This window comes from Methylobacterium sp. Leaf112, from assembly GCF_001423295.1.
Classification (GTDB): Bacteria; Pseudomonadota; Alphaproteobacteria; order Rhizobiales; family Beijerinckiaceae; genus Methylobacterium.
On record NZ_LMNG01000023.1, the window covers coordinates 173015 to 283903 of the forward strand.

Consider the following 110889-nt stretch of genomic DNA (forward strand, 5'->3'; position numbering starts at 1 on the left):
ATCTCGCGCTGGGCGACCTCGTCGTGCCACCGACGCGCCAGGTCGCCGAGCGTACCCAGGCGCTCCTGTTGCGCCGCGTTGTCGGCGGTGAGCGTGCGGGCCGAGGCCAGGGAAGCCTCGAACGTCCGGGTCCCGGCGGTGAAGGGGGCCAGGAACGCGTCATCGCCCGAGATGAGGAAGCCGCGGACGCCGGTTTCCCGATCGACCATCGCACCGGTGAGGCGGCTGATCTCGCCCAGGACCGCGTGGGTGTGCTCCGCCCAACGGCCCGTTTCCGAGACGACAGCCATGTTGCGCAGCGTCATGACGGATGAGGCGACGGCGACGAGGACGATCAGCGCGAGGGCCGCGCCGATCTTCGTTGCGATTCTGAGGTTACGAATTCGCGCCAACATGACACTTGCCTTGGTGAGGTCCTCCCCGGCACCGAGTCTCGGGCACCGTGGGAGAATGGGAGTTCCTCGGCAATCGCACCCCTGCCTCACCAAACGGTGAACCGTCCTAAAGTTTGTTAGAGAAGCGCAGGCGCGTCGCTGCGCGAACCACCCGCAGGCAAGCGCTTCGGGCCGGCGCCGGTCCGGCACGAGCGTGGGTGCACGAGGGCGCTCTCCGCCGAAGTGGATGCCGGTTCGGCGGAAAAAAGCGCGCCAAAACACAGGCCTCGCGATGTGTCCCGGCCCAACGTGGTCGAGCGCAGCTCTAGCGGAACGGCGGTTCGTCGAAGCTCCGCAGCTTGCGCGAATGCAGGCCGTGACGGTCGGCGCGCAGGATATCGAGGGCCGAGAGACCGATGAGGAGGTGCTCGGCGACGGCACGCTCGTAGAAGGCGTTGGCGGCGCCCGGCAGCTTGATCTCGCCGTGGAGCGGCTTGTCCGACACGCACAGCAGGGTGCCGTAGGGGACCCGCAGGCGGTAGCCCTGGGCCGCGACGGTGCCGCTCTCCATGTCGACGCCGATGGCGCGCGACAGGTTGATCCGCCGCCGCTCCTGGGAGAAGCGCAGTTCCCAGTTCCGGTCGTCGTAGGTCACCACGGTGCCGGTGCGAAGGCGGCGCTTGAGAGCGTCGCTGGCCTCCCCGGTGACGCTGGCGGCCGCGGCCTGGAGGGCGAGTTGCACTTCGGCGAGCGCCGGCACCGGCACATCGGGCGGGACCAGCTCGTCGAGGATCCGGTCACGGCGCAGATAGCCATGAGCGAGCACGTAGTCGCCGATGGTCTGCGACTGGCGCAGACCTCCGCAATGGCCGACCATGAGCCAGCAATGCGGGCGCAGCACCGCGAGGTGATCGGTGATGGTCTTCGCGTTGGACGGACCGACGCCGATATTGACCAGGGTCGTGCCCTGTTGGCTGCCGTCGGGCCCGCGCGCCACGAGGTGATATGCGGGCATCTGGTACTTGTGCCAGGGCGATGCGGCGATGAGCGCCGTCGGATCGACGGACGCCGCCTCCCCCTGCGAAACAGAGATGCCGCCGGGCAGGATCATCCGCTCGAAGCCGTCGTCGCCGCGCGCGAGGCGTTCGAGGCCGTGGCGGATGAAACCGTCGACGTAGCGATGGTAGTTCGTCAACAGGATCCAGGGCTGCACGTCGCCCCAGTCGCTGCCGGTATAGTGAACGAGGCGGCGCAGGGAATAGTCGGTCCGGATCGCATCGAACAGGGCCAGGGGGCGCGGCGCGTCGGGCGCGTCCTTCCACAGGCCGTCGGCGATCTCGTCGCCCACCACGGACAGAAGGGGGACGGGAAAGTAGGTGGCGAGATCGCGGGGCGTGACTCCGCTTCGCCCGAGATCGAGGCCGGGCTCGAGGACGTAGGGATACGGGATTTCCTGCGCGCTCAAGCCGACTTCGAGGCTCGCGCCGTAGTCGCGGACCAGCGGCGTCAGCTGTTCGAGGAGATACCCGCGAAAATGTCCCGGCTGGGTCACGGTCGTGGCGTAGGTGCCCGGTGCCTGGAACTTCGCCGTCGCGCGGGTGACCTGCGGCATCGGCCCCGACGGCTGATAGGTGACGCGCAACTCGGGGTAGCGGAATTGCAGCCGCTCCGTCGCGTCGGGGGCCGGACCGCCGTCGAGGTAACGGGCCAACGCCGATTGCAGCGCATCCGTGGCCCCGGCGTGTAGGGCGGCGAGCCGGTCCACGGCGGTCTCGGGATCGGATACGGATTCCATCGGTCGCAATTCGTCGCGGATCACGGTGTCTCCTCGCTGAATCCCCACACGGGGCTGTACACCGCCGCCGCGCGTGGCGCGACCGGCCGCAGGGTTGCGGTGGGGTGCCAAAGCATCCGACATGCCGGTTCAGCCGGAGCCCTTTCCCTATGACGCAGACCGCCGAACGCCGTCCCGGAGAGGACACCATCCCGCTGCCCGAGGCCTTCGACGCGGGCGTGTACTTCATCGGCCGCATCCGCACGCCGTGGCCCGGACGTCGGGACTGCCCGAAGAACGGCCTCCAGACCGATGCGGTCTGCACCCTGGTGCTCGATCCGGCCTATACCCCCGGCTTGCAGAACCTCTCCGGCGCGAGCCATCTCATCGTGCTTTACTGGATGGACGAGGCCGCCCGCGACATCATCCGCCAGCGCCCGCGCCATGCCGACGGGAGCCGGGGCACGTTCTCGCTTCGCTCGCCGGCCCGGCCCAACCCCATCGCCCTGTCGGTGGTGGAGAACCTCGGGATCGACGGCGTCCATGTCAGGGTCCGCAGCCTCGATTGTCGCGACGGCACGCCGCTCCTCGACATTAAGCCGTATTACGCCTCGACGGATTCGCGCCCCGACGCGACGGTGGCGCGCGCCGGGGCGGACTGATCTGGCCGAAGAATTCAGGCGGCGTGGACCTGCCCGTCGGCGCCATGCGTCTTCCGTGGCGTGCCTCTCGGCGGCGCCTTGATCCGGTACCAGCCGACATAGAGGGCCGGCAGGAAGAACAGGGTCAGGAAGGTGGCGGCGAGGATGCCGCCGATCATGGCGTAGGCCATCGGCCCCCAGAACACCTCGCGGGCGATGGGGACGAGACCGAAGCTCGCCGCCGCCGCCGTCAGCAGGATCGGACGCATGCGGTGGCAGGTGGCGTCGACCACGGCGTCCCAGGGAGCCAGCCCGTCGCGCTCGTACTCGTCGATCTGGGTCACCAGGATCACCGAGTTGCGCACGATGATGCCGATGAGGGCGAGGATTCCGAGGATCGCCACGAACCCCATGGGCTTGTCGAACAGGAGAAGGGCGGCCGCGACGCCGATGATCCCGAGGGGCGCCACGCTCGCGACGAGAAACAGCTTCTGGAAGCTCTGCAGCTGGATCATCAGGAACACCGCCATGGTCAGCAGCATCACGGGGGCCACCGCCGCGATGGGCCCCTGGCCCTTGGCGCTCTCCTCCACGGCGCCGCCCACCGCGAGGGTGTAGCCGTCGGGGAGCGACTTTCCGAAGGCGGTGATGCTGTTGTCGAGCTCGGTCACCACGGTCTGGGGCTGGGTGCCGTCCGCGATGGAGGCGCGGACCGTGATGGTCGGCAAGCGGTCCCGGCGCCAGACGATGGGTTGCTCCAGCTCGTAGCCGATGGTGGCGAAGGCGAGCAGCGGCACCACGCTGCCGTTGGCCAGCGGAATCTGCAGGGTCTGGAGGGTGTCGAGGGAGTTGCGCTCCACTGCCTGGGCACGGCCGACCACGTCGACGAGGTAGATCGAATCGCGCACCTGGGTGATGGCCCGGCCACCGACGATGCCGTTGAGCAGCCCGGCGATATCCTCGGACGTCACCCCGAGCTGGCGCGCCTTGTCCTGGATGATGTCGACCTTCAGCACCTTGCCGGGCTCGTTCCAGTCGAAGGTCGGCACGTTGAGGTGGGCATTGCCGCCGACGATGTTGGCGAGCGCGAGGGCATGCCCGCGCAGGGCCTGGAGATCGGGACCGCTGAGGCGGTACTGCACCGGACGCCCCACGGGCGGGCCGAGGTCGAGGGAGTGGATGAGGAAGTCGGTGCCCACGAACTGGTCTCGGGCCAGCGCCTCGAGCTTCGTCTTCATGCGCTCGCGCGCTTCGATGGATTTCGTCTCGATGACGATCTGGCCGAAGAAGGCATTGCCGAGCTGCTGGTCGAGGGGCAGGTAGAAGCGTACGGCGCCCTGACCGACATAGGAACTCCAGCGCGCGATTTCGGGATCGCCCTTCAGGGTCGCCTCGAAGCGGTCCATCTGGGCCTTGGTCTCGGCGATGCTGGCATTCTGCGGAAGCGTCATGTCGACAAGGAGTTCGGGCCGGTCGGAAGCCGGGAAGAACTGCTGCTGGACGTGGCCCATGCCGACGATGGCGGCGGCCAGGAGGCCGATGCAGGCCGCCACCGTGGTCCAGCGCCAGCGCATGGCAGCGAGCAGCGCCGCCGTGAACATCCGCATCAGGCGACCGGGCCTGTCGTGGTCCTTGTGCTTCATGGTCGCCGGCAGGAGCTTCACGCCGATGAGGGGCGCGAACAGCACCGCCACCACCCAGGAGACGAGGAGCGACGCGGCTATGACGACGAACAGGCTGTAGGTGTACTCGCCCGCAGAGGACCCGTTGAAACCGATGGGCAGGAAGCCCGCCACGGTCACGAGGGTGCCGGTGAGCATCGGAAAAGCCGTGGAGGTGTAGGCGAAGGTCGCGGCTTTCTTGAGGTTGTCGCCGACTTCCAGGCGCGCCACCATCATCTCGACGGTGATCATCGCGTCGTCCACGAGCAATCCGAGGGCGATGATGAGGGCGCCGAGGGAGATGCGCTGGAGGGTCACCCCCATCACCTGCATCACCACGAACACGATGGCGAGCACCAAGGGGATCGACAGGGAGACCACGAGGCCGGCGCGCCAGCCGAGGCTGACGAAGCTGACGGCGAGCACGATGACCACCGCCTCCACCAGGGCCTTGGTGAAGCCGCCCACAGCCTCCTCCACGATCTTGGGCTGATCCGACACGAGATGGATGCCGACGCCTACGGGCAACTCGCCTTCGAGCTTGCGCATGCGAGCCTTGAGGTCGTGGCCGAAGGTGAGGAGATTACCCGATGGCTGCATGGCGATGGCGAGACCGATGGCCGGCTCGCCGTTGAAGCGGAACAGGGCGGTCGGTGGATCGGTGAAGCCGCGTGAGATCTCCGCGACGTCCGACAGGCGGAAGAAACGGTCGTTGACCCGCAGATTGATGGCCCTGAGACTGTCCTCGGAGATGAATTGCCCGCCGACCCTTACGGAGACCCGCTCGGGCCCGGCCTGGATCACACCGGACGGCGTGATGGCGTTCTGGGATTGCAGGGTTCTGATCACGGAATTCATGTCGAGGCCGAGGCCCGCGAGCTTTCGCACGGAGAAGTCGAGGTAGATCACCTCGTCCTGGGCACCGAGGAGGATCATCTTCCCGGCGTTGGGCACCGACTTCACCGCAGCGCGCACCCGTTCCACGTAGTCGCGGAGCTGGCGCATGCTGACGCCGTCCGCCGTGAAGGCGTAGACGTTGCCGAACACGTCACCGAACTCGTCGTTGAAGAACGGGCCCTGCATTCCCTGCGGGAACGTGCCTTGGATGTCGCCGATGCGCTTCCTGACCTGATAAAAGATCGCTGGAATCGTCTTCGGCGGCGTAGTCTCGCGCAATTGCACGAACACCGTGGCCTGGCCGGGCGTGGTGTAGGAGCGGCTGAAATCGACGGCGTCGATCTGCTGCAGTTCCTTCTCGATTCGCTCGGTCACCTGATCGAGGGTGTCGCCGATGGTGGCGCCGGGCCAACGCGCCTGCACGATCATGGTCTTGATGGCGAAGGGCGGGTCCTCCTCGCGGCCGAGCTTCTCGTAGGCCAGCACGCCGGCGATCACCGAGATCAGCATCAGGAACCAGACGAAGGAGCGGTGCTCCAGGGCCCATTCCGACAGGTTGAAGTTCTTCACGGGGTCAGTCTCGCTTCCGACCGGTTACGGCGTGGCGTCGGGCAGGCGCACGGCCTGGCCTTCGCTCAGCGAATGGATGCCGGCGACGACCACGCGGTCGCCGGCGGCCAGGCCTTGTGTGACGGTGGCGCGGCTGCCGTTCCGTCCCGTCACGGTGACGGGACGGCGGGTCACGGCCTTGCCGCTCGCGTCCACGAGCCAGACCGAATCCTGGCCATCCGTATTCAACAGTGCCGTCGCCGGCAGGACGAAGCGGGGCGTGACGTTCCGCGAGAGGGAGACCGTGAGGGTCGAGCCGAGGCGGAAGGCCGGCGAAGGAGCGAGCAGTGTCATGCGGATGCGCCGGGTCCGGGTGACACGGTCGGCGAACGGCGCGGTCTCGCGGACCTTGGCCGTGGCCGTCACGTCGGGTGCGCTCTGGAGGGCGACGGTGAAGACCGCGTCCTTCGGCATGGCGCCGACGAGGTCCTCCGGGATGTCGACCACCGCCTCGCGCTCCTCGGGGCGAGCGAGGGTCAGCACCGCCTGGCCGGCGCTGAGCACCTGACCGACTTCGGCCGACCGCACGGTGACGACGCCGTCGAAATCGGCGTGGAGTTCGGTGTAGCCGATCTGGTCGCGGGCCTTCTGGAGGCTGGACTGGGCCTGGGCGAGACGGGCCTGGGCGGTGTCGCGGCTGGCGACCGCGCTGTCGAGCTGGGCCTGGGTGACGTTTCCGCCGGCGAGCAGCTTGCGGCGGCGGTTCTCCGTCGCGCCGGCATTCTCGGCCTGGGCCTCGGCATCGGCGAGGTCCGCCTCCGCACGTGTCAGGGCGAAGCGCGGCACGACGGGATCGAGGGCGGCGAGGCGCTGCCCTTTCTTCACGACATCGCCCACGGTCACGTCGCGGGCCACCATGCGTCCGGCGATCTGGAAGCCGATCTCCGACTGGTAGCGCGGTGCCACGACCCCCGCGAAGGGGCCGAAAACTTCCGTTGCGACCGATTTGGCCGTGGTGGTCAGCACTGGGCGAACAGGGGCCGGACCGGCCTCCTGCTCCGGCTTGCAGCCCCCCAAGACGAGGACCGCGAGGAAAGCCACGACGGCAGGAGCGGGGTGATGGTTCACGGGGCAACCCCCAGCATCTGGGCGACGGCGACGACCTGGCCCGGTCGGAGCAGTTGGATACCGGCGATGACCACTTCCTCGCCGGGCTCGATCCCGCCCGCCAACGCGATGGTATCGGGGGCGTAGCGCTCCAGGGTGACCTTGCGCGGCGCCACGGTGCCGTCCTTGGGATCACGTACCCACACCGCAGGACCATCCTGCCAGCGGTAGAGGGCCGACCACGGCAGGACGATGGCCTGGCGCGCGTGGAACTTGCCGGTGCCGATCACCACGGCGCCAAGGCTCATGCCCGGCGGGGTCGCTTGGAGCCCGACCTTGACCCTCACGGTGCCGGAAGCGGAATCCACGCTCGGCGAAATTTCGCGCACGCGGCCCACCGCCGTCACCTTGGGGTCGGCCTGGAGGGCGACGGCGACGGTCTCGCTTTCGGGTGGTGCCGCCAGCACCGCCTCGAAGATGTTGAACACCGCGTCGCGCGGGCCGTCCTGCGCCATGACCATCACGGTCTGGCCGGCCTGAACCACTTGGCCGACCTCGAAGGTTCGGCTGAGCACGATTCCGTCGACCCCGGCCTTGAGATCCGTGTAGGAAAATTGCTCCTGGGCCGTGCCGAGGGCCGCCTTGGCGGATTCCACCGCCGCCTGCGTGGTGCGCAACTGCTGCTCGGCGTCGTCGTAGCTCGGCCGCGTGGTGTAGCCGCCGGCCATCAGGCTTTCCTGGCGCTTGAAGCTGACCTTGGCCTGCGTCAGCAGGGCTTCGGCCGACGTCAGCGCCGCCTTCGCGTTGTCGAGGTTGGCCCGCTGCTCCTGCGGATCGAGGCGCGCCAGAACCTGATCGGCCCGGATGTGATCGCCGACCTCGACGAGGCGGCTGGCGATCTTGCCGGCGGTGCGGAACGAGACGTTGACCTGAGACTGCGCCTCGATGTCCCCGGTGAAGATGAGGTCCGAACTGATGGTGGTGCGCTGGGCCACCACCGTGCGAACCAGAGCGAGCTCTTGGCTCCTGTCGGTGCCGGCAATCCTGTCCGCGCCAGAACGAACGCTCTCGTCGGCCGCCGCGGGGACGGGAACTGCGGCAAGGACGGCCACGGTCACGAAAAGGGCCGCGCCGAGGAGAGCCGGCCAGGATCGGATCGGTGAAAAATCCGTCATCGCTTCCCGCTCGTCCCTCTCGCGACCCTATCGGTGGCGATCCTTATCGGCTATCTTACCGACCGTCCAGACGGTTTTTAGAAATAGGAACGTGATGACCAAACCGCGCACGCGGCGCGAAGACCGCCCGGCGATCATCCTCGATGCGGCCGAGCGCCTGATCCGCCGCGTGGGGACACGCACCCTGACCATCGATGCGGTGGCGGCGGAGGCCGGCCTGAGCAAGGGCGGCGTGCTGCATCATTACGGCTCGAAAGACGCGCTGATCCAGGCGCTGGCCGAGCGCAAGCTCGGGATGATCCGCGACAGCATCGCGGCCCACGAGGCGGCTCAGGGACCCGGTCCGGCCGCTCTCCCTCTGGCGCTCATCGCCCATGTCCGGCAGGTCTACGCCGACGAAGAGGGATTTCCCCGCGCCCTCCTGCTGGCATCGGCGGAGAATCCCGAGGCCTTCGCAGGCTTCAACACATTCCTGAAGGACCGCCTCGCCCAGATGGAAGACGTCGCCCGCTGCCCCGGCGCGGGTGCGGTGCTGACCTTCGCGACGCTCGGCCTGCTCCTGACGCGGACGCTCGGCTTCCACACCATCGAGGGTGCGGATCTGGCTCGTTTGTTCGACGCCATGGAGCGATTCGCGCGGGATCTTCCCAAAGGCGACCCGGACCGGGCGTGACGCTCAGGCGGCCTGCGCCGCCATGGCCTCGAACACACCGGCATGGCGGGCCGCGAGGGCATCGATATCGGTTGCGTAGCCGCCGCCGATCACCGCCACGAGGGGAATGTTGCGGGATCGCGCCGCCGCGACGACCAAGCGGTCCCGAGCGGACAGCCCCGCATCCGTGAGGGCGAGGCGACCGAGACGATCGTCGCGGTGGGGATCGACGCCGGCGTTGTAGAAGACGAGATCCGGAGCGAGCGCATCGAGGAGGGGGCCGACATGGGCTTCTAGAGCGGCGAGGTACGCCGCGTCCTCGAGCCCGTCGGGCAGGCCGACATCGCGGTCGCCTGCGATCTTGCGGGCCGGGTAGTTCCTCTCGGCGTGGAGCGAGAACGTGAACAGGTCCGGCGTGCCCGACAGGCAATCGGCGGTGCCATCGCCCTGGTGCACGTCGCAATCGATCACCACGGCGCGGGCGATGGTGCCCTCCCGGTGAAGGGTACGGGCCGCGATGGCGACATCGTTGAAGATGCAGAACCCGGCCCCGCCGCTGCGGCGGGCATGGTGACTCCCCCCGGCGGCGCTTCCCGCGAGGCCATGCGCCAGGGCGAGTCGCGCCGCCAGCAGGGTCCCGGCGACGGAGGCCCGCGAACGCGCGACCACGCTCGCTTCCACGGGCAGCCCGATCTCCCGCGCGACGGCGCGCGGGACGTCGTGGGCGAAGACGGATTCGACGTAGGCCCGGTCGTGCACCCCGGCGATGAGATCCACATCCGCCGGCTCGGGACGCACGAATCCCCCCGGCGCGAGGCCCCGCGCCTGGAGGATCTCGGACAGGCGGCGGTACTTGCCCATGGGGAAGCGGTGCCCGTCCGGCAGGCTCGCCTGATAGTCCGGGTGATAGACGATGGGCGGGACCGTCACGCCCCCGCGGCCTCCGCTCCGTGGACCATCCCCCGCATTCCCGCCCCCACGCCGCCCATCCCGCAGACCTTGTCATACGACTGAAGCCGAGGGGCTGTTAGGGCCGTTCGGACGACCGGGGCGCGGCACGATGTCGGCCTCGGCGCGGGAGACCCGGACATGATGGACGCCTGGACCGGAACGGACCTTGCCCTGATCTTGTGTCTCGCCCTGACGCTGATCAACCTCGCCAGCCTCGGGCTGGCGGGTCTGCGTCTCGGGGGACGGCGCGGCGCCTCGATCTTCCCCACGAAAGCGCCGATCTCCCTGGTGCGCCCGGTCTGCGGCCTCGAGGCCTTCAGCGAGGAGATGCTCACCCGGGGCTTTCGCCTCGAGCATCCTGACTACGAACTCATCTTCTGCGTGGCCGACCGGGCCGACCCCATCGTGCCCCTGCTCCACCGCCTGATGGCCGCTCACCCGGAGATTCCGTCGCGCCTCATCGTCGGCGACGAGCGGATCAGCGACAATCCGAAGCTCAACAATTGCGTCCGCGGCTGGGAGGCGGCGCGTCACGACTGGGTGGTGTTGGCCGATTCCAACGTCCTGATGCCACCGGATTATCTCCAGCGGCTCCAGTCGGCATGGCGTCACGACACCGGCCTCGTCTGCTCGACGCCCATCGGGGCCCGGCCGGACGGCTTCTGCGCCGAGATCGAATGCGCGTTCCTCAACACCCTCCAGGCCCGCTGGCAATATGCCGGCGAGGCCGTGGGCCTCGGCTTCGCCCAGGGCAAGAGCATGCTGTGGCACAAGCCGTTCCTGGAAGCCCGCGGCGGCATCCGCGCCCTCGCGGCCGAGATCGCCGAGGACGCGGCGGCGACGAAGCTCGTGCGGGCGGCCGGCGCCCGGGTCCATCTCGTGGCGAGCCCGTTCGAGCAGCCCCTGGGGCGGCGAAAGCCCGCCGAAGTCTGGGCGCGCCAGTTGCGCTGGGCGCGCCTGCGCCGCGTCACCTTTCCGGCGTTCTTCGCACCCGAGATCGGCACCGGTCCGGTCCTGCCCTTCGGCATCGCCCTCCTGTCGGTTCCATCGACGACCCTCGCGGGTTGGCTGTGCGCTCTGGCCGCCCTCTGGTACAGCGCGGAGTACGGCCTCGCGGTTCGAGCTGGATGGTATCGTGGGCCGCGCCTTCTCCTCGCCTTCCTCGTCCGCGACGCCGTCTTCCCGGTGATCTGGATCGGCGCCTGGATGCGGGGCGCGGTTCTCTGGCGCGGCAACCCCATGGATATTCGACCGAAGGCACCGGCCCGCCTGAGCACCCGGGTGACGGCGGCCTGAGCTTCCGGTGCGGCCGGCGCCCTGGTAAGCCGCCCGTCATGAAGATCGGCATCCTCGAGACCGGCGATCCGCCCGAGCGCCTGAGTGACCGCTACCCGTCCTACGGGCGGATGGTGGCCGATCTCGTCGGGCCCGGCCATGCCTATACGCACTATGCCGTCGCGCGTGGGACCCTTCCGGCGGGCCCCTCGGAGCAGGACGCCTACCTCATCACCGGGTCCCCGGCGGGCGTCTACGAACCGCTGCCCTGGATCGCCGCCCTCATCGGGTTCCTGCGCACGGTGCCGCCCGAAACGCCGCTGGTGGGCATCTGCTTCGGTCATCAGGTCATGGCCGCCGCCTTCGGCGGGCGGGTGGCGAAATCGCCCAAGGGCTGGGGCATCGGCCTGCACACCTACCGGGTCCGGGCTCGTGCCGCTTGGATGGACGACGTCACCGAAATCGCCGTCCCGGCGATCCATCAGGATCAGGTTCTGGAGCCGCCGCCCGGCACCCTGACCCTCGCGGGCAGCAGCTTCACGCCGTACGGCATCCTCAATTACCGCGACCGGCGCGCGATTTCGTTCCAGGTCCACCCGGAATTCGCGTCCGACTACGCCCTGGCCCTCGTCGCCGGCCACAGCCCTGCGGTACCGCACGAGCCGGCGGTGCACGCAGCAGCCCTCGCCTCGCTGGCGCGAGCCAACGACGGACCACGCCTCGGCGGCTGGATCAGGCGATTTCTGGAGACCGGAGCGTGACGATGGTGCGGGCGGTCGGAATCGAACCGACACTCCTTGCGGAACCGGATTTTGAGTCCGGCGCGTCTACCAATTCCACCACGCCCGCGATGAACGCCTCATGGCACACCTTCGTGATTCGAGCCAGTGGCGATTTTCCACGGCCGCGTGCTCGCCACGCCCTTTGGCCTATGCTCAAAGGGCAGTGCTTTTCCACCCCATCCATTCGGATTCCGCCAAGCCCATGATCCGTCCATGATCCGCCGCCTGTACGAATGGATCCTCGCGCTCGCGGGCAAGCCGTCGGCGCCGTGGGCGCTGGGCGCGGTGTCGTTCGCCGAGAGTTCGTTCTTCCCGGTACCGCCCGACGTGATGATGGTGCCCATGGCGGTGAGCAGGCCCGACCGGGTGTGGTTCTACGCCCTCATCACCACCCTGACCTCGGTGGCCGGCGGCGTGCTCGGCTACGCCATCGGCGCCCTGCTGTTCGATTCCGTCGGCCAATGGGTGTTCCGGGTCTATGGCCTGTCCGAGAAGGCCGCGACGTTCCAGGCGTCCTACGCCGAGTACGGCCATTGGGTGATCCTGCTGAAGGGGCTGACCCCGATCCCATTCAAGCTCGTGACCATCACCTCGGGTTTCGCCCATTACGACCTGTTCTGGTTCGTGGTTCTGTCCCTCGTCACCCGGGGCGCGCGCTTCTTCCTCCTGGCGGGACTTCTCGGGCGCTACGGCGTTCAGATCCGCGGGGTGCTCGACCGGCACCTCAACGTCGTCGCAGCCATCGCGGTCGCGGTGATCATCCTCGGCTTCGTCCTGTTCAAGGTGCTTCTGTAAGATGAACTACGCGACCCTGCTGCGCCTGCGCCGGAGCGCCCTGATCCTCGTCGTCGGCGCGGTGGTGACCCTGGCGGCGGCGCTCTATTTCCAGTTCGTGCTTGGCTACGTGCCGTGCAAGCTCTGCCTCGAGGAGCGCATTCCGTACTACGCGGCGATCCCCCTCGGGATCCTCGCCCTCGTGCTTCCGGAACGCCTGAGCCGCGTTGCCCTGGGCCTGGCCGCCCTCGGGCTGCTCTACGGCGCCGGGTTGAGCGTCTATCACGCCGGCGCCGAGTGGGCGCTCTGGGCCGGTCCGACGGATTGCGGCGGGGGTACCGGGGCGGCACCCGCCACGGTCACGGATTTCCGCGCGACCCTCGAGACCACGCGGGTGGCCGATTGCTCCACCGCCGCTTGGCGGTTCCTGGGCGTCTCGCTCGCCGGCTGGAACGCCGTGGTGGCGTTCGTCCTCGCGTCCATTTCGGGCACGGCCGCCGCGAAGCGCTGATGGGGTCAGTGCCGGTCGTCGGGGGCCGGCGGCAGGGGCGCCACCTCGATACCCTCTTCGACGAGGGCTCGAGCTTCCTTGAGGCTGGCTTCGCCGTAGATCGGGCGGGTCGGGCTCTCGCCGTAGTGCATCCGGCGCGCCTCCTCGGGAAACGCCGTGCCGACATCGTCGGCAGTGCTGGTGACGTGCTCGCGCACGGCTCGCATGAGTGCGCGAACGCGCTGTTCGGGCTCCGAGAACACGGGTGTCGGCGCAGGAGCGGGGACTGGCGCCACCTCGGGCACATCGGCAGCGGGACTGCGAGCCACCGCACGATCGGTGCGGGCGATGGCCGGGGCCATCATTCCCTTGGCCACCCGCGCGGATCCGCAGACCGGACACGCCACCAGCCCACGCGCGGCCTGGTCGTCGTAGGATTCGCTCGACGGAAACCAACTCTCGAAGGCGTGGCTGCCATCGCAGACGAGGGTATACCGGATCATGGGCGGACTCGGGTCGGGATCAGGCGGAATGCCCGATCCGCTCCACGGTGAACGGCCGGGCGTGCAGGAGGGCCGGTATCCGCGCACGGGCGTCGGTGACGCGGGACAGGTCGATCTCCGCCAGGATCACCCCGGGCTCGTTTCCGCCGGCATCGGCCAGCACCTTGCCCCAGGGATCGACGATGAGCGAGTGGCCGTAGGTGTCCCGCCCGTCCTCGTGATGGCCGCCCTGCGCCGCCGAGATCATGAACGATCCCGTCTCGATGGCGCGGGCCCGGTGCAGCACGTGCCAATGGGCCTCGCCGGTCTGCTGGGTGAAACACGCCGGCGCCGTGAGGATCGTGGCGCCGGCCTCGGCCAGCGCCCGGAACAGGGCCGGGAAGCGGATGTCGTAGCAGATGGTGACGCCGATGGGTGCCCACGGCGTGTCGGCCACCACCGCACAGGCTCCTCCCGTATACGTGGCGGATTCGCGCCAGCGCTCGCCGTTGGGCAAATCGACGTCGTAGAGATGGACCTTGTCGTAGGACGCGGTGATCGCCCCCTGCCCATCGATGAGGAAGGCACGGTTGGCGATCTTGTCACCGTTGCGCACGGCGAGCGACCCGATCTGGACGACGAGGCCGCGCTCCCGCGCCACCTCGCGCAGGGCCGCCAGCGTCGGGTCTTCGTCCTGGCCGGTGACCTTCTCGAACAGGCTTGCCTTGCTGCGCTCGACCAGGGAGGTCATCTCCGGGGTCTGCACGTAATCGGCACCCGCATCCGCCGCCTCGCGCACCAGGGCGACCGCCGCGTCGCGGTTGGCGAGGGGGTCGCGTCCCGAGCGCATCTGCACGCAGGCGGCGACGAAGCGGGATGCGTCCGTCACGAGGCGGACACCATCGGCTCGAGCTTGCCGGCGCCGTTGAGGGCGTAAAGATCGTCACAGCCGCCCACATGGCTCTCACCGACGAAGATCTGCGGCACGCTGGTGCGTCCCCCGGCCCGCTGAACCATGGCGGCGCGCGAGCCGGCCGTCTTCTCGACGTCGATCTCAGTGAAGACGATGCCCTTCTCTCGAAGCAGGCTCTTGGCCGCCGAGCAGTAAGGGCACCAGGCGGTGGTGTAGATCGTAACCGGCTTCATGTCTCAGGGCCCCAAGGCGTTCCACATCGCTTATAGGCGAGCCTGGAGACTCTTCCTACTGCGGCGTTCCGCGGGGCCTGAGGCGATTTTCAGGCCGCGAGCAGCTTCTCGACTTCGTTGACGAGGTCGCGCAGATGGAACGGCTTCGACAGCACCTTGGCGTCCTTCGGAGCCTTCGAATCCGGGTTGAGGGCCACAGCTGCGAAACCCGTGATGAACATCACCTTGATGTCGGGATCGAGCTCGGTGGCGCGGCGCGCCAGCTCGATGCCGTCCATCTCGGGCATCACGATATCCGTGAGGAGCAGCTCGAACGGCTCCTCGCGCAGCCGGTTGTAGGCCGAGAGGCCGTTGTCGAACGAGAGCACGTCGTAGCCGGCATTCTGCAACGCCTTGGCCAGGAACCGGCGCATGTCGTTGTCGTCTTCCGCGAGGAGGATCTTCATCGAACGTTGCCTTGTGCCCTTGAGTCGCTGTGTTCTTTCCACAAAGCACCAGCTTGGTAAACAGAACGTTGCCAACGGACTCCGGCCGCCCCCCCGGGCTTGGTGTGCGACGGCACCGTGGCCTGCGGGCGACGGGCGCCGTGCCAGTAGACACGGCCCGCACGGCCCCGCACAGTGGCGCCATGCGTTTTCCCGCCCGGACCGAGGCGCCCGCGCCGCGATGACAGAACCGCTCTCCCCTCCGGATTCTCCGGAACATCCCTGGTTCGACCCGCCCTTCCGCGTGGACGAGCCTGAGGCCCACACCCTCCCCTTCGTGTTCAATGCGCCCCATTCCGGGGCCGTGTATCCGCGCGCCTTCGTCGAGGCCTCACGCCTCGACGCCCTGACCCTGCGTCGGTCGGAGGACGCGCATGTCGACCGGCTGTTTGCGCCGGTGGTGGATCTCGGCGCGCCGCTCATGAGCGCGAACTTCCCCCGGGCCTACCTCGACGTGAACCGCGAGCCCTACGAACTCGACCCACGCATGTTCGACGGGCGATTGCCGGCGTTCGCCAACACACGCTCCATGCGGGTGGCCGGCGGCCTCGGCACCGTGCCGCGAGTGGTCGCCGACGGACAGGAAATCTATCGCGGACGCCTGCCGGTGGAGGACGCGGTCACCCGGATCGAGACTCTCTACAAACCGTATCATCGCACCCTGCGCGGACTGATCCAGCGCACCGCCCGCGATTTCGGCCACGCCATTCTCATCGATTGCCATTCGATGCCGTCCTCGAGCCTCGGTCGGGACGAGTCCGCACGGGCCGACTTCATCCTCGGCGACCGGTTCGGCACCGCCTGCGCGCCCGAACTCATCGGGGCGTTCGAGGACCACCTTCGTGCCCGTGGATTCCGCACCCTGCGCAACAAGCCCTATGCGGGCGGCTTCATCACCGAACATTACGGCGAACCGAATCTCGGACGCCATGCCCTTCAGGTGGAGATCAACCGTGCCCTCTACATGAACGAAACGAGCCTCGCCCTCGGGCCGGGCTTCTCGGAACTGGTGTGGCACCTGCGGACCGTCGTCGCGGCGGTGGCAGCCGAAGTCGAGGACTGGGCGCCGCGCCGAATGGCGGCGGAGTGAAGCGAGCCATCGCCCAGCCGCCGGCAAATCCGCCCGATCCCGAGGCAAAATTATTTTAAGGCCAGACACGGCGCGCGAAATTTTCGTGACCTCGAGCCAGCCGTTCGGTGGATAGGAGTAGCCCGGCTCGCGCGCTTACCTATAATGCCGGGCAACACGCCGCCGCACGAGCACGCATCCATGCCCTCCCGCATTCCCGATTTCACCGCCGTCGCCTACGCGGCCGATGCCATTGCCGCCCCGGTGCCGCCGATGGGCGAGCCCTGGATGACCCCCGAGGGCATTCCGGTGAAGGGCGTCTACGGACCCGAGGACCGCGAGGGCATCGAGTTCCTGAACACCTATCCGGGCGTGGCGCCGTTCCTGCGCGGGCCGTACCCGACCATGTACGTCACCCAGCCCTGGACGATCCGGCAGTATGCCGGATTCTCGACGGCGGAGGATTCGAACGCGTTCTACCGGCGCAACCTCGCCGCCGGGCAGAAGGGCCTGTCGGTGGCCTTCGATCTCGCGACCCACCGGGGCTACGATTCCGATCACCCGCGGGTGTCGGGCGATGTCGGCATGGCGGGCGTCGCTATCGACTCGATCTACGACATGCGGACACTGTTCTCCGGCATTCCCCTCGACGAGATGACCGTCTCGATGACCATGAACGGCGCCGTGCTGCCGATCCTGGCCCTGTACATCGTGGCGGCCGAGGAGCAGGGCGTGCCGCCGGAGAAGCTCGCGGGCACGATCCAGAACGACATCCTCAAGGAGTTCATGGTCCGCAACACCTACATCTACCCGCCGGCGGGTTCGATGCGGATCATCGGCGACATCTTCGCCTACACGTCGAAGAACATGCCGAAGTTCAATTCGATCTCGATTTCCGGCTACCACATGCAGGAAGCTGGGGCGACGAACGACCTCGAACTGGCCTACACGCTCGCCGACGGCGTCGAGTACATCAAGGCGGGCCTCGCCGCCGGCCTGACCATCGATCAATTCGCCCCGCGTCTGTCGTTCTTCTGGGCGATCTCGACGAACTTCTTCATGGAGATCGCCAAGATGCGGGCTGCGCGCCTGATCTGGGCCAAGCTCGTCAAGGAATTCGAGCCGAAGACCGACAAGTCCCTGCCGCTGCGCACCCATTCGCAGACGAGCGGCTGGTCGCTGACTGCGCAGGACGTGTTCAACAACGTCACCCGCACATGCATCGAGGCGATGGCGGCGACGCAGGGCGGCACCCAGTCCCTTCACACCAACGCGTTGGACGAGGCGCTGGCGCTGCCGACAGACTTCTCCGCCCGCATCGCCCGCAACACCCAGCTGTTCCTGCAGCAGGAGAGTGGCACGACGCGCGTGGTCGATCCGTGGGGCGGCTCCTACTACGTCGAGAAGCTGACTCAGGACATCGTTGCCCGCGCCTGGGAGCATCTTCGCGAGGTCGAGGAATTGGGTGGCATGGCGAAAGCCATCGAGGCCGGCATCCCGAAGCTGCGCATCGAGGAGGCGGCCGCCCGCGCCCAGGCCCGGATCGATTCCGGCCGGCAGACCATCGTGGGCGTCAACAAGTTCAAGCCGGACGACGACCGCGCCATCGAGCTCATGCGCGTCGACAACGGCAACGTCCGCATGCTGCAGATCGACAAGCTCAAGCGCCTGCGCGCCGAGCGCAGCCAAGCCGATGTCGATGCGGCCCTCGCAGCACTGACCGAGGCGGCGCAGGGCGAAGGCAACCTGTTGGCACTCGGCATCGAAGCGGCGCGGGCCAAGGCCACCGTGGGCGAGATTTCCGATGCCCTGGAGAAGGCCTGGGGTCGGCACCGGGCCGAGATCCGCTCGATTTCGGGCGTCTACAAGCGGGAGGTGGGTGGCATGTCGCCGGCAGTCGAGACGGTCCGTCATCTCGTGGAAGCGTTCGAGGAAAACGACGGGCGCCGTCCGCGCATCCTCGTCGCCAAGATGGGACAGGACGGCCACGACCGCGGCCAGAAGGTAATCGCCTCGGCCTTCGCCGATCTCGGCTTCGACGTCGATATCGGGCCGCTCTTCGCCACCCCGGACGAGGCCGCCCGGCAGGCGGTTGAGAACGACGTCCACATCGTCGGCGTCTCGTCGCTGGCCGCCGGCCACCTCACCCTGGTGCCGGAACTCAAGGCCGCGCTCACCGCGCAGGGGCGCGAGGACGTGATGATCGTCATCGGCGGCGTCATTCCCCCGGGCGATTACCCCGCCCTCCATGCAGCGGGCGCCTCGGCGATCTTCCCGCCCGGCACCGTCATCGCCGAGGCGGCGGTCAAGCTCATCCAGGAGTTGAACGGCCGCCTGGGCTACGCCGCGCGCCAAGCGGCGGAATGATCCACGCGGCCCGGTCCATGCTGGACCTTGGCCCTCCCCTCGCGTGAGTGATCGACCATGGTACAGGCACGTTCCGAACTGATCCACCCCGTGATCCTGTGCGGTGGGTCGGGTACGCGCCTGTGGCCGGCCTCGCGCGAGAGCATGCCGAAGCAGTTCACCCCCCTGGTGAACGCCGACAGCTCGACCTTCCAGGACACGGCGCGCCGTGTGCTGGATCCCGCCGTGTTCGGTCGCCCGACGATCATCAGCAACGCCGAGGCACGGTTCATCGTCGCCGAGCAGCTGCTCCAGGCCGGCGTGCAGGCCGACATCGTGCTGGAGCCCGAGCGCAGGGATTCGGCCGCAGCCGTGGCGGTCGCGGCCCTGCATGCGGCCCGCCGCGATCCGGAAGCCGTCGTTCTGATCCTGGCGGCCGATCACGTCATCGGCGATACGCCGGCCTTCGTCGCCGCCGCGCAGGCGGCCGCCATCGGTGCGCGGGCCGGCCGGATCATGACCCTCGGCATAGAACCGACGGGGCCGGCCACCGCCTATGGCTACATCCGGCGCGGAGCGGGCCTCGATGGGGTGCCGGGCGCCTACGCCGTCGAGCGCTTCGTCGAGAAGCCGGATCGCGACGGGGCCGAGCGCCTCATCGGCGAGGGCGCCCTGTGGAACTCCGGCTACTTCCTGTTCCGCGCCGACGTGATGCTGGCCGAGCTCGAAGCGCGGGCGCCCGAGATCCTGTCGGCGACCCGGGCGGCCCTCGACGCCGCGCAGGTCGACCTCGACTTCCTGCGCCTCGACGGCTCCGCCTTCTCGCGGGCTCCGAAGACCTCCATCGACTACGCCGTGATGGAGCGGACCGAGCGGGCCGGCGTGCTCCCGGTCTCGTTCCCATGGTCGGACGTCGGCACCTGGGACGCCGTGTGGGAAGTCCTGCCCCGCGACGCGTCGGGAAATGCCGTGCGCGGCCGGGTCGAGACCATCGACACCCATGGTAGCCTGATCCACAGCGAGGGCGAACTCCTCACCACCGTGGTCGGCCTCGACGATGTGGTGGTGGTGGCGACTCCGGACGCCGTGCTGGTGACCTCGAAGGCCCGCTCCGGCCAGGTCAAGGACCTCGTCGCCCAGCTTCGCGAGAAGGCCCATCCGGAAGCCGACGCCCATCGGCGGATGTACCGCCCCTGGGGCTGGTACCAGCGCATCGACATCGGCGAACGCTTCCAGGTGAAGCGCATCATGGTGACGCCGGGCGGCCGACTCTCCTTGCAGAAGCACTATCACCGGGCCGAGCACTGGGTGGTGGTGCGGGGCACCGCCGAAGTCACCGTCGACGACCGGGTGGTCCTCGTCCACGAGAACGAAGCGGTCTATCTGCCCATCGGCTCGATGCACCGCCTCACCAACCCGGGCAGGATCGCCCTCGAACTCATCGAGGTCCAGGTCGGCTCGTACACGGGCGAGGACGACATCATCCGGGTCGAGGACATCTACGGGCGCTGAGTCACGCCGCCACCGGCCGATCGGCGCGGCCGCGGTAGGACAGGGCTTCGGCGAGGTGGATGCGACGGACCTGGGCCTCGCCGTCGAGGTCGGCCAGCGTGCGTGCCACCCGCAGGGTGCGGTGGAAGCCGCGGGCCGAGAGGCGCATGGATTCGGCCGCGCTCCGTATCAGGGCGGCCCCTTCCGCATCGGGCGCCGCCACCGCTTCGATCACCGTGGCCGGGCAGGAGGCGTTGGTGACGCTGGGTCCGAGATCCCGGGCAGCGTAACGTGCCGTCTGCAGGGCGCGGGCGGCGGCGACCCGGGCCGCCATCTCGGCCGAGCCTTCCGCCGGCGGCGGCAGGATGAGGTCGGCGGCGGTGACGGCGGCGACTTCGATGCGCAGATCGATGCGATCGAGGAGAGGCCCGGAGATGCGGGCACCGTACTGGGCGACGCAGCGTTCGTTCGGGCCCTTGCGACAGGCGTAGCCCGGCTCCAGGGCTTGACCGCAGCGGCACGGGTTCATGGCCGCCACGAGCTGGAAACGGGCCGGATAAGTCACCCTGTGGTTGGCGCGGGCGATCATGATCTCCCCCGTCTCCATGGGCTGGCGTAGGGAATCGAGCACCTGTGGGGTGAACTCTGGCAATTCGTCGAGGAACAGGACGCCGCCATGGGCGAGCGACGCCTCGCCCGGCCGGGCGTTGATCCCGCCGCCGACCAGAGCCGCCATCGAGGCGGAGTGATGCGGCTGCCGGAAGGGCCGACGGTTCGACAGCGCCCCATCCTTGAGGGCACCGGCGACGGACTGGATCATCGAGACTTCGAGGAGTTCGCGCGGGGAGAGCGGTGGCAGGATCGAGGGCAGGCGGGCGGCCAGCATCGACTTGCCGGCCCCGGGCGGGCCATTGAACACGAGATTGTGCGATCCGGCCGCCGCGATTTCCAGGGCACGCTTGGCACCCTCCTGGCCCTTGATGTCGCGCAGGTCCGGCAGTGGACCGCCCGACGCGGCGATGGCGGGTTCGGGGCGAGCCAACACCTGCGTGCCCTTGAAGTGGTTGGCGAGCTGGATGAGCGAGCGCGGCGCCAGTACGTCCATGTCGCCCGCCGCCCAAGCCGCCTCCGGCCCGGTGGCAGCCGGACAGATAAGGCCGAGGCCGCGGGCATTGGCCGCCATTGCGGCGGGCAGCACGCCGGAGACCGCCGTGATGGTGCCGTCGAGGGCCAGTTCGCCGAGCACGCAGTAGCCGGCCAAGGCATCGGCCGGCAGGGCGCCGATGGCGGCCATCACGGCGAGCGCGATGGGCAGATCGTAATGGGAGCCTTCCTTGGGCAGATCGGCCGGCGCGAGGTTGACGGTGATGCGCTTGGCCGGCAGCGCCAGCCCCGAGGCGATGAGGGCGGAGCGCACCCGCTCGCGGGATTCTCCCACGGCCTTGTCGGCAAGTCCCACCACCGTGAAGGCCACGAGGCCGGGCGCGATCTGGACCTGCACATCGACGGCCCGCGCCTCGATTCCCTCGAAGGCGACGGTGGCGACGCGGGTGACCATGGCTCTTAACCCTTTGGGACGGCTCGACGGATACAAGCGTAGGCGGCAGTTCGATCGGAAACAACCTTAGCGCACGCAGGACTTCGCAGGGACCGGGAACCGGATCATGCGGTGCATCGTTCGCACCCCACCTCGACCGTTTTTAAGGAGTTCACATGTCGTTCAAGACCACCGGCCTCGCCGCACTCGCCCTCGGCCTCGCCCTTACCGGTGCGGCCCGCGCGGACCGCGAGCCCACCGCCGCCGAGCTGACCCGGATCGACGCCGTGCTGAAGGAGGCGGGCTTCACCAAGTGGAAGAAGATCGAAGTCGAGAGCGACGAGATCGAGGTGGACGACGCCATCGACGCCAACGGCAAGCAGTTCGACCTCAAGCTCGACCCGAAGACCTTTGCGATCGTGAAGCGCAAGCCCGAGTAAGGCGAACGGCAGCGGTCGCTCCCGAGAGGATCACCGCTGCCGTTCGAACGCGGTGCCCGCCGTGCCCCGGCGGACGCCGTCCGGACCCAGAGCTTGCCACTCTGTGAGAACCACCGGTCCGGTCCGGCGTAGGGCGAACAGCGTCTTTCCGATCTCGTAGAGCTTCGTGCCGTAGGCGTTCACGAGCCGCCCATCGCCGTAGGTGTGGAATTTCACCGCGACCGAGGTCGCGTCGCCATCGAGTTTGCAGACGATGGTCTCGTCGGTCTGAAACCCTTCGATCCTGAGAAGACAGTCGCGGTTTCCCCGGCCCGACGCGATGTCGAGGCGATACGTGACGACGATGGGAGAACCACCGGCCGTGCGGCCGCCATCGTGTACGAAGGCGTAGTGTCCGGCCCAGGGTTGAGCGGGGGCCTGCCCCGACACCGTGGTCCCCAGCGCAATGAAACTGGCCGATAGGATCAAGGCGGTGTGGAGCGCCCGCGCCCGAAATGAAGCCATGCCTCGCTCTCCCGTGTCACTGCTGCGGTCCGGCCGCTTGCATCCGCCGCCGGCCCCGGCCATATAGCGCACGGGAGGTTGGCGAGGGACGTTTCACTCGCCAACCGGGTCAGGTCCGGAAGGAAGCAGCCCTAACGAGACCGAGCGGGTCTTCGTCCAGCCTCCCACCTTTCGATCTATAGCCCGCGTGGCGGCATCCCTCCGACCAGGGCGGCGCCAACCCACGCGAAGGCGGCATGGACGCGACCTCCGGCACTCCGAGCGACGCCCCCGGCCTTCCGGGTTTTCCCGAGCCGCAAGCGTCCGCGACGCCCTATCGGGTGCTCGCCCGCAAGTATCGCCCCCAGAACTTTGACGACCTCATCGGACAGGGCGCCATGGTGCGGACCCTGGCCAACGCCTTCGCGGCCAACCGCATCCCCCAGGCGTGGATGCTGACGGGCGTGCGCGGCGTCGGCAAGACCACCACGGCCCGCATCCTGGCGCGGGGCCTGAACTACGTCCGCGACGGCCATCCCGACACCGGTCCCACCATCGCGATGCCCGAACTCGGGCGCCACTGCCAGGCGATCATGGAATCCCGGCACATGGACGTGCTGGAGATGGACGCCGCCTCGCACACGGGCATCGACGACGTGCGCGGGATCATCGACGGCATCCGCTATTCACCCGTCTCGGCCCGCTACAAGGTCTACATCGTCGACGAGGTCCACATGCTCTCCGAGAAGGCGTTCAACGCCTTCCTGAAGACCTTGGAGGAGCCACCACCTCACGCAAAGTTCGTGTTCGCCACCACCGAGATCCGCAAGGTCCCGGTGACGATCCTGTCGCGCTGCCAGCGCTTCGATCTCCGCCGTGTCGAGGCCGACACCCTGGTGTCGCATCTGGCCGGGATCTGCGCCGCCGAGCGTGTCGAGGCCGATGCCGAGGCACTGTCCGCGATCACGCGGGCGGCGGAGGGCTCGGTGCGGGACGCCCTCTCGCTCCTCGATCAGGCCATCGCGCACGGCGCCGGACACGTGAGTGCCCAGGGCGTACGGGACATGCTGGGTCTGGCCGACCGGGGCCGTATCGTCGACCTGTTCGAGGCGGTGATGCGCGGCGACATTCCGGCGAGCTTTTCCGAGGTGCGCGGCCAGTACGAGGCGGGCGCCGACCCCGCCGTGATCCTGTCGGATCTCGCGAGCTTCACCCACCTCGTCACCCGCCTGAAGCTGGTACCGGAGGAGGCCGCGGCCGATCCGACCCTGAGCGAGGCGGAGCGGTCGCGCGGCGGCGAATTCGCGGGCAAGCTCTCCGTCCGGGTGCTTTCGCGGGCGTGGCAGATCCTCCTCAAGGCGATTCCGGAAGTACAGACTGCGACGCGGCCGCTGGCCGCCGCCGAGATGGCCCTGGTGCGCCTCGCCTACGCGGCCGATCTGCCGACCCCCGACGAAGCCCTGCGCCAGTTCAAGGGCGAGGCCCTGGCGGCTCCGGCCCGGACACCGGCTGACACCCACGCCAGTTCCGCACCCGTCACGGCGCAGGGGCGCCCGGCCCTGCCGCCGATCCCGACCTTCTCGTCCGAGCCGCCGCCGCGCCCGGCCCTGTCCATGGCGGCCGGCGGCGGTGGCCGTCCGGCCCTATCGATGGTCGCGCCCTCACCCATGCCGAGCCAGGCGCCCGCACCGAGCCAAGCCCCCTCCCCCGAACCAGAAGGCCCACGGCTGACGCGCTTTGCAGACGTCGTCGCGCTGGCCGACACCAAGCGCGACATCGGCCTGAAGATGGCCCTCGAGCGCGAGGTCCATCTCGTGCGCTTCGAGGAGGGGCGCATCGAGTTCCGTCTCGCGGAGGGCGGGCGCCAGACCATCGCCAACGACCTCGCCAAGGCCCTCGACCTGTGGACGGGCCGGCGCTGGATCGTCGCCTTGTCGAAGGAGGCCGGCGAGCCGACCCTCGACGCCACGGCACGGGCCGCGACGGAAACCCGTCATCAGAGCGCCGCCGCCCATCCCCTCGTGCGTGCGGTGATGGCGGGCTTCCCCGGTGCCCAGATCGTCGACGTGCGCGACAAGACCCCTGAGATTGCGGTCGAGGCTCCGCCGACGGGCGAGGCCGAGACCGAAGACACGGACGGCGAGGCATAGCGCCGGCGCCGCTCCGTCCCCAGATCAGGCCGAACGCCTCACCCGATACAGCCGAAGGACATTACGAGCATGCGCGACCTCATGGGCATGATGAAGCAGGCGCAGGCCATGCAGGAGAAGATGGCCGCCCTGCAGGGTGAACTCGACACCGTCGAGGTATCGGGCGCCTCCGGCGGCGGCGCCGTACGGGTGACCATGACGGCCAAGGGACAGGTGAAGGGCGTGCAGCTCGATCCGACCCTGATGAACCCGGATGAGCGCGAGATCCTGGAGGATCTCATCGTCGCCGCCATGAACGACGCCCGGGGCAAGGCCGAGCAGGTCGCCGCCGAGCGCATGGGCGAGCTGACGAAGGGCCTGCCCCTGCCGCCCGGCCTGAAACTCTTTTAGGGGCTCGAAGGGGGCGACCCGCAGGTCGCCCCCTTCGAGAGATCAAGCTGCGATCGCCTGAGCGGACGGCTCGGCCGCCCGCACGTCGGCGTCGACGTGTTCGGCGAAGCGCTTGAAGTTCTCCTGGAACATGGCGACGAGGCGCGTCGCCGTTTCGGCGAAAGCGACCTTGTTGGTCCAGGTTTCCACGGGTGACAGCACCTGGGCCTCGACGCCCGGCACCGAGACCGGCACCTGGAACCCGAAATACGGATCGCGTCGGAATTCGACCTGGGACAGGGATCCGTCCAAGGCTGCCGTGAGCAGGCGGCGCGTCACGCGGATCGGCATGCGTCGGCCCGTGCCGACACCACCCCCGGTCCACCCGGTGTTCACGAGCCAGCAGTCGACCGCGTGCTTCGCGATGAGGTCGCGCAGCAGATTGCCGTAGACGCTCGGGTGACGCGGCATGAACGGCGCCCCGAAGCAAGTCGAGAACGTCGCCTCCGGGGCCGTCAGGCCGCGTTCGGTGCCCGCGACCTTGGCGGTGTAGCCCGAGAGGAAGTGGTACATCGCCTCTGCCCCCGTGAGCCGTGCGATGGGTGGCATCACCCCGAACGCATCGCAGGTGAGCATGACGATGTTCTTCGGGTGCGCAGCGCGTCCCGTGGTGCTCGCATTGGCGATGAAGTCGAGGGGATAGGCGCAACGGGTGTTCTCCGTGCGGGAGGCGTCGTCGAAATCGGGCACCCGGGTTTCGGGATCGATGACCACGTTCTCCATCACCGTGCCGAAGCGCTCGGTGGTGGCGTAGATCTCGGGTTCGGCGTTCCGGGAGAGGCGGATGGTCTTGGCGTAACAGCCGCCCTCGAAGTTGAAGATTCCATCCGGGCTCCAGCCGTGCTCGTCGTCGCCGAGCAGCATGCGCGAGGAGTCGTTGGAGAGGGTCGTCTTGCCCGTGCCCGACAGGCCGAAGAACAGGGCCGACTGGCCGGCCTCGTCGAGGGCCACGTTGGCCGAGCAGTGCATCGGCATCACCCCGACCTTGGGCAGCCGGTAATTGAGGTAGGTGAAGACCGACTTCTTCATCTCGCCGGCGTAGGCCGACCCGCCGATGAGCACGAGGCGGCGCGAGAAATCGATGGCGATGACCGTCTTCGAGCGGCAGCCGTGGCGATGCGGCTGAGCCTCGAAGCTCGGCAGATCGATGATCGTCAGTTCCGGCACGAAATCCGACAGGGTCTCGCGCTCGGGCCGGATCAGCAGGTTGCGGATGAACAGGGAGTGCCAGGCCAGCTCGGTGAACACCCGGGCCTTGACCCTGTGGCACGGGTCGGCGCCGCCATGGAGATCCTGGGCGAACAGTTCGCGACCCTCGGCATGGCTGAGGAAATCCTGATAGAGCGTCTCGAACTGCTCGGGCGTGATCGCGCCGTTGTTCTCCCACCAGACTTCGTTCTCGGTGCCCTCGTCGCGCACCACGAACTTGTCCTTCGGCGAGCGCCCCGTGTGGCTGCCCGTGGTCGCCACCAGGGCGCCGCCCTGCGCGAGTTCCGCCTCGTTGCGGCGCAGCGCCTCTTCGTAGAGCCGCGGAACTTCGAGATTCCAATGCACGGCTTTCAGCTGGCGCAGGCCGCTGGCCTCCGCGCCGTGGCCCGAATTGAAAAGTCCGATGTTGGTCATGCGCGTTCCTCCTCGGGCCCCTGATCGCTCCGCCGGGCCGGACTCGTGTGTGGGGCGTCCGCGCGGTCGTTCAGGTCCGCCGCGCGCAGGTTCGCCGCCCCACGAGTCACCGTTTGTGCTCGGTTCCTCGAATCTTGCCGACAAATCACGTTTGCGACAATGGAAAAAGAAATTTGAATTCTCCGTATCCCGCGCGGGCGTAGGCCTGCGGGGGCGAAACCGGAGCGGCGCGACCCTATGTGTGGAGGATTCCTGCTTTCGCCGGGTACGCCTCACCCGCTATCCCGCTTGAACCATGTGGTGGCCTCGGGCCATCCGCACGAGCCCAGACGGACCGTTCATGCCCCAAGCCGTCGCCGGTCCCGAGATCGAGCGCCTGATCCAGCTCCTCGCCCGCATGCCGGGCCTCGGCCCGCGCTCGGCCCGGCGCGCGGCCCTGCAGCTCATCAAGAAGCGGGAAACCCTGCTCGCTCCCTTGGCCGACGCCATGCGGGTCGCCTCGGAGCGCATCGTCGTGTGCAGCGCCTGCGGCAACGTCGATACCGCCGAGCCCTGCACCATCTGCCGCGACGAGAGCCGCGACCCCTCGACCCTCGTGGTGGTGGAGGACGTCTCAGACCTCTGGGCCCTGGAGCGCTCGGGCGCGGTGACGGCCCGTTACCACGTGCTCGGCGGCGTACTGTCGGCGCTCGACGGCGTGCGGCCGGAGCACCTCAACCTCGACAGCCTCGTGGCGCGCGCCGGCGACCCGGCCATGCGCGAGATCATCCTAGCGCTGAACGCCACGGTCGACGGTCAGACCACGGCGCATTACGTCACCGAATCGCTGAAGGTCCATGGACTGAAGATCACCCGCCTCGCCCACGGTGTGCCGGTGGGCGGCGAACTCGACTACCTCGACGAGGGCACGCTGACGGCCGCCATCCGCAGCCGCACACCCTTCTGACGGGCGGACGCACGGGTCATTTGACCGCTCATCGGCACGACCTTATCTGCTGGGGATCGCGGCGCCGCGATCCCCACAGCCGAACCCCATCACGCCATGACCATCCGTCCGCTCGTCATCCTGCCCGACCCGATCCTGCGCAAGGTCTCCGAGCCCGTCGGCCCCGTGACGGACGAGATCCGTACCCTGGTCGCCGATATGCTGGAGACGATGTACGACGCTCCGGGCGTCGGCCTCGCGGCGATCCAGATCGGGGTGGCGAAGCGCGTCGTCACCATCGACACGTCGAAGGACGAGGACGACCGCCGGCCGCAGGTCTTTCTCGATCCCGAGATCGTCTGGGGCTCGGAGGAGAAGCGGGTCTACGACGAGGGCTGCCTCTCGATCCCGGATTATTATGGCGAGGTCGAACGGCCGGACCGGGTCCGCGTGCGGTTCCGCGGCCTCGATGGCGCGACGCAGGAGATCGAGACCGACGGCTTGCTCGCCACCTGCATCCAGCACGAGATCGACCACCTCGACGGCGTGCTGTTCATCGACCACCTGTCGAAGCTGAAGCGCGACCGGGTGGTGAAGAAGTTCGCCAAGGCGGCCAAGCGCGACGCCGCGTGATCCCACGTTAGGAGAAAGCCCGATGCGCGTCGTGTTCATGGGCACGCCGGATTTCGCCGTGCCGACGCTGGCACGCCTTCATGCTGACGGCCACACCCTCGTCGCCGTCTACACGCGCGCGCCGGCCAAAGCCGGGCGCGGCATGGCCCTGAAGGCATCCCCGGTCCACGTGATGGCCGAAGCCCTCGGCGTGCCCGTGCTGACGCCCACGACCCTGAAGAATGCGGAAGCCGTCGAGACCTTTCGGGCGCACGCGGCCGATGTCGCCGTGGTGGTGGCCTACGGGATGCTGCTGCCCCAGGCGATCCTCGACCTGCCGCGCCACGGCTGCCTCAATCTCCACGGCTCCCTGCTGCCGCGCTGGCGCGGCGCCGCTCCGATCCAACGCGCCGTGATGGCGGGCGACGCGATGAGCGGCGTCGGCGTGATGCGGATGGAAGCCGGCCTCGACACCGGCCCGGTCGGCCTGGAGGCGCGCCTGCCGATCACGCACGGCATGAGCGCCGGTGCCCTGCACGACGCGCTCATGCCGCTCGGCGCCGACCTGATGGCCCGCGCCCTCGCCGAACTGGAGCACGGCGCCCTCACGTTCACACCGCAGGCGACTGAGGGCGTCGTCTACGCCCACAAGATCACCAACGACGAGGCGCGCATCGACTGGACCCGCCCGGCCCCTGAGGTCGCCAACCACGTCAACGGACTGGCCCCCTTCCCAGGCGCCTTCTTCGAGGCCGATCTCGGCAAGGGTCCGGAGCGGGTGAAGGTGCTGGGCGCCCTCGCGACGGAGGCCAAGGGCGACCCCGGCACGATCCTCGACGAAGCCTGCACCCTTGCCTGCGGTACGGGCGCCGTCCGCCTCACGGCCCTGCGCCGCGCCGGCAAGGGCGGCGTCGCGACCGGGCCGGAGTTCATGCGGGGCGCCCGCTTGGTGCCCGGCTCGTCCCTCGGCGCCTGATGCCGCGCTACAAGCTCGTCATCGAGTACGACGGCACGCCGTTCTGCGGCTGGCAGCGCCAGACGGCGCAGCCCTCCGTGCAAGGCGCCATCGAGGCGGCGGTGAAACGCTTTTCCGGCGAGTCCGCCGGCCTCACCTGCGCCGGCCGCACCGATACGGGGGTTCACGCCACGCATCAGGTAGCGCATCTCGACCTCACCAAGGCTTGGCGCACGGAAGTGGTGCGCGACGCCCTGAACGCGCATCTGCGCCCGCATCCGGTCTCGATCCTGAGTGCCGAGCGCGTTGCCCCGGACTTCAACGCCCGCCATTCCGCGTTCCGCCGGCACTATCGCTACCGCATCCTCAACCGCCGCAGCCCGGCGGCCCTGACGCGCGGACAGGTCTGGCAGGTGCCGTGGCCCCTCGATGTCCCGCTGATGCAGGCCGCCGCGCGCCCGCTCCTGGGTTGCCACGACTTCACGGCCTTCCGGGCCGCCGAATGCCAGGCCAAGAGCCCGATCCGCACCCTGGAACAGCTCGACGTCGCGATGGTGAGCATGGGTCACTTCGACGAGATCGTGGTGGCGGCGTCGGCGCGCTCGTTCCTGCACCACCAGGTCCGGGGGCTCGTCGGCACCCTGGTGCTCGCAGGCTCCGGCAAGATCACGGCCGACGATGTCGCAGAGATCCTGGCGAGCCGGGACCGCAGTCGTTGCGGCCCTCTAGCCCCGTCGTGTGGCCTGACGCTGGTGGGGGTGGATTACCTAAATGAACCGCTGATTCACATTAAAGTTTAATCTGAGGTTGAATTTATACCCGGCTCTGCGTCCAAATGCGCAACCTCTCCGATCATCGTGAGGAGCTCGGGATTATCACCATGGAAACACCCCTGCGGGTCATCATCGTCGTTGCCTCCGCCTTCGCGGTCCTTTCACCCCTGATCTTCATTGCGATCCGAGAGGCCATCAAACGCCAGCGGCAGGAGACCATCAAGGATCTCGCCCTGGTTTTCGAGATCGCCGACCGGTCGAGCCCCTCCCTGATCCCATCCTTCGAATTTGTGAAGTACAAGTATTTCGTCGGCGCCAAGCGCCGCTCAGTGCCCGTCGTCACTCCGATGCAGCCTGGCACGGCAGTCCAAGACTTCCCGCGTCGGAAGGAAGACTACGCAACGCTCTCCTGGCTTATCGGCAGCATCCCGTTCAGCGTCCTGTCGGGGCTGGCGATGTTCTACGCTCTGTCGCTCCTCGTTTCGCTTTTGGCGCCTGCGGGAAGCGATGCGGCGGCGTTCCGCTGGCCGGGGGTGACTTACCCTACGCTCGACGGCATCGGGATGGTGTGGCTGCTTGGCCTGTGCGCAGCGTTCGCCGGCAGCTACATCACCGCCCTTCGCAATCTCTACCGAGCGATCAAGAACTTCGATCTCAGCCCCGGAACCCTCGTCGGTGAGACGATCCGGATGCTTTTGAGCGCGGTGCTCGCCCCGGTACTCGTCGTCGGCCTCTTCTGGATCGGCACTGAGGCGGTTCAAGCCCTGGTGACGAACGAGGCGACCCTGACCGCGCCATCCGTCATCGCGCTGGTGGTCGCCGCCAGCTTCATCGCGGGCGTGATGCCGGAGGTCGTCCTGCGGAGCATCATCCAGCGCGACAAACTACGGAACTTCAAGCGGGAGGAGGAGGTGTTCGAGGCGTTCAAGATCACGCCCGTGGAGATCATCGACGGCATCGACAGCGATATCCGCATCCGGCTCGAGGATTATCATATCCACTCCACGCAGAACCTCGCCGCGGCCAACCCGTTGATGCTGTTCGTGGAGACACCCTATGGGGTCTATCAGATCATGGACTGGGTCGCCCAGGCGCAACTCTGTTGCTCGGTCGGGCGTGATCGCGTGATCCGGTTATGGCCCCTGGGCGTTCGGACCCTGTTCGACCTCGAGCGCCTCGCCGCTTCGGGCGAGGGTGCGAGCGAAGCCCTTCTCCTCGAAGTCGGACGGGTCATCCTGGGCGAGGGACTGGTCCCGAGGGAGATTGCCGATCGGCCGGCTGCGGTGGCCATGGTCCGGGCCAGCATCGAATTGCGCCTCGACGATCCCCACGTCCAGCGCCTGCGGCAGATCTACATCGCCGTGGGCGATCGCCTGGGCGCGAGCAGCCGGCGGTTTCGGTCGAGCCGCGTCAACTATCGGTGCCGCTACCGGTCCGGACACGGCTGGCTCTGCCGAAGTCTCAAGCGCCGAGCCGCCTGACGCGAACGGTCAAGCCGACGGCGCCGCGGCGGCGAAATACGCCGCGAGCACCCGCGTGTAGATTGCGGTGAGCCGGTTCAGGTCGGCCACCGCCACGCACTCGTCGGTCTGATGCATGGTCTCGCCGACGAGGCCGAACTCGATGACTGGGCAGGCATCCTTGATGAAACGGGCATCCGAGGTGCCGCCCGTGGTCGAGAGCTTCGGCACTCGACCGGTCTCAGTCTCGATGGCGGCGGAGACGAGGCTGGTGAAGGCGTCGGGCTCCGTGAGGAAGGCGGGGGAATTCGAGGGCTGCAGGTCGAGACTGTAGCGTACGCTGTTCCCGGCCGCCCGCTCCAGGCGTGCACGGATTTCGGCGCCGAGGGTCTCGGCGGTCCAGCCCTCGTTGAAGCGGATGTTGAAGGTCGCCCGCGCCTCCGCCGGGATCACGTTCGTTGCCGGATTGCCGACATCGAGGGTGGTGAATTCGAGGTTCGACGCATCGAAATGCCGGGTGCCGCCGTCGAGGGGCTCGGCCAGGAGCGCATCCGCGAGTCGCAGCATGCCGGGGATGGGATTCTCGGCCCGGTGCGGATAGGCGACGTGGCCTTGGCGGCCATGGACCGTGAGCTTGCCGGTGAGGGAGCCACGCCGTCCGATCTTGATCATGTCGCCGAGACGTTCGGGGTTCGTCGGCTCGCCGAGCAGGCAGTGATCGAAGCGCTCGCCGCGCGCGCGCGCCCATTCGAGCAGCTTCACCGTGCCGTTGACGGCCGGGCCCTCCTCGTCGCCGGTGATGAGGAAACCGAGGGAGCCCGAGAAGCCCGGCCCGACCGCGTCGAGATAATCGAGGGCGGCGGCGAGCATGCAGGCGATGCCGCCCTTCATGTCGACGGCGCCGCGCCCGTAGAGGAGGCCGTCGGCCACCGTTCCGGCGAACGGCCCGTGGCGCCAGGCGGCGACATCGCCCGTCGGCACCACGTCGGTGTGGCCGGCAAACAGCAGATAGGGTGCGCCGGTGCCGATGCGGGCGTAGAGATTGTCGATATCGGGCGTGCCGGGTTCGGAGAAGCGCGGCCGGTGGACCGTGAAGCCGGCCGATTCTAGAACTTCGCCGAGCCAAGCGAGGGCGCCGCCCTCCTCCGGCGTCACCGAGGGGCAGCGGATCAGGGCCTGGGCCAATGTGAGCGGCGAACGGTCGAGGGAATCGGACACGGCCAGAATCTCGCGGGGTCTCGGCGACTATCGCCACGGCCATAGGCGCCCGCCGGTGCCCGTGCAAATCGCGGGGCTTCCGATGCGCCCTCGCGGGCGTTATCTCCCGGTCATGGCCCTGTCATCCGATGAAGTCGAACGCTACGCCCGTCACCTCGTCCTGCGCGAGGTCGGCGGCCCGGGACAGGCCCGCCTCAAGGCGGCGCGCATCCTCGTGGTGGGGGCCGGCGGCCTCGGCGCGCCCCTGATCCAGTACCTCGCGGCCGCCGGCATCGGCACCATCGGGATCGTCGACGACGACATCGTCTCCCTGTCGAACCTGCAGCGGCAGGTGATCCACGGCACGCCCGATATCGGCCGGCCGAAGGTCGAGAGCGCCACGGACGCCGTGGGTCGCCTCAACCCGCACGTCGCCATTGAGGCCCACCCCTTCCGGCTGACGGCGGAGAACGCGGTGGAACTTGTCGCGGACTACGATCTCGTCGCCGACGGCTCGGACAATTTCGCGACGCGCTACGCCGTCTCGGATGCGTGTTTCCACGGCAAGCGCCCCCTGGTGACGGCGGCGCTCGGGCAGTTCGACGGGTCGCTGACCACCATCCGGGCCCACGAGACCGGGTCGGACGGGCGGCCGAATCCGACCTATCGCTGCCTTTTCCCGAGCCCCCCGCCACCCGGCTCCGTGCCGGCCTGCGCCGAGGCAGGGGTGCTCGGGGCGCTCGCCGGCATCATGGGCTCGCTCATGGCCTTGGAGGTCATCCGCGCTGTGACGGATTTCGGCGAGCCCCTGGTCGGGCGCCTGCTCATGGTCGATGCCCGCTCGATGCGGTTCGAAACCCTGGGTTATGCCTGGGACGACGCGAACCCGCTCAGCGGCGCGGCGCGGTGAGCCGTCAGGCTGCCTTGTCGAGGCAGCACTTCTTGAACTTCTTGCCGCTGCCGCACGGGCACGGATCGTTGCGTCCGACATCCTTGAACGGATTGCGCACGGGCTGGCCGGCATCCTCGGCCGTCCAGGCGAGGTCCGCGACGGGATCGTCGATGGTGCCGTAGCGGCGCGGATCGAAGCGGGCGAGGTCGTCCGGCTTGGCCTCGGCTTGGCGCAAGGTGGTGCGGAACCACGGCGCGTCGCTGAATTCATCGGTGAGGCGCCCATCCTTGCGGGCGGCTGCCGAGCGGGGCGCCAGGTCGCGAAACCCCAGCAGCGCGATGGTCTCCTCCCAACCGACCCAGCCGATATCACCCTCGACGGCGACGCGCTTGTCGTCGAAGCGCACGAGGAGGCCGTGGGTCGCCTGACGGTCGACGCGGCCGGTCTGGGTCAGGAAGGTCAGGGCCGCGAGGGCCTCGTTACGGACGAAATCGTCGAGGGTGCTGTCGAGGATGAGGCGGTGCAGCGGCGCCACCTCCCCGTCGAAGACGCTGACGAGGATACGGGCCAGCGTCGTCGTCACCGCGTCGCCCAGCAGGGCGTCGAGGGTATCCCCGTCCTGATGCAGCAGACGCACCAGGGGGGCGAACACACGGGTGTCGCGGGCGGCCGCGAGGACGTGGAGACCGTAGAACAGCAGGTTGGCGTCGGCCTCCGACACCTCGGCACCGTCCGCAGGCCCGGCCAGCACGCGCAGCACCTCGTCGGCGATGGCCTCCGGTGTTTCGACCGCGCGCCGAAGTTCGGCGGCCGGCAGGTACTCGGCCGCCGAGAGGGCATCGACGAGGGCACGGTCGATCATGGCGAGGCTCCGTTCTTCCGGGGTTCAGGCGCGCAGGGTCGCGCCGGTCTTGCGGCCGACCTCGGCGATGATCTTGGCCGTCACCGCCTCGATCTCCGCGTCGGTCAGGGTGCGTTCGACGGGCTGGAGCCGAACGGCGATGGCCACCGACTTCGCCCCCTCGGGAACGCCGACGCCCTCGTAGATGTCGAACACGTCGATGCCGGCGATGAGCTTGCGCTCGGCCCCTTGCGCCGCCTTCACCACGTCGCCCGCCGCCACGTCGCGGGGCACCACGAAGGCGAAGTCGCGCGAGACCGGCTGGAAGTCGGAGAGGGCCAGGGCCGGCTTCACCTTGGTCGGGCGATACTTCGGCAACGGCACGCCATCGAGGGTGATTTCGAAGGCGACGATCTGGCCCTTGAGGTCCAGCGCCTTCATCACGCGCGGGTGGATCTCACCGAAATACCCCACGGGGTTCTTCGGCCCGAACTGGAGGGTACCCGAGCGGCCGGGATGCAGCCAGTTCGGCCCGCCGGCGACCACCTGCAGGCCACCCGTGGGAATGCCGAAGGCGGCGAGCAGCGCCAGGGCATCGGCCTTGGCGTCGAACGCATCCACGGGGGCAGCGGCGCCGTCCCAGTGGCGGCCACCGCCGAGATGGCCGGCGGTGGCACGGCGGATCGCTGTAGCGCGTGCGGTCTGACCTTCCGGCTGATCGTTCTCGAAGCACTGACCGACCTCGAACAGGGCGACGTCGGCGAGCCCCCGGTCGGCATTGCGCTGGGCGGCGCGTAGCAGGCCGGGCACGAGGCTCGGGCGCATATCGGAGAGGTCAGCCGCAATGGGGTTGGCCAGCACCAGATCCGCCCGGCCGCCCCCGAACAGCACGGCGTCGTCATGGGGAATGAACGACCACGTCACGGCCTCGACGAGGCCGCGCGCGGCGAGTGCGCGCTTGGCGAGCCGCGTGCGCTTCTGGATCACCGTGAGCACGGACTTACCGACCTGGGCCTCGATGCGCGCAAGAGGTTTCGGCTCGATACGATCGAGACCGGCGATGCGGATGATCTCCTCGACGAGATCGGCCTTGCCCTCGACGTCGGCGCGCCAGGACGGGGTGAGCACTTTCACCCGGTCGCCGCTGCCGGCGACGTGGAAGCCCAAGGCTTCCAGGGTCACCTTCATCTCGGCGCGCGACAGTTCGAGGCCGGCCAGGCGCCGGGTCTCGGTCCAGGGGAAATCGATGACCCGCTCGGTCTCGGGCGGCTCGCCGACGATCACGGGCTGGCTCGGGGTGCCGCCGCAGATCTCGAGGACGAGGCGGGTGGCGAGATCGAGGCCCGGCAGGGTGAAGGCCGGGTCGACGCCGCGCTCGAAGCGGTAGCGCGCATCGGTGATGATTCCGAGGCGCCGGCCGCTCTGGGCGATGTTCACCGGGTCCCACAGGGCGGATTCGATGAGGACATCGGTGGTGCCGGCGTCGCAACCGGACGCCACCCCGCCGATGATGCCGCCGATGGATTCGACACCGTTGTCGTCGGCGATGACCACCGTGTCGTCCGTCAGCGCGTAGGTCTTGCCGTCGAGCGCCTTCAGGGCCTCGCCATCGCGGGCGCGGCGCACGGTGAGGCCGCCCGCCACCTTGGCGGCGTCGAAGACGTGCAGCGGCCGGCCCCGGTCGAACGTGAGATAGTTGGTGATGTCGACGAGGGCGTTGATCGGGCGCAGGCCGATGGCGCGCAGGCGGGCCTGCATCCAATCCGGCGAGGGGCCATTCGTGATGCCGCTCACGCGGCGCAGGGTGAAGTAGGGGCACAGGCCGCGGTCGGCCGGCTCGAAGTCGAGGGTGACGGGAACCGGACAGGCCCCCTCCCCCCGTACGGGCGGCTGGGGCGTGTGCTTGAGGCCACCGAGGCCGGTGGCGGCGAGATCGCGGGCGATGCCGTGGATCGAGGTGCAGTCGGCGCGGTTCGGCGTCAGGTTGATCTCGATGATCGGATCGTCGAGGCCGGCATAGACCGCGTAGGTCCGCCCCGTGGGCGCGTCCTCCGGCAGATCGAGGATGCCGTCGTGGTCGTCGCCGAGGCCGAGTTCGGCGCCCGAGCACAGCATGCCCCGGCTCTCGACGCCGCGGATGGTGCCCACCGACAGGGTGATGGCCTTGCCGGGCACGTAGGTGCCGGGGGGGGCGAACACGGTCTTCATGCCGGCGCGCGCATTCGGCGCACCGCAGACCACCTGTACCGGCTCCCCGTCGCCCGCATCCACGGAGCAGACGCGCAGGCGGTCGGCGTTGGGGTGCTGCTCGGCCGTGAGCACGTGGGCGATCACGTAGGGTTTCAGGCTCGCGGCCTTGTCCTCGATGCCTTCGACCTCGAGCCCGATGCGCGTGAGCGTCTCGGAGATCGTGTCGAGGGAGGCCTCGGCGTCGAGGTGATCCTTGAGCCAGGAGAGGGTGAATTTCATGACTTGCGTCCGTCGGCGCTCTCCGATCGGCCAGCGACTGGCGATCCGGCACCCATCAGGGTTGAGAAGGACGATCCGGGCAGCGCCCGGACCTTCGCGACATCACATCAGCCGGTCAGCCCGGCGACCAGGCTCGGGATATCCAGCGGCCGGAAACCGTAATGATCGAGCCAACGGACATCCGCCTCGAAGAATGGGCGCAGGTCCGGCATGCCGTATTTGAGCATGGCGATACGATCGATGCCCATGCCGAAAGCGAAGCCCTGGACGCTGTCGGGGTCGAGGCCGCAATTGCGCAGGACGTTGGGATGGACCATCCCGCAGCCGAGGATCTCGAGCCAATCCGTGCCCTCGCCGAAGCGGATCTCGCCGCCTTTGCGCGAGCACTGGATGTCGACCTCGGCCGAGGGCTCGGTGAAGGGAAAGAACGACGGACGGAACCGCATCTTCACGGCGTCGACCTCGAAGAAGGTCCGGCAGAACTCCTCGAGAACCCATTTGAGGTTGGCGATGTTGGCCGCTTTGTCGATGACGAGACCCTCGACCTGATGGAACATCGGCGTGTGGGTCTGGTCGGAATCGTGACGGTAGGTCCGTCCCGGGCAGATCACCCGGATCGGCGGCGCTTTCGACCGCATGGTGCGGATCTGCACCGGCGAGGTGTGGGTGCGCAGCACCTTGCGCTGGCCGTTGCGGTCGGGCGCAAGGAAGAAGGTGTCGTGCATCTCGCGCGCCGGGTGGCCGGGCGGGAAGTTGAGAGCCGTGAAGTTGTAGTCGTCGGTCTCGATGTCGGGCCCTTCGGCGACGGAGAACCCCATATCCGCGAAGATCGCCGCGATCTCGTCCATGACTTGGCTGATGGGATGAATGCGGCCGCGCGCCTCCGGCGCCTCGCGCACGGGCAGGGTCACGTCGATGCGCTCGGCGGCGAGGCGTGCGGTGAGCGCCGCTTCGCCGAGGGCTTCGCGACGAGCGCCCAACGCGCCCTGCACGCGATCGCGCAACCCGTTGATGAGGGGCCCGCGCGCCTTGCGCTCGTCGGGCGTCATGGCGCCCAGAGTCTTGAGCAGTTCGGAGACCGAGCCCTTCTTCCCCAGCGCCGCCACGCGTACGGCGTCGAGGGCGGCCTCATCGGACGCGGCGGCGACTTCTGCGAGGAGGTCACCTTCGAGGGTGTCGAGATCGGTCATCGGTTCAACTCACCGGCTGCGGCTCGACCACAGGATGGTCGGGCGATCATGGCGCGAGGGTTTTGCGGGTCGAGGCCGCCTTGGCAAGCCATCGCGCCCTGGAAAACCCGGCGCGCCCAGTAAAAACGAAAAGGCGCGGCGCCCGTGCGGGGCCGCGCCTTTTCCACAGAGTCCGACGCGAAGGCCGAACGAAGAAGGTTCAAGCCGCCTTGGCGACGTCCTGCAGGGAGGCCTTGGCCTTCTCGACCACGGCGGCGAAAGTGGCCGGCTCATGGATGGCGAGCTCGGACAGGGCCTTGCGGTCCACCTCGATGCCGGACTTGGACAGCGCGTTGATGAAGCGCGAATAGGTCAGGCCATGCTCACGGACGGCGGCGTTGAGACGCTGGATCCAGAGGGCGCGGAACGTGCGCTTCTTGTTCTTACGATCGCGGTAGGCATACTGCATGCCCTTCTCGACCGCCTGCTTGGCGATCCGGATCGTATTCTTGCGGCGACCGTAATAACCACGGGCGGCCTTGAGGACTTTCTTGTGCTTCGCGTGACTGGTCACGCCGCGCTTGACGCGGGCCATATGGAGTCTCCTGGATCAGAAAAAGCAGTTCGGCGGGTGAAAGAAGGCTTACCGGCTGTTCGGCAAAAAATACTTCTTCACGTTGGCGGCATCGCCCTCGAACAGGGTGGTGGTGCCGCGCAGGTTGCGGATCTGCTTCGTCGTCCGCTTGATCATCCCGTGGCGCTTACCGGCCTGGGCGTACATGACCTTGCCGGTGCCGGTGATCTTGAAGCGCTTCTTCGCGCCCGACTTGGTTTTCAGCTTGGGCATTTGGCTCTCCTGAACGCGCATGCACCCCGATCCGGGTTGGGATCGAAGGGATGCGCTCGGTTGATGCTTCTGATGGAGCAGCACGAACCGCCACGGCAGCCCGATCGGCCGGGCGGTTCAACGCGAGGCGGCGTATGACAGAAAAGCGACGCGGTTTCAATCCTGCGCGAGATCGTCAATCCTGCGCGAGGGCCAGGACCACATCGGTTTCCGTTACCGCCGCCATGGGCTTGGTGATCTTCACCGCACGGGTCGGCTGCCCCGGCGGCATGAGCAGGAGGATCGTCTCCGTGCCGGGGCAGGCCGGATCGGCGCAAACGATCTCGTTCACCTTGACGATTCCCGCCGCGTCGAAGCCCGCGGCCTGTCGTGCCCAGGCGAGGATCGCCGCGCGCACCGCCGCATCGGCCTGTGGCTGTTTCCGCCCGAACAGCGCCATGGGCGTCAGCCCGGAAGGGTGAGGAGGCCGGCGGCCCCGTCGCTGCAGCCGAAGCCCAGGCGGGCGCCGCGCGCGTCCCAGGCGAGGGCCGTGACGCCACTGCCCTTCACGGCCGGGCGCACCAACAGTTCGGACCCGTCGGCGAAACGCACGAGCAGGATGCAGCCGTCCTCGTACCCGATGGCGAGCACCAGGGCTTTGGGATGGAACGCCACCCGCGAGACCCGCGCCGGGCGCACGCCGCACTCGCGCGGGGCCTTGCCGGTGGGGCCTTCCTTCGAGTCGAACGGCCAGATGATGGCGGCTTCCGCGCCCCCGGTGGCGAGCCAGTCGCCATCGCCCGACCAGGCCATGGAGCGGACCTTGCCGGGATAGCCCGACATCCGCATGTGGCCGCGGTCGGGCTGGAGACGCCAGCCGTGCAGGGCGTTCTCCTGCATGGTGGTGACGACGAAGCGGCCGTCCGGCGACCAGGTCACGTCGATGTGCGAGCCCTTCCACTCGACGAAGTCGGGCGCGGTCTCGAGGTTCGGGTACCACAGGGTGGCGCCGTTGTAGTGCGAGACGGCCAGGCGGTAGCCCTTCGGCGCGAAGGCGAGGCCGCGCGCGGTGGATGGGGCGGCGAACACCTTCTCGCGGCCCTTGGCGTCGCGGGCCACGACGTTTCGTCCGGCGGCGTACGCGATGGCGCCGTCGGGATGGAGCGCCAGGGCGTCGATCCAGGCCCCGCCCTTGGCGACGGCCACCTCGACGACATCGCCCTCGGGCGATGTCGCCACCACGCGGCCGTCATCGCCCCCGGTCACGATCCGGCGTCCGTCACCGGCGGCGACCAGGATGGCGCCGTCCGGGTGCGATTCGATCCGGCGGACCTCGCCCCGGCCGGCCAGCAGCACGGCGCCGTCGCCCAGCGCCAGGGCCAGGGTGTCCTTCAACCACACGGCGGCGGTGACGTGGGCCCCGGCCGCGATGGGCGTGACGTGGTCGAGGAGGGAAGGTGCAGTCTCGGCCATCCGGCGGGGATCTCTCGTCACTCGGTTGCGATAGGCGCGCGGAGCCCGAGCCTCACAGGGCGGGTGCGCCGGAGACCGCACGCCGCGCCGTCAGGATCGTGGCGACGACGGCCAGGATGCCGGCGATGCCGGCAGGGATGGCGAGGGCATACAACGCCAAACGGCCGTAGGCGACCGTTCCGGCGAGGGATCCGACGAGAAGCGCGAGCCAGACCACACCATCGCCGACCCAGGCGTAACGGGCGCCGCGCCGGGCGAGCGCCAAAGCGAGCTTCTGGCCGAAGCTGAACAGCGCGCCGGTGACGAAAGTGGTCCCGGCGCGAAAGCCCTGGACGTGGGACAGGACCGCGTTCTGCGCCCCCATGGCAAGCGCCAGCATCAGGGAGGCGAGGCCCGAATCCGGGGCGGCGACGGCAGCCTCGAAGGCAGCTGCGACGATTGCGGCCTCGAAGCCGAGGATCACCGGCGTGCTCCAGCGTGCGGGCGTCAGGGCCGAGAGGGCGCCGCCGCAGATTCCGCCGAGGAGAAAAGCGAGGATGAGCAGGGCCGGCAGCCAGGCGAGGTGGGGCTGGCCGTGTCCGAGGGCGACGGCGAACTGGGTCGTGTTGCCGCTCATGAACGAGGTGTAGAGGCCACCGAGCCGAATGAAGCCGAGGGCGTCGACGTAGCCGGCCAGCGCCGTGAGGATGAGGCCGAAGCCGAGATGCCAGGGCCGGGTCACGGGCGCCGCCCCTTCGCGTTCACCACCGGGCCGGCAGGGTTAAAGCTTTGCTCACCAAGTCCGCGCAATTGGAGTGAACGCACTCGAACATCGCGCCGCTGCGGTCCGTTGGTTGGGTGATCCGGTACGGGACCATGCGTCCCCCGCCGGGTGAGTAGGAGTTGCGTCATGATCCCATTCGCCTGCGCCGCCCTCGCCCTGCCCAGCTTCACCCCGTCCGTCTTCGGCTCCTGCGGGATCGCCGAGACCGTGCTCATCGTCGAGGACGAGATCATGGTCTGCGAGCTTGCCGCCGAGGCGCTTCTGGAGGAAGGCTATCGCGTTCTCACCGCGTCCGATGCGGATGAAGCGGAGGGCATCCTGGCCCGTGAGCGGGTCGATCTGCTCTTCACCGATATCGATCTGGCCCGCAACACGAACGGTCTCGCCCTGGCTCAGCGTGCGCGCCGGGTTCGCCCCGACCTGCCCGTCGTCTACACCTCGGGCGGACGCGGCCATCTTGCCCACGGCGACGCCGTGACGGACTCGGTGTTCGTACCGAAGCCCTATCGCCTCAGCGCCCTCGTGGCCCTGGCCAACGACATCCTGCGCTCACCCGCCCACCACGCCTGAGCGCCAGCCCCCGGACCCACCGATGCGCACCATCCTCACCACCCTCGCCTTCGTGATCGCCTCCACGGGCGTCGCTTCCGCCTGCGACGTGAAGGCAGCCAAGCTCGAAGAGGCCATCGCGGCGAAGAGCCAGCTGCGCGAGGCGGCCAACAAGCAGACCGTGCGCGATCTTCGTACCCTGCGCGACGCCGCCATCGTGCTCGAGACCTACCAGTACGGTCCCGAGTGCGAACGCCTCGTCGCGATCGTCAAGGCGCTCGCAGCCAATCCCGCAAAGGCAATCGAGCGCGGCGGCGACACCGACGAGGAGAAGGCCGAGGAGGTTCTGGAAACCCGCGAGCCGAAGGCCCCCCCGGCCGAGGCCGCGCCGGCCGCGCCGAAGGCGAACTGACGACCCGATATCCAGGCCGGCCCACCCCTGGGGGTGCGGTCGGCTTCCCATGCCTTGGGCGCCGCGTTAGGACCGCGGCGCCCGCTCGCGCGTACCGCCATCCACTGAAGCGGATGCCGCGTTGAGGGGGCGACCGCGTATCCAGGGGCAGCGTATCGGCATGGCGACGGACATCCTCACCCGCGAGGCGGGCATCGCACATGCCGCCCATCGACTGCCTTCGGTGATCGTCGACGACTACAACAGCGAATTGAAGGCCGACGACGGGTTCGTCGGCGACAAGGTCTCGAAGAAGGCGTTTCGCGAGATCCTGGAAACGTGGCGGGAAACCCTGCGCAAGGCCGGCCCCGATCCTTTCGGCGACAAGCCCAGTGCCGACCTCAGCAAGAAGGCGCTCGATCGGGCGCTGGACGGCAGCGATCCCTTGAGCTCCGGCCTGATCTTCAGCGCCATCGAGGAGTTCGCCCAGGAACTCGCGCGTGTGGTGCGCCGCTTCCTGCGTCAGAAGGGCTGGCGTGACACGGAGAGCATCGTGGTCGGGGGCGGCTTCAGCGACAGCCGCGTCGGGCACCTCGCCATCGCCCGGGCCGGTGTGCTCCTGCGGGCCGCCGGCCTCGATCTAACCCTGGAGCCGATCCGCCACCACCCCGACGAAGCCGGCCTCATCGGGTCGGTCCACCTCGCACCGGCCTGGATCTTCGCCGGATACGACAGCCTGCTCGCCGTCGATATCGGCGGCACCAACATCCGCGCCGGGGTCGTCGCGACGAACCTCCGCAAGGCGCCCGACCTGTCCCGGAGCGCGGTCTGGCGCTCCGAGATCTGGCGTCACCGCGACGAGGATCCGGCACCGACCCGCGACGCCGCCGTGGATCGGCTCATCGGGATGCTCAACGACCTGATCCGGCGAGCGGGCCGGGCCAATCTCACGTTGGCGCCCTTCATCGGCATCGGCTGCCCCGGCGTTATCGAAGCGGACGGCACCATCGACCGCGGTGGACAGAACCTGCCCGGCAACTGGGAGAGCGACCGCTTCAACCTCGCCGAGCGCCTCGTCGCGGCGATCCCGCGGATCGGCGACCACGCCACCATGGTGGTGATGCACAACGATGCCGTCGTGCAGGGCCTGAGCGAGGTGCCGTACCGACAGGAGGTGACCCGCTGGGGCATCCTCACCATCGGCACCGGCCTGGGCAACGCTCGCTTCACCAACCGGAACGCCGACGATGCGGCTGCCTGAGAGATAGACCTGAGAAGCTGGCTCTGGCGAAGCGAACACTCGGATCCGGCCCAACCAAACCGGGGCCAGTAACCGGTCCTATATCCCTGGCACCCTCGCCTTAACGGCTCCGCCCCGTACGGGCGAGCTTCTGCGCGATCCGCTCGCGCAATTCCTCGGGTAGCTCGATGTCCACGAGGCGCCATGTCCAGCCGCGCAGGCGCAGGCGCAGGCGGAATCGGCGATCCCGCTTCGCGTCGGGCGGGACCGGAATGACCACGGTGCGAAAGCCGCGCATCTCGGAGGACAGGTAGAACGGGACGAGCCGGCGGAAGCCCTCGGCATGCAGCCCGGGCTTGCGCAGGTCGGCGGGTGTGTCTCCTTGGCGGGGCTCCGGGGGGCCGAGGTCGATGGATTGGGGCCAGCCGTCGTCTAGGAGGTCGACCACGGTTTGAGGCGTTACAAGGGATTCGGCGATGGGGATTGCGAGGGCCACCAGGGCATCGGTCACGCGCTGGCGCTCGCGCGGTTCCGCACCGCCCGTTTCGCCACGGGCCTGCGCGGCGGCGGCGGCCTGTCGGATCACCGACAGCCGCAGGGTGCGGAAGTTCACGTGGCGCTCGATATAGGCCACGTCATGCGCCTGCACGGCACGGGCGAGGTCGTAGAGCGCCCAGAACGGCGTCAGGGTGAACACGAACCAGCACAGCGCCAGTACAACGGGGATCGACCACCAGCGCATCGGTGGGCAGCCTTACCGGCGAGCCGGGAGAGTGCTGGAGCTCACGCCGGAACGCACCAGTCGGTCAAACCACCGAACGCCGCGACCACACCCTCGTAGATGGGCCGTTTGAACGGTACGATGAGGTCCGGCAATCCAGCCATGGGTTGCCACCGCCAAGCATCGAACTCGGACGCGTGGGCACCCCCACCGGGTGACGCGACATCGATCTCGCTGTCGTCGCCGAGGAAACCGAAGGCGAACCACCTCTGCGTCTGCCCGCGATAACGCCCCTTCCAGGCCTGCTTCATCACCGCTGGCGGAAGATCGTAGGTCAGCCAGTCGGGCGCTTCGGCCAGCAGCCGGACGGAGCCGGGTGCGACGTTGGTTTCCTCGTAGAGTTCACGCAAGGCCGCATCCTTGGGGGCCTCGCCGGGGTCGATCCCGCCCTGCGGCATCTGCCAGGCACGGCCATCGGCAACGTGTTCCGGACCGGCATCGGCGCGGCGACGACCGATGAATACGAGACCGGTGCGTGCGATCAACGTGATCCCGACGCAGGGGCGGTACGGCAATCCGGTGCCGTCGTCGTTCGGGAGGGCTGTCATCGGCGCGACCATAGGGCACCCCATCCCCGCGCCGCAACGCACGATGGCGGCACGATGCGAAGAATCGTATCGGCCCGACACTCAGGGCGCGGCGCTGCTGAGGCGGGCGCTCCCCGAAGCCGCACGCAGGGCGACGCTCACGGGCACGAGCCGCACGCCGCGTGCTTCGAGGTCCTTCGACCAACGCGCGATCCGGTCGATGGTCATCGGCATCGCGGTGGCGGACACCAGGACGAAGCCCTTGGCACGGGCCTGCGCTTCGGCCCGCGCGAGTTCCCGATCGATGGCCTCGGGCCGGGGCAGGGCGTCGAGGACGAACTCGGCCCGTGCCAGAGGAACCTTCGCCTTGGCACCGAGGGTGGTGGCGATGGAACGCGGCGAGGTGCCGTCGTCGACGTAGCCGAGACCGCGCGCGGCGATCTCGCGCAGCACCGGCTCGAAGGCGGCGGCATCGCTCGTCAGCTTGGCGCCCATGTAGTTGACGATGCCGACGAAGCCTTGGAAGCGGCTCATGGCCCAGGCAAGCCGGTCGAGGTTCTCCGGCGGACGCGCTGCCGTAAGCAGGGTCTGTGGCCCCGGATCGCTGTCGGGATAGTCGAACGGCTCCATGGGTGCCTGAAGAAGCGCCTCGTGGCCGGCTTCCCGGGCGCGCGCCACGGTCCGTTCGAGGTCGCCGCCGTAGGGGGCGAAGGCGAAGCTGACCTCCGGCGGCAGCCGGGTGATGGCACTGGCGGTGGCGGCCTGCCCGATGCCGAGCCCCGACACCAGGATGGCGATGCGTGGGCCGGTGGTCCCGGGATCGGGCCGGGCATAAACGTCGAGGGGGCGGATTCGCCCTTCACCGAGGCGCGGCACGCTGCCGTGGCGTCCGCGCTCGACGAGGCGCGGGTCGGGGGCGGATGCGAGCTTGACCGGTGCCGCATCGGGAACACGGATCACCACGGCGTCGCTCGGCGCATTGCCGCCGCCCGCGCGCACCACGGTGACACCGGAGGCGGTCTCGACGGCATCGGCCGAGCGCTGGGCTGCGACCGGTTTCTCGGGCACCGGGACCGCAGCGGTCGGCACGGGCGGCGGGTCGCGCAGGGCGATGGTGGCGACGGCCACCGGCTCGCCTCCCTGCGGATCGCCGACGGCGCCGAGGATGCTCAGGCCACCGACGAGGCCGAGGACGAGGCCCCCTGTCACCATCCGTGGGGTCAGGTACGTGGCGTTGAGGCTGCGAAGGCGCTCCCGTGGGGTTCGCTTGGCGCCGAGAGGCCGGGTCAGGATGTCGTCGGAGGCCACGCTCAGCCGCTTCCCTCAGGGTCGGGACGAGAACGGCAACCGCCTCCTGAAACGAAAGCGGCCCCCGATATCGGTTCTGAACCGACATTGGGGGCCGCCATGGTTAACGCTTCCCTAAAAAGCGACCGTGTGCCGGGTCAGTTCGGAACCGTCGTCTTGGTGTTGGACGCACCCTTCTGGATGCCGCGCAGGTAGTCGAAGGCGGCCGTGAGTTGCTTGTCCTTGGCCGGGTCGGGCGGAACGTAGGCGGAGGATCCACCGCGCTCCTCGACGTCCTTCTGCTTGAGGTGGCCCTTCAGGCCGGCCTCGCCCTTGGTCTCGTCCTTGCCCTTGAGCTCGTCCGGCACCTCCTGCAGCACCTCCTGATCCGGCTCGATGCCCTTGGCCTGGATCGAGCGACCCGACGGGGTGTAGTAGCGTGCCGTGGTCAGGCGCAGGGCGCCGCTGCCGCCGAGCGGAATGATCGACTGCACCGAGCCCTTGCCGAACGAGCGGGTGCCGAGCACCGTCGCGCGCTTATGATCCTGCAGGGCGCCGGCCACGATCTCGGAGGCCGAGGCCGAGCCGCCGTTGACCAGTACGACGATGGGCTTGCCCTTGGTCAGATCACCGGATTTCGCCGAGAAGCGCTGCGTCTCGTCGGGATTGCGGCCGCGGGTCGAGACGATCTCGCCGCGATCGAGGAACGCGTCGGAGACCATCACGGCCTGATCGAGGAGGCCACCCGGGTTGTTGCGCAGATCGAGGACGTAGCCCTTGAGCTTGTCGGCGCCGATCTCGCCGTTGAGCTTGTCGATGGCCGACCGCAGCCCGTCGAAGGTCTGTTCGTTGAACTGGGTCAGGCGGATGTAGCCGACGTCGCCGCCCTCGGCGCGCGAGCGCACGGGCTTGATCTTGATCACGTCGCGGTTGAGCACGACCTCGATGGGGTCCTTCGACTCCTTGCGGCTGATCTTGAGCTTGACCGGCGAGTTCACCGGGCCACGCATCTTGTCCACGGCCTGATTCAGGGTGAGTCCCTGGACCTGATCCTCGTCGATCTGGGTGATCACGTCATTGGAAAGGATGCCGGCCTTCGACGCGGGCGTATCGTCGATGGGGGTGACGACCTTGATCAGACCGTCTTCCATGGTGACCTCGATACCGAGACCACCGAACTCGCCGCGGGTCTGCACCTGCATGTCGCGGAAGCTCTTCGAGTCCATGTAGCTCGAATGCGGATCGAGCGACGTGAGCATGCCGTTCACCGCCGCCTCGATGATCTTGGCCTCGTCGGGCTTCTCGACGTAGTCGGTGCGGACCTTCTCGAACACATCGCCGAACAGGCTCAGTTGGCGATAGGTCTCGGCCGAGGCCGCCACGGCGCTGGTCCCCGACAGCAGGCGGGTCTGGGTCGCGACCATGGAGGACCCGACGCCGATGAACGCGCCGAGGAGAACGAGGGAAACCTTGCGCATTATCCGCGAACCTTCTCGCTGGGGCTTTTGGCCCACCAAGGCTCCGGATCGATGGAGCCGCCGTCTTTTCTGAACTCGACGTATAACACCGGATCGCCGCCGGCCGGGGTCGTACCCGCACCGCCCTCGCCCATGGCCGCCACGGGCTCGCCCGCCAGGACGAACTGGCCGACCTCGACGTCGATCTGATCCATCCCCGCCAGCAGTAGATAGTAGCCATCGCCGGCATTGATGATCAAGAGTCGGCCATACGACCGAAACTGGCCGGCGAAGGAGACCCAGCCATCGGCCGGTGACGAAACCACGGCTTTGGGTCGGGTGGTGAGCGAAATGCCGCGGGTGGTGCCACCATTGGCGTCGGTTTGGTTGAAGCCGCGCGTCAGCGCTCCGCTCACAGGCCGAGGCAGATCGCCACGTGTGTCCGCGAACCGAACCTTGGGGGCGAGGCGCGCCGGGTCGCGGATACCGGCGGCGGCGAAGCGCTCCTGCGTGGCGCGCGCCTCCCGGGTCTCGGCCGCACGCGCCTCGTCCGCCGCACGGCGTGCGGAGGCCACCTCGCCTTCCATCCGCTCCAGGAGTTCCTTGAGGGTGCGGGCCTGGAGGCCGAGTTCGGCGGTGCGTGAGCGTTCGGTCGCCAAGCCGCTCTCCACCTCGGCCAGCCGCGCCTTTCGGGCAGCCATGAGGCCGTTGAGGCGCTGCTGCTCCCGCGCCCATCCGGCGAGATCGTTCTTCAAACCCTCGCGATCGGCGGCGATGAGACCTTTCAGGCGCACGAGTTCGGTGAGGTCGGCCGCCAAGGTCTCGGCTTCGCCGCGCAGTTCGGGCACCACGGCACCGAGCAGCATCGAAGTTCGGATAACGGCGAGCACGTCCTCGGGACGCACCAGCACCGCGGGAGGCGGCCGACGACCCATGCGCTGGAGAGCTGCGAGGATCTCGGCGATGACGCCGCGCCGCCCGTCCAGCGACCGGCGGATGGCCGCCTCGGAGGCCCCAAGGGTCTTGAGACGCTCTTCCAACCGGGTCATCCGGTCTTCCGTCGCCTGAGCCTGACGGGTCGCATCCAGGAGGGCCGTATTGAATTTGGCCCGGTCGCCGCCGATGGATGTGATTTCGGCCTCGAGTTGCGCACGCGTCCCCGTCGAGGCCGCGAGTGCCTCCTCGATGCGCTTCAAGTTCTCGGCACGTCGGTTCTTTTCCTCGACGGCTTTCTGAACCGCATCCGGTTCGGCTGCCGGTGACTTGGCGCTTGGGTCTTTCGGAGTCATTTCCCTGGCAGACTCTTGCCTGGCAGATTCCTGCGCTGCGGCCGGCGTGGTCACGACGAGGCCGGTCAGGGCGAGCGCGCACATGCTGCGCCCTCCCCTCCGTGCCGCCATCCATGGCCTGGCCGCCGTCATCGTTCGTCGAGGTTTCCGCGATGATAGGGATGGCCGGCGAGGATCGTCAGCGCTCGATACACCTGCTCCAAGGCCAGCACGCGCACAAGGCCATGCGGCAACGTCGCCGCGCCGAAGGACAGGGTGAGATCGGCTCGCGCTCGTACCGCCGGATCGAGTCCGTCGGCTCCGCCGATGGCGATGGCGAGGCTCGGACGCGCGGCGTCGCGCCAGGCCGCCACGCGATCGGCGAAGGTTTCACTGGTGAGATCGGCGCGTCCGCGTTCGTCGTAGACGACGAGGGCGGCTCCCTGCGCGTGCGCGAGGATGGCCGTGCCCTCCTCTGCACAACGATCCTGAGGCCGACGTGCACGGCTCTCGGGAATCTCGACCGTATCGCAGGCTGGAAAGCCGAGACTGCGGCCGAGTTGGGCCGCCCGTTCGCGGTAGCGTGCCGCGAGGTCGCGCTCCGGACCGGCCTTCAGGCGCCCGACCGCCGCGATGAGGAGCCGCATGGAGTCGACGACCCGCGGTCGCTTACTCGGCCAGGGCGTTGCTGGGCAGGTCGACGGCGGGACGGTCGGCGCCCCACATCTTCTCGAGATTGTAGAAGCCGCGCACTTCCGGGCGGAAGATGTGGACGATGATGTCGCCTGCATCGATCAGCACCCAGTCGCAGGCCGGCATGCCCTCGACCCGGGCGGAGCCGAGACCCTTGGCCTTCATGTCCTGGAGGATGCGGTCAGCGATGGCACCGACATGGCGCTGCGAGCGACCCGAAGTGATGATCATGGTGTCGGCGAGCGACGTCCGACCCATGAGATCGATCTCGATGGTCTCCTCCGCCTTCATGTCCTCCAGACAATCGAGGGCGAGCGCTCTGAGGTCGCCGATCTTGCGGTCGGCAACGTCGTCGGAACCTGGGGCTCCCTGGTGGACCGCGTCGTTCAGCGTCTCAGTTCCTGCAATGGCCATCGTCATGCGGGGATCGTACCCTGAATGGGCGCGACATGGAACGTTCCCGTTGCGTCTTCGCGCAATCCATCTTTCCGCCCCCCGGTTCGCAGGGCCGTAGAGGACAGATGAGAGCGTGGACCGTGCAGGAAGACCCAGGCCGGTGGGTCGAGATCGGCGAGCACACGGGCATCCGCCTCGTCGATCCGCCAACGGCCGAGGGCTTGCGCACCCCGCGCAACCGGCCCTTTGAGAGTGAAGCCGGGCCGGTCGATGATGGCGATGGGCATGGTTTCGGCGATCGCACGGAATCCCTGCCAGCGATGAAATGTCGCGAGGCTGTCGGCTCCCATGATCCAGACGAATCGCACGGCCGGATGGCGGTCCGTGAGGTAGCGAAGGCTTTGCCGAGTGTAGCGAGCACCGATGAGGCTCTCGAAAGCCGTCACCACGATGCGGGGATGGGCAGCGATAGCCTGAGCGGCCGAGACGCGCGCGTCGATGGAAGCGAGGTCGGCCCGGTCCTTCAGGGGATTGCCCGGCGTGACCATCCACCAGACGCGGTCGAGGCCCAGGCGCCGCAGGGCGACGCGGCTGACATGCCGATGCCCGAGATGAGCCGGGTTGAACGAGCCGCCGTAGAGGCCGATCCGGAGGCCGGGGCAGGCCGGCGGAAGCCGAACGGGTCCCGACACGTCAAGTCGCATCGGAAGCCGCGTATGGTGGCGGACCGGAGTAAGGCGTCAAGGACGCGTCTGCCCACTCCCGTGGACGCGGTACTTGAAGGTGGTGAGTTGCTCCACGCCGACGGGGCCGCGCGCATGCATCCGGCCCGTTGCGATACCGATCTCGGCCCCGAAGCCGAACTCCCCGCCATCGGCGAACTGGGTCGAGGCGTTGTGGACGACGATGGCGGAATCGACCTCGGCGAGGAAGCGCGTCGCCTCGGCGCGGTCGGCGGTCACGATGGAATCGGTGTGGTGCGATCCGTAGGTTTCGATATGGGTGATCGCCGCATCGAGACCATCGACCACTCGGACGGCGATAATGGCATCGAGGTACTCCGTACGCCAGTCCGCCTCCGCGGCCGGCGTCACACGGGCATCGACCGCCTGCACGTCCGTATCGCCACGCACGGCGCACCCTGCCTCGATGAGAGCCGTGACGAGGGGAGCCAGATGCGTGCTGGCGCAGGCGCGATCCACCAGGAGGGTCTCGGCGGCGCCGCAGATACCCGTACGGCGCATCTTGCTGTTGAGGGCGATGGTACGGGCCATGTCGAGATCGGCGCCGGCGGCGACGTAGACGTGACAGATACCATCGAGGTGCGCGAAGACCGGCACCCGCGCCTCGGCATGGACACGTTCCACCAGACCGCGCCCGCCCCGGGGCACGATCACGTCGATGCAGCCGTCGAGGCCGGACAGCATGGCGCCAACGGCAGCGCGATCACGGGTCGGTACGATCTGGATCGCGTCCGCCGGCAGTCCGGACGCTTCCAGACCGGCCCGCATGGCCCGCGCGATGGCCATGGCCGTGCGATGACTGTCGGACCCGGCGCGCAGGATGGCGGCATTGCCGGCCTTGAGGCACAGCGCGCCGGCATCGGCGGTGACGTTGGGGCGGCTCTCGAAGATCACGCCGATGACGCCCAGCGGCACGGCGATGCGCTCGATCAGCAGGCCATTGGGACGCTCGAACGCAGCGACCTGACGCCCGACGGGATCGGGCAAGGCACCGATCTTCTCGACGGCGTCGGCGATGGCGCTCAGGCGCGTGGGATCGAGGGTGAGCCGGTCGATGAGCGCCTGAGTCTGGCCGGCGGCGCGGGCCGCTTCCACGTCCCGGGCGTTTTCTGTCAGGATCTCGGACTGTGCCCCCCGCAAGCGCTCGGCGATGGTGCGGAGCGCGATATCCTTGATCTGAGCTGGTGCCAGCGCGATGCCACGCGCGGCGGCTCGCGCGCGCAGGCCGATGGCATGCATTTCGGCGGTCAGATCGGGAGCTTGAAAATCGGTACGCAGATTCAGAACGGGCACGGCCTTCATCCTCGCGGGCCGTCGCGCGATCCGGCGCGCCCGCCTGTTGTCCCGCCCGTCATCGCATGCCGGATACTGGGGAAACAAGCGTAACGCATGACAACCCGGCTATTCGCCCACCATGGCGAGGTCGTCGCGATGCACCATTTCGGCGCGGCCGGGATGAGTCAGCAGATCGGCGATCTCGCGGCTCGGGCGGCCGATGATCCGCACGGCCTGATCGCTGTCGTAGGCCACCAAGCCACGCCCGAGGGTCCGCCCGGCGGCATCGCGGATCACCACGGCGTCGCCGCGTCCGAATCCGCCGTGAATCCCGGTGACGCCCACCGGCAGCAGGCTGGCTCCCCCCTGAAGCGCGCGGGCGGCACCGTCATCGACGATGAGGATGCCGCGCGGCTCGAGGGACCCGGCGATCCAAGCCTTGCGCGCGGCGATCGGGTTGGAGCCCGACAGGAACCAGCTGCAACGCCCCCCCTTCAGGATGGTGTGCAGGGGGTTCTTCTCGCGACCGTCGGCGATGACCATGTGGGTGCCGCCGCTGGCGGCGATCTTCGCGGCTTCGACCTTGGTGCGCATCCCGCCGCGCGACAACTCCGAGGCCGGACCTCCGGCCATGGCCTCGATCTCGGGGGTGATGCGCTCGATCACCGGAAGATGGCGAGCGAGCGGGTCGGTGTGAGGCGGCGCCGTATAGAGGCCGTCGATATCGGAGAAGAGCACCAGGACGTCGGCACCGATCATGGTGGCGACACGGGCGGCGAGCCGGTCGTTGTCGCCGTAGCGGATCTCGCTGGTGGCCACGGTGTCGTTCTCGTTCACCACCGGCACGGCGCGCACTTCGAGCAGCTTGAGCACGGTGGCGCGGGCGTTGAGGTAGCGTCGGCGCTCCTCGGTGTCCTGCGGCGTCACCAGGATCTGGCCGGCCGCGATCCCGTGGTGGCCGAGCGCCTCCGACCAGTGCCGGGCGAGCGCGATCTGTCCCACGGCCGCCGCCGCCTGGCTCTCCTCCAGCCGCAGGGTACCGGGCGGATATCCAAGCACCGTACGCCCGAGGGCGATGGCGCCCGAGGAGACGACGAGGACGTCGGCTCCCTGCGCGTGCAGGTCGGCGATGTCCTCGGCCAGAGCCGCGAGCCAGGCATGGCGCAGACGTCCGCGCGCGCGGTCCACGAGGAGTGCCGAACCGACCTTGATGACGATCCGGCGGAAGTCCTGGAGGTTGGGCGTCGATGCACGCGGCGAAGTCACCGCCGCGTCACTCACGGCTGCCACGCATCGGCCGGCTGCGCCTCCGCCTCGGCGCGCTTGGCCTCCGCGATGGAGCGGGTGATCGCCCGCAGCGCGTCCTGAACGCCGAGCCCCGTCGCCGACGACAGGATCAACGGCTTCTTCCCCGAGGCGCGCTTGAGCCGGGCGACCTGCTCCTTGAGCGTGTCGGGATCGACCACGTCGGCCTTCGATAGGGCGACGATCTCGGGCTTGTCGGTCAGGCCGCCGCCATAGGCCTCGAGTTCCTTGCGGACGAGCTTGTAGGTCTTGCCCGCATGCTCGTTGGTGGCCTCGACGAGGTGCAGGAGCACGCGGCAGCGCTCGACATGGGCGAGGAACCGGTCGCCGAGGCCGACGCCGTCGTGTGCGCCCTCGATGAGACCGGGAATATCCGCGAGAACGAATTCCCGCTCGTCCGAGCGGACGACGCCGAGGCCGGGGTGCAGGGTGGTGAAGGGGTAATCGGCGATCTTCGGCTTGGCCGCCGTCACGGTGGCGAGGAACGTCGATTTACCGGCATTCGGCAGGCCGACCAAGCCCGCATCGGCGATGAGCTTCAGGCGCAGCCAGACCCATTGCTCGTGGCCCTCGAGGCCCGGGTTGGCATGCTTGGGGGCACGGTTCGTCGAGGTGGTGAAATAGGCGTTTCCGAAGCCGCCGTTGCCTCCCTTGGCCAAGCGTACCCGCTGGCCGATATGGGTCATGTCGGCGATCAGGGTCTCGCCGTCCTCGGCGATGATCTCAGTCCCGGCCGGCACCTTGAGCACCACGTCGGCGCCGTTGGCCCCGTGGCGGTTCGAGCCCATGCCGTGCTCGCCCTTCTTGGCCTTGAAATGCTGCTGGTATCGGTAGTCGATCAGGGTGTTGAGACCGTCGACGCACTCGACCCAGACGTCGCCACCGCGGCCGCCGTCGCCGCCGTTGGGACCGCCGAATTCGATGAACTTTTCACGCCGGAAGGCCACGCATCCGGCACCACCGTCGCCGGAGCGCACGTAGACCTTGGCTTCGTCGAGGAATTTCACGGTACTGCTCGTCTCACTTCATTCGTCTCGGACACGCGAAGCGGTCTCGCGGGTCGGCTCCGGCGGGATGCCGGTATCGGCGTCAGGCGCCGCCGCGACGGCATTTCCCGTCGAGGTTCAGGTACTGGATACTCCGAAGTCCGGCTTCGAACCACGTCCCGGCGGACGTGGTGCCCTCGTATCCGTAAAGGAGGATGCGGATGGCATCGTCGGGCGAAACCAGATTCGGCGGGTCTCCCGCCTCGAAAGTCCAATTCCGTGACGGCTCGCTGTCCGCGCCAAAAGCGGTCCGCGTCCCGTCCGCCTCGATCTGGTTCACTTGGGCGAAGGCCGGAGCTTCGTTGGCGCGCGAGGTCGAGAAGGTGAACCCGACCTTCGGAGCGCGGCCGACGAAATTGTAGAATTCACAGTACAGCGTCGGCATCGCAGACGTCGTCGCGACGACACCGGGTGCTGGCTGGGGGTGGTCCAAGCCACGCAACAGGAGAGCGGCAAACCCGAAGGCCGCCAGGGCAGCCGCGCCCGATACGGCAAGGGTACGCTTCATGGCCTCGACCCCATCGCTGTGGGCGGAACCTACTCCGCCTCAGACGACGAAAGGGAGGATGGATACCCATCCTCCCCCATCCATGCCCCGACCGACCGGAAGGCCGGGCGACCGAAAGAAAAGTTCGTTACTCGGCAGCTTCCTGCAGCGGCACGACGGTGACGAAGGCACGACCGCGCTTGGTCATGAAAAGCACCCGGCCATCGGTCTTGGCGAACAGGGTATGATCCGTACCCATGCCCACATTGGCGCCGGGATGCCACTTGGTGCCGCGCTGGCGCACGATGATGTTGCCGGCGATGACGGCTTCCGAGCCGAACTTCTTCACGCCGAGGCGCTGGCCGGCGGAATCGCGGCCGTTGCGGGACGAGCCGCCTGCTTTTTTATGGGCCATTGTGGCTTACTCCGAAATCTCGAAAAACGATCCGACCGTCAGGCGCTGATGCCGGTGATGCGAACCACCGTGTGGTGCTGGCGGTGGCCCCGCTTGCGGCGCGAGTTCTGGCGGCGGCGCTTCTTGAAGGCGATGACCTTCGCGTCGCGGCCATGGCTGACGATCTCGCCGGTGACGCTGATGCCCGAGAGCAGCGGCGCGCCGATCTGAGTGGCGCCAGCGCCGTCGGCGAAAAGGAGCACGTCCCCGAAGGTCACGGTGGAGCCGGCTTCACCCTCGAGGGTGGCGATCGTGATGGTGTCGTTGGCGGCAACGCGATACTGCTTGCCGCCCGTCTTGATGACTGCGAACATCGTTCTCTTTCGTGTTCTCTGCCGGCCTCCCGCTCACCGTCAGGTGAACCTGGACCGTCTTCTTGTTCAGGTCATCCGCGACACCGGGTCGAGCCGGGCGCGAACGCGAAACGCGCGGACTTCGTCGAGGAAGCCGCGCATTGCGCTGGTGCATAGGCGCGATGGGGGTGATTTGTCAATGCGATGCCGGTTCGGGCAAGAGCCGCGTGCCACGAATTCAACGCTTGGTCAGCCCGCCCAGCACATTGCGAAGGATCGCGTTCCCCACCTCCGTTCCAACCTTGCGCGCCATGGAACGGGCAGCGTTACCGATGACCTGTTCGGCGAGGGTTTGTGGAGGGCGGCGCCCCTTTGCAGCGGGTTTCGAGCCGAAGACGCTGCCGAGCAATCCACCGAGCATGCCCGTCAGACCGCCCTCGGCTTGCTGAGCCGCCTCTGCCGGCGCGGAATCCAAACCCTTGCGCTTGGCCAGGATCTCGTAGGCGCTCTCGTTGTCGACCGCCGCATCGTACTTCCCCCGCACGGGGCTGTTCGCCATGAGGCTCGCTCGCTCGGCCGGCGTGATGGGGCCGACGCGGCCCTGGGGCGGAGCGACGAGGGCCCGCTCGACGATGGAAGGCGTTCCCTTCGCTTCGAGGAAGCTCATCAAGGCCTCGCCGACGCCGAGTTCGGTGATGGCCTTGGCGACATCGAAACCCGGATTCTGGCGAAACGTCTCGGCCGCCGACTTCACCGCACGCTGGTCGCGCGGCGTGAAGGCGCGCAAGGCGTGCTGCACCCGGTTGCCGAGCTGACCGAGAACCGACTCGGGGACATCGAGGGGGTTCTGGGTGACGAAGTAGACGCCGACACCCTTGGAGCGGATCAGCCGCACCACCTGCTCGACGGCATCGAGAAGCGCTTTGGGCGCATCGTCGAACAGCAGGTGGGCCTCGTCGAAGAAGAAGACGAGCTTGGGCTTGTCGAGGTCTCCCACCTCGGGCAATTGCTCGAACAGCTCCGACAGCATCCACAACAGGAAGGCGGCGTAGAGCCGGGGCCGCTGCATGAGCTTGTCGGCGGCCAGGATGTTGACGATGCCGCGCCCTTCGCGGTCGGTCTTCATGAAATCGTTGAGGTCCAGGGCCGGCTCGCCGAAAAACTGGTCTGCACCCTGATTCTCCAGCATCAGCAGCTGACGCTGGATGGCCCCCACGCTCGCCGCCGAGGCGTTGCCGTACTGGCCCGAGATCGCCTTCAGGTTCTCCGAGACGTAGAGCAGGAGGGCACGCAGATCCTTGAGGTCGAGAACCGGCCATTCGTTGTCGTCGGCAATCCGGAAGGCGATGTTGAGGACGCCCTCCTGGGTGTCGTTGAGTTCCAACAGGCGGGCGAGAACCAGGGGCCCCATCTCGATCACGGTCGCGCGGATCGGATGCCCCTGGTCGCCGAACAGATCCCAGAACACCACCGGGAAGCGGTCGGGCTCGTACGGAATACCAAGCTGCTCGGCACGTTCGACGAAATGAGGCTTCGCTTCCCCGGCGGCGGCGAGCCCGGACAAATCCCCCTTGATGTCGGCGGCGAAGACCGGGACCCCGGCATTCGAAAAGCCCTCGGCCATCACTTGCAGGGTCACGGTCTTGCCGGTGCCGGTGGCGCCCGCCACGAGGCCATGGCGGTTGGCGAGCCGCAGGGTGAGTGCCTCCGGCTTGGTGCCGCCCCCCTTCAGGAGACTCTTGCCCACGAGGATTGTGCCGTCGCCCTGCATGATCGCCCACTCCCCGATGCTGAGAAGCGGCGTGCCGCCTCGCTCAGGTGGGTTATGCGGCCTGGGCGCGGCATTTTCCAGCAACAGAGGCCTGACGCGGCTGCCACCCTTGATTTACCCGCGGCAAGGCCGGACAGACAAAATCCCGAATGCTCTGGAGCGACCCGAGATGGAAGAGTTGATTGCCCGCGTCACCACCGTGACGGGGCTGGACGCCGCGACCGCCCAGACGGCCATCGGCCACATTCTGGCCTTCCTCCAGAAGGAAGGGCCCGCCACCGAAGTCAGCCAGCTCCTCGCCACCCTTCCCGGTTCTGAGACCACCATTGCGGAGTCCAATGCGGGCGAAGGCGGCGGCGGTCTGATGGGCATGCTCGGTGGCATGATGGGCGGCGGCGTGATGGCGCTGGGTCAGAAACTCATGGCGGCCGGTGTCCCCATGGGCCAGATGCAGCCGCTCGGCCGGGAGCTGTTCGCCTACGGCCGCGAGAAGGCCGGCGAGGACGTCATGGGGCCCATCGTCGGCTCGATCCCCGGCCTGAATCAGTTCGTCTGACCATCCATTCGATCCACTTCGGCGGCTACGCACGTGCGGGCTGCCGGAGAGGTGTCGGCTAAGCGCCTCAACTCGCTCTCGCACTTGGCGAATCCGTGTCATAAAAGCGTGTGCGCCGCATGGTGTTGTGGCGTCCCGAAGGCGTGAGGTTCAGGGCTCCGGGGTGAGCCCGTCTCGCGATCCCGACAGGCGGATTCGACCATGGTTCCGAACTTCGCGCGAGAGGCATCCGCGGCGTGGCTCACCGGTTGGGAGACGCACGTTCATGCGCCCTTCACCCGAATGAAGCGCAAGCGCAGCGAAGCAGGCCTTTTGGGAGTGCCCACCCCACACGGGCGGGCGCTCATCCCGCCCGGTTCCGTACCGATCAAGTTCACGCCGCGCCTGAAGAAGCCGTTCCCGGCCCCAGGCCTCGATCCGAGCCTCGGACGCATCGGCAATCTCGAGGTTCGGCTGGCGACTTCCGTGTCCGAGATTCGCCGGGCGCAGCGCCTGCGCTACCGGGTGTTCTTCGAGGAGATGCAGGCGGTGGCCACCGGCCTGTCCCTGCTTTCGCGCCGGGATATCGATGCCTACGACACGGTCTGCGACCACCTCCTCGTCATCGATCACGCAGCCACGGACGAGACCCCGTTCCGGCGCCCCCGCCCGAAGGTGGTGGGCACCTACCGCCTCCTGCGCCAGGAGACGGCCGACCGGCATTTCGGCTTCTACACGGAGGCCGAGTACGACATCGCGCCCCTCCTCGCCGCGCATCCGGGCGAGCGCTTCCTCGAACTCGGCCGCTCCTGTGTCCTCAAGCCCTACCGGACCAAGCGCACGGTGGAACTGCTCTGGGCCGGAATCTGGGCCTACGTCCAACACCACCGCATCGATGCCATGCTCGGCTGCGCCAGCCTGGAGGGCACCGATCCGGACCGCCTCGCCCTCCCCTTGAGCTTCCTCCATCATCACGCCCGCGCGCCGGAAGGCTGGGGCGCCACGGCCCTGCCCGCACGTTACGTCGCCATGGACCGCCTCGCCCGCGAAGCCGTGGACCCGAAAGCCGCCCTTCAATCCCTGCCGCCCCTGATCAAGGGCTACCTCCGGGTCGGCGCGACCTTCGGCGACGGGGCCGTGGTCGATCATCAGTTCGGCACCACCGACGTATTCGTGGTCCTGCCGGTCTCGGCCATCGCCGCGCGCTACATCGATCATTTCGGCCCCACCGCGAACCGCAAGGCCGCGTAACGCGGCTTGCGGGAACCGCATCCCTCCGGCAACCCGGTCCCGCGGGCCGGAGGGGCGGGACGGATGCGGGGCTATCGATACGAGGCGCTCGACGGTGTGCGGGGTCTCGCCGCGCAGGCGGTGGTGCTCACCCACGCGGTGGAGATGGCGTTCCTGCCCACCCATGGGACAGGAGCGGCCATCACCGGCTGGATCGGCCGAGTCTCGGTGATGACCTTCTTCGCCCTCAGCGGTTTCGTCATCGCCACGAGTCTCGGCCGGATGGCCGGGCGGGATGGCCGCTTCCTCGTGCCCTACGCGGTCCACCGGGTGGCCCGCATCGCGCCCCCCTTGATCTTCGCCATCGCCCTCACCTTCGCGGTGGGCATCCTCGGCCGGGCCGGCCTCCCCCTCCTGACCCGGACGGGGGAGCCTTACACCATGGGCGTCCTCGCCTTCCTGCGGGGCATCACCCTGACGTTCGCCCCCAGCGACGCGACCTTCGTCATCGACAATCCGCTCTGGTCCCTGCGCCAGGAGGTCTACCTCTACGCGGTCGCCGCCTTCGCCACCCTGGCCATCGTCGGGCGTGGAGCCTGGCGCGCCACGGGGATCGTCCTCGCTTCGGGGCTCGTTCTCGTGACGGCCAATCGGTTCTTCTACCTGCAATCCCTGGCCCTGTTCGGGGCGGGCGTGGGCGCGGCCCGGCTCGGGGGACATCCCGGCCTACGCCGGCTGGCGGCGACACCGGTCGTTCTCCCCATCGCGGGGCTCGCGCTCGGCGCACCCCTGGCCTTCGCGGCGAACCCCGGCTTCGTCGATGCCATGAGCGCGTGGGGGCCGTTCCTCGCCTACCAGGCTGCACTGGGACTGCCCCTGGCCGTCGCTCTGCTCGGTCTGGCGACGAACGAGGCGCCCGCCGCACGGACTTTCGCGCGCTGGGAAGGCGCAGCCTCGTTCTCCTACACCCTCTACGTGGTGCACATGCCGATCCTGGTCCTGGTGTTCTCCGTTCGCGCCCACTTCGGCTGGGCGTCGGGTCGGACCGGCGATGTTGCGACCTTCGCGGCGGCGTGGCTCGTGGCCCAGGCTGTTGCGATCGCCGCCGCCCGTGCCGTGGAGCGTCCGAAGCCGGCACGGGCGGCCCTCTTCGGCGCTCTGTGGCGGCTCGGATGGGCGCAGCCCACCCAGGGCCGGGCCTGAAGTCTAAGGCGCGCGCGCATCCGCCACGAGGGCGGCCAGTCCCTCGCGGTAGGTCGGATAGGCGAGATCGACGCCGAGTTCCTCGCGGATCAGCCGGTTCCGCACGCGCTTGTTCTCGCCGTAGAAGCTGCGCGCCATCTGACTGAGATCCGCGGTCTCGAAATCGATCTCCGGCGGCAGGGGCAGGCCCGCGAGGCTGGCTGCGTGCTCGGTCACCACCTGTGGCGCGGTCGGTGCGTCGTCCGTGACGTTGTAGACCGCCCCGGCCCGGGGCCGGTCGAGGGAGGCGAGCAGCGTGGTCGCGATATCGTCCACATGGATGCGGTTGAACACCTGTCCGGCCTTGATGATCCGCTGCGACTTGCCCTCGCGCAACTTGACGATCGGGTTTCGGCCAGGCCCGTAGATGCCGGCCAGGCGGAACACCTGCACGGCCTTGTTGGACTCGCGCCCAAGGGTGAGCCAGGCCGCTTCCACGGCGAGGCGCCCGTGCGAGCGCTGGCTCGTCGGACGCGGCTCCGTCGTCTCGTCGATCCACGCACCCTGCTGGTCACCGTAGACGCCGATGGTCGAGAGGTAACCGATCCAGCCGATGCGACTCTCGCGAATGGCATCGCCGTAGCCAGTCAGAACCGTGTCGCCCTCCCGCCCGGGGGGAGCCGAGACGAGGAGCACATCGGTATCGGCGAGATCGGCGGCGATGCGGTCGTCGTCGCCGTCCGGCCCGAACGTCCGAAGAGCCACGCCGGCGAGGCCGGCCCCGGGCCGCGACGGATCGGTCACCGTGGCACGGACCTCGGCGAAGCGGCCCGAGGCCCGTTCGACGAACCGGCGAGCCGTGAAGCCGAGGCCGAAGACGAAGAGGTTCATGAGTCTCGTAGTTCCTGCGCGATCGATCCCAACGGGCCATTCTGAGTCAGGCCGTTCTGCCATTCAGCCCGGACCGCGTCATCCGTTTCCTGCCGACCGTGCTCCTCGAATGCGGCCCGCAGGGCGTCCGCGTCGAAGAGGCGGGTGGCGGCCCAGACCGCCATGCCGCGCACCAGGGGCGCGGGATCGCTGAGGCAGCGTACCACCTCGGGTGCGAGCGCGGCCGATCCGGAATTGCCGATGGCGATGAGGACGTTCCGCAGGAATCGGTCTCGGCCCGTGCGCTTGATCGGGGTCCCGGCGAACCGCGTCCGGAACCCTGCGTCGTCGAGCCGGGCCAGATCGGCGAGGGGGGGAGCCGCCAGGTCGGCCCGCGCGGCGAGCCGCCCTTCCCCCGCGATCGCCGCGAACTTGTTCCAGGGACAGACCGCTAGGCAGTCGTCGCAGCCGAAGATGCGATTGCCGATGGCGGCGCGAAACGCGCGGGGAATCGGACCCTCATGCTCGATGGTGAGGTAGGAGATGCAGCGTCTGGCATCGAGCTGGTAGGGCGCCGGAAACGCGTCGGTCGGACAGATATCGAGGCAGCGCCGGCACGAGCCGCAATGGTCGGTCTCGGGCGCGTCCGCCGCGAGATCGGCCGAGGTGTAGATCGCTCCGAGCAGGAGCCAGTTGCCGTGGGCGCGCGAGACGAGGACCGTGTGCTTGCCCTGCCAGCCGAGGCCGGCGGCCTCGGCCAGGGGCTTCTCCATCACCGGCGCGGTGTCCACGAACACCTTCACGCGCACGTCGCCCTTGGCCGAGAGGTAGCCCCCGAGTTCCTTGAGCTTGCCCTTCATCACCTCGTGATAGTCGCGCCGCTGCGCATAGGCCGCGATGGCGCCCCGGTCGCGCCGGTCCGACGCCGCGAGGGGATTTTCCTCCGGCCCGTAGCTCATGCCGAGCATGATCACGCTGCGCACCCCCGGCCACAGGGTCGCCGGGTCGGCGCGCTGGTCGGCCCGGTCCACCATCCAGGCCATGTCGCCGTGATGGCCGGCGGCGAGCCATGTCGGCAGGCGCTCGACCAGGGCCGGCACCGCATCGGGCCGGGTCACGCGCACATCGTCGAAGCCGAGGTGCCGGGCGCGGGTCTCCACGGCCCGGCGCAGGTCGTCCCCCGCCAGAATCTTGCGCGGTGGACGGACTTTCGTCGGGCCGTCGGTCAGAAGTCCAGGTCCGCGTAGTGGTCGGCCGGCGCCATGCCCGGCACCCGGTCGGCCAGGAGCGTGCGGAAGCACGGGCGCGACTTCACCCGTGCGTACCAGTCCCGCGCCGTCTCGTCCTCGTCCCATGGTACGTCGCCGAGGTAATCCACGCAGGAGAGGTGGGCGGCCGCCGCCAGATCCGCATAGGTCAGATGGTCGCCCGCAATCCATTTGCGGCGGGACATGAGGTAGCCGATGTACTTCAGGTGATAGCGCACATTGGTGCGCGCCGCCCGGATGGCGTTCATGTCCGGGGGCCCGCCACCCGCGGCACTGTTCATGAAGCGCTTGAAGATCTTTTCCGTGACGAGGTAGCCCGTCACCTCCGCATCGAACTTGACCAGGAACCAGTCGAGGAGCCGGCGGACCTCGACGCGGGCCGCCGTGGTCTCGGGCAAGAGGCGCCGGCCGCTGAGGCCGAGCCCCCGCGTCTCGTCGAGATACTCGGCGATGATGCCGGCTCCCGGAATCGCCAGCCCCGATTGCTCCACCAGCACCGGCGTCGTGCCGGCCGGGTTGATGATCAGGAAGGCGTCGCGCCGCTCCCACGGGCGTTCCTCCAGCAGGGAGGGCTCCATCCCCATCTCGGCAAGCACGAGGCGGATGAAGCGCGAATGGGGGCAGAAGGGGGAGTGGTGAAGCGTCGCCATCGAGGCCGTTCGGACGGGGGAAGCTGCCGGGGACGAGCCGTATCGGGCCCCTCGCAGAGGGTCGCCCCTCCAGACTTATTGCTCGATCGTTGCCGCCTCATTAACACGCTCAGCCAAAGGCGGTAACCATCCGTCAACCGTCATGGTCGATGGCTCGGATTGAATCCGAGGCCGTGCCCGGCGCGTGACCTGCGTGGCCACGCCGCGACACAATGCTCTACAACTTGAAGCGAGGCGATACGATGATGGATGCGATGAGCATCGCGAAGGCGGTCGTCCTCGCCGTGGTGGAAGGCGCGACGGAGTTCATCCCCGTCTCGTCCACGGGGCACCAGCTCCTGGTCGGCCACTTCATCGGCTTCCAGTCGCCCAACAACACCTTCGAGGTGCTGATCCAGCTCGGTGCGATCCTGGCGATCCTGGCGGTCTATTTCGGGCGTCTGCTCGGCATCGCCAAAGCTCTCCCGAGCGATCCCAACGCCCGCCGCTTCGTGTTCGGCATCCTCCTCGCGTTCCTGCCGGCGGCCATCGTCGGCGGCCTCTTCTCCAAGTACATCAAGTACTACCTCTTCAATCCGTGGATCGTGTGCGCGACCCTCGTGGCGGGCGGCCTCGTCCTCCTCGTGCTCGACGAGACGGATCTGGAGGTGAAGAAGCGCGACGTGTTCGACTTCTCCCTGCCGATGGATTTCAAGATCGGCCTGTTCCAGTGCATCGCGATGATTCCCGGTGTGTCGCGCTCCGGCGCCACCATCGTGGGTGCGATGCTCATGGGTGCCGACAAGCGCTCCGCGACGGAATTCTCGTTCTACCTCGCGATCCCCACCATGGCCGGTGCCTTCGCCAAGGACCTGCTCGACAACTACAAGAACCTCTCCCGCGACGAAACCGGCCTCATCGTCGTCGGCTTCATCGTCGCGTTCTTCTCCGCCCTGTTCGTGGTCCGTACGGTGCTCGACTACGTCTCCGCCCACGGCTTTCGCCTGTTCGCATGGTGGCGCATCATCGTCGGGTCCCTCGGCTTCTTCGGGTTGATCGTCTTCGGTTGAGGCGCGCCACGCCGGCGAGGACCGGAGGGCAATTCCGAGACCGGGCCGGCGTATTCGATATCCGGGATCGGGGGCGATTGCTTCGGCGTGCGCCACCGTGCAAGGGCTTTTCCGGACATTGATGCTGTGACCGGCCCTCTGCGGCCGGTGCCCCGATCGAAGGCCCGAACGATGGAAGACCGTCCCCTCGCCGACCTGTTTCCGCCTGCGACCCGCGAGCGCTGGCTCGGCCTCGTCGACGGCGTGCTGAAAGGCGGGGATTTCGAGAAGCGCCTCGTCTCGAAGACCGCCGACGGCATCCGGGTCGAACCCCTCTACGAACCGGCAGCCCCCGTAGCCCAGCCCATGCGGGCGCCCGGGCCCTGGCGCATCGCGCAACGGGTCGATCACCCGCAGGCGGAGCCTGCCCAGGCGCTGGCGCTCGCCGATCTCGAAGGCGGCGCCGATGCCCTGACCCTCGTCTTTTCAGGTGCCCCCTCGGCCAGGGGCTACGGACTGAGCGCCGCCACCGTCGAGGAACTGGACGCGGCGCTCGCCAGCGTGATGCTGCCCCTCATCGCCATTCGCCTCGATGCGGGCGGCCGGGGTGTCGAGGCCGCGACCCTGCTGAAGGGGGTGGCCGAGCGGCGGGGCGAGGCCCTGGCCGGCCTCGACCTCGATCTCGGTCTCGATCCCATCGGCACTTTCGCGGCGACGGGCCGCCTCGGCGCGGACTTCGCCAAGGACCTGTCGGATACGCTCGCGCGCTTCGACGAAGCGGGTTTCGACGGCCGGGTGGGCCTCGCCGATGGGCGCCCCTACCACGAGGCCGGTGCCAGCGAGGCGGTGGAACTCGCAGCCAGCCTCGCGACGGCGGTCGCCTACCTGCGCGCGCTCGAAACCGGCAGCCACGATCTCGCCCGTGCCCGCGACGCCATCGCGATCCTGTTGGTGGCCGATGCCGACGAGTTCCTGACCATCGCCAAATTCCGGGCCATGCGCCGGCTCTGGGCCCGGGTCGAGGCGGCCTGCGGGCTCGACCCCAAGCCCTTACGGCTGCACGCGGAAACGGCGTGGCGGATGATGAACCGCAACGATCCGTTCGTGAACATCCTCCGCACCTCCATGGCGGCGGGGTCGGCCGGCCTCGGCGGCGCCGACAGCGTCACCGCCCTGCCCTACACGGCGGCCCTCGGGCTCGCCGACGCCTTCGCGCGCCGGGTGGTGCGCAACAGCCAGATCGTCCTGATCGAGGAATCCAACCTCGCCCGGGTCGCCGATCCGGCGGCGGGGGCCGGCAGCTTCGAGACCCTGACGGACGAGCTGACCCGGACTGCCTGGAGCGCGTTCCAGGCCATCGAGGCCGAGGGCGGCATCGTCGCGAGCCTTCGCGCCGGCACCCTCCAGGCCCGGATCGCCGAGACCGCCGAGACCCGTACGCGGAACGTCGCCACCCGGCGTGAAGCCCTGACCGGGGCAAGCGAATTCCCGTTCCTGGCCGAGAAGCCGGTGACCGTTCTGGACGTCGCACCAGTGCCCGGAGAGGCCGTTCCGTTCGGCGCGGGCGAGACCCTCACCTGCGCGCCCCTGCCCTCGCGCCGTCTGGCCGAGCCCTACGAGGCGCTTCGCGATGCGTCCGATACGCACCTCGCCGCGACCGGCAAGCGACCGCGGGTGTTCCTCGCCAATCTCGGCGCGGTGGCGGTGTTCAATGCCCGTTCGACGTTTGCCGCCAATGCGTTCGCGGCCGGCGGCATCGAGGCGGTGAACGAGGACGGGTTCGAGGAGGCCGAGGCCGCGGCGCAGGCGTTCACGAAATCGGGGGCCCGCATCGCCTGCCTGTGCTCGTCGGACGCGGTCTACGCCGCCAGGGCGGTGGCGGTGGCGCAGGCCCTGAAGGCGGCCGGCGCTGAGCGGATCTACCTCGCGGGCAAGCCCGGGGAGCTGAACGACGCGCTGAAGGCGGCCGGCGTCCACGACTTCCTGTTCGCCGGCTGCGACCTGCTGGCCCTGCTCACGGAGGCGCAAGCTGCGGCACGCTGAAGACCAAGCTGTGGCGCGCTGACGACCAGACCGCGGTACGCCGAAGCCGCAACCGAACCGGCGTCCGGGGCGTTCTACGAGCGTTGCCGTACTATCTCCGGAGCGGAAAACCATGCGCCTTCAACTTCTTACCGCTGCCCTCCTGGTTCTGACGGGACCTGCGACGGCCGCCACCAAGAAGGTCCAGGTGCCGCATCGGTACGATGGCGCGTGGAGCATCGAGGTGGTCACCCTCGACGGGCCGTGCGACCGCGCCTACCGCTACGGCGTCCAGATCCGCCGGGGTGAGGCGACCTATGCGGGCGGCGAGTTCAGCATCAACGGCCGGGTCTCGGGCAACGGCTCCGTGCGTGCCGTGATCAGCCGGGGTTCGGACAAGGCCGACGTGGTGGGACGGCTCGGGCGCCAGGGCACGGGCGGCGGAACCTGGAACACCACGGGTCTCATCGGCTGCAGCGGACGCTGGAACGCCGAGCGGCGCAGCTGACACAGCGTGGAACGGCGCATCCCACCCTGCGCCGTCGCGCGGACCGGTCCACCCCTGTGATGCGCCGGTGACACGACGGGCGCAAACCGCGCTGATCGGCATCCCGGCCCTGTTCCCGCCGAAATTCCCACGGAATACTCGTTCGGATTCGAAGCAGGGTTCGATCGGGGCGTGGCGCGATGAAGACTGGCTTGCTCGGGACGATTCGGCTGTTGGGCGCCATCGCGGTCCTGACGGGCTTCGGGTCCGAGGCCGGGGCCGCGCCCCGGAATCCGGCCCGACCGCACGCGGTGATGTCCCCCCTCGAAACCGCCGCGACGGCGTGCTTCGCCGAGACCATCCTGGCGAATCCCACCGCGATGAAGCATGCGCGGGCGGGGCGCTGGTACGAGGCCGCCGGGGTCATCGGCTTCCTGTGCCGGCCGGAGGTCGACGCCATGGTGCGGGCGCATGACGGACTCTACGGCCGCGGCAGCGGCGAGCGGTTCTTCCGCACCGCCTACACCCGCCACCTCGGCGAGCAGCTCGCCGGCCAACTCCAGCCGGTGCTGACGCGCCAGGATGTCGCCAGCGCCGAACCCGCCTTCGAGCGGGCGGAGGCCGCCCTGGATACGGCCGACATCCTCGCCGTGAGCCGGACGGCCGAATAGGACGCGGACCTGGGTTTTTCCTTCAGGTTCGTGCGATAGGGTACGGCATCGGTGCAGCGTTGCACGGATGGAGCGACCCTTCATGTTCGTGGCACGGTGGTCCGAACCGGATTTTCCCTCGGAGCCGATCCCGGCGGGGCCGTGGGGCGTATCCTCCACGGCGGCGGACCCCCTCGTCGGTCTGCTCGACACCCTGCGGGGTGCGGTGGGTGTCGCGTGCGCGGAGGTCCGCCTCGCCGACGGGGTTCTGGTGCGCAGCGGGACCGGTCGGGCCGAGCCGCGATGGCTCGTGGACATTCCCCTCGGACCCGACGGGGACCTTGGCACCCTGAGCCTGTTCGATCCCAGCCTGCCCGGTCTGTCCGAGGCCCAGGGCGCGTGCCTGTCGGGCTACGCCCTCGCGGTGGCGCTCACCCTCGCGCGGCGGCAGGACACGGCGGCCCTGGCGCGGGCGAAGTCCGAGTGCGCCCTTCTCACCGCCATCGTCCGCGACCAGGGCGCGGCCCTGGCCGAATCGCGAAACACCTTCGAGGGCGCGGCGCGGGGCGCCCGGATCGGCGTGTGGGAGTGCCGCCTGTCCGACGAGCGCCTGACCTGGACGGACGGCGTCTACGACCTTTTCGAGATACCGCGCGGCGACCGTCTCGACCGCGAAGCCACCCTGCGCTGCTACCCGCCGGGGTCCCTCGCGACGATGCAGACGCTGCGGAGCCGGGCCATCGCCGAGGGCGGCGGCTTCCACCTCGACACCGAGATCGTCACGGCGCGGGGCCGGCGGCGCTGGATGCGCCTCACCGCCACGGTGGAGTGCGTGGACGGCGTGCCCATGCGAATCTTCGGCATGAAGCAGGACATCACCGAGGAGAAGCGCGAGGCGGACCGCACCCGGCACCGCGCCGAGTTCGACGACCTGACCGGGCTTCCCAACCGCAGCGTGTTCCAGGCCGGCCTCGCCGCCCTCGACGGGCCCGGTGCCGACGCGGTTGCCTTCGCGGCCCTGCTGCTCATCGACCTCGACGGGTTCAAGGCCGTCAACGACACCTTCGGGCACGCGCGGGGCGACACCTGCCTGACGGAGGCGGCCGCGCGCCTGCACGACGCCTGCCGGCCCGGCGACCTCGTGGCCCGGATCGGCGGCGACGAGTTCGCGGTCCTGCTCCACGGGCCCCTCGAAGCCGAGGGGTCCGAGGCCTGCGCCGACCGGATCATCGCCGCCCTTGGCACCCGGATTGAGGGCAACGGCCGCGTCGTCCACCTTGGGGCCTCCATCGGCATCGCCCGGACCGGCAGCTGCGGCGCGGCCGAACTGTTCGACCGCGCCGACGGGGCGCTCTACGCCGCCAAGGCCACGGGCCGGAACACCCACCGGAGTTTTTTTCCACGGATGTCGGAGTCGGCCCCCGCCGGCTGACACCTCGGCGACGGGGCGGCCGTGGCGGTGCCATCGATCACGCGGATCGCCGGAAGGTGAGAGGCGGGGCCGGCTCCCCGGGGCACGCCGTCGAAGCCCGTCGGTCTCGCACCGGAAGCCGTACATCAAGGAAGCCGCGTGGGACGTTCATCCCGGATCCGCCGACGGCCGGTCGGAACCCTCCCCCACCAACGCAAGCACCGCATCCACCAACGAGTTGTGGTGCGCCGTCGACCAGACCAGGGCGCTCGCTAGGCGCCCGTCCCGGCTCCTGGCGCGACGCTGGCTCTTGGCGCAGTGGCGGCTCATGGGCAGCCTGCTCGCCGCCTTCTCGGTCCGGCTGATGTCCGAGGCGTGACGGGACGTATCGGCCGAGCGACGACGCACGGAAACCCGCGCCACCCGGCCCCGATGCCCGGGGCGGGTGGCGCGGCGAAATTCCCTCGGGCACCCCCGAGGGGGTGGCGCCGGGCGGTCAGGCGTCGTCAGCGTCGAGGATGGTTTCGAGGTCGCCCGTCAGGGCTTCGAGCTGCTCGGGCGTGGCCACGATCTTGAACTTGGTGCCGTCCTCGGCCTCGACGGCGATCTCGACATGGTCGTCGACCTTGGCGGCGATGGCCTGCTTGAGCGTGTAGACTGCGGCTTTCTCGGTGGCGGCCATGTGATCTCCAGCTGGCGGGTGCGCGTGCGTGATTGGGTTCGCGGCAGGCAACGCGGCGGAGGCCGCGAGGAGCCTGCGACAGAACCTCCCGCGCCGTCACGGGAGGGCCGGACCGGCCTCCGACCCGATGGCCTCGGGACCGAGGACCGCCACGATCGTCCGGCAGGCCGGGTGGTCGGGTCCGGATGCGGCCAGGGGCGGTGCCGCCTGTTGCCAGACGAGGAAGTCGGTGCCGGTCCGGCTGCCGCCCATGGCGTAGAGGGCGGAGCGCCCGGCCCGCGCCCGCCGGCCCGCCACCACCACCTGCATCCGGTAGTATTGGCGCGGCGAGGGCACCGGCCCGGAGGCCTGCGGGAGCGAGCGCAGCGCCGATGGCTTCACCGTCCCGATCAGGGCCGCGAGATCGAAGCGCCCGCCCTCGTTGTAGACCGTGAGGACGGGGGCCAGGGTCGCGGCGATCTCGGGCGTCATGGAGGGCAGGCGCTCGATCTCGTCGGGGCTGGCGAAGGGGGCGTTCTTCGGACCTCGCGCCAGGCCGCGGGCGCGGTACTGCGGCGCCTCCGCTCCGCCGTTCGGCTCGGGCACGTCGTCGGCATCGCGGTAGTCTACGATCTCGGCGGCGAGGGCGAGCACCGTGGCGTCGGGGATTCCGAGGAGGCGGAAGGCCTCCTCCATGGCCGGGCGCGGCGTGGTGTTCACGTCGATGAGCCGGCCCTGGTCCTGCAGCGACAGCCACGCCGTCCGCCCCGGCGCGAGCCGGCAGACCACGACGGTCCCGTCCTCGGGCAGCGCCAGCCCGGCGGCCCGGTAGGTCCGCTGCATGGCGAGATCGTAGGCGAGGAACCGGGCGATCCCGTCGGCCACGCCCTGCAGGCGAAGGCTCGCCGCCCGCGCCTGGGTCAACGCCGTGCCGGAGCGGGCCTGCAGGATCGCGGTGGTGAGGATCGCGCTGACTACCGCGAGGAGAACCAGCACCGAGACGAGCACGAAGCCCGCCCGTCCGCCTTCCGCCCCGGGGCCGGCTCGCCGGACCTCCGCCGCTTCGCGCCGCGCCGTCACGGCCGGTCCCCGAACGCGACGAGGAGGGGCGGCCACCGGCGCCGGTCCCCCGGCGGGAACGCCACCGAGATCTCCATGAGGGTGGGCTGGCGCTCGTTCGGCCGCCAGGTCGCGTGCCAGGACGGGCGGGTTCCCTCGGCCTGGGCGCCGAAGTAGCGGATCTCGAAGCCGGCGACGCGCTCCAGCAGAACCTCCGTGCGGGCGCCGGCGCCGGGCGCGGCCTCCGACGGCGCGCGGGTTTCCACGAGATCGACGGTGCCGTCCGCGCGCGGACGCCCGCTCAGGGACACGGCGATCTCCTCGGTCCGCTCCAGGGACGCGTCGGCGCCGATCACCGCGGTGAGCCCGTCGGGGCCGCCGCGCAGGGGGGGGCGACGGCCGTCGACGCGGCGCCGGGCGAGGCCCCCGAACGTCCGGCGCAGGTGATCGCGGACGGATTGCACGTCCTCGGCCCGGGCGGCCGTCGCGGCGGCGACGGAGGCCGAGCCGGCGATCCGCATGGTGTTGATCAGCAGAACGCCGATCAGCGACGCGAGGGCGAGGCAGACGATCATCTCGACCAGGGTGAAGCCGGCCCGGCGCGCATCGACACATGCATCGACCCATGCATCGGCGCTCTCGTCGGCGCGGGCGTCCGCGTCCATGTCAGCCATCGGGATCCCCCGTGACCACCGTCGCGAAGACCGGCTCGCCGTCGGGGCCGCCCCGGGTGACCCGGATGCGCCAGAGCGGCGGCGCGCGCACGAGGCCGAGGGCCGGGCGGGCATCGCTCACCGCGAGGGTCCAGGGTGCACCGTTGGAGAAGGCCCCCTGCGTCAGGCCGGGCGCGAGGCGCCCCTGCGACAGCCGCCGCAGGACGACGCCCTCGGCCTCGTCCACGGCGACCCGCACCGCATCGACGCGGCGGAGTCCCGCGACCAGCCCGGCCCCGGTCTCGAGGGCGACGAGGGTGGCGAGGGCCGTGACCGCGAAGGCGACGAGTACCTCCACGATGGTGAAGCCGGCCGCGTCCGCGTCGGCCTCGGGGCGATCGCCCGGCCGAGGCGTCCCGGTCGTCATCGGACCTCGTCGCGGCGCACGCGGCCGGTCAGGGCGCTGACCGTGACGACGAGGCGGGCGGCCCCGGTGTCGAGGACGATGCGGCCGCCCGTCGAGCTGCCGTCGGGCAGGAAGCGGATCTCGCCCGGCACCGCACGGTCCGGCCCGTCGGCCTCCACGCTCACCCGCAGGGCGGCGGCGCCGATGGGCGCCATGCCGGCCCGGGAGCTGAGGAAGCGGCCGGTCGGCGGTTCGAAGACCAGGCGCCCGCTGCGGCCGGAGCGCAGGGCATCGGCCCGCAGCCGGCCGATCTCGGCCGCGATGGCGTCGGCGACGTGGAGGGCGCGCCGGTCGGCGCCGCCGCCCATGGAGCGGGCGGCCATGGTCACGGCGATGCCCATGATCGCGAGGATCACCAGCATCTCCACGAGGGTGAAGCCGTCCGTGCCCCGCGCCATGCCCCTCCCCTCGGTTTCCGCCCCGGTTCTCGCCCGTCGCGAACACGCGAACACGCGGACAGGGACGCCGTCCGGTGGACTGCGTCCCTGTCGATGATGATCCGACCCCGCCCGCCGGACCATCGTCGGGTCCGGCGGGCGGGGCAAGGCGGGCGCGGCCCGTTACTGGGTCACGGCCGTCGTGGCGAAGGTCTGGTTGCCCGCTCCGGTGCAGGCCCACAGGCCCGTGGTGGCGCCGACCTGCGTCGTCGCGCCGAGGACATCGAGGCAAAGATTCGCCGCGACCGACAGGTAGGCGCTCCCGTTCCCCTGTGCCCGCGTCGCCCAGGTCTGGTTCGCACCGCCGTGGCAACCCCACTGGTAGACCCGGCTGCCGTTGGCGAGGGGTGTCGCGAGGCTCGCATCGAGACACTTGCCGGTGGCGGCGTTGACGAGGGCCGACCCGCCGTTGACGGCTCTCGGCCTCCAGCTCTGCTCGGCCTTGCCGGAGCAGGGCTGCTGCGAGACGACGGCGCCGTCGCTCACATCCCCGGCCGGCACCGCGAGGCACAGGCCGGAATTGGCGACCCTCAGGGCACCGCCGCTGGTCTGGGTCCCGGTGGTCGGCGTGCCGCCGCCGGTCGTGCCACCGCCCGTCGTGCCGCCCGTCGCGGTCGTGGGACTGGTGAAGGTCTGGTTGCCGCCGCCGTTGCACGCCCACACCACCGTTCCGGCACCGGCCTGCGTGGTGGCGCCGAAGACGTCGAGGCAGAGGTTGGCCGCCACCGAGACGTAGGCGTTGCCGCCGCCCTGGGCGCGCGGGGTCCACGCCTGGTTCGTGCCGCCGTGGCAACCCCACTGGTGGACCCGGCTGCCGTTGACGAGGGGTGTCGACAGGCTCGCATCGAGGCACTTGCCGGTGGCGGCGTTGACGAATGCGGACCCGCCGTTGACGGCCTGGATCTTCCAGGTCTGCTCGGCCTTGCCGGAGCAGGGCTGCTGGGTGATGGGCGCGCCGTCACTGGCGTCACCGGCCGGGATGGCGAGACACAGGCCGGAATTCGCCGCCTTGAGCGGGCCGCCCCCACCGGTGCCGAGGCCCCCGGTTCCCCCGCCGGTGTCGGTACCAGGATTGGCACCGGTGCCGCCGGTGCCGGTGCCAGTCCCCGTGCCGCCCCCGCCGGCCGTGGTGCCGCCGCCGGCCGTGCCGGTTCCCCCGGCGGTCGCCGGGGTGCCGACGATGGGTGCCGCGGATTGCGGCGGTGCGGCGACGGCGCCGAGGGCGACGATCACGCCCGGCGAGGGCACGCCCTTCTCGTCGATGGCGACGAGCTGATAGTAGCCCGGCGGTGCGATCGCCGTGTTGGGGGGTGTCTGCAGGGTGACGGTCCCGTTGGTCTGGGTGAAGCTCGCCGGGTAGCGGCGCTGCGTGGTGTTGAAGCTGTGCGTGACCTGACTCAGGCCGATCAGCACCACCTGCGCGACCCCGTTCGGCGAGGCGAGTTCGAACTGCATCGCCTGGCCGTGCTGCAGGCGGTTGGTGCTCAGGCTGATGATCTGCGGCCGCGGCGCGAGGGCCGCCCGGCCGGCGACCGTGGTGAACAGGTAGGGCGGATAGAAGAACTCCGCGTTCTGGTTGTCGACGGGGCCCGGAGCGCCGCCGCCGGCGATGAGCAGGGCGCCGTTCTGCATCAGGATCGCGGTGGAGTGGTATCCGCGATAGACCGCTCCGGACGCGCCCACCGACCAGCGGCCGGTCTTCGGGTCCCAGAACTCGGAGGCCAGTACCACGTCGCCGCCGCCGCGGTCGTTCCACTTGCTGCCGCCCGTCACGGCCACGATCCCGTTGGGCAGGATCGTCGCGTTGGCCCAGGCGCGCCCGGTGCTCATGGGCGCGGCGTCGGTGGCCACGGGAGCCGCCCCGTTGATGTCGATGAGGGAGGCGCGGCTGCTCGCGAGGAAGCCGTTGCCGTTGTCGTAGCTGTTGCCGCCGACCTGGAGGATCTTGCCGGGCTCGTACATCACCGCCGTCGAGGAGGGGCCGACGTTCGGCGCATCCGCCGCCGTGCCGGCGTTCCGCTGCGCTTCGCGGAACGGCATGGTGGTGACGGCCCCGTTCCCCGCCGGATCGAGGGTCCACATCCGCTCGGAAGAGATGCCGAAGATCCGCCCGTTGGGGGCGACCCAGGCACGCGGATACCAGAAGCGGCCGAAATCGGGGCCGAACGCCTCGCGGCTCGTGGCGCCGAACAGGCTGCGCCAGGCCCCTCCATCGTAGACCTCCGGGGTCATGCCGGTCATCCAGCCGCGGTCGATGCTCCCCTGCGGATCGGCGTAACCGCCGAGATACGGGTACGAACCGCCCATGATGATCTGCTGCCCGTTCGGCAGGGTCAGCATGGTGGAATAGTAGCGATCGTTGGCGAGCCGCGCCCCGGCGGCCGTCACGGTGTTGGCCGTGATGTTGAGGATGGCGCTGCCCTTGTCGTTGCCGGCCTCGAAGATGCCGCCCGAGATCAGGAGCGAGCCGTCGGCCTGGAAGGCATCAGTGGCGCAGAAGCTGTTGACGCCGCCCGGCCCCCGCAGGGTGAGGTGGCTCTCCCGCGCGAGGCCGCGGTAGGGGTCCCAGATGTCGAAGGTCCGGCCGTCCTGCACGCCGGGATTGCCGCCGGCGGTGCCGAAAGAGACGACCTTGCCGCTCGGCAGCAGGCCGAGGTGGATCGCGTTCATCGGCCAGTCGCGCACGCCCGACCACATCCCGGCGGTCGGTGCGTTGTCGGGGATCGCCAGGCCGGCGAGGAGCGGGTCCGCCACCGGGTTGACGACGACGCCGAAGCGGGCCGCCTGCGCCGGTTGCAGCACGAAGCTCGCCAGGATGGTGGCGGAAAGGAGCGAGGTCCTGCGGGCGCAGGCCCGGTCTCGAACCGCGTCCAGGGTCGGTGTCGTCACGAAGATCTCCTCGGCAGGTTGGATGACGATGGGCGCCGGTCCCCGTCGCGGGGACCGGTGTCGCATCGGGGGGAACCGAACGGGCAGGACCCCGGCGCGCCGGGGCGGGAGCCGATCAGAAGGGGGCGGCGTAGGGGGCGACGCGCGGCGGGCGGCCGATGCCGTCCGCGAAGGTGTCGAGCAGGGCCGCATCGCGCAGGAGGCGGTTTCCATCGACGCTGTCCCCCGCGTAGGTCATGGCGATCCGGCCGCGCCGGTCGAAGGCGAGGATCGTCGGGGGCGGTTCGGGCAGGGACGCGGCCGGGTAGCGCAGCCGGGCCGCCAGCGCCGCCGTTCCGGCCGCGTCGCCCGCGCGGAAGCGCAAGGGGGTTTCCCGGCCGACGAGGCCGTCCGCGAAGGCGCGCAGGCGTCCGGCGTCGTCGCCGGCCGGATCGGTGCCGATGGCCAGGAAGGCGACGCGGGTCCGCAGGGCCTCGGGGACCGCGCGGGCGGCCTTGTCGAAGTCGCGGGTTCGGACGACGCACCCGATGGTGCAGCCGGCGCTGACGAAGGACACGAACACCACTCGGTCGTGCAGCGGGTTCTCGCCGTCGCGCGCGGTCCCCCGGGGCGGCAGATCGGCGGACCATGTCAGCAGGGTCTCGAGGTCGCTGGGCGCGGGCTCGGCGCGAACGGAGCCGAGCGGCGTCGCCAGCGCAAGGGCGGCCAGGGCCGCCAGGACTCGAGCCGCCAGGACTCGGGCGTTCCGGACGCCCGCTCCGCGCGTCCGTCTGCTTTGGTCGCGCGCAGCGACGAAGTCGACGCCCGGCCGTCGAGTCGATGTTCCCAACCCTGCGGTGCGCGAGACATGGCCCAAGTCAGCGCAGTCGACGGCGGTGTTCGTGTGAACTCTTGTTGTGCGGAAAATCGAAACCATCGTTGCCTGCACCGAATAACGTGTCGCTCGTTCTCCTCTTGATTGACGGAGAGAAATGAAAAAACCGTGCCCCGCCTTGCTTGATCAAATGTAAAGACGCTCTTCCGCGTGGCTAGCGCACCCCATAGCTAACGCAACAAGTACAGGCCGACGCGGATCAGGGGGCTGTACGGGGGCTGTACGGGATCGAACGACGGGTGGGACGAAGCCGGCCCCGGCCAAACGAAAAGGGCCGGGGAAACCCCCAGCCCTTCCGGTCGATCGCTCTTGGAGAACGGCCCGGACCGAACGGCGCTTCGCCCTTCGGTCCGAACCTGCGCCGATGTTACTGGCGCGGGCCCTGGGTGTTTCCGGCCGCACCGAGGCCGACGCCGGTGTTGGAGCTCGCACCGGTGCCGCCACCCATGTTGCCGGCTCCGCCCGTGGCCCCCGGGGCACCGCCGACGGTACCGGTGGTGTCGCCCGTGGCCGAGCCCGTCGCGCGCTCGTTCATCTTCTCGCCGTTGCTCTTTACGCTCCCGGGATTGTTCATGTTGCCGGTGGCGCTTCCGCCGCCGGCCGGGGTCTGAGCGAACGCCGCTCCGGTGAGCGACAGGGCGAGGGTGGCGGCGAGGGCGAGTGTCGTCGTGCGCATGGTGCGTTCCATCCAATGTGTTCGTCTTGGATTGGCAACGCAGTCGGCGCAATGTCGTTCAATACGCCAAAAAAATAGTCTGCCGCTGCCAGTGTTCTATGCGACCGGCAAACGTCTTTCTCGGTGAAAGATCGCGTTTTGCGTGAGGAAACCTCGTTCCGCACGCACCGAACCGGCCACCCATCGCAGGGTCGCACCGGCGAAAGCTTGGCCGTACTGCTCCGCGCTCGGGGGAGCGGACGATGGTCAGACTTCGGCCGGTTCCGGGAGCCTGGCCTCGACCGGCACGACGAGCCCGCCGACCACCGGCCCGAGCAGGGTCTCGACGGCGCCGTCGATCCGCGCCGCGATGCCGTCCGCCTGGAGGGCCGCCCGCACCAGGGCGCGGGCCTTCTGGAACGGAAAGCCGTGCACGAGCGCGACCCCGTCGGCCACGGCCTCGGCGGTCTCAGCATACCGCGCCAGTTCGGCGTGGAGGGGCAGGCGCGCGTCGAAGAGCGGGATCGGCAGGGTGAACATGAGCTTGTCGAAATCGCGGGCGCCCTGCTCGCCCCGGCTCTGGAGATGCGCGATCCGCCGACGCACCGCCTCGCTGTTGAGCAGGGCGAGGAGGTAGAGGCCCTCGGCCCGGCTCTCCACGGCCGCCCAGTAGAGCTTGTGATCGATGATCTCGTCACCGTCGAGGAGGCAGGCCGCCGGGCGGGTGCCGGCCTTCGCGAAGACCACCCGCAGGGGGGCGATGGGAAACTGGACCGTGAGTTTTCGGTTATAGTCCCATTGCTGCTTGAGGGTCATGGTGCCGGCGCTCTTCCCGGTCCACGCCGCTTCGGCCTCGCGCAGCCAGGAGGCGGCGCGCGGCGCGCCCGCTCCGGCCGCCTGACGCGCATCGAGCAGGACGCCGTCCGCCACCGGGATCACGCCCTCGGCCGGCTCCAGCGCGCGGAACGGGGCGATGGTCGCCCCGAGGTGGACGCGGCGGAGGTAGCGCGCCTCGATGGCGCCCTGCTGTCCCGGATGGTCGCGCCAGGGCATCTTCTCCAGGGACGAGCGGCGGCTCCGCACCAGGGGCGCGCCCGGATTGGCGCCGAGCCGGCCCACGGGCACGCGCTCGACGAGGCAGAGCACACGGGGGACCAGGGAGGCCCCCTGGCGGAAGCGGTCGCGGTAGGGCGAGACGGCGGCGAAGTTCGCCGCTTCCGGCGCCGGTGCGTCGCGCAGGACAAGATGACGGTCGGCCAGGGCCTCGGGCGCATCCTTCGACGGCAGGCGGCCGGCGAAGGCCGTGACCCGCGCCGGCGTCGCCCGGGCCCGGCCGTTGGTGACCTCGGCGAACAGCACGCAGGTGGGGACCCGGAAGACCGGCGCGACCGCCTGGTTGTCGAGCACCCAACCCTCCGTGAAGGCGACGGTGAGGCCGGTCCAGTCGCCGGTGCGGAAGGCGCGAAATTGGCCCCGGCTCAGGGCCGCCAGGGGCAGAACCATGGCGACGCGCCCGCCGGCGCGGTGTCCCGCCGGGCGGCGGGCATAGAGCTCGGCGGCGCGGGCGAAGAACAGGCCGGAGAGATCGGTCTGGGTGACGAGGCGGGCCTCGTCGGGCCCGACCCAGAGACCGAGGCGCCGGGCGGTGTCGCGGAACAGGCGCTGCATCGGCCGGGCCATGTACCGATAGGACAGCCAGGGCGGGTTGCCGATGACCACGTCCACCCGCGCGCCGTCCGAGAGCGCCACGGGCCGGCTGAGGTTGCGCGCGACGAACCCCCAGACGTGGTCGCGCCCGGCCCGGCGCAGGCGGTCGTAGGTGACGTAGGTCGCCCGCAGGGTCTCGACCTGCCCGGGCGGCACGCCGAGGCCGGGCAGGCTCGCCACGAAGGCCTCGACCCGCCAGCCGGCCTCGCTCGCCGCGTGCAGGGCGGTGACCACCCGGTCGAACAGGGCCGGGTCGGCACACAGATCGAGGGGAAAGCGCAGGAGCGGCGCCCCCTTGCGGCCCTCGCGGGGATCGCGCGGCACCTCGACGACGAGGTCGCGCATCAGGCCGTCGCGGGTGACGTTCCATTGCAGGGCGTCGCCGAGATAGACCGGGAGCGAGATGTCGCCGGACCGGGCCGGCAGGGCCTCGCCGAGGGCCAGGAGATAGGTCACCCGGGCGAAGATCACCGCGACGGGATGGACGTCGAACCCCGTGACCGACGCGCAGCAGCGTGCCGCCACGGCGCCGGGCTCGACGCCCGCGGCCAGCAGGGCCCCGCGCTTGAGGCGCACGGCGTGGAACAGGAAGCTGCCCGAGCCGCAGGCCGGATCGAGGCAGCTCTGGTCCGCCGGCGCGTCGAGGGCGCGGCGCACGACCTTCCGGGCGAGCCAGTCGGGTGTGTAGTATTCGCCGAGATCGTGGCGCTGCTCGGGATCGATGAGGGATTCGTAGAGAACCTTGAGGAGATCGACGTCGACGCTGCCGAGATCGAACCGGGCGGCATGGGCCGCAAGGCCCGCCACGATGGCCTCGCCCCCCGGCGCGTCGAGGACCCAGCCGAAGAAGTCGGTCTCGACGGCGCCGTGGACGCCGGCTTCCCGGAACTGCCGCCCGGAGAGGAGGTCGGCCGGGGTGTAGCGGCCCGACCCCATGGTGCCGGCCGCGATGGCCTTGGCGAGGATCACCAGGTAGGTGTGCTGGAGCCAAAGCGTGCTGTCGTCGATGGTTCGGCCGTAGACGATCCCGAGGTGGCGCGACCACAGCTGGCGCTTGAGCACGGCCTCCGGGTGGCGCTCCAGGGCGTCCCAGGCCGCGGCGAGGAGGCCGAGGGTCCGCGCGAAGGCGGCGCTCTCGCGCCCGAGCTCGCCGGTGATGCCGATGGCGTCGGCGGGCAGCCAGTCGCGCACGGCGATGACGCCTTCGAGCCAAGCGACGAGGCGGGCCGCCTCGGCCACGCGCACGTCGTGGCCGGTAAGCGCCACCAGGACGCCGTCGCGCATCTCGTAGGCGGTGAAGGTGGCGCCGTCCGTGGCGAGGCCGACGTAGCGCTGGCCCGTCGCCCGCTCGCGCTCGGGCAGGTAGCGGGCGAGCTGCGCCTCCGCGGCCGGCCGCTCCCGGCGCAGGTCCGCCTTGATCTCGATGATCGTACGCCCGAGGAGGGCGTCCACGCGCCCGTTGACCTCAGGTATCTTTCGCTCGAACGCGATCTGCTCGCTGCGAGCGCCGAGCGCATCGGTGAGGAGCCGGTGCAGGAGGGCCCGAACCTTCTCGTGACCCGGGCGGCTCGTCAGTTCCGCCACGATGGCGGCGAGGATGTCTGCGTCGATCGGCATCGGCTGTCCCGCTGAAGGCACGGGGTAGTATCGTTACCTCAGGTTGTTTTTCCAAGAGGCCGTTCGGGGAAGAGCGGCGCCGATCGCAGCGAATGCACCGTTGTTTTCGAAGCCACCGACGGGGCGGCCGGGGTGTTCGCGGACCTCGTGGGGCGCCACGTCGGGATCGGCCGGATCGGCGACCTCATCCGCACCCTCGCGGGCCGGACCGACTTGGTGAGGCTGACCATCGCCATCGCGGCGGCGCGGGCGGGGAAGCCGGGCGCGGCCACTGCATGGTGGCGGGCGAAATGAAGGTCCTGTCGACCCGGGCGAGCCAGGCCGGCGCCGAGATCGCGGGGCGGATCGATCACCTGCGCCCGGGTGCTACCCGCGCGCCGGAATGCCTGTCGCGGGATGCGGGCTGAGATCGTGACGGTGCAGGACACGGCAAGCGACCTCCTGCTGGTGAGCGGCGCGCACCAGATGGCCACCGGCCGGATTGCCGCCGGGGTCGGCCAAGTCCCCGCCCCCCGGGGTGCGGCGACGCAGCACCGCGACTCGGTGCGGACCACCACGGACGCGGCCTTGGCCCAGCCGCATGCTCTCTGGGGAACTTGGGGGCAATTGTGGGATCAGGAGCGGGCGCTGGGCGAGGCGATGCGGGCGCTTGGCGGGACGACGGGATAAGGGACAGCGCACGACCCTCGTGATGGCGCGCCTTCAACGCCGCATCCGAGACATATTCATTAAGTTCATCGAGATCGACGCCCTACCCCAGCTACGCCAGACGGCCATCGCGTTCTTGCACACGAAGCAGAGGGGGACGCGAATGCAAGGGACCAGGACTGCGCTACGCCTGTTCAGTGAACGAAGCATCGAGATCGGAGCAAAGCTCAGTCATGCCGCCACCGGCCAACATTTTGATCATGTTTATATCATCGAGCACGGCCATGATTGGTCTTGCGCCAGTGACCGTCCAGGCTCGAAACATCGATCTCGATTTCTACCGATTGACTCCCGGAATGGAGGCGAAGGACGTCAGCGCAATTCTTGGAGAACCGCTGCCGAAAAGCTGTCATGCCAAAGGCAACGAACTGGCATTCGAAAGCGAGAGAGGAGCCTACAAGATCTATTTGGATTCGCATGGTCATTTTTTTAGAATGACTTGGCAGCAGAAGCGCCCAGCCCCCCTCATGATTGAGGATGCGTTCCGCACCCTGGCCGAATTGCATAAATGCGGTGCCGGAAAGTCATTCGAGATCGAAAAGAACACCGGGATGTTCAGGAGCGGAACAGACCCCATGACTCCGGAAAAGACGCACGAAGGGTTTACCGCGAAATTTCAGGGACATGACCACATACAGCTAATCTTATCACTCAGTCGTCATAGCAAAAATGAATATCACCTTTCGTGTTCTAGACTTAAGAAAGCCAGCAGAGCCAGATTCGAAGATTCTTGCACCCGCGACATGATGCCCTGCCCATCGCCTTCACCTTTTCCATTTCTCAGGGGATTGCGATTCTGAATAATTCTTTCGGAGTGTTGTGTCCGCGTTTCGCGACGAGGCAGAACACGGGAACCGGACATTCGGACCTTCCAAAAATTCGATACCGGCAGAGGGGCTGGATTGCACGCCTCCGGCACAGCCCTCCGGGTTGGGGTTCGCTCAGCGCACCCCCCGGAATGGCAACGCCAACGAACGACACCGATCCGCTTCCGGTAGGAGGGGAAACCTGCGCCAAAGCAAGAGCGGCCCCTGCCTACAGCGTGGACGAGCCCGGATGGATGCGGACCGGAGAGGAAAGCTTCAATCGTCCATCTTCAAAGCCGCGATGAAGGCCTCCTGCGGGATCTCGACCTTGCCGAACTGGCGCATCTTCTTCTTGCCCTCCTTCTGCTTGTCGAGGAGCTTCCGCTTGCGCGAGATGTCGCCGCCGTAGCACTTGGCGGTGACGTCCTTGGAGAGGGCCTTGATGGTCTCGCGGGCGATGATCTTGCCCCCCAACGCCGCCTGGACCGGGATCTGGAACAGGTGGCGGGGGATGAGGTCCTTCAGCTTCTCGCACATGGCCCGGCCGCGATGCTCGGCGCGGGTGCGGTGGACCAGCATCGAGAGGGCGTCGACGGGCTCGGCGTTGACCAGGATCGACATCTTCACCAGATCCCCCTCGCGGTAGTCGGAGATGTGGTAGTCGAACGAGGCGTAGCCCTTCGAGATCGACTTCAGTCGATCGTAGAAGTCGAACACCACCTCGTTCAAGGGCAGGTCGTAGACCACCATGGCGCGCTTGCCGACGTAGTTGAGGTCGACCTGGGCGCCGCGCCGGTCCTGGCACAGCTTCAGCACGCCGCCGAGATGCTCGTCGGGGGTGAGGATGGTGGCACGGATCCACGGCTCCTCGATGGCGGTGATCTTCATCACGTCCGGCATGTCGGCCGGGTTGTGCAGCTCCTTGATGGTGCCATCCGTCATCTGCAGGCGGTAGACCACGGAGGGCGCCGTCGAGATGAGGTCGAGGTTGAACTCGCGTTCCAGGCGCTCCTGGATGATCTCGAGGTGGAGGAGGCCGAGGAAGCCGCAGCGGAAGCCGAAGCCCAGCGCCGCCGAGGTCTCCATCTCGTAGGAGAACGACGCGTCGTTGAGGCGCAGCTTGCTCATGGCACTGCGCAGGGTCTCGAACTCGGCCGCATCCACCGGGAAGAGGCCGCAGAACACCACCGACTGCACGTCCTTGAAGCCCGCCAGCATCTCCTTGCAGGGGCGCTTGTCCTCGGTGAGCGTGTCGCCCACGCGGGTGTCGGCGACCTCTTTGATCGACCCGGTGAAGAACCCGACCTCGCCGGGGCCGAGTTCGCCGATATCGGCCATCTTGGGCCGGAACACCCCGATCTTGTCGACGCCGTGCACGGCGTCGGCCCGCATCATGCGGATGTTCATGCCCTTCTTCAGCACGCCGTCGACGATGCGCACCAGCACGACGACGCCGAGATAGACGTCGTACCAGCTGTCCACCAGCAGGGCCTTCAGGGGCGCGTCGCGGTCGCCCTTGGGCGGCGGCAGGCGGGTGACGATGGCCTCCAGCACCGCCTCGATGTTGAGGCCGCTCTTGGCCGAGATCGCCACGGCGTCCGACGCGTCGATGCCGATCACCTCCTCGATCTGCGCGCGGATGCGCTCGGGCTCGGCGGCCGGCAGGTCGATCTTGTTGAGGACGGGGACGATCTCGTGATTGGCGTCGAGCGCCTGGTAGACGTTGGCGAGGGTCTGCGCCTCGACGCCCTGGGACGCGTCCACCACCAGCAGCGAGCCCTCGCAGGCGGCCAACGATCTTGAGACCTCGTACGCGAAATCCACGTGGCCGGGGGTGTCCATCAGGTTGAGGATGTAGGTCTTGCCGTCCTGGGCCTTGTATTCGAGGCGCACGGTCTGCGCCTTGATGGTGATGCCGCGCTCCTTCTCGATGTCCATGGAGTCGAGCATCTGCTCGCTCATGTCGCGCAGGGCCACGGTGCCGGTGGTCTGGATCAGCCGGTCGGCGAGCGTCGACTTGCCGTGGTCGATATGCGCCACGATGGAGAAGTTGCGGATGTTGTCGATGGGGGACGTGGTCATCGAGGGTGCGATCTCCGGCGCGGCGCGGCGCGTCGTCTGAGGACGAACCCGGCGCACGGTCATAAGGGCTGAGAAAACTGGAACGCCGCAGATAGCAGTGCGGGCCCCTTGCGCCAAGCGCGGGGGAGCGGCCGCGATGGATCGGGCGGCCGGGGGCCGCGGCCTTTCGCACCCCTGCCGTGAGGGCGAGCCACCGCAAACGGGACGCGCGCGACCCGACCTTGCGGCCGAGCTTGATTTCCCGATGCTCCCGGTGTCACGCCCATCCCCGGCGTCTCGTCGGGCGCTCCCGATCCGCGCAGCCGAGGCCGAAGGAGGATCCCGATGGACAGCGCCGGTTTCCTCCCCGACGCGGGTCACGTCCTCCTCGTCGAGGACAATGACGGCATGCGCCTGCTGGTGACCCGCTGCCTGCGCGAGAGCGGCTACCGCGTCACCGGCTGCCGGAGCGGCGCCGAGATGTGGCTGCTGCTGCCGGAGGGGGCGTCGACCTGATTCTCCTGGACGTGATGCTGCCCGGCGCCTCGGGCCTCGATCTCCTGCGCGCGCTGCGCTCCCGCTCCCGGGTGCCGGTGATCATGGTCAGCGCGCGGGGCGAGGAGGCCGACCGCGTCCTGGGCCTGGAACTCGGCGCCGACGACTACATCGCCAAGCCGTTCGGGCGCCCCGAGCTTCTCGCCCGGGTCCGGGCCGTGCTGCGGCGCTCCGTTCTGGCACCGGCTCCCTCTGCCGCACGCACCAGCGAGATCCTTACCTTCGCGGGTTGGCGGCTCGATCTGCGCAGCCGGGCGCTCGTCGATCCGGAGGGCGCCGGCGTCGACCTCTCGGGTGCGGAATACGACCTCCTCCTGGTGTTCCTCGACCATCCCGGGCGCGTCCTCGGCCGCGAGCAGATCCTCGAACTCTCGCGTGCCCGCCTCGGCTCGCCGTCCGACCGCAGCGTCGACACCCTGGTCAGCCGGCTCCGGCGAAAGCTCGATCCACCCGAGGGCGGCGTGCCGGTGATCAAGACGGTGCGGGGCTCGGGTTACATGCTAGCGGCGCAGGTCGCGCGCGCATGAGGCGCTGGCGCGTCCTGGCGCGAAGCCTGGAGGTCCGGACGGTCGCCGTCCTGCTCGTGGCCATCCTGGCGGTCCATGGCGGTGCCGTGCTGCTCTACCGCCAGTCGGCCGCGGCGGCGGCGAACGAGGCCTTCGCGAGCCAGACCGCCACGCATCTCGCCCTGGCCCGCGAGGCCGTGATGCGACGGCCGCCCGCCGAGCGGGACGCCGAGGCGAAGGCCCTGTCCAATCTGCATTTCGAGATCGGGTGGTCACAAGCCACCGCGCCAGCCGGGGCGCGGAACGATCCGGCCCTCTTCGCCCTGAGCGAGCGCCTGCGGGCGTTCGACCCGAGCCTCGGCCCCGGCCTCTCCCTGGCGATGGAGGGCGGCGACCCGCTGCACGCGAACGATCTGGCCGGCAGCCTCGTGCTGCCGGACGGAACGACGCTGACCTTCCGGTCCGCCCATGCGCCGAGCCTGGCCCTGCGGAATCCCTGGGCGTTCCTCGCGACCGCCATGGCCATCCTCGTCGGGCTCGCGGCGGTGATCCTGATGCACGGGATCGCCGGTCCGCTTCGCACGCTGACGCGCCTGACCGGGCTGATCGGTCACGGGCAAGTGGTTGCCGTGCCCGAGGCGGGCCCCGACGAAACCCGCGCGATCGCGCGCGCCCTCAACGGCATGCAGGGGAGGATTCAAGGCCTCCTCACCGAGCGGACCCAGGCGCTCGCCGCCGTCTCCCACGACCTGCGCACGCCGATCGGGCGCTTGCGCCTGCGCCTCGACGGCCTCGCCGACGCCGCCGAACGCCGGGCGATGGCGTCCGACCTCGACGACATGCTGGCGATGATCGACTCGACCCTGGCCTATCTGCGCGGCGACGCCGACCCGGAGGCGCGCCGCGTCACCAACGTCGCCAGCCTCCTGATGAGCATCGCCGATGCGGGACAGGATGCGGGGCACGCCGTCCGCTACGACGGGCCGGGCCGCGCCCTCGCGGTCGTCCGCCCGGTCGCGCTGCGGCGGGCTCTGGACAACGTCGTCGACAACGCCGTGCGCTACGGAGGTCGGGCCGACCTTCGTCTCGCCCTGGAGGCCGCGACCCTCGTCCTGTGGGTCGAGGACGAGGGCCCCGGCATCGCGCCCGAAGCGGTCGGCCTCGCCTTCGCGCCCTTCACCCGCCTGGAGAACTCCCGGAATCAGAACACCGGGGGGACCGGGCTTGGGCTCACCATCGCCCGGCGCGTGATCGAGGGCGAGGCCGGGAGCATCGACCTCGGAAACCGGGCCGGCGGCGGCCTACGGGTTTGCATCCGCCTGCCCCGCCCGGCGGGTTGACCGGGCCGGACTCCTCGGGCTCGGGCATCGCGAAGGGATCGCACGGACCGGGTCCGGCACACTTCGTCACGAAGCCGGCATCCGGCAGTCGAACAGCCTCGCTATCTCCATCCTCGACGCGGCCGATGGGGCTGCGAGACACGAGGACAACGGCATGACACGCACCACGCTCAGCTTGCTCTCCCTGGCCATCATGGCCGCGCTCGCCGGCCCGGCCTCCGCCATCGACGGCCACGGCAACGCCGCCAACCCGTCGCAGGCCGTCCCGAACACCGGCAGCGTCTCGGGCGGCCCGGCCCACCGCGACGACCCGCACGTCAGCGAGAGCCGCGAGGCGACCCGCGACGGCAAGCCGGTGCATTCCGCCAATGACGGGCACGCCCACGGCCACACCCGCGACAAGAAGTAGGCCACCGGAGCGGCATCTGCGCGGCGAGCCCCGACGCGCCGATGCCTTCGGACTTACGCTCCTGCGAATCGGTCCGGAGCCGCGCTCACTCGGTCTTGGGGGCCGCCCCCGCGCGCGCCTCGGCCGCCATGGTGACCAGGATCTTGCGCAGGCCCCCCATCTCACGGATGGGCGCCGGGAACAGGACCCGTGCGGTCCGGTCTCCCGTCAGCAGGTCCAGGCCCTCGGGGTCGAGGCCGGTGAGGCGCCAGGGCCCGGGCTCGGCGCCGGTGCCGACGGCGTAGAGCGCCAGGGCGTCGGCATGGTCGGCGTTCATGTGCTCGACGGCGCCGGCCTCGCCCGCCACCAGGCCCTCGGCGCCCGTGAGGTCGAGGCGCAGTTCGCCCGCCGTCAGCACCGCCGCCTTGGCGAACCCGCCGTTGAGGTGGCCGGCCTTCGGCTCCAGAGCGAAGAATCCGAAATCGGGGAAATCCGCGTAGAGCTTCGCCTTCGGGTGCCGGGCGATGAAACGGGCGCGGGCCCGCGGCTCGGCCGTCTGCGCCACCCGCCCGGTCACCGTGAGGCGCGGATGGGCCAGGGGGTCGCCCTTGCCGCCGGCGCTGAATAGCAGGGAGGCGCGCGGATCGGCCAGCAGGTTGCGGGTGTGGGCCGAGAGCCGCGACAGCAGCATCAGGGGCGTGCCGTCCACGTCGGTGGCGATGGTCACCAGGGAGACGAACGGCGTGCCGTCCTCCGGATCGAGGGTGGCGAGGGCCCCCGATCGGATCGTGCGCAGCAGATGGCGGGCGAGGCCGATGGCGTCGAACGGCGCCTCCGCGGCCGGCAGCGGCACCGCCGGCCCACGCCGCGCGGGCGTGGTGTCCCCGGTCTTCTCGCCAGCGTCCGCCATGGTCTCGTCCCCGTCTCGGCTCTCGTTCAGACACGCGATGATAGCGGTGGCACGGTCCGGTTTGCGAGGTGGAGAGAGTGCGGCCCGTTGGCCTCAGTCAAGCGCCAATCCAACACGGCTCGCTTTTTCGGAAGGGAGCCTTTACACAGCCTGACTCTCCGCGCGAATGCGGCCTCGCCCCTCGGGGCCCGGCCGCCAGCGCGTTTTTCGCCGGCTCCGGTGTGTTCGGGGTGGGATGCGGGGATGCGGGCGAACCTTCGGCCGCGAGGACCGCATCCGAGCAGTAGGGAACGCGCATGCCCACCATCGCCCTCGTGGACGACGACAGAAACATCCTCACCTCCGTCTCCATCGCGCTGGAGACCGAGGGCTACCGCATCCAGACCTACACGGACGGCGCCTCGGCGCTGGACGGCCTGAAGCATTCCCCGCCCGATCTCGCGATCTTCGACATCAAGATGCCGCGTATGGACGGGATGGAGCTTCTCAGGCGTCTGCGGCAGAAATCCGACCTTCCGGTGATCTTCCTCACCTCGAAGGACGAGGAGATCGACGAATTGTTCGGCCTCAAGATGGGCGCCGACGACTTCATCCATAAGCCGTTCTCGCAGCGCCTCCTCGTCGAGCGCGTGAAAGCGGTGCTGCGCCGCTTCGCCCCGAAGGACGGCCCGGGGGCCGCCGCCCGCGAGGCCGACGCCGCCGCCCGCTCCCTCGAGCGCGGCCTCCTGATGATGGACCCGGAGCGCCACACCTGCACGTGGAAGGGCGAGCCCGTGACCCTGACGGTCACCGAATTCCTCATCCTGCAGGCGCTGGCCCACCGCCCCGGCGTCGTGAAGAGCCGCAACGCCCTCATGGACGCCGCCTACGACGACCAGGTCTACGTCGACGACCGCACCATCGACAGCCACATCAAGCGCCTGCGCAAGAAGTTCAAGGTCACCGACACGAGCTTCGACATGATCGAGACGCTCTACGGCGTCGGCTACCGCTTCAAGGAAGGCTGAGCCCGGCCCGGCACCGGGCGGCCCGCCGCCCCCCTTCCGCAATCCCACCGAACCGGACAGACGTGGCCACCACAGATCAAGCCGAAGACCGTCCCCTCCGTCTGGTGGAGTGGCCCCGCGCCCTGTGGAACGCCATCGGCCAGAGGGCCTCGTCGAGCCTGACGCGACGGATCGTCGTGCTCAACCTCGTCGGGCTCTTCGCCCTCCTGTTCGGCTTCCTCTACCTCAACCAGTTCCGCCAGGGGCTGATCCAGGCGCGGGTGCAGAGCCTGCTGATCCAGGGGGAGATCATCGCCGGCGCCATCGCGGCCTCGGCCTCGGCCTCCGGGGATACGGGCGCGATCCGCATCGACCCCGACAAGCTCCTGGAACTCCAGGCCGGCGAGGCGGAGGAGGCCCCCTCGCCCCTGGCCTTCTCCCTGAACCCGGAGCGCGTGGCCCCGCTCCTGCGCCGCCTCATCACCCCGACGGGCAACCGCGCCAGAGTCTACGATGGCGACGGCGGCCTGCTGTTCGATTCCCGCACCCTGTCGGCAAGGGGTGAGATCGGGCGGGGCGAGATCGGGCGCGGCGAGTCCGTCCTGCGCGAGAGCAAGCGCACCGCCCTGGAACAGGCGTTCGACTTCGTTCAGACCCGCATCCTCGGCGGGCAACGCGCGGTGCCGGCCGAGGAGGTCGGCCCCACCAGCGGGCACGGCCTCAAAGAGGTGCAGGTGGCGCTGGGCGGCTCGCGCGGCACCATCGTGCGCCGCAACGAGGTCGGAGAGACGATCGTGTCCGTGGCGGTGCCGATCCAGCGCGGCACGTCCGTGCGCGGCGCCCTGCTGCTCTCGACGCAAGGGGGCGACATCGACCGCGTCATCGCCTCGGAGCGCTTCGGCCTGCTTCAGGTGTTCCTGGTGGCGGCGGCCGTGATGCTGGTCCTGTCGATCCTGCTCGCCGGCGCCATCGCGGGGCCGGTGCGCCGCCTCGCCGACGCCGCCGAGAAGGTGCGCCTTGGCATCAAGTCGCGCGAGGAAATCCCCGACTTCACCGGGCGCACGGACGAGATCGGCCACCTCTCGGGGGCCTTGCGCGACATGACCCAGGCCCTCTACCGGCGCATCGACGCCATCGAGAGCTTCGCGGCCGACGTCTCCCACGAGTTGAAGAACCCCCTGACCTCGCTGCGCAGCGCCGTCGAGACCCTGCCGCTGGCCAAATCCGACGAGTCCAAGGCGCGCCTGCTCCAGATCATCCAGCACGACGTGAAGCGCCTCGACCGGCTGATCTCCGACATCTCCGACGCCTCGCGCCTCGACGCCGAGCTCGCCCGCGCCGAGGCCCGCAAGGTCGACATGCACAAGCTCATGACCACCGTGGTCTCGGTGGCCAACGAGCGCCGACGCCCGAAGGACGCGGTGATCCTGTTCGACGTCGCCGTGCCGCCCGGCGAGGTCGAGGCGCCGTTCGCGATCTTCGGCCACGATTCGCGCCTGGGTCAGGTGGTGAACAACCTGCTCGACAACGCCCGCTCGTTCTCGCCCCCCGACGCCAAGGTGCGGGTGGCCCTGCGCCGGGTCCGGGCCGACGTGGAGCTGGTGGTGGAGGACGAGGGTCCGGGCATCCCCGAGCACGCCCTGGAGCGCATCTTCGAGCGCTTCTACACCGACCGGCCCGAGCAGGGCTTCGGCCAGAATTCGGGCCTCGGTCTCTCGATCTCGCGCCAGATCGTCCAGGCGCACCGGGGCACGATCCGGGCCGAGAACCGCCCCGGCCCGGCGGACGAGGACGGCGAGCCGACGGTGCGCGGCGCCCGCTTCATCGTGCGCCTGCCGGCGGTGCGCTGAGCCGCGCGTTGGACGGGGAGACGATCCACGCCACCGGCCTCGCCCTCCGGGGCGCGGGCGTGATCGTCCGGGGCGCGTCGGGATCGGGCAAATCGACCCTCGCCCTGCTGCTCCTCGACCGGGCGGCCACCCTCTCCCTGCCGGCGGCCCTCATCGGCGACGACCGCATCCGGCTCGCCCGCGACGGCGACACCCTCCTGGCCCGGCGGCATCCGGCGCTCGGCGACGGGATCGAGGTGCGGGGCCTCGGCCTGTGCCGGGCCGTGGCGGTGACGGAGGCCCCGGTCCGCCTCGTGGTCGACCTCGTGGCGCGCCAGCCGCGCCTGCCGGAGCCCGCCGCCCCGGCCCGGCTCCTCGGCCTCGCGCTCCCGCGCCTGGTCCTCGACCGGCGGCACCTGCGCTCCGGCCTCGCCCCCCGCCTCGTCCTCGACGCCCTGGCGGAGCTCGGGATCGGAGCCCCCGGGGCGATCCTTCGGATGCCGAGGCCAAGCGAACCGTAGCGCGGGGGCCACCATCGTGGCATGATCATGACGTTCGGGCCTACAAAACGTCGCGATCACCTTGCGCTCGACCTTGCGCTGCACAAGATGGCGGCTCCGCTCACAGGGCGTTGGAATCCGCGTCGATGATTGGAATGGTGCTCGTCACCCACGGGCTGCTCGCGACGGAGTTCAAGGCTGCCCTTGAACACGTGGTCGGGCCGCAGAAGCAGATCGAGACCATCACGATCGGGCCCGAGGACGACATGGAATTGCGGCGGCTCGACATCATGACCGCCGTCGGCCGGGTGAACTCCGGCAAGGGCGTCGTCGTGCTCACGGACATGTTCGGCGGCACGCCCTCGAACCTCGCCCTGTCGTGTATGAACGGCGGTCAGGTCGAGGTGGTGGCGGGCATCAACCTGCCCATGCTGATCAAGCTCGCCAGCGTGCGCGACGCCGAACCCCTCGGCGACGCGGTGCTCCACGCCCAAGAGGCGGGCCGCAAGTACATCAATGTCGCCTCGCGGGTCCTGGCGGGCAAGTAGGGCGAGCGCGGGTCGAGGCCGGTTCGAACGTCGGCTTGCCTTCCTAACGCCTTCACAAGGGCCTACAGGCCATCGTGACGGATCCGGTGCCGGCCAACGGGGCGCGGCGGATCGGGAATGGCGACCAAGCGCATGATCGACGACGAGGATTCCGACGCGGCCCTTCCCCCCGTCCCCGAGGGCGGCCTGCTGCGGGTGCTGCCCATCGTCAATCGGCGCGGCCTGCACGCCCGAGCCTCCGCGAAGTTCGTCCAGACCGTCGAGCGCTACGACGCCGTCGTCACCGTCACCCGCTCGGGCGAGACCGTGGGCGGGCGCTCCATCATGGGCCTGCTCACCCTCGGCGCCGCCCAGGGCACCACCATCGCGGTGGTGGTCTCCGGCCCGGACGCGGATGCCAGCCTCCAGGCCATCACCGACCTCCTGGCGAACAAGTTCGGCGAGGACGAGTAGGCGCCGCCGGCGCTTGGTCCTCACGAGTAGGCGCCTGCGGTGGCTTCCCCCTCACGCCGACCGGTCGAGGCGCCCGCGCCCCGCCATGCCCTCGGCCGCACGCCGCCAGACCACCGCCTGAAGGCCGATTCCGAGGATCAGGCTGGCGGCGATGACTTGGCCGTCCCGGCGGGTGAGGTCGACGGCGCATTGACGGCGCTCGGCGAACAGGCGCGTCACCACCCGGACCAGGGTCGCCTCGCACGGGTCGCCGATGATCGGCGCCGCCGCATGGGCGGCATCGAGGCCCAAGAATTCCTCCACAGCGTCGCGGATGCGGTGCGGCTCGGCAATGCGCTCCCGCACCGACGCGCCGGCTCCGCCGACAGCGAGAATGTGGTGCGCCGGGATCCGCACGGCCTCCGCCACCGGCCGAAGGGCCGGACCGACGGTTGTCGGACCCGTGGAAGCGAGGTCGAGGCTGGCGCCGCGGCGCAGGGTCTCGAGGCGTTCCAACAGCGCGGCGCGGATCGCCCCGGCGAACCGGGGGTCGAGGGCCGGGGCGCCCGCGTGCCCGTGCGGCTGCCAGACGGCGAACCGCCCCTTGCCCCAGACCGGATGCGGCACCGTGAGGGGGATCGCGGCATGGAGCGTACGCCGCGCGCCCTCCCCGGCCGAGACCAGGGCGATCGTCACCGTGCGTCCGTCGGACAGGTGCCGGGCCGCGGTCAGAAGATAATCGGGATCGGAGAAGACCGGGTCCGCCGCGCCCGTCCGGGTCAGGAGGGCGCGCCAGCCCGCCACGGCCTCGGGGGCGACCTCTCCCGGCCGGCACAGATCGACCTGCCAGGGTCCGGCCTCGGGTGCCATGCCCACCCCGCCCGTGATCACCGTGAAGCGCCGTTTCACCATCTCGCACCGATCCCACGCGGCGTCCCGTTTCGGGACGAACCGGCACCCCGCAGGGCGCCCTTTGGTCGATCGCTCCAAGATCGATGCCGTGCGGATGTGCCCCGGATCGGGCCGCGGGGCCTCAGCCGCCCGGGATCGCCAGGGGGTTGTCGGTCAGCGCGGTCATGTCGGGCGCGTCGATGCGCGGGCGGCCCAGGAAGGCGTCCCACAGGCCGGTGACGAAGGCCGGGTCGAGGTCGCGCACGATGAGGACGAGGCGCGAGCGCCGGTCGTCGTCGGGCCAGGCGTCGAGGTGCACGGGGGCGTGGACGATGTGCTGCACGCCGTGCACCACCACGGGGTTGTCCGGCGCGTCGGAGAGGGCCACCAGCCCCTTGAGGCGCAGGAGCTTGGGGCCGTGGGCCGAGCGCACGAGGTCGAGGAACATCTCGAACCGGGCGCGCGGCACCGGCACGTCGTGGGTCAGGGTGAAGGCCCGGATCGCCGCGTCGTGCCGGTTCACGTCGTGATGATGATGGCCGTGCCCGTGGTCGTGCGCGTGATCATGGTGGTGGTGCGCCGCCACGGCCTCTACCCCGAGCCACGCGGCCACATCGGCGCTCTTGCCGGCGAGGCCGAAGAAGCCGCCGAGAAGGTCGGCCGGGGCGACGTCGGCGCCGTCGATGGGGGCGGCCGGGTTGAGGGCGCGCAGTCGGGCGACGAGGGCGTCGGTGCCCCCCTCCGCTAGGTCCGCCTTGGTCAGCACCAGCCGGTCGGCCACCGCCGCCTGCCGGACGGCCTCCCGGTGCGCGTCGAGGGTCGCGTCGCCGTTGACCGCGTCCACTACCGTGACGACGCCCTGCAGGCGGTACCGGATCACCAGGTAGGGATGGTAGATCAGGGCGTGGAGGATCGGGGCCGGGTCGGCGAGGCCCGTAGTCTCGATGACCACACGGCGGAACGGCGGGATGCGGCCGTTGTCGCGCTTGCGCAGCAGGTCTTCGAGGGTGGCGATGAGGTCGCCCCGCACGGTGCAGCACAGGCAGCCGGCGCCGAGGAGGATCATGTCCTCGTCCACCGTCTCGATGAGGAGATGGTCGAGGCCGATCTCGCCGAACTCGTTGACGATAACCACGGTGTCGGCGAGCGCGGGATCCCGCAGCATCCGATTGAGCAGGGTGGTCTTGCCGGCCCCGAGGAAGCCCGTGAGAACTGTCAGGGGGATCGGCGCGGGCGCGCGCGGATCGGTGGGCGAGAGGACGGAAGCGAGGGATGCAGTCATGGGGATGGCCTAACCCGGCGCGCGCCGGGGCTCAATCGCCCCGATACCGAGGCTCGACCGCTCCGATGCCGGGGCTTGGCCCCAGCCGTGGGGGAAGCCCCCGGCGTTACTCGTCGTCGCCGGCCTTCGCCGGGCGGGCCGCCTGCTTCGGCTTGACGACCGGCTTAGCCGCTGGCTTGGCCGCCGGCTTGATCTCGGCCTTCGCCTCGGGCTTGCCCCCCTTCGGCGCCGTTTTTCCGGCGGGGGTGGTCACCTTGAGCTTCGGCGCGCCCTCCAGCACCGGCGTCGACTCGACGGGGGCGTAGGCGCTCGCCGTCGACGGGACTGCGGACTTGCCGCGCGCCAGGGCCTTCTTCGCATCGGGCGTCTTGCCGTTGGCCTTCTTGGCGTCGGGGTGCTTCGGGTCCGATTTCGCTTGCGCCTGACGGGCCTCCTTCGCCGCCTCGCGGCGGGCCGCCAGGGTGTCGAGGCGGGCCTTGCGGGCGGCGGCCTGCGTCTGGGCGCGCTCGGCCTTGTCGGCTTCCGCCTGGGCGTTGAGGACGATGGCGCCCTCGGCCGGATTGCGGCCGATCCACACGGGGATCGGCTGGAGCGGGGCGCGGGCCGGCAGGGCGCGGCCCCGCATGGCGCCGTTGTTGAGGGTGGCGAGCGCCAGGGCCGAACCGGGGAGCGCCGCCGCGGCGAGGATCTGGGCGTTGGAGCTGTCGGTGTTGCCCGCGATGGCGCCCGGGCCCTCGTCCACCGGCATGGGCTTCTTCCGGTCGCAGATGTAGGGGCGCAGGTCCGGCGGCTCGGCGATGGCGGAGGTCGGCAGGGCGTCGAGGGTCTGGGCCGTCCAGCCGGCGGACTGGCCGAAGCCGTAATCGAACAGGTCGGAGGCCTTGAGGTCGCGCTCGCGGGCGCTCGGCTGGCCCATGACCACGGTGATGAGGCGGCGCCCGTTGCGGGTGGCGCTCGACACCACGTTGAACCCACCCGCGCAGATGAAGCCGGTCTTCATGCCGTCGGCCCCGGCGTAGCGCCCGAGCAGGCCGTTGTGGTTGGCCATGATCGACTTGCCGAACTGGATCGCCGAGATGGAGAACAGACCGCGATTGTCGGGAAAGTCGCGGATGAGCGCGCGGCCGAGGATCGCCATGTCGCGGGCCGTGGTCCATTGCCGGGCGTCGGGCAGGCCGTTGGGGTTGGTCCACCGGCTCTCGCGCATGCCGATGCGCTGGGCGGTCTCGTTCATCATCGCGGAGAAGCCGTCGATGGAACCGCCGAGATGCTCGCCGATGGCCCAGGCGACGTCGTTGGCCGACTTCACCATGATGATCTTCAGGGCGTTGTCGAGGGTGAGTTGCGTGCCCGGCCGGAAGCCCATCTTCGAGGGCGGCTCGGCGGCGGCGGCGGGCGAGATGGTGAGGAGCGAATCCAGCGAGACCTTGCCCTGGCGCACGAGGTCGAGGGCGACGTAGACGGTCATCAGCTTGGTGATGGAGGCGGGAAACCACGGGTCGGTGGCACCCTGCGCGTAGATCACCTTGCCGGAATCCACCTCGACGACGAGGATCGGCGCGGTCACCGCGCCGGCGGAACTCGCACCGAGCAGTCCCACGCACGCCGTGAAACCAAAGGCGAGACGCCTCAACAACGGGTTCGACATCGGGCCTGTCTCGGAAAGGTCCAGTCCGGCTCGATGGACATCGAACCCGGCGGACATGTTGGGGGCAACGGCAAAGCTCGGGCGAGGGTCCCCGCCATTCGGATGCCACCAACCCGGCCTCCGTGGCGAGAGCATGGCGAAGGGTTTCGCAGCGCACAGGCCAGCCGCGCTCGCGTGGATGGGCTGGGTGTTTTCCATGAAGCAGGCGCAGCGATCGTGAGGCCGACGGCCGGCCCGTCTTCCCGCGATACAGCATCCGCGCGGTTCGGTGTGGCCTCGCGGGCGCGGCGGGCCTATGTGCAGGGCCTCATTCGGGAACATCGGGCGCGGCGCTTGGCGAGGGGCGCCCCGGAACAGCATGGCTTACGCGGTCAAGGAACTCTTCCACACCCTCCAGGGCGAAGGCGCGCAGGCGGGCCGGGCGGCGGTGTTCTGCCGGTTCACCGGCTGCAACCTGTGGTCCGGCCGCGAGCAGGACCGCGCCGATGCGGCCTGCCGGTTCTGCGACACCGATTTCCTCGGCATGGACGGCGAGGGCGGCGGCCGGTTCGCCACGCCGGACGCCCTCGCGGACGCCATCGCGACGACCTGGACCGGCGGGCCGCACCATCGCTACGTGGTGTTCACGGGCGGCGAGCCCCTGCTCCAGCTCGATCCCGCCCTCATCGTGGCGGTGCATGCCCGTGGGTTCGAGATCGCGGTCGAGACCAACGGCACCCTGGCCGCGCCCGAGGGGATCGACTGGATCTGCGTCAGTCCCAAGGCCGGCAATCCCCTGGTGCAGCGCACGGGCCACGAACTCAAGCTCGTCTATCCGCAGGCGGAGGCCGCGGCCGATCCCGCGCATTTCGCGGATCTGCCCTTCCGCCACCATTGGCTCCAGCCCATGGACGGGCCGGCGCGCCGCGCCAACACGCAGGCGGCCGTCGCGTACTGTCGGAGCGACGCGCGCTGGCGGCTCTCGCTCCAGACCCACAAGATCATCGGAATCCCCTAGCGAGCCGTGTAGATTGCGACCCATGAAGATCACCCAAGCCTTCACCTTCGAGGCGGCCCACCGCCTTCCGAACGTGCCCGAGACGCATCGCTGCCACCGCATGCACGGGCATTCCTACCGGGTGGAACTGACGCTCACCGGCGCCGTCGATCCCGACACCGGCTGGGTGGTGGATTTCTTCGACGTGGAGCACGCCTTCGCCCCCGTGCTGCTGCAGCTCGACCATTACTGCCTCAACGACATCGAGGGTTTGGAGAACCCCACGGCCGAGCACATCGCCGCCTGGATCTGGGCCCGCACCAAGGCGGCCCTGCCGGCCCTGTCCTCGGTGAAGGTCTACGAGACGCCGATGTCCTGGGCGGAATACGAAGGCGAGACCCGGTGAGCCACGACGGCGCCCTGGTCCTGTTCTCGGGCGGCCAGGATTCGGCCACCTGCCTCGCCTGGGCCCTCGACCGCTTCCCCCGCGTCGAGACCCTGGGCTTCGACTACGGCCAGCGCCACCGGATCGAACTCGACGGCCGGGCCGCCCTGCGGGACGGCATGACGGCCCTGAACCCGGGCTGGGCGTCCCGCCTCGGCGACGACCACACCCTCGACCTCGCGGCGCTCGGCGCCGTCTCCGACACGGCGCTCACCCGCGACACCGCGATCGCCCTGGCGGCGGACGGCCTGCCCAACACCTTCGTGCCGGGCCGCAATCTGCTGTTCCTCACCTTCGCGGCGGCTTTGGCCTACCGGCGGGGCCTGCGCCACATCGTCGGCGGCATGTGCGAGACGGATTATTCCGGCTACCCCGATTGCCGCGACGACACGATCAAGGCCCTGCAGGTGGCCCTCAACCTCGGCATGGACCGCCGCTTCGTCCTCCACACGCCCCTCATGTGGATCGACAAGGCCGCGACCTGGGCCCTGGCCGAAACCCTCGGGGGCCGGCCCCTGGTCGACCTCGTCGTGGAGGAGAGCCACACCTGCTACCTCGGCGAGCGGGGCGCGCGGCATGATTGGGGCTACGGGTGCGGGACCTGCCCGGCCTGCGACCTGCGGGCGAAGGGGTATCGGGCGTTCGTCGCGGAGCGTGCGTGAGGTTCGCCGGCAGACACGAGGCGACGACGCCTGCCTGCACCTTGTACGCAAGTTGCGTAGGGCATAGGATGTGTCGTGGCGTGTGACGTCGGGATCGTCGTCGATCACGCCAACAGCGACGACCCGATTTTCACGGTCGCGGTGCAGACCCCGCGTGGATCCCTCGACGTCATGGCCGAGGTGACGCTCCTGGGCCGAACTCTTGTGCTGACCGGCCTGCACATCGGTGGCGATCCGGCGGAGCAATGGGGCGCGGCTGCGCTACGGGACATCGTGCAGGGGGTCATGGAGCAGCTGGATGTCGACGAGATCCACATTGTTGGCGGTGTTCGGACCACGGGTGCAAATCCGGGACGAGCCCCCCGTCCGCGAAGGCTCCGCAGAGCGCCTCAGCCTCAAGCGGCGGCCGGACGCTGACCTGAACACGGTGGCGGCGGCCCGCGCCCTGATCCGTCGGCATCTCCCGGTGAAGGCCGCTCACGCGGTCATGACCGAACTCTTCGATACGGGCGAGGCCTATGTCGAGGTGCCGAAAGTCGAGAGCCTGAACCACCTGATCTCCGAACTGACGGCTTTGGGCATCGACGCGCGCAGGCATTGGCCTGACCAGATCTCGGTTCGGATCGTGCGGGAATCCCTGCATCTCTCGCAAGCTCAGTTCGCCCTGCGGTTCGGGCTGGAGGAAGCAACTGTCAAGAACTGGGAGCAGGGCAAGTCGAAGCCGAACGCGACGGCCATGACCCTCATCTGGACGATCTATCGCCACCCCGAGGCCGTCGTGGATGCCCTCGCCAGGGGCGGAACCGCGACCCTCGACGCCGCAGCGCCTGCGTTTCGATAGCGCGGAGGAACCGAGGCCGGAGAGGGGCCGGGGCCAAGCGGGAACGTTAGGCCCCCACGACCGCCAGAACAACCTCCCGCCGGTGCGGCCGGTCGCGGTGCTCGATGAGATAGATGCCCTGCCAGGTGCCCAGCGCGAGGCGGGCGTCCAGCACCGGCACGGCGAGGCTCGCATCCGTCACCAGGGTGCGGATATGGGCCGGCATGTCGTCCGGGCCCTCGCTGCCGTGCACGTAGGCGCCGTGGCGCGGAGCGAACCCGTCGAGGGCGGTCATGAGGTCGGTCTGCACGTCCGGGTCGGCGTTCTCCTGGATGGTCAGGGAGGCCGAGGTGTGCCGGCAGAACACCGTCAGCACGCCGTGCGCGACGCCGCTGCGGGCCACGAACGCGGCGACGCGTCCGGTGATGTCGGTGAAGCCGGGGCCCTCCGTCGCCACCACGAGGCGGGCGCTCGCCTGCCGGCTCACCGGGCCCACCCGGAAGCCGTCGAGTTCGCCGATGCGGGCGCCACGGGTCATGAGGGGATCTCCAGGGTGGCGCCCGGGGCGATCTCGCTCGTCCCCCGGGCCAGGATGGTTTCGAGGAGGGCGATGCGATCGGCCTCCGCCGCCGGCTTGTCCCAGCGGATGCGGTGGACGCGGGGGAAGCGGAGCGCGAGGCCGGACTTGTGCCGGGTCGAGCGCTGCACGCCCTCGAAGGCGATCTCCAGCACCAGCCCCTCGTTGAGGCCGTACGCGACCTCGCGCACGGGGCCGAAGCGCTTGACCGTGTGGTTGCGGACGTAGCGGTCGAGCTTGGCCAGTTCCGCGTCGGTGAAGCCGTGATAGGCCTTGCCGACGGGCACCAGTTCGAGGCTGCCGTCCTGGCGGGGCCGCCACACGCCGAAGGTGTAGTCCGAGTAGAACGACGAGCGCTTCCCGTGGCCGCGCTGGGCGTACATCATCACGGCGTCGACGAGGTGGGGCTCGCGCTTCCATTTCCACCACGGCCCCTTGGGGCGGCCGGGCAGGTAGGGGCTGTCGCGGAGCTTCAGCATCACGCCCTCGATGGCGTCGGCATCCGCCCCCGCCCCCACGGCGGCCGGGTCGGCGCGCGCTTCGGCAAGGTCCTCCCAGGTGGCGAAGGGCACGAGGGGCGAGAGATCGATGCGGGCGTGGTCGAGGGCACCGACGAACGTCTCCAGCCGCGCCCGGCGCTCGGCGAAGGGCAGCGGGCGCAGGTCCGCGCCCTCCGCCGTGAGCAGGTCGTAGGCCCGGACATGGGCGGGAAATTCCTCCAGGAGCTTCGGGGTCACCGCCTTGCGGTTGAGGCGCTGCTGCAGGACGTTGAAGCTCAGGACGCGGGATTCCTTCAGGATCAGCAATTCGCCGTCCAGCGTGCCCGTGAAGGTGATGGCCTGCGCCAGATCCGGGAATGCGCCGGTGATGTCCTCGCCCGTGCGCGAATAGACCCGCGCGACTTGGCTTCCCACCTCGTCGCGGCCGCCCGAGAGCTGGACGCGGATGCCGTCCCACTTCCACTCGCCCGAGAACGCCGCCGGGTCGAGTTTCTCGAAGTCCGTCTCCGCATCGATGGGGTGCGACAGCATCGGTGGCCGGAACGGCGCCGGGTTGAGGGTGGTGGGGCGCTCGGCCTTCCCCTCGACCCAGGCGAACAGGCTCAGGTACGGCGGCACCATCCCGTGCCAGACCTCCTCCACCGCGTCGGCCTCGTGGCCGCCGAGCGCCCCTACGGCGGTCTTGGCCAGACGCGCCGAGACGCCGACGCGCAGGGCCCCGGTGATAAGCTTCAGGAGCGCCCAGCGGCCGGTCTCGTCCAGCGCGTCGAGCCACTCGGCGAGGCGGGCCGGCAAATCGGCCTTCTTCACGGTGGCGAGGGTCTCGACCACCTCCGCCAGGGTCGGGATGTGGGGCGGCGGGTTGTTGTGGCCGAGAGGCGGGGGCGCATCCCCACGCCCGGGCGTAAGGGCATCGAGGGAAGCTGTGACGTCAGGCGCCGGCCAGATCAGCGCCGTGGTCTCGGCGAGATCGCCGACGTAGTTGTGCGACAGGGCGAAGAGCACCGGATCGACCCGCGCCTCCACCAGCCCGCGGATCATCGCGGGCTTCGCCTCGCGAAAGGTCAGGTTGCCGGTCATGGCCGCGAGGGCGAAGCCGCGCTCGGGGTCGGGGGTCCGCGAAAAGTAGTCCTGCAGCAGGCGCAGCTTGGCGTTGCGGCGCGGCTCGTAGGCGAGACGGTCGAGGAGCTGGGCGAAGTGGTTCACGCGGCGACCTCCGCGACGCCCGGCTCGGCCTCGCCGTCGTCGCCGTAGCCCAGCAGGTGCAGGGGCTTGGCCTTGATCCCTTGGATCCCGCACCAATGCACCAGGGCGTCCTCCTGCCCGTGGGTCACCCAGACCTCCCCGGCCCCGGTCTCCCGGATCGTGCGGCAGAGGTCGGGCCAGTCGGAATGGTCGGAGATGCAAAGGGGGAGTTCGGCGCCCTTCTGGCGGGCGCGGGCGCGCACCCGCATCCAGCCCGACGCGAAGGAGGCGACGGGATCGGGGAATTTGCGCGACCACACGTCCTGGATCGCGGAGGGCGGGCACAGCACGATGGCGCCGTGGAGCTTGCCCCGCTCGGCCGCGACGACCTTGGGGGTCTCGCCGAGCGGAACCCCCTCCTGCTTGTACAGCTCCGTCAGTTTCTCCATGGCGCCGTGGAGGTAGATCGGCCGGTCGTAGCCGGCCTCCCGCAGCAGGGCCATCACCCGCTGGGCCTTGCCGAGCGCGTAGGCGCCGACGATGTGGGCGCGCTCGGGGAACAGCGCCACGGAATCGAGGAGTTTTTGAACCTCGTCCCGGGTGTCGGGCATGCGGAACACCGGCAGGCCGAAGGTCGCCTCGGTGATGAACACGTCGCACGGCATGACCTCGAAGGGCAGGCAGGTCGGATCGGGCGCGCGCTTGTAGTCACCCGAGACCACGACGCGCACGCCCCGCGCCTGAATCGCGATCTGGGCCGAGCCGAGGACGTGCCCGGCGGGGGCGAAGCGGACGGTGACGTCGCCGACGCGGATGTCCTCGCCGAGCTTGGCCTCCTGGCGGGTCTCGCAAAAATCCTCGCCGTAGCGCACGGCCATGATCCGCAGGGTCTGGCCCGTGGCGAGCACCTGCCCGTGGCCGGCGCGGGCGTGGTCGGCGTGGCCGTGGGTGATCAGGGCCCGGGGCACGGGCCAGGTCGGATCGACGTGGAAATCGCCGAGGGGGCAGTAGAGCCCCTCGCGGGTCAGGGTGAGGAGATCGCTGGCGCTGAAGGTCATCGGCGCGGCATATAGGGCGCCCGATCCCCGAGCGAAGCGGCCGCCCCCACCCAGCATGTCACGCCCCTCCGGTTCCGGCGAGTTCCTCGCCGACAGACGCTACGCCTACGCCGAGGGGTGCCTGGCCGAGGGCGATGCCCTTGGGGCCGCCGAGATGGCGGAGCAGACCCTGGAGATCGCCCCCCGCTACGCCCCGGCCTGGTTTCTCCTCGGCCGGGCGCGGGAGGCCCGCTACGTCACCCACGGCGACCTCCGCGACCACCACGCGGCGCTGCGGGCCTACGCGGCGGCCCTCGACCTCGACCCCGAGGACGTGCAGGGCGCCCGGCTCGCCCTGGCGCAGATCGGCGCGGGCCGCCGGGAGGACGGCGACGGCGGCGTTCTGGGGGCGATCTCCCCGGCCTACATCCGTGCCCTGTTCGACGCCTACGCCGCGCGGTTCGAGCGCCACCTCGTGGACGACCTCGCCTACCGGGCGCCGGAACTCATCGTCGCGGCCCTCGATCGCCTGTCGGACGCGCCGGCGGTCTACGACACCGTGCTCGACCTCGGCTGCGGCACCGGCCTCGTGGGCGCGGCCCTGGGCGACCAGGCGCGCCACCTCACGGGCATCGACCTCTCGCCCCTCATGCTGGCCGAGGCCGCGCGGGGGAAGCGCTACGCCCGCCTGGTGGAGGCCGACCTCGTGGCGGGCCTCGCGGCGGAACCGGACGCCGGGACCGACCTCGTCACCGCCGCCGACGTGATGATTTACGTGGGCGGACTTACGGACCTCCTAGCGGGGTCCGCGCGGGTGCTGCGGCCGGGCGGGTGCCTCGGCTTCAGCGTGCAATCCCATGCGGGCGACGGCATCGTGCTCGGCCCGGACGCCCGCTACGCCCATGGCGATGTCCTGGTGGAACGGGCCGTGGCGCGGGCCGGCCTCGTCCTCGAATGCCTCGACCCCGCGACCCTCCGGCGCGAACGCGGCCTGCCCGTCCCGGGACGCATCGTCGTCGCCCGCCGGCCCGGCTGATCCGGTCCGGATCCCGGGCGAGTTCGGATCACGGGCGAGGGTGGGTAGCCGGCAAGCCGGATCACGCGAACGTCAGCCGATCATCCCGTCCCCGCGAGGCGGAACGGTGGACAGGTGCCGCACGGCACGCCATGGCCAGATTCGACAGCCTCCCGGAATCCCATTGCGCGCCCGGGCGCGTATGGGGACCGGCAATCCCGCGTCGTGGCGTCGTCCCCGCGTCGGGCCGTTTCCCTGCCCCTCCCCGGGGCCGATCCTCTGGAGATTCCATGGCAGACCCGCAGAGCAAGGCGTTTCCCGCCAGCGCGCGAACGCGCATCCCGTTCGCCCTCGCCCTCTCGGCCGTGGCGGGCTGCGCCGATTCCATCGGCTTCCTCGAATTCTCGCAGCTGTTCATGTCGTTCATGAGCGGGAACACCACGCGGTTCGGCGTGTCGGTCAGCCGATTCGACTGGGAGAGCACCTCGCGCGTCGCCTCCGTCATCATCCTGTTCTGCTTCGGCGCCTTCGCGGGCACGCTCATCGCCGCCTGGGTCGGGCGCTGGCGCCTGTCCGTGCTGCTGCTGCTCCAGGCGGTGCTGCTCACCGTCGGGCTCATCGTGCCCCACGGCACCTTCGCATTCCCGCTCCACGCCTATCCCATCGTCATCGCGCTCGGCCTCCAGAACGCGACCCTGCAGGACGAGGGCGGCCGCAGCCTGGCGCTCACCTACGTCACCGGCGCCGTGGTGCGGTTCGGAACCGGCCTCGCCAACCTGCTCCTCGGCGTGGTCGCGCCGTCGTTCTGGATCCAGGCCCCCCTGTGGGCGGCGCTCAGCACCGGCGCGGTCATCGGCGGCGTGCTGCAGATGCATTACGGAGAGGACGCGTTCCTGTTCCCGGCGGCCCTGGCGGCCCTGCTCGCGGTCATCGCCCTGGTGCTCACCATCGCCAAGCCCGGCAGCCCCTACGTCAGCGGCGAGGTCGAGCACCATCCGCCGGACGGCACCGCCGCCCCGACGCCCTGAGGCGGGCGGGTGTTGGGGATCACCCGTCGCCCCGGTCCCCGCGCAGGCGCTTGGTGTCGGAGCGCTTCGACTTTTCGTCGAGGCGCCGCTTCTTCGAGGCCAGGGTCGGGCGCGTGGCCCGGCGCGGGGTCGGCGGCACGGCGGCCTCCGCCACCAGGGCGGCGAGGCGCTCGCGGGCATCGGCCCGGTTGCGGTCCTGGGTCCGGTGCTGCTGGGCCGAGATGACGATGATGCCGTCCAGCGTCAGGCGCCGGCCGGCGAGCCGCATCAGCCGCACCGCGACGGCGTTGGGCAGGGACGGCGAGCGCCGCGCATCGAAGCGCAGCTGCACCGCGGTGGACAGCTTGTTGACGTTCTGCCCGCCGGGGCCCGAGGCGCGCACGAAGCTTTCCTCCAGCTCCGCCTCGTCGATGCTGATCTGGGGCGTGCACTGAAGCGCCACGGCGACGGTCTCCGGCCCGTTCGATCAGGCGGCCTCGGCCGGCGTCCGCGCCCGAACCGCCAGGGCGTGCAGGCCGCGCTTGAACGCCGGATCGAGGGCGCCGTTGACGAGGCGGTGGCGCTCGACCCGGCTCTTGCCGTCGAAGGCCGCCGAGACGACATCCAGTCTGAAATGGGTCTCGCCCTCGGGCCGCGCCCCGGCATGGCCGGCGTGCAGGTGCGATTCGTCGATCACATCGAGATGCGTCGGCGCGAGCGCGGATCGCAGGGTCTCGTCGATCCAGTCCCTCATGGTCGTCATGGTTCGGTCTCCTTCCGGGCGAATGATCTCGCGTTCGGGGCTCGCTCGTTCGGGGGCTTGGCCGCCGCTCCCGTCAACCCCCGATGGCCGCATGCGGCATCAGGCCCGGCGCTCTTGTGTCTGCGACCCGCCCTCTCATAATCGCCCCATCATGGATCTCAACTCGCCCCTGTTCGACAGCATCCGCATCAAGCGCACCTGCGACGAGCCCAAGAAGGCGTCGGCGCAGGGCTGCGACACGCCCGGCTGCCAGAACCCCGGGCTCTACCGCGCCCCCAAGGGCCGGAAGGCGGAGGGGCAGTACTGGCGCTTCTGCATGGACCACGTGAAGGCCTACAACGCCACGTACAACTACTTCGACGGCATGAACGACGCCGCCGTGCAGGCCTTCCAGAAGGACGCCATCATCGGCCATCGCCCGACCTGGGCCATGGGGGTGAACCCCGCCACCGCCGCGGCGAAGCCGAAGCCCGAAGCCACGCGCGACTGGGCCTATGTCGATCCCCTCGACATCCTGCGCGCCGAGGGCGTCGGCGAGACCGCCCGGCGCAAACGCGCGCCCGAGCCGCGCCGGCCGCGCCATTCCTCGGCCACCCTCAAGGCCCTCGACGTCCTCGGGCTCGACGAGAACGCCGGTTCGGCGGCCATCAAGGCGCAGTACAAGGTGCTGGTGAAGCGCTTCCACCCCGACGCCAACGGCGGCGACCGCTCGTTCGAGGAGCGCCTGCGCGACATCATCCGCGCCCACGACGCCCTGCGCGCCGCCGGGTTGTGCTGAGCGCGGCACGAACCCTGCGTGGATTTTCGGGATCCGGTCGGATTTGCAGGTCTGGTCGGCCCGGGCCGGGGCGGCAATCGGCGCGCGGCGCCCTATATCGTGCCCGACCACGTCTCTTTCGTGTGGCATCCACCCTTGGCGTCCCCCGGCGCCGTCCCCTAGATGACGGGGCGAAAGCGGCTCCGCGCGCGTCGCGCCCCTCTCGCCCGACACAGCCCCCGCGTGTTCCGGTCCCGCCGGCGCCCGCTCCACGAGGTCCCGTATGCTCTCTGACGTCTCGCCCGCCTCGCTGCCCGACCGGACCGTCTCCGTGCGCGAGGCCTTCGGCATCGACCTCGACCTCATGGTTCCGGCCTTCACGAAGACCGACGAGCATGTGCCCGACCTCGACCCGGACTACATCTTCGACAGGGAGACCACCCTGGCGATCCTGGCGGGCTTCGCCCGCAACCGCCGCGTCATGGTCACGGGCTATCACGGCACCGGCAAGTCGACCCATATCGAGCAGGTCGCCGCCCGCCTGAACTGGCCCTGCATCCGGATCAACCTCGACAGCCACGTCTCGCGCATCGATCTCGTCGGCAAGGACGCCATCGTGCTGCAGGAGGGCAAGCAGATCACCGCCTTCCAGGACGGCATCCTCCCCTGGGCCCTGCAGAACAACGTCGCCCTGGTGTTCGACGAGTACGATGCCGGCCGGCCCGACGTGATGTTCGTGATCCAGCGCGTCCTCGAACTCTCCGGCCGCCTGACCCTGCTGGACCAGAAGCGGGTCATCCGCCCGCACCCGGCCTTCCGGCTGTTCGCCACCGCCAACACCGTGGGCCTCGGCGACACCTCGGGCCTCTATCACGGCACCCAGCAGATCAATCAGGGCCAGATGGACCGTTGGTCCATCGTCACCACCCTCAACTACCTGCCCCACGACCGCGAGGTCGACATCGTCCTGTCCAAGGCCCTGCACTACCAGCGCGACGGCGGCCGCGAGATCGTCAGCAAGATGGTGCGCGTGGCCGATCTGACCCGCAATGCGTTCATGAACGGCGACCTGTCGACGGTCATGAGCCCCCGCACGGTCATCACCTGGGCCGAGAACGCCGACATCTTCCAGGATATCGGCTTCGCCTTCCGGGTGACGTTCCTCAACAAGTGCGACGAGCTGGAGCGCACCCTCGTGGCGGAATTCTACCAGCGCGCCTTCGGCAAGGACCTGCCCGAGAGCGCCTCGAACGTGGCCCTGAGCTAGGGAATCTTTTGCGGAGGACGCGATGGGCGAGCCGGCTGTGAAGGGCGGACCGCGTACGGGGGAGGTGTTCCCCGGCCGGACGCGCTACGAGGACGACCTTTACACCTGGGTGCAGGAGCAGGTCGCGCTTCTCCGTGCCGGGCGGGTCGATGCGCTCGATCTCGATCATATCGCCCAGGAGTTGGAGAGCTTGTCCAAGAGCGAGTTCGGCAAACTCCAGAGCGCCCTGCGCGTCCTCGTGATGCATATGCTCAAATGGGATCAGCAGCCCGAGCACCGTACGCCGAGCTGGATCTTCTCGATCCGCGAGCAGCGTCGCCGCTACGAGCGCATTCTGGCGAGCAACCCCGGTTTGAAGTCGCGCATCGACGAGGCTCTGGGCAACGCCTACCCGGACGCACGGGACTGGGCGTCCGACGAGACGCACCTCCCGCCGGATGAGTTTCCCCCCGAATGCCCCTACGAATGGGACGACATCCTGAACCGGCCCTTCGATTTCGACTCGGTGAAGAAGCAGCGCCCGTGAGCATCTCCAACCGCAAAGCCGGCGAACGCCGCGAGCCCGTCGCCGAACCGCTGAAGCGCTCGGTGGCCGGGTGCCTGCGCGCCATCGCCAAGCGGGCCGAGGTCGAGGTGGTCTATGCCAGCGACCGGCCGGCGCTGACCGGCGACAAGGCGCGCCTGCCCGAACCGCCGCGCAAGCTGACGCCCGGCGACGTGGCGATCCTGCGCGGCAACGCCGATTCCATGGCGCTTCGGCTCGGCTGCCACGATGTGGCCGTCCATCGCCGTCTGGCCCCCGAGAATTCCGGCGCGCGGGCGGTGTTCGACGCCGTCGAGCAGGCCCGGGTCGAGGCCATCGGCGCGCGGCGGATGTCGGGCGTCGCCTCGAACCTCTCCGCCATGCTGGAGGACCGCTACCATCGCGGCGGCAAGTACGAGGCGATCACCGACCGGGCCGACGCCCCCATGGAGGACGCCGTCGCCCTCATGGTGCGCGAGCGCCTCACCGGCCAGGCGCCCCCGCCGGCGGCGCAGAAGATCGTCGACCTCTGGCGCGCCCATATCGAGGACAGGGCCGGGCCGAACCTCGACGGGCTCATCGGCGCACTCGAGAATCAGCGCGCCTTCGCCCGCTCCGTGCGCGACCTCCTCACCTCCCTCGACATGGCCGACGAGACGCCGTTCGACCCCGAGGACGACGACAACGACGACGACGAGGGCGAGTCTCAGGACGACGAGCAGACCCCGAGCGAGGGCGAGGCCGAGGAGCAGTCGCAGGGCGACCGCGCCGAGATGGAGGTGTCGGAAGAGGCCTCCGACGACCTCCAGGAGGGCGCCACCGAATCGGCCGACGCCCCGTCTGGCGAACTGCCGGAGGAGGCCGAGAACGCCGAATCGGAGGAGGCCTCGGAGGCTTGGCGGCCGCCTTCGTCTCGGGGCAACGAGGCCCGCGGCCCCGACTACAAGGTGTTCAATCCCCGCTTCGACGAGGTGATCCACGCCGAGGACCTTTGCGACGCCGAGGAGTTGGCCCGCCTGCGGACCTACCTCGACAAGCAGCTCGCCCACCTGCAGGGCGTGGTCGGGCGCCTCGCCAACCGGCTCCAGCGCCGGCTCCTGGCCCAGCAGAACCGCGCCTGGGATTTCGACCTCGAGGAGGGCCAGCTCGACCCCGCCCGCCTCGTGCGCGTGGTGACGGACCCGTTCCAGCCCCTCTCCTTCAAGCAAGAGAAGGACACGAACTTCCGCGACACCGTCGTGACCCTGCTGCTCGACAATTCCGGCTCCATGCGCGGCCGGCCCATCACCGTGGCGGCCACCTGCGCCGACATCCTGGCGCGGACCCTGGAACGCTGCGGCGTCAAGGTGGAGATCCTGGGCTTCACCACCCGGGCGTGGAAGGGTGGGCAATCGCGCGAGGCGTGGCTCGCCGCGTCGAAGCCGAACGCGCCCGGTCGCCTCAACGACCTGCGCCACATCGTCTACAAGAGCGCCGACGCTCCCTGGCGCCGGGCGCGAAAGAACCTCGGGCTGATGATGCGCGAGGGGCTGCTGAAGGAGAACATCGACGGCGAAGCCCTCGATTGGGCGCACAAGCGCCTCATCGCCCGGCCGGAGCAGCGCAAGATCCTCATGGTGATCTCAGACGGCGCGCCGGTGGACGATTCGACCCTGTCGGTCAATCCGGGCAACTACCTCGAGCGCCACCTGCGCTGGATGATCGAGGACATCGAGACCCGCTCCCCCGTCGAGCTCCTCGCCATCGGCATCGGCCACGACGTGACCCGCTACTACCGCCGCGCCGTGACCATCATCGACGCCGAGGAACTCGGCGGCGCGATGACGGAGAAGCTGGCGGAGCTGTTCGAGGAGGATGCGGGCAACGGTGGGCGCAAAGCCTCACGCGCGGGCGGGCGGCGCTAGACCCCCGACGTCGGTTTCATCGCCGCCCGGCTGCACGCGGGCGTTGCGATATCGCTTGTCGTCTGTGAAACGCGATGCTTGAGAGGCAGGCATCCAAACCGACCCGGATCCCGCGATGACGTGGCACCTGCACTGGCTCGAAGCCTCGGGCGATCTCGGCCCCTGGCGCGACGCGATCACCGCGGAGGTGGAAATCGCCCGCCGCGCCATCGTCGGCTTGGTACCGGTGCGCCCCCTCGACATCCTCGTGCAGCGCGACGCCGACGGGGTCCTACCTGAGACCGGAACCGGTGGCCGGGCCTACGCTTCGACTCTGTTCTCCCTGACCATCGACCCGGACAATCCCAATTTCGCAGGCGTGCTGGCGGACGGGGACATCCGCCGGACCGTGGTGCACGAAGCGCATCACTGCCTGCGCATGGCCGGGCCCGGCTACGGCTGGACCCTCGGCGAAGCCCTGGTCAGCGAAGGCCTGGCGGGCCGGTTCGTGGAGCGCCTGTTCGGCGCGGCCCCCGAACCGTGGGAAAACGCCTTCGATGACACCGCGCTCGCGGCGCAGCGCCCCGACGCGGCTCTTTTGGCGGCGCGCGACTACGATCACGCGGCCTGGTTCTTCGGGTCCGACGCGTATCCGCGGTGGTACGGCTACACCCTCGGCTACCGGATTGCGGGCGACTGGGTGCGGGCGAATCCGGGGGCGGATGGCGAGACCTGGGTGAACGTCCCGGCCGAGGCAGTTCTGGCGGCGGCCCGCGGCCATACTCTGGCGGCGGCCTGAGCCGGCCCGTCGCACGTTCACCTGGGTGACGACGCAATTCCGGGACGCCGGGGGCGGAGTAGTCGGGACGCCGGTCGGATGAATCGACCCTGCAAAGACGAACGCATCCCTAGTGCACTGACGCACTCGAAAGGTGCACGTCAGGTCAAGAATTTCTTCGCTCTGGCAGCGTGTTAGCGATGATCGGTTTGGTTCGTTAGTCGGTGTCAGTGCACTAGGCTCATGGCGTCCCACAGAGCTGCCGCTCCAGGCGAGCGAGCAGGCGTTCGAACACGCCGGGATCGTCGAGGGCGCGGGCCAGGACGAGGCCGCCCTGGATCGCCAGGACGGCGTCCTCGGCCAGGATCTCGGCCTCCGCCCGGCCGGCGCGGTGCAGCGCTCCCGTGAGGGCATCCCGCCACGCCGCGAAATACCCCGCGATCCGCATCCCGAATCGGTCCCGCCCCTCCGACAGGGCGAGGGCGCCGACGAGGCAGACCCGCCGGCCGGAGCGGAAATACGCATCCGTCTCCGACAGCATGCGCCGGATGGCGGCGCGGGGGTCGGGATCGTCCCGCAGGGCTGCGTAGATCTCCGCCTCGAACCAGGCGCCGATGCTGTCGAGGACGGCGTCCGCCATCTCGGCCTTGCCGCCGGGAAAGGCGTGGTAGAGGCTGCCCTTGCCGAGCCCCGCGCGGGCACCGAGCAGGGCGAGGCTGGCCCCGGCGTAGCCATGCTCGCGAAACACCTCGGCGAGCGCCGGGATCGCCGCCTCCCGCGCGCCCGGGGCCGCGGCGCTCACAACCCGAGTTCGGTGAGCCCCGGGTGATCCTCCGGCCGCGGGCCAGGCGTCCAGCGGAACAGACGCTGGTTCTCGGTGATGGGCAGATCGTTGATGCTGGCGTGGCGCATCCGCATCAGGCCGTTGGCGTCGAACTCCCAGTTCTCGTTGCCGTAGGCGCGGAACCATGCGCCGGCGGCATCGTGGAACTCGTAGGCGAAGCGCACGGCGATGCGATTCTCGGTGAACGCCCACAGCTCCTTGATCAGCCGGTACTCGTGCTCGCGCTCCCACTTCGCCTCGAGGAACGCCACGATGGCGGGGCGCCCGGTGAAGAACTCCGAGCGGTTCCGCCAGCGGCTGTCGGGCGTGTAGGCCAGGGCGACCTTGTGGGGGTCGCGGCCGTTCCAGCCGTTCTCGGCGGCGCGGACTTTCTGAATCGCGGTCTCGCGGGTGAAGGGCGGCAGGGGCGGACGGGCGTCGGACATGCGAACTCCTGGCGCGCCGATTCGCCAGCGCTGTACCGATCGGTACAATCCGGTCGGAGCCGCGTCAATCCGGGTCGCGGCGACCCACCCGCGCGCGACCGGAGACACCCCGGACACGACGAAGCCGCCGCCCGCACTCAAGCGGGCGACGGCTTCGACTGAGATGTCTGGTCCGGCTCAGGGGCCGGCCCGTCGGCCTTCAGGCGGCGACGGGGGTCTCGACCTCGGCGAGCTTCTTGTGCAGCTCGCGCTTGATCAGGCGGGCCGTCTGCGACAGCTCGATCTCGCGCGCCTTGATGAGGAAGGCATCGAGGCCGCCACGGTGCTCGACGGAGCGCAGGGCATGGGCGGTGACGCGCAGGCGCACCCGACGCTTCAGGGCGTCCGACTGCAGGGTGACCTGGCACAGGTTCGGCAGGAACCGGCACTTGGTCTTGCGGTTCGAGTGGCTCACGAGGTGGCCGGTCTGCACGGCTTTGCCCGTGAGTTCGCAACGGCGCGACATAATCAAACTTCCCGGTTCGTTCCGCATGTCCGACAGGGCGATGGCGGGACACCCGCGAATGGGTCTCACGCACGCCAA

Annotated in this window: 112 protein-coding genes, 1 tRNA gene, 1 other RNA gene and 1 pseudogene (1 of these 115 running past the window's edge); 52 read left to right on the plus strand and 63 right to left on the minus strand. The window is 69.5% G+C overall.

Annotated features, from left to right (window positions below):
- Positions 1 to 392, minus strand: partial view of a methyl-accepting chemotaxis protein gene (locus tag ASF52_RS11145; RefSeq protein WP_443136672.1) — the start only. Its footprint begins 1297 nt before the window's first position; the window shows 392 of its 1689 coding nt (coding positions 1–392); its start codon is at positions 390 to 392; its stop codon lies beyond the left edge, outside the window.
- Between the two features lie 307 nt (positions 393 to 699).
- Positions 700 to 2193, minus strand: coding sequence for an AMP nucleosidase (locus ASF52_RS11150; RefSeq protein ID WP_056171771.1), 1494 nt, complete (start codon positions 2191 to 2193; stop codon positions 700 to 702).
- Between the two features lie 125 nt (positions 2194 to 2318).
- Between ASF52_RS11150 and tsaA the strand changes: the two genes are divergently transcribed.
- Complete coding sequence (gene tsaA, locus ASF52_RS11155) at positions 2319 to 2810, plus strand: tRNA (N6-threonylcarbamoyladenosine(37)-N6)-methyltransferase TrmO (protein ID WP_056171773.1); 492 nt, start codon at positions 2319 to 2321, stop codon at positions 2808 to 2810.
- 14 nt (positions 2811 to 2824) lie between these two features.
- Here the strand turns inward: tsaA and ASF52_RS11160 are convergent, their stop codons facing one another.
- From ASF52_RS11160 to ASF52_RS11170, 3 genes are read right to left on the minus strand one after another with little or no spacing between them, the layout of a single operon-like run.
- Positions 2825 to 5917: an efflux RND transporter permease subunit gene (locus ASF52_RS11160; protein ID WP_056171775.1), complete on the minus strand. Its 3093-nt coding sequence runs from the start codon at positions 5915 to 5917 to the stop codon at positions 2825 to 2827.
- 24 nt (positions 5918 to 5941) lie between these two features.
- Positions 5942 to 7024: an efflux RND transporter periplasmic adaptor subunit gene (locus ASF52_RS11165; protein WP_056357010.1), complete on the minus strand. Its 1083-nt coding sequence runs from the start codon at positions 7022 to 7024 to the stop codon at positions 5942 to 5944.
- A complete protein-coding gene (locus tag ASF52_RS11170; protein WP_056171780.1) occupies positions 7021 to 8178 on the minus strand; it encodes an efflux RND transporter periplasmic adaptor subunit in 1158 nt (385 codons plus the stop codon). Before ASF52_RS11170 ends, ASF52_RS11165 begins: the two co-directional genes overlap by 4 nt.
- Positions 8179 to 8272: 94 nt before the next feature.
- Between ASF52_RS11170 and ASF52_RS11175 the strand changes: the two genes are divergently transcribed.
- Positions 8273 to 8851 carry a TetR/AcrR family transcriptional regulator gene (locus ASF52_RS11175; RefSeq protein WP_056171782.1) on the plus strand — a complete coding sequence of 193 codons (579 nt, stop codon included), beginning with the start codon at positions 8273 to 8275 and terminating at the stop codon, positions 8849 to 8851.
- A 3-nt stretch (positions 8852 to 8854) separates the two neighbouring features.
- On the opposite strand, the gene ASF52_RS11180 is transcribed toward ASF52_RS11175, so the two are convergent.
- Positions 8855 to 9691, minus strand: a complete 837-nt coding sequence (locus ASF52_RS11180; protein ID WP_082515304.1) for a histone deacetylase family protein — start codon at positions 9689 to 9691, stop codon at positions 8855 to 8857.
- 228 nt (positions 9692 to 9919) lie between these two features.
- Here ASF52_RS11180 and ASF52_RS11185 point away from each other — a divergent pair, with 228 nt between their 5' ends.
- Both ASF52_RS11185 and ASF52_RS11190 read left to right on the plus strand, forming a co-directional pair.
- Positions 9920 to 11077 (plus strand): ceramide glucosyltransferase, encoded by a 1158-nt coding sequence (locus ASF52_RS11185; protein WP_056171786.1) that lies wholly within the window; start codon positions 9920 to 9922, stop codon positions 11075 to 11077.
- Positions 11078 to 11115: 38 nt separating this feature from the next.
- A complete protein-coding gene (locus ASF52_RS11190) occupies positions 11116 to 11817 on the plus strand; it encodes a glutamine amidotransferase-related protein (RefSeq protein WP_056171788.1) in 702 nt (233 codons plus the stop codon).
- Between the two features lie 3 nt (positions 11818 to 11820).
- Here ASF52_RS11190 and ASF52_RS11195 read toward each other — a convergent pair.
- Positions 11821 to 11905: transfer RNA gene (locus ASF52_RS11195), tRNA-Leu, on the minus strand.
- 146 nt (positions 11906 to 12051) lie between these two features.
- Here ASF52_RS11195 and ASF52_RS11200 point away from each other — a divergent pair.
- Together ASF52_RS11200 and ASF52_RS11205 are read left to right on the plus strand one after the other, a co-directional pair.
- Entirely contained in the window at positions 12052 to 12633 is a 582-nt protein-coding gene (locus ASF52_RS11200) for a YqaA family protein (RefSeq protein WP_056171790.1), read from the plus strand.
- 1 nt (position 12634) lies between these two features.
- On the plus strand, positions 12635 to 13123 hold the full coding sequence (locus ASF52_RS11205) for a disulfide bond formation protein B (RefSeq protein ID WP_056171792.1): 489 nt from the start codon (positions 12635 to 12637) through the stop codon (positions 13121 to 13123).
- A gap of 5 nt (positions 13124 to 13128) precedes the next feature.
- Here ASF52_RS11205 and ASF52_RS11210 read toward each other — a convergent pair whose 3' ends face one another.
- The 4 genes from ASF52_RS11210 to cpdR all read right to left on the minus strand — a co-directional run bounded on the left by ASF52_RS11210 (position 13129) and on the right by cpdR (position 15176).
- The gene (locus ASF52_RS11210) at positions 13129 to 13605 is read right to left on the minus strand and encodes a DUF1178 family protein (RefSeq protein WP_056171794.1); all 477 of its coding nucleotides are present in this window, start codon (positions 13603 to 13605) and stop codon (positions 13129 to 13131) included.
- 19 nt (positions 13606 to 13624) lie between these two features.
- Entirely contained in the window at positions 13625 to 14473 is an 849-nt protein-coding gene (locus ASF52_RS11215) for a carbon-nitrogen hydrolase family protein (protein ID WP_274533790.1), read from the minus strand.
- Complete coding sequence (grxC, locus tag ASF52_RS11220) at positions 14470 to 14730, minus strand: glutaredoxin 3 (protein WP_056171797.1); 261 nt, start codon at positions 14728 to 14730, stop codon at positions 14470 to 14472. The genes ASF52_RS11215 and grxC overlap by 4 nt, the downstream gene beginning before the upstream one ends.
- Positions 14731 to 14819: 89 nt before the next feature.
- Positions 14820 to 15176 carry a cell cycle two-component system response regulator CpdR gene (cpdR, locus tag ASF52_RS11225; protein WP_003603128.1) on the minus strand — a complete coding sequence of 119 codons (357 nt, stop codon included), beginning with the start codon at positions 15174 to 15176 and terminating at the stop codon, positions 14820 to 14822.
- A gap of 220 nt (positions 15177 to 15396) precedes the next feature.
- Between cpdR and ASF52_RS11230 the strand changes: the two genes are divergently transcribed.
- The 3 genes from ASF52_RS11230 to ASF52_RS11240 all read left to right on the plus strand — a co-directional run bounded on the left by ASF52_RS11230 (position 15397) and on the right by ASF52_RS11240 (position 20142).
- Positions 15397 to 16305 (plus strand): N-formylglutamate amidohydrolase, encoded by a 909-nt coding sequence (locus ASF52_RS11230; RefSeq protein WP_056171799.1) that lies wholly within the window; start codon positions 15397 to 15399, stop codon positions 16303 to 16305.
- A gap of 180 nt (positions 16306 to 16485) precedes the next feature.
- Positions 16486 to 18651 (plus strand): methylmalonyl-CoA mutase, encoded by a 2166-nt coding sequence (gene scpA, locus ASF52_RS11235; protein WP_056172175.1) that lies wholly within the window; start codon positions 16486 to 16488, stop codon positions 18649 to 18651.
- Between the two features lie 57 nt (positions 18652 to 18708).
- Entirely contained in the window at positions 18709 to 20142 is a 1434-nt protein-coding gene (locus tag ASF52_RS11240; protein ID WP_056171801.1) for a mannose-1-phosphate guanylyltransferase/mannose-6-phosphate isomerase, read from the plus strand.
- A gap of 1 nt (position 20143) precedes the next feature.
- Here the strand turns inward: ASF52_RS11240 and ASF52_RS11245 are convergent, their stop codons facing one another.
- On the minus strand, positions 20144 to 21679 hold the full coding sequence (locus ASF52_RS11245) for a YifB family Mg chelatase-like AAA ATPase (protein ID WP_056171803.1): 1536 nt from the start codon (positions 21677 to 21679) through the stop codon (positions 20144 to 20146).
- Between the two features lie 155 nt (positions 21680 to 21834).
- On the opposite strand from ASF52_RS11245, the gene ASF52_RS11250 reads away from it, so the two are divergent.
- Complete coding sequence (locus tag ASF52_RS11250) at positions 21835 to 22098, plus strand: PepSY domain-containing protein (RefSeq protein WP_056171805.1); 264 nt, start codon at positions 21835 to 21837, stop codon at positions 22096 to 22098.
- A 30-nt stretch (positions 22099 to 22128) separates the two neighbouring features.
- Here the strand turns inward: ASF52_RS11250 and ASF52_RS11255 are convergent, their stop codons facing one another.
- Positions 22129 to 22602 carry a DUF5991 domain-containing protein gene (locus ASF52_RS11255; RefSeq protein ID WP_056171807.1) on the minus strand — a complete coding sequence of 158 codons (474 nt, stop codon included), beginning with the start codon at positions 22600 to 22602 and terminating at the stop codon, positions 22129 to 22131.
- Positions 22603 to 22674: 72 nt separating this feature from the next.
- On the opposite strand from ASF52_RS11255, the gene ffs reads away from it, so the two are divergent.
- The 3 genes from ffs (at position 22675) to ASF52_RS11265 (ending at position 25121) form a co-directional block, all read left to right on the plus strand.
- Positions 22675 to 22771, plus strand: an RNA gene (ffs, locus tag ASF52_RS22045) — signal recognition particle sRNA small type.
- Positions 22772 to 22838: 67 nt separating this feature from the next.
- Positions 22839 to 24731 (plus strand): DNA polymerase III subunit gamma/tau, encoded by a 1893-nt coding sequence (locus ASF52_RS11260; RefSeq protein ID WP_056171808.1) that lies wholly within the window; start codon positions 22839 to 22841, stop codon positions 24729 to 24731.
- A gap of 69 nt (positions 24732 to 24800) precedes the next feature.
- Positions 24801 to 25121 carry a YbaB/EbfC family nucleoid-associated protein gene (locus ASF52_RS11265; RefSeq protein WP_056171811.1) on the plus strand — a complete coding sequence of 107 codons (321 nt, stop codon included), beginning with the start codon at positions 24801 to 24803 and terminating at the stop codon, positions 25119 to 25121.
- A 42-nt stretch (positions 25122 to 25163) separates the two neighbouring features.
- Here the strand turns inward: ASF52_RS11265 and ASF52_RS11270 are convergent, their stop codons facing one another.
- A complete protein-coding gene (locus tag ASF52_RS11270; RefSeq protein WP_056171813.1) occupies positions 25164 to 26783 on the minus strand; it encodes a phosphoenolpyruvate carboxykinase in 1620 nt (539 codons plus the stop codon).
- Between the two features lie 340 nt (positions 26784 to 27123).
- Here ASF52_RS11270 and recR point away from each other — a divergent pair, with 340 nt between their 5' ends.
- The 5 genes from recR (at position 27124) to ASF52_RS11295 (ending at position 31529) form a co-directional block, all read left to right on the plus strand.
- Complete coding sequence (gene recR / locus ASF52_RS11275; protein WP_056171814.1) at positions 27124 to 27729, plus strand: recombination mediator RecR; 606 nt, start codon at positions 27124 to 27126, stop codon at positions 27727 to 27729.
- Between the two features lie 96 nt (positions 27730 to 27825).
- Positions 27826 to 28341, plus strand: a complete 516-nt coding sequence (gene def, locus ASF52_RS11280) for a peptide deformylase (RefSeq protein WP_056171816.1) — start codon at positions 27826 to 27828, stop codon at positions 28339 to 28341.
- 22 nt (positions 28342 to 28363) lie between these two features.
- On the plus strand, positions 28364 to 29296 hold the full coding sequence (gene fmt / locus ASF52_RS11285; protein ID WP_056171818.1) for a methionyl-tRNA formyltransferase: 933 nt from the start codon (positions 28364 to 28366) through the stop codon (positions 29294 to 29296).
- The gene (truA, locus tag ASF52_RS11290; protein WP_056171820.1) at positions 29296 to 30075 is read left to right on the plus strand and encodes a tRNA pseudouridine(38-40) synthase TruA; all 780 of its coding nucleotides are present in this window, start codon (positions 29296 to 29298) and stop codon (positions 30073 to 30075) included. The genes fmt and truA overlap by 1 nt, the downstream gene beginning before the upstream one ends.
- Positions 30076 to 30155: 80 nt before the next feature.
- Entirely contained in the window at positions 30156 to 31529 is a 1374-nt protein-coding gene (locus tag ASF52_RS11295) for a hypothetical protein (RefSeq protein ID WP_156630078.1), read from the plus strand.
- A gap of 9 nt (positions 31530 to 31538) precedes the next feature.
- Here ASF52_RS11295 and dapE read toward each other — a convergent pair whose 3' ends face one another.
- Positions 31539 to 32726 carry a succinyl-diaminopimelate desuccinylase gene (gene dapE / locus ASF52_RS11300; protein ID WP_056171825.1) on the minus strand — a complete coding sequence of 396 codons (1188 nt, stop codon included), beginning with the start codon at positions 32724 to 32726 and terminating at the stop codon, positions 31539 to 31541.
- A gap of 112 nt (positions 32727 to 32838) precedes the next feature.
- Between dapE and ASF52_RS11305 the strand changes: the two genes are divergently transcribed.
- Positions 32839 to 33615: a HesA/MoeB/ThiF family protein gene (locus ASF52_RS11305; protein WP_056171827.1), complete on the plus strand. Its 777-nt coding sequence runs from the start codon at positions 32839 to 32841 to the stop codon at positions 33613 to 33615.
- A 4-nt stretch (positions 33616 to 33619) separates the two neighbouring features.
- On the opposite strand, the gene ASF52_RS11310 is transcribed toward ASF52_RS11305, so the two are convergent.
- The 8 genes from ASF52_RS11310 to ASF52_RS11345 all read right to left on the minus strand — a co-directional run bounded on the left by ASF52_RS11310 (position 33620) and on the right by ASF52_RS11345 (position 41096).
- Positions 33620 to 34456, minus strand: coding sequence for a DUF1186 domain-containing protein (locus ASF52_RS11310; RefSeq protein ID WP_056172177.1), 837 nt, complete (start codon positions 34454 to 34456; stop codon positions 33620 to 33622).
- A gap of 27 nt (positions 34457 to 34483) precedes the next feature.
- Positions 34484 to 36907 carry a phenylalanine--tRNA ligase subunit beta gene (gene pheT / locus ASF52_RS11315; RefSeq protein ID WP_056171829.1) on the minus strand — a complete coding sequence of 808 codons (2424 nt, stop codon included), beginning with the start codon at positions 36905 to 36907 and terminating at the stop codon, positions 34484 to 34486.
- A 107-nt stretch (positions 36908 to 37014) separates the two neighbouring features.
- On the minus strand, positions 37015 to 38097 hold the full coding sequence (pheS, locus tag ASF52_RS11320; protein ID WP_056171831.1) for a phenylalanine--tRNA ligase subunit alpha: 1083 nt from the start codon (positions 38095 to 38097) through the stop codon (positions 37015 to 37017).
- A gap of 199 nt (positions 38098 to 38296) precedes the next feature.
- Positions 38297 to 38671, minus strand: coding sequence for a 50S ribosomal protein L20 (gene rplT / locus ASF52_RS11325; RefSeq protein WP_056087037.1), 375 nt, complete (start codon positions 38669 to 38671; stop codon positions 38297 to 38299).
- Between the two features lie 48 nt (positions 38672 to 38719).
- Entirely contained in the window at positions 38720 to 38923 is a 204-nt protein-coding gene (gene rpmI, locus ASF52_RS11330; protein ID WP_018044555.1) for a 50S ribosomal protein L35, read from the minus strand.
- 175 nt (positions 38924 to 39098) lie between these two features.
- Positions 39099 to 39362: a hypothetical protein gene (locus ASF52_RS11335; protein WP_056171832.1), complete on the minus strand. Its 264-nt coding sequence runs from the start codon at positions 39360 to 39362 to the stop codon at positions 39099 to 39101.
- A gap of 5 nt (positions 39363 to 39367) precedes the next feature.
- Complete coding sequence (locus ASF52_RS11340) at positions 39368 to 40375, minus strand: WD40 repeat domain-containing protein (RefSeq protein ID WP_056171834.1); 1008 nt, start codon at positions 40373 to 40375, stop codon at positions 39368 to 39370.
- 52 nt (positions 40376 to 40427) lie between these two features.
- Entirely contained in the window at positions 40428 to 41096 is a 669-nt protein-coding gene (locus ASF52_RS11345; protein WP_056171836.1) for a YoaK family protein, read from the minus strand.
- 168 nt (positions 41097 to 41264) lie between these two features.
- On the opposite strand from ASF52_RS11345, the gene ASF52_RS11350 reads away from it, so the two are divergent.
- The 3 genes from ASF52_RS11350 to ASF52_RS11360 all read left to right on the plus strand — a co-directional run bounded on the left by ASF52_RS11350 (position 41265) and on the right by ASF52_RS11360 (position 43339).
- Positions 41265 to 41708, plus strand: a complete 444-nt coding sequence (locus tag ASF52_RS11350; RefSeq protein WP_056171839.1) for a response regulator — start codon at positions 41265 to 41267, stop codon at positions 41706 to 41708.
- A 22-nt stretch (positions 41709 to 41730) separates the two neighbouring features.
- Positions 41731 to 42099 carry a hypothetical protein gene (locus ASF52_RS11355; protein WP_056171840.1) on the plus strand — a complete coding sequence of 123 codons (369 nt, stop codon included), beginning with the start codon at positions 41731 to 41733 and terminating at the stop codon, positions 42097 to 42099.
- Positions 42100 to 42259: 160 nt separating this feature from the next.
- Positions 42260 to 43339, plus strand: a complete 1080-nt coding sequence (locus ASF52_RS11360) for an ROK family protein (protein WP_056171842.1) — start codon at positions 42260 to 42262, stop codon at positions 43337 to 43339.
- Between the two features lie 100 nt (positions 43340 to 43439).
- On the opposite strand, the gene ASF52_RS11365 is transcribed toward ASF52_RS11360, so the two are convergent.
- From ASF52_RS11365 to ASF52_RS11435, 15 genes are all read right to left on the minus strand, one after another.
- Positions 43440 to 44060, minus strand: a complete 621-nt coding sequence (locus ASF52_RS11365; protein ID WP_056171844.1) for a DUF2939 domain-containing protein — start codon at positions 44058 to 44060, stop codon at positions 43440 to 43442.
- A gap of 41 nt (positions 44061 to 44101) precedes the next feature.
- Entirely contained in the window at positions 44102 to 44659 is a 558-nt protein-coding gene (locus tag ASF52_RS11370; protein ID WP_244472853.1) for an RNA pyrophosphohydrolase, read from the minus strand.
- Positions 44660 to 44728: 69 nt separating this feature from the next.
- Complete coding sequence (locus tag ASF52_RS11375; RefSeq protein ID WP_056171846.1) at positions 44729 to 45940, minus strand: divergent polysaccharide deacetylase family protein; 1212 nt, start codon at positions 45938 to 45940, stop codon at positions 44729 to 44731.
- A 131-nt stretch (positions 45941 to 46071) separates the two neighbouring features.
- Positions 46072 to 47391 (minus strand): S41 family peptidase, encoded by a 1320-nt coding sequence (locus ASF52_RS11380; RefSeq protein ID WP_056171849.1) that lies wholly within the window; start codon positions 47389 to 47391, stop codon positions 46072 to 46074.
- The gene (locus tag ASF52_RS11385) at positions 47391 to 48659 is read right to left on the minus strand and encodes a peptidoglycan DD-metalloendopeptidase family protein (protein WP_082483748.1); all 1269 of its coding nucleotides are present in this window, start codon (positions 48657 to 48659) and stop codon (positions 47391 to 47393) included. Before ASF52_RS11385 ends, ASF52_RS11380 begins: the two co-directional genes overlap by 1 nt.
- A gap of 128 nt (positions 48660 to 48787) precedes the next feature.
- The gene (gene rlmH, locus ASF52_RS11390; RefSeq protein ID WP_056171854.1) at positions 48788 to 49285 is read right to left on the minus strand and encodes a 23S rRNA (pseudouridine(1915)-N(3))-methyltransferase RlmH; all 498 of its coding nucleotides are present in this window, start codon (positions 49283 to 49285) and stop codon (positions 48788 to 48790) included.
- Positions 49286 to 49307: 22 nt separating this feature from the next.
- The gene (rsfS, locus tag ASF52_RS11395) at positions 49308 to 49751 is read right to left on the minus strand and encodes a ribosome silencing factor (RefSeq protein WP_082478728.1); all 444 of its coding nucleotides are present in this window, start codon (positions 49749 to 49751) and stop codon (positions 49308 to 49310) included.
- Positions 49748 to 50431, minus strand: a complete 684-nt coding sequence (locus ASF52_RS11400) for a nicotinate-nucleotide adenylyltransferase (protein WP_082483749.1) — start codon at positions 50429 to 50431, stop codon at positions 49748 to 49750. Before ASF52_RS11400 ends, rsfS begins: the two co-directional genes overlap by 4 nt.
- 36 nt (positions 50432 to 50467) lie before the next feature.
- Positions 50468 to 51763: a glutamate-5-semialdehyde dehydrogenase gene (locus tag ASF52_RS11405; RefSeq protein ID WP_056172183.1), complete on the minus strand. Its 1296-nt coding sequence runs from the start codon at positions 51761 to 51763 to the stop codon at positions 50468 to 50470.
- Positions 51764 to 51871: 108 nt separating this feature from the next.
- Positions 51872 to 53026, minus strand: a complete 1155-nt coding sequence (proB, locus tag ASF52_RS11410) for a glutamate 5-kinase (RefSeq protein WP_244473794.1) — start codon at positions 53024 to 53026, stop codon at positions 51872 to 51874.
- Positions 53023 to 54057 (minus strand): GTPase ObgE, encoded by a 1035-nt coding sequence (obgE, locus tag ASF52_RS11415; RefSeq protein ID WP_056171856.1) that lies wholly within the window; start codon positions 54055 to 54057, stop codon positions 53023 to 53025. Before obgE ends, proB begins: the two co-directional genes overlap by 4 nt.
- Positions 54058 to 54139: 82 nt before the next feature.
- Complete coding sequence (locus ASF52_RS11420) at positions 54140 to 54604, minus strand: hypothetical protein (protein ID WP_056171858.1); 465 nt, start codon at positions 54602 to 54604, stop codon at positions 54140 to 54142.
- 127 nt (positions 54605 to 54731) lie between these two features.
- On the minus strand, positions 54732 to 54998 hold the full coding sequence (gene rpmA / locus ASF52_RS11425; protein WP_056171859.1) for a 50S ribosomal protein L27: 267 nt from the start codon (positions 54996 to 54998) through the stop codon (positions 54732 to 54734).
- A gap of 38 nt (positions 54999 to 55036) precedes the next feature.
- On the minus strand, positions 55037 to 55351 hold the full coding sequence (gene rplU, locus ASF52_RS11430) for a 50S ribosomal protein L21 (protein ID WP_056087079.1): 315 nt from the start codon (positions 55349 to 55351) through the stop codon (positions 55037 to 55039).
- A 217-nt stretch (positions 55352 to 55568) separates the two neighbouring features.
- Positions 55569 to 57101, minus strand: coding sequence for a helicase HerA-like domain-containing protein (locus tag ASF52_RS11435; RefSeq protein ID WP_056171862.1), 1533 nt, complete (start codon positions 57099 to 57101; stop codon positions 55569 to 55571).
- 169 nt (positions 57102 to 57270) lie between these two features.
- Here ASF52_RS11435 and ASF52_RS11440 point away from each other — a divergent pair, with 169 nt between their 5' ends.
- From ASF52_RS11440 to ASF52_RS11450, 3 genes are all read left to right on the plus strand, one after another.
- Positions 57271 to 57657, plus strand: a complete 387-nt coding sequence (locus tag ASF52_RS11440) for a hypothetical protein (protein WP_056171863.1) — start codon at positions 57271 to 57273, stop codon at positions 57655 to 57657.
- 201 nt (positions 57658 to 57858) lie between these two features.
- Positions 57859 to 58887, plus strand: a complete 1029-nt coding sequence (locus ASF52_RS11445; protein ID WP_056171865.1) for a GNAT family N-acetyltransferase — start codon at positions 57859 to 57861, stop codon at positions 58885 to 58887.
- A 63-nt stretch (positions 58888 to 58950) separates the two neighbouring features.
- On the plus strand, positions 58951 to 60069 hold the full coding sequence (locus tag ASF52_RS11450) for an acyltransferase family protein (protein WP_056171868.1): 1119 nt from the start codon (positions 58951 to 58953) through the stop codon (positions 60067 to 60069).
- Positions 60070 to 60072: 3 nt separating this feature from the next.
- Here the strand turns inward: ASF52_RS11450 and ASF52_RS11455 are convergent, their stop codons facing one another.
- The 3 genes from ASF52_RS11455 to ASF52_RS11465 form a co-directional block, all read right to left on the minus strand.
- Positions 60073 to 60939 (minus strand): SDR family oxidoreductase, encoded by an 867-nt coding sequence (locus ASF52_RS11455; RefSeq protein ID WP_056171870.1) that lies wholly within the window; start codon positions 60937 to 60939, stop codon positions 60073 to 60075.
- Positions 60936 to 62078 (minus strand): tRNA epoxyqueuosine(34) reductase QueG, encoded by a 1143-nt coding sequence (gene queG, locus ASF52_RS11460; RefSeq protein WP_274533791.1) that lies wholly within the window; start codon positions 62076 to 62078, stop codon positions 60936 to 60938. Before queG ends, ASF52_RS11455 begins: the two co-directional genes overlap by 4 nt.
- A gap of 65 nt (positions 62079 to 62143) precedes the next feature.
- The gene (locus ASF52_RS11465; protein WP_056171871.1) at positions 62144 to 62836 is read right to left on the minus strand and encodes a glutathione S-transferase family protein; all 693 of its coding nucleotides are present in this window, start codon (positions 62834 to 62836) and stop codon (positions 62144 to 62146) included.
- A gap of 245 nt (positions 62837 to 63081) precedes the next feature.
- On the opposite strand from ASF52_RS11465, the gene ASF52_RS11470 reads away from it, so the two are divergent.
- The 5 genes from ASF52_RS11470 to ASF52_RS11490 all read left to right on the plus strand — a co-directional run bounded on the left by ASF52_RS11470 (position 63082) and on the right by ASF52_RS11490 (position 68455).
- A complete protein-coding gene (locus ASF52_RS11470; RefSeq protein ID WP_056171873.1) occupies positions 63082 to 63885 on the plus strand; it encodes an undecaprenyl-diphosphate phosphatase in 804 nt (267 codons plus the stop codon).
- 171 nt (positions 63886 to 64056) lie between these two features.
- Complete coding sequence (locus tag ASF52_RS11475; RefSeq protein WP_056171875.1) at positions 64057 to 65907, plus strand: methylmalonyl-CoA mutase subunit beta; 1851 nt, start codon at positions 64057 to 64059, stop codon at positions 65905 to 65907.
- 112 nt (positions 65908 to 66019) lie between these two features.
- Entirely contained in the window at positions 66020 to 66394 is a 375-nt protein-coding gene (locus ASF52_RS11480; protein ID WP_056171877.1) for a hypothetical protein, read from the plus strand.
- Positions 66395 to 66573: 179 nt separating this feature from the next.
- The gene (locus tag ASF52_RS11485) at positions 66574 to 67044 is read left to right on the plus strand and encodes a hypothetical protein (protein ID WP_056171879.1); all 471 of its coding nucleotides are present in this window, start codon (positions 66574 to 66576) and stop codon (positions 67042 to 67044) included.
- Between the two features lie 82 nt (positions 67045 to 67126).
- Positions 67127 to 68455: a diguanylate cyclase domain-containing protein gene (locus tag ASF52_RS11490; RefSeq protein ID WP_082515306.1), complete on the plus strand. Its 1329-nt coding sequence runs from the start codon at positions 67127 to 67129 to the stop codon at positions 68453 to 68455.
- A 475-nt stretch (positions 68456 to 68930) separates the two neighbouring features.
- On the opposite strand, the gene ASF52_RS11495 is transcribed toward ASF52_RS11490, so the two are convergent.
- The 9 genes from ASF52_RS11495 to ASF52_RS11535 all read right to left on the minus strand — a co-directional run bounded on the left by ASF52_RS11495 (position 68931) and on the right by ASF52_RS11535 (position 79452).
- Complete coding sequence (locus ASF52_RS11495) at positions 68931 to 69116, minus strand: hypothetical protein (RefSeq protein WP_056171881.1); 186 nt, start codon at positions 69114 to 69116, stop codon at positions 68931 to 68933.
- A 96-nt stretch (positions 69117 to 69212) separates the two neighbouring features.
- Positions 69213 to 70175: a general secretion pathway protein GspK gene (locus ASF52_RS23235; protein WP_156630090.1), complete on the minus strand. Its 963-nt coding sequence runs from the start codon at positions 70173 to 70175 to the stop codon at positions 69213 to 69215.
- Positions 70172 to 70828: a prepilin-type N-terminal cleavage/methylation domain-containing protein gene (locus ASF52_RS23240; RefSeq protein WP_162241025.1), complete on the minus strand. Its 657-nt coding sequence runs from the start codon at positions 70826 to 70828 to the stop codon at positions 70172 to 70174. The genes ASF52_RS23235 and ASF52_RS23240 overlap by 4 nt, the downstream gene beginning before the upstream one ends.
- The gene (locus tag ASF52_RS22870) at positions 70821 to 71234 is read right to left on the minus strand and encodes a type II secretion system protein (RefSeq protein WP_056171885.1); all 414 of its coding nucleotides are present in this window, start codon (positions 71232 to 71234) and stop codon (positions 70821 to 70823) included. Before ASF52_RS22870 ends, ASF52_RS23240 begins: the two co-directional genes overlap by 8 nt.
- Positions 71231 to 71671: a prepilin-type N-terminal cleavage/methylation domain-containing protein gene (locus ASF52_RS11515; RefSeq protein WP_056171887.1), complete on the minus strand. Its 441-nt coding sequence runs from the start codon at positions 71669 to 71671 to the stop codon at positions 71231 to 71233. Before ASF52_RS11515 ends, ASF52_RS22870 begins: the two co-directional genes overlap by 4 nt.
- Positions 71672 to 71833: 162 nt before the next feature.
- Entirely contained in the window at positions 71834 to 74599 is a 2766-nt protein-coding gene (locus tag ASF52_RS11520) for an RICIN domain-containing protein (protein WP_056171890.1), read from the minus strand.
- Between the two features lie 115 nt (positions 74600 to 74714).
- Positions 74715 to 75428, minus strand: coding sequence for a hypothetical protein (locus ASF52_RS11525; protein WP_156630094.1), 714 nt, complete (start codon positions 75426 to 75428; stop codon positions 74715 to 74717).
- Positions 75429 to 75840: 412 nt separating this feature from the next.
- The gene (locus ASF52_RS11530; protein WP_056172194.1) at positions 75841 to 76149 is read right to left on the minus strand and encodes a hypothetical protein; all 309 of its coding nucleotides are present in this window, start codon (positions 76147 to 76149) and stop codon (positions 75841 to 75843) included.
- Positions 76150 to 76395: 246 nt separating this feature from the next.
- Positions 76396 to 79452 (minus strand): N-6 DNA methylase, encoded by a 3057-nt coding sequence (locus ASF52_RS11535; RefSeq protein WP_056171894.1) that lies wholly within the window; start codon positions 79450 to 79452, stop codon positions 76396 to 76398.
- A gap of 132 nt (positions 79453 to 79584) precedes the next feature.
- On the opposite strand from ASF52_RS11535, the gene ASF52_RS22615 reads away from it, so the two are divergent.
- The 3 genes from ASF52_RS22615 (at position 79585) to ASF52_RS22620 (ending at position 80960) form a co-directional block, all read left to right on the plus strand.
- On the plus strand, positions 79585 to 79746 hold the full coding sequence (locus ASF52_RS22615) for a hypothetical protein (RefSeq protein ID WP_156630096.1): 162 nt from the start codon (positions 79585 to 79587) through the stop codon (positions 79744 to 79746).
- 102 nt (positions 79747 to 79848) lie between these two features.
- On the plus strand, positions 79849 to 80121 hold the full coding sequence (locus ASF52_RS11540) for a hypothetical protein (RefSeq protein ID WP_056171895.1): 273 nt from the start codon (positions 79849 to 79851) through the stop codon (positions 80119 to 80121).
- A gap of 212 nt (positions 80122 to 80333) precedes the next feature.
- Positions 80334 to 80960 (plus strand): hypothetical protein, encoded by a 627-nt coding sequence (locus tag ASF52_RS22620; protein ID WP_156630098.1) that lies wholly within the window; start codon positions 80334 to 80336, stop codon positions 80958 to 80960.
- A gap of 282 nt (positions 80961 to 81242) precedes the next feature.
- Here ASF52_RS22620 and lepA read toward each other — a convergent pair whose 3' ends face one another.
- A complete protein-coding gene (gene lepA / locus ASF52_RS11545; RefSeq protein WP_056171897.1) occupies positions 81243 to 83048 on the minus strand; it encodes a translation elongation factor 4 in 1806 nt (601 codons plus the stop codon).
- A 324-nt stretch (positions 83049 to 83372) separates the two neighbouring features.
- Here lepA and ASF52_RS11550 point away from each other — a divergent pair.
- The 3 genes and pseudogenes from ASF52_RS11550 to ASF52_RS11560 all read left to right on the plus strand — a co-directional run bounded on the left by ASF52_RS11550 (position 83373) and on the right by ASF52_RS11560 (position 85837).
- Positions 83373 to 84109, plus strand: a pseudogene (locus tag ASF52_RS11550) (response regulator transcription factor).
- Positions 84106 to 85428 carry an ATP-binding protein gene (locus ASF52_RS11555; RefSeq protein WP_056171899.1) on the plus strand — a complete coding sequence of 441 codons (1323 nt, stop codon included), beginning with the start codon at positions 84106 to 84108 and terminating at the stop codon, positions 85426 to 85428. The pseudogene ASF52_RS11550 and the gene ASF52_RS11555 overlap by 4 nt, the downstream one beginning before the upstream one ends.
- A 154-nt stretch (positions 85429 to 85582) precedes the next feature.
- Positions 85583 to 85837 carry a hypothetical protein gene (locus tag ASF52_RS11560; RefSeq protein ID WP_056171901.1) on the plus strand — a complete coding sequence of 85 codons (255 nt, stop codon included), beginning with the start codon at positions 85583 to 85585 and terminating at the stop codon, positions 85835 to 85837.
- An 85-nt stretch (positions 85838 to 85922) separates the two neighbouring features.
- Here the strand turns inward: ASF52_RS11560 and ASF52_RS11565 are convergent, their stop codons facing one another.
- Complete coding sequence (locus ASF52_RS11565; protein WP_056171902.1) at positions 85923 to 86726, minus strand: HugZ family pyridoxamine 5'-phosphate oxidase; 804 nt, start codon at positions 86724 to 86726, stop codon at positions 85923 to 85925.
- A gap of 296 nt (positions 86727 to 87022) precedes the next feature.
- Here ASF52_RS11565 and ASF52_RS11570 point away from each other — a divergent pair, with 296 nt between their 5' ends.
- The 5 genes from ASF52_RS11570 to ASF52_RS11590 all read left to right on the plus strand — a co-directional run bounded on the left by ASF52_RS11570 (position 87023) and on the right by ASF52_RS11590 (position 91042).
- Positions 87023 to 87733 (plus strand): response regulator transcription factor, encoded by a 711-nt coding sequence (locus ASF52_RS11570; RefSeq protein WP_056171906.1) that lies wholly within the window; start codon positions 87023 to 87025, stop codon positions 87731 to 87733.
- Positions 87734 to 87795: 62 nt separating this feature from the next.
- The gene (locus ASF52_RS11575) at positions 87796 to 89562 is read left to right on the plus strand and encodes a stimulus-sensing domain-containing protein (RefSeq protein ID WP_443136673.1); all 1767 of its coding nucleotides are present in this window, start codon (positions 87796 to 87798) and stop codon (positions 89560 to 89562) included.
- A gap of 8 nt (positions 89563 to 89570) precedes the next feature.
- On the plus strand, positions 89571 to 90062 hold the full coding sequence (locus ASF52_RS11580) for an HPr kinase/phosphorylase (protein WP_156630100.1): 492 nt from the start codon (positions 89571 to 89573) through the stop codon (positions 90060 to 90062).
- Between the two features lie 125 nt (positions 90063 to 90187).
- Positions 90188 to 90589 (plus strand): PTS sugar transporter subunit IIA, encoded by a 402-nt coding sequence (locus ASF52_RS11585; RefSeq protein ID WP_056087142.1) that lies wholly within the window; start codon positions 90188 to 90190, stop codon positions 90587 to 90589.
- A 117-nt stretch (positions 90590 to 90706) separates the two neighbouring features.
- Positions 90707 to 91042, plus strand: coding sequence for an HPr family phosphocarrier protein (locus ASF52_RS11590; RefSeq protein WP_443136674.1), 336 nt, complete (start codon positions 90707 to 90709; stop codon positions 91040 to 91042).
- Positions 91043 to 91093: 51 nt separating this feature from the next.
- Here ASF52_RS11590 and ASF52_RS22625 read toward each other — a convergent pair whose 3' ends face one another.
- From ASF52_RS22625 to ASF52_RS11605, 3 genes are all read right to left on the minus strand, one after another.
- Complete coding sequence (locus tag ASF52_RS22625) at positions 91094 to 91933, minus strand: hypothetical protein (RefSeq protein WP_056171909.1); 840 nt, start codon at positions 91931 to 91933, stop codon at positions 91094 to 91096.
- A gap of 121 nt (positions 91934 to 92054) precedes the next feature.
- Complete coding sequence (locus tag ASF52_RS11600; RefSeq protein ID WP_056171911.1) at positions 92055 to 93194, minus strand: CobW family GTP-binding protein; 1140 nt, start codon at positions 93192 to 93194, stop codon at positions 92055 to 92057.
- A gap of 106 nt (positions 93195 to 93300) precedes the next feature.
- The gene (locus tag ASF52_RS11605) at positions 93301 to 94842 is read right to left on the minus strand and encodes a D-alanyl-D-alanine carboxypeptidase family protein (RefSeq protein ID WP_056171913.1); all 1542 of its coding nucleotides are present in this window, start codon (positions 94840 to 94842) and stop codon (positions 93301 to 93303) included.
- A gap of 358 nt (positions 94843 to 95200) precedes the next feature.
- Between ASF52_RS11605 and queE the strand changes: the two genes are divergently transcribed.
- From queE to ASF52_RS11625, 4 genes are all read left to right on the plus strand, one after another.
- Entirely contained in the window at positions 95201 to 95839 is a 639-nt protein-coding gene (gene queE, locus ASF52_RS11610; RefSeq protein WP_056171914.1) for a 7-carboxy-7-deazaguanine synthase, read from the plus strand.
- A 22-nt stretch (positions 95840 to 95861) separates the two neighbouring features.
- Entirely contained in the window at positions 95862 to 96224 is a 363-nt protein-coding gene (gene queD, locus ASF52_RS11615; RefSeq protein ID WP_056171917.1) for a 6-carboxytetrahydropterin synthase QueD, read from the plus strand.
- Positions 96221 to 96925 (plus strand): 7-cyano-7-deazaguanine synthase QueC, encoded by a 705-nt coding sequence (gene queC / locus ASF52_RS11620; protein WP_082515289.1) that lies wholly within the window; start codon positions 96221 to 96223, stop codon positions 96923 to 96925. The genes queD and queC overlap by 4 nt, the downstream gene beginning before the upstream one ends.
- Before the next feature lie 298 nt (positions 96926 to 97223).
- Positions 97224 to 97766, plus strand: a complete 543-nt coding sequence (locus tag ASF52_RS11625; RefSeq protein ID WP_156467419.1) for a helix-turn-helix domain-containing protein — start codon at positions 97224 to 97226, stop codon at positions 97764 to 97766.
- A gap of 46 nt (positions 97767 to 97812) precedes the next feature.
- On the opposite strand, the gene ASF52_RS11630 is transcribed toward ASF52_RS11625, so the two are convergent.
- Genes ASF52_RS11630 through ASF52_RS11640 form a run of 3 tightly spaced genes read right to left on the minus strand, consistent with a single transcriptional unit; the run spans position 97813 to position 101065 of the window.
- Positions 97813 to 98283 carry a secondary thiamine-phosphate synthase enzyme YjbQ gene (locus ASF52_RS11630; RefSeq protein ID WP_056171923.1) on the minus strand — a complete coding sequence of 157 codons (471 nt, stop codon included), beginning with the start codon at positions 98281 to 98283 and terminating at the stop codon, positions 97813 to 97815.
- Positions 98280 to 100028, minus strand: coding sequence for a cisplatin damage response ATP-dependent DNA ligase (locus tag ASF52_RS11635; RefSeq protein WP_056171926.1), 1749 nt, complete (start codon positions 100026 to 100028; stop codon positions 98280 to 98282). The genes ASF52_RS11630 and ASF52_RS11635 overlap by 4 nt, the downstream gene beginning before the upstream one ends.
- Positions 100025 to 101065: a ligase-associated DNA damage response exonuclease gene (locus ASF52_RS11640; RefSeq protein ID WP_056172200.1), complete on the minus strand. Its 1041-nt coding sequence runs from the start codon at positions 101063 to 101065 to the stop codon at positions 100025 to 100027. Before ASF52_RS11640 ends, ASF52_RS11635 begins: the two co-directional genes overlap by 4 nt.
- Before the next feature lie 55 nt (positions 101066 to 101120).
- Here ASF52_RS11640 and ASF52_RS11645 point away from each other — a divergent pair, with 55 nt between their 5' ends.
- Together ASF52_RS11645 and ASF52_RS11650 are read left to right on the plus strand one after the other, a co-directional pair.
- A complete protein-coding gene (locus tag ASF52_RS11645) occupies positions 101121 to 102080 on the plus strand; it encodes a class I SAM-dependent DNA methyltransferase (protein ID WP_056171928.1) in 960 nt (319 codons plus the stop codon).
- A gap of 269 nt (positions 102081 to 102349) precedes the next feature.
- Positions 102350 to 103087: a YoaK family protein gene (locus ASF52_RS11650; protein WP_056171930.1), complete on the plus strand. Its 738-nt coding sequence runs from the start codon at positions 102350 to 102352 to the stop codon at positions 103085 to 103087.
- Between the two features lie 19 nt (positions 103088 to 103106).
- Here ASF52_RS11650 and arfB read toward each other — a convergent pair whose 3' ends face one another.
- Together arfB and ASF52_RS11660 are read right to left on the minus strand one after the other, a co-directional pair.
- Positions 103107 to 103529: an alternative ribosome rescue aminoacyl-tRNA hydrolase ArfB gene (gene arfB / locus ASF52_RS11655; RefSeq protein WP_056171932.1), complete on the minus strand. Its 423-nt coding sequence runs from the start codon at positions 103527 to 103529 to the stop codon at positions 103107 to 103109.
- A 24-nt stretch (positions 103530 to 103553) separates the two neighbouring features.
- The gene (locus ASF52_RS11660) at positions 103554 to 103829 is read right to left on the minus strand and encodes a BolA family protein (protein WP_056171935.1); all 276 of its coding nucleotides are present in this window, start codon (positions 103827 to 103829) and stop codon (positions 103554 to 103556) included.
- Between the two features lie 151 nt (positions 103830 to 103980).
- Between ASF52_RS11660 and ASF52_RS11665 the strand changes: the two genes are divergently transcribed.
- The 5 genes from ASF52_RS11665 (at position 103981) to ASF52_RS11685 (ending at position 109058) form a co-directional block, all read left to right on the plus strand.
- Entirely contained in the window at positions 103981 to 104607 is a 627-nt protein-coding gene (locus ASF52_RS11665; RefSeq protein ID WP_056171936.1) for a J domain-containing protein, read from the plus strand.
- A gap of 262 nt (positions 104608 to 104869) precedes the next feature.
- The gene (gene cobS / locus ASF52_RS11670; protein WP_056171938.1) at positions 104870 to 105853 is read left to right on the plus strand and encodes a cobaltochelatase subunit CobS; all 984 of its coding nucleotides are present in this window, start codon (positions 104870 to 104872) and stop codon (positions 105851 to 105853) included.
- Between the two features lie 22 nt (positions 105854 to 105875).
- Entirely contained in the window at positions 105876 to 106379 is a 504-nt protein-coding gene (locus tag ASF52_RS11675) for a DUF29 domain-containing protein (protein WP_056171940.1), read from the plus strand.
- Entirely contained in the window at positions 106376 to 108280 is a 1905-nt protein-coding gene (gene cobT, locus ASF52_RS11680; protein WP_056171942.1) for a cobaltochelatase subunit CobT, read from the plus strand. Before ASF52_RS11675 ends, cobT begins: the two co-directional genes overlap by 4 nt.
- Positions 108281 to 108395: 115 nt before the next feature.
- Positions 108396 to 109058, plus strand: a complete 663-nt coding sequence (locus tag ASF52_RS11685) for a DUF2268 domain-containing putative Zn-dependent protease (protein WP_056171950.1) — start codon at positions 108396 to 108398, stop codon at positions 109056 to 109058.
- 220 nt (positions 109059 to 109278) lie between these two features.
- On the opposite strand, the gene ASF52_RS11690 is transcribed toward ASF52_RS11685, so the two are convergent.
- The 3 genes from ASF52_RS11690 to rpmB form a co-directional block, all read right to left on the minus strand.
- A complete protein-coding gene (locus ASF52_RS11690) occupies positions 109279 to 109839 on the minus strand; it encodes a TetR/AcrR family transcriptional regulator (RefSeq protein WP_056171952.1) in 561 nt (186 codons plus the stop codon).
- A complete protein-coding gene (locus tag ASF52_RS11695; protein WP_056171954.1) occupies positions 109836 to 110306 on the minus strand; it encodes a nuclear transport factor 2 family protein in 471 nt (156 codons plus the stop codon). Before ASF52_RS11695 ends, ASF52_RS11690 begins: the two co-directional genes overlap by 4 nt.
- Positions 110307 to 110505: 199 nt before the next feature.
- Positions 110506 to 110811 (minus strand): 50S ribosomal protein L28, encoded by a 306-nt coding sequence (rpmB, locus tag ASF52_RS11700; protein WP_056087207.1) that lies wholly within the window; start codon positions 110809 to 110811, stop codon positions 110506 to 110508.
- Between the last annotated feature and the right edge of the window lie 78 nt (positions 110812 to 110889).

Excerpts from the sequence above, each read along its gene's own strand:
- tsaA (WP_056171773.1), top strand. The coding sequence starts at position 2,319 with ATGACGCAGACCGCCGAACGCCGTCCCGGAGAGGACACCATCCCGCTG.
- ASF52_RS11170 (WP_056171780.1), bottom strand. The coding sequence starts at position 8,178 with ATGACGGATTTTTCACCGATCCGATCCTGGCCGGCTCTCCTCGGCGCG.
- ASF52_RS11175 (WP_056171782.1), top strand. The coding sequence starts at position 8,273 with ATGACCAAACCGCGCACGCGGCGCGAAGACCGCCCGGCGATCATCCTC.
- ASF52_RS11180 (WP_082515304.1), bottom strand. The coding sequence starts at position 9,691 with ATGGGCAAGTACCGCCGCCTGTCCGAGATCCTCCAGGCGCGGGGCCTC.
- ASF52_RS11185 (WP_056171786.1), top strand. The coding sequence starts at position 9,920 with ATGATGGACGCCTGGACCGGAACGGACCTTGCCCTGATCTTGTGTCTC.
- ASF52_RS11190 (WP_056171788.1), top strand. The coding sequence starts at position 11,116 with ATGAAGATCGGCATCCTCGAGACCGGCGATCCGCCCGAGCGCCTGAGT.
- ASF52_RS11200 (WP_056171790.1), top strand. The coding sequence starts at position 12,052 with ATGATCCGCCGCCTGTACGAATGGATCCTCGCGCTCGCGGGCAAGCCG.
- ASF52_RS11205 (WP_056171792.1), top strand. The coding sequence starts at position 12,635 with ATGAACTACGCGACCCTGCTGCGCCTGCGCCGGAGCGCCCTGATCCTC.
- ASF52_RS11210 (WP_056171794.1), bottom strand. The coding sequence starts at position 13,605 with ATGATCCGGTATACCCTCGTCTGCGATGGCAGCCACGCCTTCGAGAGT.
- grxC (WP_056171797.1), bottom strand. The coding sequence starts at position 14,730 with ATGAAGCCGGTTACGATCTACACCACCGCCTGGTGCCCTTACTGCTCG.
- cpdR (WP_003603128.1), bottom strand. The coding sequence starts at position 15,176 with ATGAAGATCCTCCTCGCGGAAGACGACAACGACATGCGCCGGTTCCTG.
- ASF52_RS11230 (WP_056171799.1), top strand. The coding sequence starts at position 15,397 with ATGACAGAACCGCTCTCCCCTCCGGATTCTCCGGAACATCCCTGGTTC.
- scpA (WP_056172175.1), top strand. The coding sequence starts at position 16,486 with ATGCCCTCCCGCATTCCCGATTTCACCGCCGTCGCCTACGCGGCCGAT.
- ASF52_RS11240 (WP_056171801.1), top strand. The coding sequence starts at position 18,709 with ATGGTACAGGCACGTTCCGAACTGATCCACCCCGTGATCCTGTGCGGT.
- ASF52_RS11245 (WP_056171803.1), bottom strand. The coding sequence starts at position 21,679 with ATGGTCACCCGCGTCGCCACCGTCGCCTTCGAGGGAATCGAGGCGCGG.
- ASF52_RS11250 (WP_056171805.1), top strand. The coding sequence starts at position 21,835 with ATGTCGTTCAAGACCACCGGCCTCGCCGCACTCGCCCTCGGCCTCGCC.
- ASF52_RS11255 (WP_056171807.1), bottom strand. The coding sequence starts at position 22,602 with ATGGCTTCATTTCGGGCGCGGGCGCTCCACACCGCCTTGATCCTATCG.
- ASF52_RS11260 (WP_056171808.1), top strand. The coding sequence starts at position 22,839 with ATGGACGCGACCTCCGGCACTCCGAGCGACGCCCCCGGCCTTCCGGGT.
- ASF52_RS11265 (WP_056171811.1), top strand. The coding sequence starts at position 24,801 with ATGCGCGACCTCATGGGCATGATGAAGCAGGCGCAGGCCATGCAGGAG.
- ASF52_RS11270 (WP_056171813.1), bottom strand. The coding sequence starts at position 26,783 with ATGACCAACATCGGACTTTTCAATTCGGGCCACGGCGCGGAGGCCAGC.
- recR (WP_056171814.1), top strand. The coding sequence starts at position 27,124 with ATGCCCCAAGCCGTCGCCGGTCCCGAGATCGAGCGCCTGATCCAGCTC.
- def (WP_056171816.1), top strand. The coding sequence starts at position 27,826 with ATGACCATCCGTCCGCTCGTCATCCTGCCCGACCCGATCCTGCGCAAG.
- fmt (WP_056171818.1), top strand. The coding sequence starts at position 28,364 with ATGCGCGTCGTGTTCATGGGCACGCCGGATTTCGCCGTGCCGACGCTG.
- truA (WP_056171820.1), top strand. The coding sequence starts at position 29,296 with ATGCCGCGCTACAAGCTCGTCATCGAGTACGACGGCACGCCGTTCTGC.
- ASF52_RS11295 (WP_156630078.1), top strand. The coding sequence starts at position 30,156 with ATGGAAACACCCCTGCGGGTCATCATCGTCGTTGCCTCCGCCTTCGCG.
- ASF52_RS11305 (WP_056171827.1), top strand. The coding sequence starts at position 32,839 with ATGGCCCTGTCATCCGATGAAGTCGAACGCTACGCCCGTCACCTCGTC.
- pheT (WP_056171829.1), bottom strand. The coding sequence starts at position 36,907 with ATGAAATTCACCCTCTCCTGGCTCAAGGATCACCTCGACGCCGAGGCC.
- pheS (WP_056171831.1), bottom strand. The coding sequence starts at position 38,097 with ATGACCGATCTCGACACCCTCGAAGGTGACCTCCTCGCAGAAGTCGCC.
- rplT (WP_056087037.1), bottom strand. The coding sequence starts at position 38,671 with ATGGCCCGCGTCAAGCGCGGCGTGACCAGTCACGCGAAGCACAAGAAA.
- rpmI (WP_018044555.1), bottom strand. The coding sequence starts at position 38,923 with ATGCCCAAGCTGAAAACCAAGTCGGGCGCGAAGAAGCGCTTCAAGATC.
- ASF52_RS11335 (WP_056171832.1), bottom strand. The coding sequence starts at position 39,362 with ATGGCGCTGTTCGGGCGGAAACAGCCACAGGCCGATGCGGCGGTGCGC.
- ASF52_RS11340 (WP_056171834.1), bottom strand. The coding sequence starts at position 40,375 with ATGGCCGAGACTGCACCTTCCCTCCTCGACCACGTCACGCCCATCGCG.
- ASF52_RS11350 (WP_056171839.1), top strand. The coding sequence starts at position 41,265 with ATGATCCCATTCGCCTGCGCCGCCCTCGCCCTGCCCAGCTTCACCCCG.
- ASF52_RS11355 (WP_056171840.1), top strand. The coding sequence starts at position 41,731 with ATGCGCACCATCCTCACCACCCTCGCCTTCGTGATCGCCTCCACGGGC.
- ASF52_RS11360 (WP_056171842.1), top strand. The coding sequence starts at position 42,260 with ATGGCGACGGACATCCTCACCCGCGAGGCGGGCATCGCACATGCCGCC.
- ASF52_RS11365 (WP_056171844.1), bottom strand. The coding sequence starts at position 44,060 with ATGCGCTGGTGGTCGATCCCCGTTGTACTGGCGCTGTGCTGGTTCGTG.
- ASF52_RS11370 (WP_244472853.1), bottom strand. The coding sequence starts at position 44,659 with ATGGTCGCGCCGATGACAGCCCTCCCGAACGACGACGGCACCGGATTG.
- ASF52_RS11380 (WP_056171849.1), bottom strand. The coding sequence starts at position 47,391 with ATGCGCAAGGTTTCCCTCGTTCTCCTCGGCGCGTTCATCGGCGTCGGG.
- ASF52_RS11385 (WP_082483748.1), bottom strand. The coding sequence starts at position 48,659 with ATGACTCCGAAAGACCCAAGCGCCAAGTCACCGGCAGCCGAACCGGAT.
- rlmH (WP_056171854.1), bottom strand. The coding sequence starts at position 49,285 with ATGCGGCTCCTCATCGCGGCGGTCGGGCGCCTGAAGGCCGGTCCGGAG.
- rsfS (WP_082478728.1), bottom strand. The coding sequence starts at position 49,751 with ATGACGATGGCCATTGCAGGAACTGAGACGCTGAACGACGCGGTCCAC.
- ASF52_RS11400 (WP_082483749.1), bottom strand. The coding sequence starts at position 50,431 with ATGCGACTTGACGTGTCGGGACCCGTTCGGCTTCCGCCGGCCTGCCCC.
- ASF52_RS11420 (WP_056171858.1), bottom strand. The coding sequence starts at position 54,604 with ATGAAGCGTACCCTTGCCGTATCGGGCGCGGCTGCCCTGGCGGCCTTC.
- rpmA (WP_056171859.1), bottom strand. The coding sequence starts at position 54,998 with ATGGCCCATAAAAAAGCAGGCGGCTCGTCCCGCAACGGCCGCGATTCC.
- rplU (WP_056087079.1), bottom strand. The coding sequence starts at position 55,351 with ATGTTCGCAGTCATCAAGACGGGCGGCAAGCAGTATCGCGTTGCCGCC.
- ASF52_RS11435 (WP_056171862.1), bottom strand. The coding sequence starts at position 57,101 with ATGCAGGGCGACGGCACAATCCTCGTGGGCAAGAGTCTCCTGAAGGGG.
- ASF52_RS11440 (WP_056171863.1), top strand. The coding sequence starts at position 57,271 with ATGGAAGAGTTGATTGCCCGCGTCACCACCGTGACGGGGCTGGACGCC.
- ASF52_RS11445 (WP_056171865.1), top strand. The coding sequence starts at position 57,859 with ATGGTTCCGAACTTCGCGCGAGAGGCATCCGCGGCGTGGCTCACCGGT.
- ASF52_RS11450 (WP_056171868.1), top strand. The coding sequence starts at position 58,951 with ATGCGGGGCTATCGATACGAGGCGCTCGACGGTGTGCGGGGTCTCGCC.
- ASF52_RS11455 (WP_056171870.1), bottom strand. The coding sequence starts at position 60,939 with ATGAACCTCTTCGTCTTCGGCCTCGGCTTCACGGCTCGCCGGTTCGTC.
- ASF52_RS11465 (WP_056171871.1), bottom strand. The coding sequence starts at position 62,836 with ATGGCGACGCTTCACCACTCCCCCTTCTGCCCCCATTCGCGCTTCATC.
- ASF52_RS11470 (WP_056171873.1), top strand. The coding sequence starts at position 63,082 with ATGGATGCGATGAGCATCGCGAAGGCGGTCGTCCTCGCCGTGGTGGAA.
- ASF52_RS11475 (WP_056171875.1), top strand. The coding sequence starts at position 64,057 with ATGGAAGACCGTCCCCTCGCCGACCTGTTTCCGCCTGCGACCCGCGAG.
- ASF52_RS11480 (WP_056171877.1), top strand. The coding sequence starts at position 66,020 with ATGCGCCTTCAACTTCTTACCGCTGCCCTCCTGGTTCTGACGGGACCT.
- ASF52_RS11485 (WP_056171879.1), top strand. The coding sequence starts at position 66,574 with ATGAAGACTGGCTTGCTCGGGACGATTCGGCTGTTGGGCGCCATCGCG.
- ASF52_RS11490 (WP_082515306.1), top strand. The coding sequence starts at position 67,127 with ATGTTCGTGGCACGGTGGTCCGAACCGGATTTTCCCTCGGAGCCGATC.
- ASF52_RS11495 (WP_056171881.1), bottom strand. The coding sequence starts at position 69,116 with ATGGCCGCCACCGAGAAAGCCGCAGTCTACACGCTCAAGCAGGCCATC.
- ASF52_RS23240 (WP_162241025.1), bottom strand. The coding sequence starts at position 70,828 with ATGGCTGACATGGACGCGGACGCCCGCGCCGACGAGAGCGCCGATGCA.
- ASF52_RS22870 (WP_056171885.1), bottom strand. The coding sequence starts at position 71,234 with ATGACGACCGGGACGCCTCGGCCGGGCGATCGCCCCGAGGCCGACGCG.
- ASF52_RS11515 (WP_056171887.1), bottom strand. The coding sequence starts at position 71,671 with ATGGCGCGGGGCACGGACGGCTTCACCCTCGTGGAGATGCTGGTGATC.
- ASF52_RS11530 (WP_056172194.1), bottom strand. The coding sequence starts at position 76,149 with ATGCGCACGACGACACTCGCCCTCGCCGCCACCCTCGCCCTGTCGCTC.
- ASF52_RS11535 (WP_056171894.1), bottom strand. The coding sequence starts at position 79,452 with ATGCCGATCGACGCAGACATCCTCGCCGCCATCGTGGCGGAACTGACG.
- ASF52_RS11540 (WP_056171895.1), top strand. The coding sequence starts at position 79,849 with ATGCGGGCTGAGATCGTGACGGTGCAGGACACGGCAAGCGACCTCCTG.
- ASF52_RS22620 (WP_156630098.1), top strand. The coding sequence starts at position 80,334 with ATGCCGCCACCGGCCAACATTTTGATCATGTTTATATCATCGAGCACG.
- lepA (WP_056171897.1), bottom strand. The coding sequence starts at position 83,048 with ATGACCACGTCCCCCATCGACAACATCCGCAACTTCTCCATCGTGGCG.
- ASF52_RS11555 (WP_056171899.1), top strand. The coding sequence starts at position 84,106 with ATGAGGCGCTGGCGCGTCCTGGCGCGAAGCCTGGAGGTCCGGACGGTC.
- ASF52_RS11560 (WP_056171901.1), top strand. The coding sequence starts at position 85,583 with ATGACACGCACCACGCTCAGCTTGCTCTCCCTGGCCATCATGGCCGCG.
- ASF52_RS11565 (WP_056171902.1), bottom strand. The coding sequence starts at position 86,726 with ATGGCGGACGCTGGCGAGAAGACCGGGGACACCACGCCCGCGCGGCGT.
- ASF52_RS11570 (WP_056171906.1), top strand. The coding sequence starts at position 87,023 with ATGCCCACCATCGCCCTCGTGGACGACGACAGAAACATCCTCACCTCC.
- ASF52_RS11585 (WP_056087142.1), top strand. The coding sequence starts at position 90,188 with ATGATTGGAATGGTGCTCGTCACCCACGGGCTGCTCGCGACGGAGTTC.
- ASF52_RS11590 (WP_443136674.1), top strand. The coding sequence starts at position 90,707 with ATGGCGACCAAGCGCATGATCGACGACGAGGATTCCGACGCGGCCCTT.
- ASF52_RS22625 (WP_056171909.1), bottom strand. The coding sequence starts at position 91,933 with ATGGTGAAACGGCGCTTCACGGTGATCACGGGCGGGGTGGGCATGGCA.
- ASF52_RS11600 (WP_056171911.1), bottom strand. The coding sequence starts at position 93,194 with ATGACTGCATCCCTCGCTTCCGTCCTCTCGCCCACCGATCCGCGCGCG.
- ASF52_RS11605 (WP_056171913.1), bottom strand. The coding sequence starts at position 94,842 with ATGTCGAACCCGTTGTTGAGGCGTCTCGCCTTTGGTTTCACGGCGTGC.
- queE (WP_056171914.1), top strand. The coding sequence starts at position 95,201 with ATGGCTTACGCGGTCAAGGAACTCTTCCACACCCTCCAGGGCGAAGGC.
- queD (WP_056171917.1), top strand. The coding sequence starts at position 95,862 with ATGAAGATCACCCAAGCCTTCACCTTCGAGGCGGCCCACCGCCTTCCG.
- ASF52_RS11625 (WP_156467419.1), top strand. The coding sequence starts at position 97,224 with ATGTCGACGAGATCCACATTGTTGGCGGTGTTCGGACCACGGGTGCAA.
- ASF52_RS11630 (WP_056171923.1), bottom strand. The coding sequence starts at position 98,283 with ATGACCCGTGGCGCCCGCATCGGCGAACTCGACGGCTTCCGGGTGGGC.
- ASF52_RS11640 (WP_056172200.1), bottom strand. The coding sequence starts at position 101,065 with ATGACCTTCAGCGCCAGCGATCTCCTCACCCTGACCCGCGAGGGGCTC.
- ASF52_RS11645 (WP_056171928.1), top strand. The coding sequence starts at position 101,121 with ATGTCACGCCCCTCCGGTTCCGGCGAGTTCCTCGCCGACAGACGCTAC.
- ASF52_RS11650 (WP_056171930.1), top strand. The coding sequence starts at position 102,350 with ATGGCAGACCCGCAGAGCAAGGCGTTTCCCGCCAGCGCGCGAACGCGC.
- ASF52_RS11660 (WP_056171935.1), bottom strand. The coding sequence starts at position 103,829 with ATGACGACCATGAGGGACTGGATCGACGAGACCCTGCGATCCGCGCTC.
- ASF52_RS11665 (WP_056171936.1), top strand. The coding sequence starts at position 103,981 with ATGGATCTCAACTCGCCCCTGTTCGACAGCATCCGCATCAAGCGCACC.
- cobS (WP_056171938.1), top strand. The coding sequence starts at position 104,870 with ATGCTCTCTGACGTCTCGCCCGCCTCGCTGCCCGACCGGACCGTCTCC.
- ASF52_RS11675 (WP_056171940.1), top strand. The coding sequence starts at position 105,876 with ATGGGCGAGCCGGCTGTGAAGGGCGGACCGCGTACGGGGGAGGTGTTC.
- ASF52_RS11685 (WP_056171950.1), top strand. The coding sequence starts at position 108,396 with ATGACGTGGCACCTGCACTGGCTCGAAGCCTCGGGCGATCTCGGCCCC.
- ASF52_RS11695 (WP_056171954.1), bottom strand. The coding sequence starts at position 110,306 with ATGTCCGACGCCCGTCCGCCCCTGCCGCCCTTCACCCGCGAGACCGCG.
- rpmB (WP_056087207.1), bottom strand. The coding sequence starts at position 110,811 with ATGTCGCGCCGTTGCGAACTCACGGGCAAAGCCGTGCAGACCGGCCAC.